This window comes from Paenibacillus sp. PastM-3, from assembly GCF_029893965.1.
GTDB lineage: Bacteria > Bacillota > Bacilli > Paenibacillales > Paenibacillaceae > Paenibacillus_AQ.
Genome location: NZ_JARXXP010000004.1, coordinates 173,014 through 288,356, shown reverse-complemented (window position 1 = coordinate 288,356; position 115,343 = coordinate 173,014). Strand labels below are relative to the sequence as shown.

Below are 115,343 nucleotides of genomic sequence, written 5' to 3'. Positions count from 1 at the left end.
CTGTTCCTGCAGTATGGTCAGCAGCTTCAGCAGCTCAAAGAGCGCTTCTCTGGAAGCGTACGGAATCCCCCCCGTATTCTTCACCGCTGTGAACTCCACTCCTGAAGCTCTCAATGCAGAGGCAAGCACAAAGGTAAACGGCCGAAACCGGATCTCCCCCTCATCCTCCACCGGCTCTATCACAGAGCAGTCCCTACAGTTCATAGACATCCTCCCTCGCATCAAATGTCGAACCTTTAGTGTAGCCATTATATCATGATCTGCCAATTTTTAGCCATGCGGCGATGCAAAATTACAGCTTTACCCTTTTTTTGCAGGTTAAGGTCAGATCCCGGATTCCGGTGCATCCTAAAAAGCCATCTGCGGAACTGGATTCCGCAGGTGGCTGTATTTCATCCCGGCTACTCTGTCTGATACGCTGCCCGGAAACCGGTTATTTCCCTGCAGTGGCACCAGGCTGCCAAACGCCGTGCTCCTTGTTTTTGCCCATATACTCAATGCGTGTAGGCGTAAGCTCCAGGATAACATAATCCGGATCATCCGGTCCCTTGAACCACTCCTCCAGCGACTTGTTCCAGACCTTGGAGCGCAGGCTGTCATCCTTGGTGACGGAAGCTCTGGCTTCAATCTCCAGCACATCCCTGCCGCCGCCCTGTTCATATCCAAGCAGCAGAAAAGCATTCGGGTTGTCCTGCAGCTCTTCTACCTTATGCGTTTTGCGATTGGTAGCCAGATAAATATTCAGTCCGTCATGAAATACCGCCATATAACGCACCTTTGGTTTGTTGCCGGCTTCGATCGTGCCGAAGGACCCGAACTTGTTGTCATCCAGCGCCTTGAGGATAGTCTGCTCCAGCTCATTGTTATTCATGGACGAAATAGCTCCTTTCAGAAATCACGCAGATACACATTTTATATATCCGCATTCGCAGTTTGGATTTATCATTAAAATTGTGCTTACTATAGTGTACCCCCTTCATTCACATTGAATCCGGGACAAATCCATGAACAGATCCCGCTGTGAGGGTACGGCTTAGCGTTGCTGCCTCCCGGTTAGGGTAATACTACACCATACTGATATTCTAAAAAATAAGGTGGAACCTATGTATGACTAAGCTTTTGGCTGAATCTCCCGAACCCGTGTTACATACTGCGCTGCTGCAGTTTATCTTTCCTTTCTCCATTCAAAACGGTGAGGACGACAAGCTGATCCGGCAGCTTAAGCAGGACGGCTTCACACGCTTTTTTCTGGATAATAAGGAGCTTGAGGATGCCTATTACGGAGATGGATACTGTGTGTCGCATGAAAAAATGGAGCGCAGCTACCTCCCCTTCACAGCCCATGTGCTGTTTCCGCGTGAAAAGGATAAGGATTCCTTCCGGCGCTTCTCCAAGGTCAACGGTCTGGCGAGCACGCTTAATATGCCCGGCCGGTCCATTCCCTTCCAGGTGCTCTCGACAGATATTTTTCTCTGTCCGTTTCAGGTTGGCTTTCTGACCATCCGGACCCAGCTTGAGGATACTCCGCTCCCTTATAGTGTAGCGCTGGAATTCGCCGACCGCTTCCGCACGCTGGAGGATGCCACTCTGGAGGATAAAGGAACCTCTATCCAATGTGGTCAGAAGTCGTTTGATCTGGTGGAGGATTTTGTATTTGAAAATCTTGTACCCAGCCTGAGGCCGTTTCTGGACCAGTCGGAGCTTGACGGGGCTTATTTTGAGACGCTGCCCTTTTTCGTGGATGAACGGATGATGGTCCAGGCCTTTTACGGCTTTGTTCCTGAGGACGATGAAGAGGAGCTGGATATCGGGCTGAGATTCCGGGCCTCCCAGCTGGACGGGTTTGACGCAGATGGCAGTCCTTATATGAGCGCAAGCGACCCGGACTATATCAGCGACTATTGCCAGGAGCATTCCTACAACCGCTGGGGTCCGGACACCTATTATATGACCAATGAGCAGACCTTCAGCTGCCTCAGCAGAGCCAAACCCGAAATCGCCACCAGGCTGGCCAACCAGATGTACGGCGAGTATTACTACGGACTGCTGCTGAGTATTTTCCACAAAATCGTGCTGCTGAAGCTGTCTAATCTGCATTCCCGTCTGCGTATTAACCGTGACTACGATGAAATTGAGAATCTGATCTTCCTGATCAATAAATTCTCAGCCAAATTCTACTTTATGGAGCTGATTTCGCAGTCACAGGGGCGTGAGATTTTTTTCCAGCTGCGGAAGGTTTACGGCAACGATGCCTTATTCGACGAAGTGAAGATGACGCTGGACGACCTGTTCCAATACCAGGACAAATTCCAGGCCAAACGCCGGGATACGCTGCTGATGATCCTTACCGTGTTCACGGTGGTCAGCGGCATTTACGGGATGAATCAGGTCATTGAGGACCTGAAGGCCCCGATTGACTGGGGCAAAATGACGAGCTACTCCCCATTTGAATATTTGGCACTCTTCCTCACGTTTACAGGGATTGCAGTCAGCATCCTCCTGACATTGAAAGAGCTGTGGAACGGTATCCGCAGCCGCCGCAGGAAGCGGTATTATTCCAGGGAGTAGGGAGTTTGCTACTGGACAACCCCTGGCGGTACGTCTATAATACACCGTAGAATAAGCAATACCCGATAACTTCATAGAACCAGGGGGGGCTGGAATTGGCCGGCTGAGAGTGTATTCCTTTAAGATACTGACCCTTATACCTGATCTGGATAATGCCAGCGTAGGAATCCATAACTGCTTCCCGGTCCCCCGCGGCCGGAGCCTGTAACCTTGCGCAAATGACTGGCGTCCCGATCTTCGGGGCGCTTTTTTTTGCATATCAGATTTAGAAACTGGAAGACTAGGGATTGCTGGAAGGAGTGAACCAAACGAAATGGGAATCAAAAAAGCCAAACTGCTCTCTCTTGCCTGCATTCTGAGTCTGGCGATTGCCGGATGCAGCAGTAACAACGGTGCAAACGGAACAAACGACGGTAATGGAGGTAATGCCTCCCCCGCACCGGCTGCGGAAGCAACTGCTGCTGTGCCGGCAGCGCTGACCAAGATCAAGGTTGCGCTCGACTGGACACCGAACACCAACCACACCGGCCTGTACGCGGCCAAGGAGCTGGGCTATTACGAGGAAGAGGGCCTTGATGTGGAAATTGTCCAGCCGGGAGCGGCCGGAGCCGATACGATGGTGACCTCTGGCGAAGCCGCGTTTGGCATCAGTGCCCAGGAAGCGCTGACGCTGGCCCGTCTGCAGGGTGTGCCGCTTGTATCCATTGCTGCCATCATTCAGCATAATACCTCCGGATTCGCTGCACCGAAGGACCGCAACATTACTTCGCCTAAGGATTTTGAAGGGAAGACTTACGGAGGCTGGGGCTCTCCGGCTGAAGAGGCGGCCATGAAAGCCATCATGGACCCGGAAGGCGGCGATGTGAAGAAGGTCAAGCTGGTGAATATCGGGGAAGCCGACTATTTCACCGCAGTGAAGCGCGATATTGATTTTGCGTGGATCTTCTACGCCTGGACCGGTATTGAGGCTGAGCTGCGCGGGGAGCCGCTGGATATGCTCTACCTCAAGGATTACGCACCTCAGCTTGACTACTACACCCCTATTCTTACGACCAGCGAAAAAGTTATTGCCGAGCAGCCTGAGCTGGTGAAGGCGTTCCTCAAAGCCACGTCGAAAGGATACCAGTACGCCATTGACCAGCCGGAGGAAGCGGCCGCCATCCTGACCAAGGCTGTGCCTGATCTTGATCCCGAGCTTGTCCTGGCCAGCCAGAAATGGCTGAGTCCGAAATATACGGACGATGCTGCCCGCTGGGGTGAGCAGAAGGCTGAAGTCTGGCAGAACTATTCCGACTGGATGTACGGCCTGAAGCTGCTGGATCAGCCGCTGGATGTGGACAGCACGTTCACCAACGAGTTTTTGCCTGCGGAATAAAGAAGGAATAAGTGAATTTCCCATACTATCGAGAGGGTTGATTATAATGGCAAATACACTGCTTAGCATTCAGGTTATTCCTAAAACGCCTAACGGCGAAGACTCCATTCCCTACGTAGACAAAGCGATTGAAGTGATTCAGCAATCCGGCGTGAAGCACCAGGTGAACCCGCTGGAAACTACCATGGAGGGCGAGATCACCGAGCTGCTGGAGGTTGTCCGCCAGATGCATGAGGCGCTGGTTGCTGCCGGCAGCCCGAGCATCATTTCCCAGATCAAAATCGCCCACAATCCAAACGGCATCAGCATGGACAAGCTGACGGAGAAATACCGGTGAGACCGTACTTCAAGCAGATTTGGCCGCCCTTAGTGGCGGTCGTCTTGTTTATAGGGATCTGGCAGCTGTCCGTATCCGTATTCGGGATTGAGGCCTGGATTCTTCCGGGACCAGGGACGATTGCCCGGGCTTCTGCGGATAATGCCGCCAGCATCTGGTCACATACCGCAGCAACTCTGCGCCTTACCCTGATCGGCTTCCCGATCGGCACAGGCACCGGCCTGATGGTAGCCCTGCTGCTGCATCTGCTGCCCTGGCTGAAGCGGGCGCTGTACCCGCTGCTGATTCTCAGCCAGAATGTGCCGTCGATTGCACTCGCGCCGCTGCTGGTCATCTGGTTCGGCTTCGGCCTGCTGCCGAAGATTGTACTGATCACGCTTGTCTGCTTCTTCCCGGTGGCAGTCGCCGCTATGGGGGGCCTTGCGCAGAGCGACCGTATAATGATGAACTATATGAAGATGGCGGGGGCGAGCAAGTGGCAGATCTTTACCAAGCTGGAGCTGCCCGGCTCCCTGCCCGCCCTGTTCTCCGGCGTCAAAATCTCCGCCACCTACGCCGTAATGGGCGCCGTTGTCGCCGAATGGATCGGCGCCGACAAGGGGCTGGGCTATTACATGCTGCTGCAGAAATCGGCTTACCGCACCGATAACGTGTTTGTCGCCATCGTCATTATTGTGTTACTAAGTCTGGTGCTGTTCGCCATAATTGCCCTGGCGGAGAGATGGCTGGTCCGCTGGAAGCCGCGGAAAGCGGAATAGGCCCGGTGGGCTTGGGATGATTTTGGGACCGGCTTGGGGCTGGCTTGAGACGGGCTTCGGTCGGGCTTGGCTTGCTTGGCTTGCTTGAGTTCGGCTAGGGACAAAACCGGGGTAGCCTAGTTGGATTTTCGCCACCTAATTGCATCCCGGACGGCCAAAAATCAGGATTAGTTGGATTTTTGCCACCTAATTTCACCACTTTGGCCTGAAAGCAGGATTTCCGGTAATATTAGATGGCGTTTTTCCACTTAGATTCAGAGTTCAGGCGAATTCAGAGAATTTAGTTGGCGTTTTTCACACTAATTTCAGGCTGCCGATGAGCACAACTGGAAAGGAGGTTAATGCTGTATGTCTCATCAAACAGAGAACGTTGAATCATCGGACCCTTTCATTCCTACAGGCCACCGGAGCGGGGCTGTCAACGCTCAAGATTTCGCGGCCTTCGGCACTGACGCCGCATACCGCAACGCCGCGCAGAACCAGCCTCCGGCGCTTGAGGTCAGCGGCATCTCGAAGACGTTCGGCCGCGGCCGCAGGGAGACCCGTGTGCTGAATAACGTCTCCCTCACCGTCCGGCCGCAGGAGTTCGTATCTATCCTCGGCCCGTCGGGCTGCGGCAAAAGCACCCTGTTCCACATCATCGGCGGCCTGGAGGCCCCGGATACCGGAACAGTGAGCATGAACGGCCGCACCGTTACCGGGAAGCGCGGCGAGATCAGCTACATGCCGCAGCAGCCCGCGCTCTTTCCCTGGCGCAGCACCCTGGACAACGTCCTGCTGGCCGGTGAGCTGAAAGGCGAGCCGCTGGCCGCCGCCCGGGAGAACGCCCGCCGCTGGCTCGGCCGGGTCGGGCTCGGCGGCTTCGAGCAGGCGTACCCGCACATGCTGTCCGGCGGCATGCAGCAGCGGGCCGCTTTTCTGCGCGCCCTGCTCGCTCCGCAGGAGCTGATGCTGCTCGACGAGCCGTTCAGCGCGCTCGATGCGCTGACGCGCAGCGACATGCAGCGCTGGCTGCTGGAGCTGTGGGAGGAGAACCGCCGCTCCGTGCTGTTTATCACCCACAATATTGAAGAAGCGCTGCTGCTCTCCAGCCGGATTTATGTCTTTTCCGGCCGGCCCGGCTCGATTCTCCATACCGTGGATGTTCCGTTTCCGCGGCCGCGCCGCGAGGAAATTACCGATACGCCTGAATTCCTGCAGCTCAAGCGCCAGCTGTCACAGTGGATGCGGGAGGAGCAGGCCAAGGACAGGAAGTAGCCGGAGAGCCGGACTTTGGGGCGGCAACGGTGCGTCATGCAAGCTTTTAATACTTAAAATCCCTGCCTACCAGTGCAAACAGGAGGGCAGGGATTTTTTTGGTTTTCCAAGTAATACGAAAAGTATCATACCCTTGCGGGCTAGGATCACTATACTCCCATTCAACGATGTAAGCTACGGTATATATCTGATTTTATTAAAATATCCACATTATAATAAGAATGATAACGGCTATAATTCCTACTGCAATCAAAAGATCAGTAACCTGCCTCCAAAAACCTGGAGGACCCTCTTGGTGATATTTGCCGGCGTTTACGTCATGGTTAGCTTTATGACCACCAGGATCAGTCGAATTGGCTGCTGGAGGACCTGGGTTAAAAAAATCAGACATGATTATCATCTCCTTTTAATGATTGTAACATATTTCCACAATTTGAATGCAGATGCATCGTATCAGTGACTTTTTCATTTCCGGTTTGATCCAGCAGTAGGAGTTCTATTGTGCCAGTACAAAAAAAGCATGGCCCCCGGCAGCACCGGTACACCATGCTTTTAATATAAATCTGCCTATCTCTGCGGTCCCCGCAGAAGTCGCCCTGAAACCGCAGCAGCCTACCGCTTCATAAAGCCCTTCTCCTGCAGATAATCCTTCATGTGCAGGCGCGCTGGCTCGGCAAGCCGCTTGGCCATCATAGCCGACCACGGGGTGCTGCTCTGTCCGCCGGTCCGCTTATGCATGTAGTCACTGCTTACCTTGTCGTAGATCGCAACCTGGGCCGCTGTTTTCTCCTTATCATAGCCGTTGTAATGCAGTACTGCAGATAACGGCAGCCGCGGACGCAGGCCGGATTCTCCGGCCGGAGTGCCCAGGCACATGCCGAATACAGGATAGACCAGCTCAGGCAGGCCGAGCAGTTCGGATACGGCGGCGCTGTTGTTGCGGATCCCGCCGATGTAGACAACACCGAGCCCAAGGGACTCTGCAGCAACCGCCGCATTCTGTGCAGCAAGAGCAACATCAACGGTGGCGACGATCAGATTCTCTGTCGTGTCTTCGCAGGTCTCTGCATCACCCAGATGCGGGCGCACGGTCTCCTTCAGCCGGTAGAGATCGGCGCACCACACCAGAAACACCGGGCACTGCTCAATATAAGCCTGATTGCCGGAGTAAGCCGAGAGCTGCGCCTTTAGTACAGTGTCAGTAACAGCAATCACGCTGTAAGCCTGCACATTGCTGGAAGTGGAAGCCATTTGCGCCGCGCCGATAATGGCGGCAAGCTGCTCATCACTTACAGGGGTATCCAGGTACTGGCGGACCGAAGCATGCTTCATTAACAGCGATAGGGTCTCGTTGTCCGGACTGCCTGCCGCAACCTTTTGTTCATCACTCATTGTTATCGCTCCTTATTCCTGCCGCCGGCTACAGCTTCACCCGCTGCAGCCGCAGCGCATTGAGTACAACCGACACGGAGCTGAAGGCCATCGCCGCTCCTGCGAGCCACGGCGCCAGAAAGCCCAGTGCGGCTATCGGTATCCCAATTGTATTGTAAGCGAGCGCCCAGAACAAATTCTGCTTAATATTACGCATTGTACGGCGGCTCATCAGTATGGCATCGGGAATGCTCAACAGGTCGCCGCGCATAAGCGTAATATCCGCCGCTTCCATCGCAACATCCGTACCGGTCCCGATGGCCATCCCGGTATCGGCCGTAGCCAGCGCTGGAGCGTCATTGATCCCGTCGCCGACCATCGCCACCTTCACGCCGCCGCTTTGCAGCCTGCGGATTTCTGCCGCCTTGCCTTCGGGCAGCACCTCCGCCAGCACAGTGCGGATGCCGGCCTGCTGTGCGATAGCTTCAGCAGTCAGTTTATTGTCGCCGGTAATCATGACGACCTCAATGCCCATTTCATGCAGTCTGGCTACGGCTGCCTTCGAAGTGTCCTTGATCGTATCGGCCACAGCTACGATTCCCGCAATGCCGCCGTCCACGGATACCAGCATCGCTGTCTTGCCCTCCTGCTCCAGCTTTCTCATCAGCTGGCTCCACGGGCCTGTATCTGCCCCGCTTTCCTCCATCATCCGGCGGGTTCCAACCAGAACAGCCGCTCCGTCGACTACCGCCGAAATACCCCTGCCCGGTACAGCCTGGAATTGCGCTGCCGCCGGCAACGCCAGGCCGCGCGCGGTTGCTCCGGTCACAATAGCCTCGGCAAGCGGATGCTCCGAGAGCTTCTCGGCAGCCGCAGTAACCGCCAGCAGCCGGTTCTCCGCCAGCTCCTTGCCGTGAGCCGGAATTCCGGTCGTGGTCAGGATATCTGTAAGCACAGGTTTCCCGCTGGTTACCGTGCCGGTCTTATCCAGCACAACGGTCCGGATATCCTGCGCAGCCTCGAGATGCTCACCGCCCTTGAACAGTATCCCGAATTCGGCCGCCCGGCCCGAGCCGGCCATAATCGAGGTCGGCGTTGCCAGCCCAAGAGCACAAGGGCAGGCAATGACAAGCACGGCAATCGCTTTTTCCAGTGCATCGGCAAACTGTCCGGGTGCCCCCCAGAGGTACCAGATGAAGAAGGTCAGAACCGCGATAGCAACAACAATCGGCACAAAAATACCGGAAATAACATCGGCAATCCGCTGGATCGGCGCTTTGGAACCTTGAGCTTCTTCCACCACCCGGATGATCTGCGCCAGGGCGGTATCGCGGCCTACCTTACGGGCCTCAATCTTCAGCATTCCGTTCTTATTGACTGTGGCTCCGATTACCGAATCACCCGGCTTCTTCTCCACCGGGATGCTCTCACCTGTCAGCATGGATTCATCTACGGAAGACAGGCCTTCCAGCACCTGGCCGTCCACAGGAATCTTCGTGCCCGGCTTCACCAGTACAATATCACCAGGAATAACTTCTTCTATAGAAATGCTTATTTCGTTACCGCCGCGGATGACAAGCGCAGTCTTGGCCTGCAGTCCCATCAGGCTGCGGATCGCATCCGAGGAGCGGCCCTTGGCCAGCGCTTCAAACCATTTGCCCACCAGAATCAGCGTGATCAGGACAGCGCTCGTTTCATAATACATATCGACAGAGTGGTTCATTCCGCTCATCCCGAGCGAATCTATGGTCAGATACAAGCTGTAAAAATAAGCTGCAGAGGTGCCCAGCACAACCAGCACATCCATATTGGCGCTGCCGTTCTTCAGCGCCTTATAGGCACTTACATAGAACTGCCAGCCGATAATGAACTGCACTGGTGTGGCGAGCACAAGCTGAAACCAGGGATTCATCAGCAGATCAGGAGTCGGAATCCATGAGGTAAAGCTAAAGTGGCCGACCATTGCCCACAGCAGCGGAAAGGACAGAATCGCTGAAATGATCCACTTATTCCGCTTGCGTACAATTTCCTGGCCGCGCTGGTCCGCCGTCTCCCGGCGGTCCTGCTTCAGTGAGGCCTTGTAGCCGATACTGCTGACCTTCTCCATAATATCCGCCGTGCTGATATTGCCCGGCGAATATTCCACATGCGCCGTCTCCAGCGCCAGATTTACATTGACCGATGCAATCCCGGGCATCCGGCCAAGCACCTTCTCGATCCGGGCCGAGCAGGCGGCGCAGGTCATGCCCGTAATATCAAAATCCGCCGATTCCTTAATCGTATCGTAGCCAAGGGAACGGATTTTCTCCTCAATCTGCGGCAGAGCGGCAACCGCAGGATCGAAACCGACCGTTGCCTGCTCCAGCGCAAGGTTCACATTGGCCCGCGATACCCCCTCCATCCGGGACAGCCCCTTCTCAATCCGGGCCGCGCAGGCGGAGCAGGTCATGCCTGTAATCTGCAGCGTAGCCTGCTGCATTCCTGCTTCTGAACTCTTTTCCATTTGCCAAACACCTCCATATACCCCCCAAGGGTATAAAACTTTGAAAAATAAAAGGCATGGATGCCACCAGACCTTCTAACGGGTCCCTGCTCCAGGCCTTTATTGCCGGAATCCGGCTTACACCACGTCGTATCCCTGATCCTCAATGGCTTCTTTAATAGTGTTCAGGCTTACTTTGCTCTCGTCATACTCCACTGCCACTTTCTTGGCCTGCAGGTCCACTTTGGCAGCAGCACCCAGACCGCTTACCGCTTTCTCTACAGCACTGACACAGTGTCCGCAGGACATTCCTTCTACAGTTAAAGTTACGTTTGACATGGCAAACCCTCCTATATAATGTTGTTGCGGCAAATAACCTGTTAAACCCTATTTCATGAGCTTGTTGACCGTAATCAGCAGCTCGTCGATAACCTCATGCTCTCCGGCCTCGATCCGCTCCACAATACAACTGCGCATATGCCCTTCGAGCAGCAGCTTTCCGACTCCGCCAAGCGCAGCCTGTACGGCTGCCAGCTGATTAAGCACATCATCGCAATAGGTATCGCGCTCAATCATGCCCTTGATTCCGCGGATCTGCCCTTCAATCCGGTTAAGACGGGTAGCCAGTCCATTCTTGAACTCCTCTGAATGATGGCTCTTGCGTTCACCCGGTGTATGACAGCTGCTGTCGCAGGCTGCAGGAGACTGCTTCTCTTCCTTAGGTGCCATCTACATACCTCCCCGTATCCTGGCTGCAAATTCAGCTTAACATACCCCCAAGGGGTATGTCGAGAAGTTTTTTATGAGAAAAAAAGGATTTTTATTAAATGTCAGCGAACTATCCAGAAGCACAGTAAATTTTTACATATTTTATTCAGAGGCAGGTAGGCTTAATGGTTTACGATGGCATTATTATCGGTTTGATTGTCGGCTTGTTCAGAGGCGGCTTGAAACACGGCCTCGTCCAGTTCAGCAATATCCGGCTGAAGTCAGGCTGGATCTTCCCGCTGCTGCTGGTATTCCAATTTTTCATGTTTTATATTCAGGAGCGGTCGTCCACTGTAGCCGCAGCCAGCGGATATATTTATATCGCTGTGTATGTGGTGGGGCTGATTTTTTTATGGTTGAACCGGCACAACAAAGGATTCTGGCTGATTATGATAGGCGTATTCCTGAATTTTCTGGTTATGCTTGTCAACGGAGGGAGAATGCCGGTATCTTACGAGGCGGCGTCCGTCCTGGACCCGATCTACCTGGAGATGCTGAGAAGCGGCGATGCAGTGACCAAGCATTATTTACTTGATGCCTCGACCCGTCTTGCCTTTCTGGGCGACATTATCCCGCTGTCCAGCCCTTATCCGCGTACGCAGGCTATCAGCATTGGTGATGTAGTGATGAACTTCGGCATTTTCCTGTTCATAGTCAACATCATGACACCTGCCGCCACAACCGGGAAGCCTCAGCCTGATGTGCAGGGATAAGCCGCTAATTGACTCTAGGAAGGGAGGGCTACACTGTGAAAAAGAAACTGGAAGGCATCAAATATTCCCGTCTTGCGATCAACGCTATTATCGTAGCTTCAGTAGTTATCGCTTTGACTTCGGGCTATAAGATTGGCGGACTATAAAAGTTTCACGCGAAACAGGCGGGTATTTCCGCCTGTTTCTTTACATTACGCTATTCATTTGTTCCTAAAACTATTATTATGTACAAAGGAATATTTTGATAACGTAAAGAGGGGTCCTCATGTCTAAACTTAAACCTTTTGCCGCAACGTTGGATTCTGGCCACATGTATGCACTGTCCGTCTGCCTGATTGGCATGGGACTTTTTTCATATACGAACCGCTTTGAGTTCCTGCACTACTCCACGTCCACCTGGGTCTGGGTTTATGCAATGACCAGCGCCTGTCTTGTCCTCAACTTCTTTATGATCCAGCTCCCTCCGGAAGGCAATGAGCAGTCGATGGATTCTTCGGTTTATCTCGCCTGTATTTTTATATTCGGCCCCGCCTTCACCCTGACCGTGCTGCTGTTGAACTGCATTTTCTTCACCATTATTGACCGGGGCACGCGCTGGTGGAAGCACCTTACTAATTTCTCCATCTACTGCATTATGATCACTGTATCTGCTGCTCTGTTCCAGTACCTCGGAGGAAACCCCGGTGCGCTCATTAACACCCAATTATTCAATTATCTCCTTGTGTTGACCGTTTATTTTGCTTCCAACACTCTGCTTGTCGTCCTGTACTATTATATTTTATATAGAGCTACACTTTACGAGACCATCAAAGGAATGATAAAGGATTCGGTATTCGTCTATCTGTGCACTTTAGTGCTTTCCCTCGTATTGACTGTGCTGGTCTACCACAATCAGATTCTCGGACTGCTGCTCTTTATGTGCCTGGCAGTACTGCTCTGCCAATCCTTCAAAAAGCTGTTCTCCATGTACCGCAGCATCGAGGAACGGGCCAACACCGACCAGCGGACCGGATTGTTCAATCACAGCTACTTCGAGGAGGTTCTGGAACAGGAAATTCAGAAATCAAGGTCATCGGGCACGCCTTTGTCGCTGGCCATGATCGACCTTGACGACTTCAAAAAATATAACGATCATTTCGGGCATCTTCAGGGGGACAAGCTGATCTCTTTTGTCGGAGAGCTGCTAAAGACAGAGTCCCTGAAGTCCGGCACCATTGCCGCCCGTTACGGCGGTGAGGAATTCACGCTGCTCATGCCCGGCTACGACAGTCTCCAGGCCCATACCTTCATCGACCAGCTGCGCAAAAAGCTCAACAACAGCCGCTTAGACGGCGTTGAGATTTTTCCGCTCGGCTGCCTCGCCTTTTCTGCCGGTATTGCTGCCAGCAGCAGCGACATCCACGACAAATCGCAGCTCGTCGACCATGCCGATCAGGCGCTCTACTATTCCAAACGCCAGGGCAAGAACACAGTACACACTTATGGAGAACATTCGCCGCTGGAACAGGAGCTGGACTTCAGCCAGGACGTGCGGGATATCGAGCAGCAGCTCAACCTGTTCATGTACAAGGACATGGAGACCTTCCGCCACTCCAAGCGTGTCTTCCGTTATGCAATGGATATCAGCGAAATACTCGACATGGATGCTATATCCAAAAGAAATTTCACGCTCGGTGCGCTTATTCATGACATCGGCAAGCTGGAGATACCCTGGAGCATTCTCAACAAGACAGACAAGCTTGCGCCCGAGGAATGGGAGATGGTGAAATGGCATGTCACCTGGGGCAAAAAAATGGCGCTGACCAACGACAAGTTCAAGGAGCTGGCCCCATACATCGAGCTGCACCACGAACGCTACGACGGTAAAGGTTATCCTTACGGATTCAAGGGCGAGGAGATTCCCCGCCTCTGCCGGATGCTGACCATCATTGATTCATTTGATGCAATGACCACAGAAAGGCCATACCAGCCGACCAAATCGTTTGAAGAAGCGGTCATTGAGCTGCGTGCCTGCGCCGGAAGCCAGTTCGACCCTGAGCTTACGGAGCTTTTTATTAACTATATTGAATCCAGAGAGCCCCGGCCCGGAAATGAAGCGATGTAGTACATCGCCTCCTCCGGCCGGCTTTTTTTGCTGAGAGCTCTACCCCTGTCACTTCCGCATACATCCCTGCCAATAAGTCTATACTCTCTACTAAATGCCGCAAAAATAATGGTTGCTACCCTATTCAAATTTGAATATAATAAGGTCTGTTTCTACAATGAACAAAAAGGAGTCTGCGAAGCATGCATACTAAAGAAAGCAACTTAAAGCTTGTAGTTGTCGGCCTGCTGCTTGGTATTCTGATGTCCGCAATGGACAATACCATTGTAGCTTCGGCTATGGGCACCATTGTATCCGAGCTTGGCGGCCTCGATAAAATTGTCTGGGTCACCTCTGCGTACATGGTCATGGTTATGGCCGGCACCCCGATCTTCGGCAAGCTGTCGGATATGTACGGACGTAAACGGTTCTTCATCTTCGGCCTCATCGTCTTCCTCGCGGGCTCTGCCCTGTGCGGTACGGCAACCAGCATCACCCAGCTCAGCATTTACCGGGCGATCCAGGGGGTTGGCGGCGGTGCGCTGATGCCGATTGCTTTTACGATTGTATTTGATATTTATCCGCCAGAAAAAAGAGGCAAGCTGACCGGTCTCTTCGGTGCCGTCTTCGGCATCTCCAGCGTAATCGGCCCGCTTCTGGGCGCTTATATTACCGATTATATGAGCTGGCAGTGGGTGTTCTATATCAACCTGCCGATCGGCATTGTGGCCTTTGTACTGATTACGATGTTCTACAAGGAATCCGTCTCCCACGCCAAGCAGCGGATTGACTGGGGCGGCGCCTTTACGCTTGTCGGCTCGATCATCTGCCTGATGTTCGCACTTGAGCTGGGCGGCAACCAGTATGCCTGGGATTCCACTACGATTCTCGGCTTGTTCGCCGGCTTTGCTGTTCTGCTGATTGCCTTTATCTTTATTGAACGTTATGCGGCAGAACCTGTGATTTCGTTCGCGATGTTCGGCAAACGCCTGTTTGCGACCAGCAGCCTGATCGGGCTGTTCTACGGCTCTACTTTTATCGTAGCCACTGTCTACATCCCGATCTTCGTGCAGGGCGTTAACGGTGGCTCGGCTACCAACTCGGGTCTGATCCTGATGCCGATGATGATCGGCACCGTGCTCGGAAGCCAGACCGGCGGGCTACTGACTACCAAGACCAGCTTCCGCAACATCATGTTACTGTCAGCCGTCTGCTTCCTGGCAGGAGTCTTCTGCCTGAGCACCTTGTCGCCGGATACTTCGCGCCTGATGCTTAACATCTTCATGCTGCTGACCGGCTTCGGTGTCGGCTTCTCCTTCTCCGTACTCAGCATGTCGTCGATTCATCATTTTGATATGCGCCAGCGCGGTTCAGCGACATCCACCAGCACCTTCATGCGCTCGCTCGGCATGACGCTCGGGATTACCATCTTCGGGATTATCCAGCGCAACAGCTTCACGAATAGCCTGGGCAGCGCCTTCGGCAACAGTGAGCAGGCTGCTTCCTTCGGCAATCCGCAGGCAGCTCTGACTCCGGAAGCAAGAGCCAATATTCCCGCAGCCGTACTGGATAAGATTACAGGCGCTTTGTCGGACTCCATTTCGCGCACCTTCCTGTGGGCGCTCATTCCGGCAGCGCTTGGCGTAGTTTTTGTACTGCTTATGCCGGGCGACCGGCTCACTCTTAAACCTAAGACAGCACTGCCTTCCAGCGATCGGGGGTAACCTGCGATGTCGATGAAGATAGCTATCCTCGGCCTGCTGCAGGAAAAGGACATGCACCCTTATGAGATCACCCTCATTATGAAGGAGCGCATGTACGACCAGATGATGAAGCTGCAGATGGGCTCGCTCTACTACGCTGTCGACAAGCTCGCGCAGGAGGAGTATATCGAAGCTGTAGAGACCATCCGCAGCAATGACCGTCCCGACAAGACTATCTACCGGATAACCGCCAAGGGTAAGGCCCTGTTCGAGCAGCTGATTCTTCAGCAGATCAAGAAGGTCGAGCTGGTCTTCCATCCCTTATACATGGCTCTGGCGCTTTCACGGTATATCGACCAGGATAAAGTGGAAAAGGTGCTGGAAGAGCGCATCCGCGAGATCGAGCACCAGGTCAATTATGCCTATCAGGTCTATGAGGAGCATATCTCAGTGGTTCCACGTTCAGCACTGCACCTGATGTACGGCCGGTATGAGCACAGCCTAACCGAGCTGAAGTGGCTGAAGCGGCTGTACGCGGATGTTACGGCACGCAAGTTGAACGACTTTGGAACACCGTTGTCACTATAGGACGTAATTTGGATGAAGAGGCCCTGACGGGCCTCTTTGCTGTTTAATAACACCTGAATGCGTGTATTAAAGTGCAAACTGCAAATTCAGGAGAGCGAGGGAATGACTATGGATAAGGATAAAGAAGAACAACTTAAGGACAACAAGCTGCAGGGGGACAACCGCGACCATCCCGAGCAATACCCGACTGATCAGCCCAGCCTGTTTGACCTGCATGAAAGCGAGCAGCATGTCGATCCGATTCCGGTAGAGGACCTTACACTGGAGCAGCAGGAGGAGAAGGACAAAGAAGGCACCAAACACCGCTCCTCAAGTGACAAAAAGTACCATACCGGCTTCTGATGGTGTACAATATTCCCTGAGCTGTAATTCCATTGTGACGGAGGGATCATTTTTGCTGAAAACGCTGCCACTTAATGCACGGGGAATTCCCGCCAGCCGCATTGCCCTGGGCTGCATGGGACTCGGCGGAGGCTGGGATCACGAGCCGCTGACCGCAGAAAATATAAGCCAGGGACATGAAGCGGTTGAAGCCGCTTTGTCCATTGGCATCAACTTTTTTGACCATGCCGATATCTACACCCGCGGCAAGGCGGAGAAGGTATTCGGACAAATCTTCAAGGACCAGCCGGGACTGCGCGAGGAGATCATCATTCAGTCCAAATGCGGCATCAGGCTGATCGAACCGGGGGATACCAGCAACACCTATGATATCTCCGGGGAGCATATCCTGAGGAGCGTTGATGGTACGTTATCCCGCCTCGGTACAGAATATCTTGATATCCTGCTGCTGCACCGCCCCGACCCGCTGATGGACCCGGAGGAGATTGCAGTAGCACTGCATCAGCTGAAAAAAGCGGGCAAAGTCCGTCACTTCGGCGTTTCCAATATGAGCGCCGCCCAGATCAGGCTGCTGCAGCATTATTGCGATGAGCCGTTTATTGTGAACCAGCTGCATATGAGCCTGGCCAAAATCAGCTGGCTTGATGCGATGGTCAGCGTAAACCGCGAGCCCTGGAAGGACATCACCTTCCCCGAAGGCACGGTTGAATACTGCCGTATGGAGAATATCCAGCTGCAGGCCTGGGGGCCGCTGGCTCAGGGCAGCTTCAGCGGGCGCTCCCTTGAGGGCCAGCCGGAGAATGTAGTGCAAACAGCAGCACTCGTCAGCTCGCTCGCTGAACAGAAGAACACTACACCTGAAGCCATAGTATTATCCTGGCTGATGACCCATCCGGCAGCCATCCAGCCGGTAATCGGCACTGTGAATCCCAAGCGGATCGCTGCCTGCGCGGGAGCGGACAAGGTAGAGCTGTCCCGCAAGGAATGGTATGAGCTGTATATAAGCTCGCGGGGGGAGAAGCTGCCTTAGAACGGGATTTACAGATAAGTCCGGCAACGAAATGAAGAGCGTCACCTCCGGTTGGTCAGGCCGGGGGTGACGCTCTTGTGTAGTTTCTCCTAATTCTAGTTATTCTTCACCTGCTCAAAGGTGTTTTCGAAGGTGAAGTTTACGACTTTTCCTTGAATGGCGTCGTTATCGAAGGCAAGGCCGGTATCATCAATGAAAGTTACATTATAGGCCAGGTGCATGGTTTTTTTAGCCGGAAGGATCAAGTTCGGCAGATTCGCATCCTTGCCCGCACCGCCGTTGTACAGATCCTTAAGTGAGCCGACATAAGCGTCAGATACGCTAACCTCAACCGTCTGGCCGTTGTTATCTACACGATAAGTCCAGTCAAGCACTTCTTCTCTGAGATTCGCGAATGCTTCCTGTCCGCTGCGCGCCAGCGCCTTTGCAAAGTTCGGACCGTTGATCAGGGATTTGAACAGCTGATCTGCAGCTTCATTCACTTTATTGAGCGCATCAGCATTAAGCGTCACGCCATTCGGGGTTGCCAAGGCCGCTACAGTCACCACCGCTTGTTCGCCGAATGCCAGCGCATCATCCTGCTGCTGGGCCGTTCCTTCGGGTTTGGCAATCAGATCAGTCAATTTGGCATCCAGTGATCCGGTATTCTTGATCAGCATGGCACGGGTGTGGCTATCCTTCGGCGCCCATAATCCGGTTCCCATACGGCCCGCATCGGAATCATTAGTATAGAACATCGGCCCTTCTACCGGGACATCGTTACGGTGAGTGCTGAGAGACAGCGTACCGGAAGCAAACGTGTTCCCCGTATTTTTTGCAGAGCTGGTGAATAGCGCATAGGTACCGCCGCCGATCGCAGCGCAGAGCAGAACCACGGAGGAAAGTGCGGTAATAAGCAATTTTTTCTTTTTCATCATTAGATTAAGCGCTCCTTAGTAAAAAGGGGGCTTCCCCCCTTTAGATTATATGTTTCGAATCAAATCCAGCTGATTAATTGTTTTTGGTCTGCTCTGCATCCACCTTGATGCTGGCTGTTCCGGATTTGCCCTGATACTCATTGCCGGCAGCTTTCGGGAATTCCACTTTGACATAAATGGTCTCAGAAGCTCCCACGGCCAGCACACGGTCAGTTACGGTAAGCGCAGTTGTTCCGGCAGCATCCGAGTACGCTTTAATTGTGACCGGATTAGCACCGCCGCCAAGATCGCCGCCTACTGCCAGGGTAAGATCATAACGCAGCTCCAGTGAGCCTTTGTTCGTTACTACTACCCGCTGGATGTCAGAATCGCCAGGAGCCCAGTTCTCCAGCGTAAAATACTTGGCACCGTTTGCATCCTCTTTATCCAGGCCTATCTTCAGTTCACCGGCAGCAAAGGTATTGCCTGTATTCTGTACCGAGCTCGTAAAGATCGCGAAGGACCCCCCGGCAATTAACGTAGCCCCCAGTGCAGTAGTCGCCATTGCCATTGCCATTGTCTTTTTGAGATTAGCCATTGTAATTTGTCTCCTCCTGGTCTCCATGCATGGAGAATATAATGGAATATTTATTGAATCTTCCCTAACCGCTTGAGCGCGTTAAATGGAAGCATCAACCGTTCGTTACCGGCGGGGAATCACCGGCTGTTGTCTGCAGCTCTGCAGATTCGTCATCCATCCGCATGATCGCTTTAAAAATCGTTATAATCGACGAGACGACCAGATAAATACCAGGAATCAAAATCACGACTATGATACCTGCGGTCGATTTTACCCAGTTCATCAAATACCCGGCTACAGGAATCGTGAAGTCAGCATAGCTTGCAACTACACTACCTGCTGGTATCGGCGACGGGTCCTGGGCGTCGTTATTATCGCCTTTGGTGATGTAGGCAAGCTCAGACCCTGTACCGCTGACGCTCACAACACGGTGAGTGATCAGGCTGCCTGATCCATCCAGGGACTTATAAGTAATCACATCTCCCGGCTTAAAGGCCGCTTGCTGTGCCTCACCCCTTACCGGGTTAACCGCGATGATAGCGCCGGTCTTGATTCCGGGCTCCATCGAACCGGACAGGACGGTCAGAATTTCTTTGCCCAGAACCTTGGGCGTTCCGCCATTCATCCTGCTGGTTACCGCAGATATCAGCAGAAGCAGAAACATGGCCATCAGAACATACATCATTAAAGTGCGGGTCCATTTGAGTATCACTTGAGGCATCTCCTTAATTGAAATCTGTTTTGTTGTGTCCTATTTTTACGGTTATACCGTCAGTATTCGTGTCTGCCCCAGGCACATCCGGCACGGCAGGTTCAGATGCATCGGGCTTCGCTGGTTCAGCTTCCGGCTGTGACGGTTCCTGAGTCCCGGGTTTTGCCTTCTCTTCCGCTTCGGACTTCGCCTTCTCTTCCGCTTCGAGCTTCGCCTTCTCTTCCGCTTCGGACTTCGCCTTCTTTTCTGCCTCGAGCTTTGCCTTTTCCTCGGTTGCTTTAAGCTCCTGCAGAGCTTCCGCTGCCTGTGCATACAGCTGTGCAGTTTCATCGGCGTAGCTTCCGGCTTGAGAGGCCGCTGTCAAAGCCTGCTGATAAGCCGCCCGCACGTATGTATCTACCCGCACAGTGGAAGCAAGTCTGCGGACCATTTCCTGAAATTCGATCATGGTCAGATCCGCCTTGACCAGCAGCTGTTCAAATGCAGCGGGATCCGTCTGCTGCGCTGTATCCAGCTGATCAATGGTGACTCCCGCAGGGGCCAGCCTAAGATCTATTTCCGCTCTTTGCTGTGCCAGCTCCTGCTGTGACCGCAGAGAGTAAGCCTCAAGCTGAGCCAGCAATTCAGCGGCAGAAGCAGCAGCACTGCGCGCCTTTTCGGCGGCCTCCTGAATATTTCCAATCTGATTCCCTGCCTTTTTGGAATCTGCGGCCTTGTCTGCTATGTCTGCCAGTGCCCCTTTTGCCGCCTCATGCTTCAGAATAGCCCGGTTCATCGCTTCGCTGGCCTGATTGGCTAATTGATCCACTGTAACGGGGAAAACAAATGCACTCGTGATGCCTGATTCCGACGTTGTACTGCTGGTAATAAGCGCATAGGTTGGTGAAGTGATCTGGCCGATTCCATAAGCAGAAATCACTACGATTCCGGCAAGCCGGGGGAGGTTTAACCGGCTTTTATTTTTCTTGCGCGATGTCCGTGAAAGCCTCATTTGAGCCTCTCCTTTAATAGTGTGCACGTGGCATGCATACTAGTTCATCTATCAGTTATATGATCTTTATGAAGAACGAATTTCGTTCGCTATAAAGAACCCTGGCCTTAGTATATGTCATCACCCTTACAAATTTAAACTCTCATTTTCAAGCGAAATTCGTTATAAAGAACGATTTTGATGTCTTTTTCCTCCTTTTTACGGCGAATTGCTCATGATATCGTACTTTTTAAAGAACAGTTCCACAGAAAACAGATATTATCATTGTGTACAGTGGAATCAGTTCCGGAGAAGGAAATTAAGGTGGGGGATTTACAAATGGTTCATAACTTTTTGATAGTCCTTTGTCCGTCGTAGGGTTATTTGCTATACTGTTAACAAAAAGTGCGGAGGGGCGTTTAACTGTGCCGGAACATTTAGGAAGTCGCATTCATCAGCTCCGCGTGGAGAAGGGCCTGTCTTTATCCGAGCTTGCGGATAAGGCGGACGTGGCGAAATCATACCTAAGCAATGTGGAAAGAAATATTCAATCCAACCCCTCCATCCAGTTCATTGAGAAGATGGCTGATGCGCTTCAGGTATCCATTCATGTCTTGCTGTACGGTGAACCTGTAGAAGCGCAGGAAGCTTCGCTTGACGGAGAATGGTTCCGTCTCGTACAGGAGGCTATGGCTTCCGGCATAAGCAAGCGGGAATTCAAGGAGTTTCTGGACTATCAGAAATGGCGGCTGGAGCAGAAGGAATAGACATCCGGAGGTTTCCTCTTCCGGACATACAAAAAAGGACACAGCCTCGTTCGCTGTGCCCTTTTTTGTATGTAATATCCGGATGCTCTACTGCACTACATCGCCTGCAAAGCTCTTTCACTCAGAAACCGGCGGATTTCCTCCACCTTGAGACCGGCCTTTCTGGCTGCCATCATTAAGTACACCCACTCTAGATCCAAATCACCCGTCTGCAGTTCTCCGACATTCCCCTGGTTGGACTTATCCAAGAAATCTCCTCCTAAGATTACGCGTCCCCAGGCAGTCCGGCCATCATAGTATTTCTACATTAGATCCGAGACTTTGTGCCCCTGTCTTTCGTCCAGGTTTACCCTTTACTGGACCCTTTACATGAAAGGATCTGGCTAATAATGAATGAAACCGCTATCTGCAATAACATTATATAGCACCTTCCACAAAAAGTGTGTCGATTGTTGGAAATATTTTATAAGAATATCTTCGGGGTTCACGATTCTTTTTGTAATATTTTGATTAAACTATATGAAAACTGTGCACTATGACCTAAAACTAGCGGAGCGTTCAACCTATTTTCCTAGAAATAAATATAGACTTATTTACCCAATTTCCAAAGCTTCAATCAGCTCTGCGCATTTATGATGGTTCTGGATGAATTAAGGTCTGAATCATACCGTTTTGCGAACGGAATAGCACAAAGTATGAATTGATTAGCAGACGTTAAAGTTGCACAATAGTAGTGAAATGAAACCGCAAACATATCAGCCCTGCCAGCTGCTGGTACTTTTTCTGGCGCATGTGGGGTTCATCCGTTAGGAGGATGTATTCATGGCAGCCAAAGGACCCTATAATGAATCCGTTTGGAGCAATTATCACGGACCCAATCTGGGCTATATCCAAGACAAGTATGAACAGTTTATCAATGATCCTTCTTCAGTAGAACCTAATTACCGCGATCTGTTTACTGCATCCGGCCCGCCTCCGATGGCACCTTTACCGGAGCCGGCTCCGATGCCTGCTGTCACCGGGGATGCCGAGTGGCTGAAAAAGGCGGTAAGAGCCTCCAAGCTGATCGCGAACATTCGTATACATGGCCACCGCGCCGCCAATATTGATCCGCTTGAGCGCGGTGAGAATCCGATGGCCCAATGGCTGGATTTCCGGACCTATGATCTGACCCGTGAGGATCTCACGGCAATGCCTGCCTCGCTGATCTGGGAGAACGCGCCTGGTGATGTCAAAACCGCCTGGGACGCGGTTCAGCGGATGCTTCAGGCTTACACCCAGACTATCGCCTATGAATTCGGGCATGTGCATGAGGAGAAGGAGCTGCGCTGGCTGAACAGCCAGGCGGAATCTCTGAGCTCCCCGGCTCCGCTGGACAATAATGAACGCAAGGAGCTGCTGAACCGGCTGATCCAGGTGGAGCAGTTCGAGACCTTCCTGCACAAAACCTTTGTCGGCCAGAAGCGTTTCAGCCTTGAAGGCAACGATGCCCTGGTACCGATGCTGGATGAGATCGTGCGAGCTGCGGCCCACGACGGTGCAGAGCATATTCTTATGGGGATGGCTCACCGCGGACGCCTTAACGTATTGGCTCACATTTTGGGCAAGCCGTATGATATTATTTTCTCAGAGTTCCATCATTCTCCGAATAAGGAGCTGTTTCCTTCCGAAGGCTCAATGGGAATCAACTACGGCTGGACCGGGGACGTCAAATACCATCTCGGCGCTGACCGCGCTGTACGCCAGGGAGAAACGGTACGCACACGGATTACCCTGGCCAACAACCCGAGTCACCTGGAATTCGTTAATCCTGTAGTCGAGGGCTTTACCCGGGCAGCTCAGGAGGACCGGAGCACACCGGGCCTGCCAAAGCTGGATACCAGCAAGGCCATGGCTGTGCTGATGCACGGGGATGCCGCTTTTCCCGGTGAGGGCATCGTTGCGGAAACACTCAATATCGGCAAATTGAAGGGTTATCAGAATGGCGGAACGGTGCATATTATCGTCAATAACCGCATCGGCTTCACTACGGAAAGCGAAGATTCCCGCTCTACCCATTATGCCAGTGACCTGGCCAAAGGCTATGAAATCCCGATTGTGCATGTGAATGCCGATGATCCGGAGGCCTGCATTTCGGCTGTCCGCCTGGCCAGCGCTTACCGCAATCTGTTCAAAAAGGATTTCGTCATTGATCTGATCGGCTACCGCCGTCACGGCCATAATGAAATGGATGATCCGGAGACAACCCAGCCGGTTGTCTACGGCAAAGTCCGCAGCCATCCAACGGTCTACAGACTGTATGCCCAGCGGCTGCAGAGCGAGAAGATCATCACTGCAGAAGAAGTGCAGCGCATGAGTGCAGAATCGGAAAGCGTGCTGCAGGCAGCCTTCGAATCCATGAAGGAAGGCAAGCATAAGAACGGCGAGTCCAAAACATCGGTGGTGCTTGAAACGGGATCCAAGGCTCCGCGTCCGACAGCGGTACCGCTCAGCACACTGAAGGAGATCAACCAGGAGCTGTTAACAGCGCCCGCCGGATTCAAAGTGTATCCTAAGCTGGAGCGGATTCTCCAGCGCCGCAAGGATGCACTGAAGGACGGAGAACGGGTTGACTGGGCGCTGGCCGAGACACTGGCTTTTGCAACGATCCTGAAGGACGGCACTCCGATCCGCCTCAGCGGACAGGATTCACAGCGCGGCACCTTCGCCCATCGTCATCTGGTGCTGCATGACAGCGAGACCGGAGCACTCTACTCCCCGCTGCATCAGCTGAAATCCTCCAATGCTTCCTTCGGGGTATATAACAGCCCGCTTTCGGAAGCATCCGTGCTTGGATATGAGTATGGCTATAATGTGTTCGCACCGGATACCTTTGTGCTCTGGGAAGCCCAATACGGCGATTTCGCCAATGCTGCCCAGGTTATCATTGACCAGTTCATCTCCGCCGGACGGGCCAAATGGACACAGCGCAGCAACCTGGCCATCCTTCTGCCGCACGGCTATGAAGGCCAGGGGCCGGAGCATTCCAGCGCCCGGCTGGAACGGTATCTCCAGCTCTCGGCTGAAGAGAACTGGACGGTAGCGAACCTGTCCAGTGCCGCACAGTACTTTCACCTGCTGCGCCGCCAGGCCGCCATGTGCGGACAGCCGGATGCCCGGCCGCTGGTGATCATGGCTCCGAAGAGCCTGATCCGCAACACCCGCAGCACATCGCCGGGAGCGGAGCTTGCCTCCGGCAGCTTCCAGGCTGTACTTCCGGAGCCGCTGCTGGGCAGCAAGCCGGCTGAAGTGAAACGCCTGGTTGTCTGCAGCGGCAAGGTAGCAATAGACCTGCAGACCGAGCTGGAGGCGGCCGGCGGCCGTGACTGGTCCTGGCTGCATATCCTCCGTCTGGAGCAGCTCTATCCGTTCCCGCAGGCCGAGCTTGCGGCACACCTGAACAGCCTGACCTCCCTGGAGGAGATTGTCTGGGTACAGGAGGAGCCTAAGAATATGGGCGGCTGGAGCTATGCGGAACCTAGGCTCCGTGATATTGCACCAGAGCAGGCCAGTGTCCGGTATATCGGCCGTCCGGAACGGTCCAGCCCGGCCAGCGGATATGCAGATGTTCACACCTTCGAGCAGCGTCGCATTGTTACAGAAGCCCTGAAATCGAACTCGCAAGTACAAGCACCTGTACCGTCCTCCTGACCGGAAGACGGTATCGTGATAACGTAAACTATTAAGTTTGGGGAGGTAACGGCCTGTGTCCGAAATTAAAGTACCCGATCTGGGCGAGTCCATTTCCGAAGGAACAATATACAAATGGCTGGTAAAAGAAGGAGACACCGTCGGCCAGGGCGATGTGCTGGCCGAGCTTGAAACCGACAAGGTGAACCTTGAGATCAGCGCCGAGGAGGATGGCGTGATTTCCGCCATCCTGCGCCAGGCGGGCGAGAACGTCGCCGTCGGCGAGACGATCGGCGTGATCGGCGCGGCTGCGGCAGGCGGCGCGGCTGGAGGCGGCGCTGGCGGGGAGAGCAGCGCGAACAGCGGGGGCAGCAGCACCGGCGGGAACAGCAGCAGCACGCCTGCTGCTGCATCTGCGGCAGCACAGGCACCTGCTGCCGCTGCACCGGCTCCGGCCGCTCCCGAAGGCGCGGCCGGCAGCACTGCGGCCCTGGCTACGCCGGGGGCGCGCAAGCTCGCGCGGGAGCGGGGCATCGACCTCGGAGAGGTCACTGCCCGCGACCCCATCGGCCGGATTGCCCAGGCCGATGTGAACGGCCACGGCGCAGCCGGCCAGGCGGCCGCTGCGCCAGCGGCACCGTCGCCGCAGGCCGCGCCGGCTGCGGCGAAGCCCGCTGCGGCTAATGCAGCGCCGCAGGACGGCAAGGCCATCGAGCGCAAGCGCATGTCGCGCCGGCGGCTGACGATTGCCAGCCGCCTGGTCGAAGCGCAGCAGACGGCGGCGATGCTGACCACCTTCAACGAGGTGGACATGACGGCTATCCTCGATATCCGCAAGCGGCGGAAGGATGCCTTCAAAGAGAAGCATGATGTCGGACTCGGCTTCATGTCCTTCTTCACCAAAGCCGTGATCGGTGCGCTCAAGGCCTATCCCCTGCTGAATGCAGAGATCGACGGCGAGGAGCTGCTGATCAAAAAATACTATGACATCGGCATCGCCGTTTCAGCCAAGGAAGGTCTGGTCGTCCCTGTGGTCCGCGATGCGGACCGGCTCAGCTTCCCGGAAATTGAGCGCCAGATTCTGGAGCTGGCCTCCAAGGCCCGCGCCAACACGCTCAGCCTGCCGGAGCTGCAGGGCGGCACCTTTACAATTACGAACGGTGGCGTGTTCGGCTCTTTGCTCTCCACGCCAATCCTGAATACCCCGCAGGTCGGTATTCTCGGCATGCATAAGATTCAGCTCCGCCCGATCGCCCTGGACGAAGAAACCACCGTCAACCGGCCGATGATGTACATTGCCCTGTCCTACGATCACCGGATCGTGGACGGTTCGGAGGCGGTAAGCTTCCTCGTTAAGGTTAAGGAGCTGCTGGAAGATCCGGAAGCATTGCTACTGGAGGGGTAAGCTGTTATCAGCAGCTAGCCTCTTCACACACCATTCCTAAGTAATCAAATAAAAAGAGGGATACTGGACGAACTGCTGTCCAGTATCCCTCTTTTTATGGAATCATCTGATTTCCCAAAGAATTCCCACTGCCCAAAGACCGATTACCAGTGTAGTCTATCGAAAGTTTAAACATGCTGCAGCAGATGGAACTCATTAGTTTCTATTTTCTTGTTTATTACCTTACATTCGTTTACTAAAATGTTAAATTTGAAGTTTTCATGAGTGGCTAAAAACACTATAGCATTTTCCGAAATTTCTTCAATTATTTTTAGAATGTGTCTGAAAACTAAATATTATGGTAAGATTTGAGAAAAACGAATGGAGCAGCAAACATGAGTCAAAGACGGTACGAAATAAGCGATGAACAGTGGGATCAAATTAAGGATATGTTTCCACCCTACACCACAGGACGTCCGTCAAAATTAAATGAACGAACCATGTTTAACGCTTTTCTATGGATCGCTCGAAGTGGTGCTGCCTGGCGGGATCTACCGGAAGAACGCTATGGTTCATGGAAAACGGTGTACAGTCGCTTCTGCAAGTGGCGTGATAGCGGACTGCTTGTTGCGATCTTCCAAGCCCTTCAGGTCGAACCTGATTTTGAGAACCTGAGCATTGATCCGACATCGGTCAAAGCCCATCAACACAGTGCCGGTGCAAAAAAAACGCAGACGGACACGAAGTAAATCAGCACATCGGCGTCAGCCGTGGCGGCAAGACAACCAAACTTCACACTATCGTCGATGGATTAGGAAACCCTCTGATTTTTCTTCTAACGGGAGGTCAAGTCTATGATTCCGTTCCAGCGATCGAATTGCTGCAGGAGCTAGATATTACGGGAAGCCATATTCTTGGCGACAAAGCCTATGGCTCCGAAGCGATTCGGAATTGGATCACAGCTAAACAGGCATCCTACACCATCCCGCCTAAAGCGAATAGTCAAAACCCATGGAACGTCGATTGGTATCGGTATAAAGAACGCCACTTAGTGGAGTGCTTTTTCAATAAAATCAAACACTTTCGCCGTGTGGCTATTCGCTACGATAAACTAGCCAAGTCATTCTTGGCGTTTGTATACGTGGCTGCCATTTTCAAATTGACTCAATGAAGAGTTTTCAGACACGACCTAATACGTCTTCAATATTTTTTTGATCAATAGCTGAAGTAACTTCATCAAATAAATATACATCGGGATTGCTCACAATCGCTCTTGCAAAGCATATTCGTTGTATACGTCCACCATAAACGAGTTTATTACGTGAAAAGTACCACTTAAACTCAAGTGATATAATTCACAATATAATATATTATTATTCATATATTTCTCTTATTTCCATCTTACTATATTAAAAACTGTAATTCCAATATTTTTTAAAAAAATATATTAAATACCATATAATCACTACTGAATAGTATTTACATTATCATTTTCTGCAATGCTTTTACATAACGCGATCTCGCAATTACAAAGTAGACGGTCTGGGTAGCCAGAAAAGCCAGCGCCACTGTAATAGTAGCCGTATTGACATAAGAAACCCTCATATGTCCCAGTACAGGCTTTAAAACCACAAACGTTTGTACCGTGGATACCGGGATCGGAATAAAAAAGATAACAGCAATTTGCTTCGTTGCTGCCGCGCTCATTTCTCTACTGCTTAGCCCGATCTTGGAAAGTGCATGGTACGTTCGGCTGTCGGCAGATAGTTCAGTATGAAGCTTGAAGTACAAGAAGCTTGCCGTCGAAATTGAGAAAATCAAAGCGATAAAAACCCCGATAAAGCTGAACACTGAGGTCGTATCTTTAGTACTCAAGTATTTTTCGGAACGAACCGTCAAAATATTAGCATAATTTAGAGATCCTGGGACGCCCCAGGTCTCGTCTATTTGCTTCTGATTCCAAGCGTATAACTCTATACCGATATTGGATTGCTCATCTTGCCGTGAGGGAGGCTGTGTCCAGGCAGGTACATAATAGAGATACTTAGGTCTGCTTTGTAAATCAGCTGATAATTTGGCGAAAAAGGCATCATCAACAATGAGCATAACCCCTGCACCACTTACGCCCCCCATATCGCGTATGCTGATTTCCTGAACAATTGTAATGCTGGAATCTGTTCCCTCAAGCTTTAAAGACTGCCTAGGTAACCGATTTGAATCCGCATAGACCGCAACAGCCGTTTGCTCTGAAAGATGTCGAAACGGTGGTATTTCCAGCGGAGTCGCTATTTCACTAATCTGGCTTACCCGAACAAGCTCTACATCGCTGCTCTTGCTTGGATCATCGACCACATTCGGCCGGGTAGCGAGAATACTGTCTATCCGATATCGCTCAAAAGCGATGCCTGATTCCTTCATTGACTGCTCAATAGTCGCCAGCCCCACATCGGTATGCTTTGGCTGAAAAATGTCATACGTGAAGGCAAATTTATTGTTCATAAACTGCTGCTTGTTATCCTGATCAACAGCCAGTACAAATCCTGCGCTTATGCAGGCAATTGAAGTCACAACCGTCACCAGAAACAGCATTCTGGCATTATCCTTCAGCTTATAGCTAATTTCCGAAATCCATAATAAATTAGTGCCGCGCCATGTACTCTTTCGGTTTCGTTTGAGCAAACGAATAATGAAAACTGACAACTGGGAGTAAAAGAAATAGGTGCCGGCAATGCCGGAAAAAGCAGCAACCACTAGAGTCTTCGAAGACAGAGTGTCTTTGAGAAGGACCACAAAACCAACAGCCAGCAAAATCGCGCCTAATAGAGAAAGCCAAATCGAAGCCTTGGGCTCCTGCTTCGGTCTGCTACTGCCCTGCAAAAGCTCCAGCACCCGGTTTTTGCGAATGAACAACAGCGTAAATAGCGATATCACTATAAATAAAGCTATAAAGCAGCTCGCTGTCAGTACAATTGCCTTCACTGGCCAATAAAAGGCCAGCTCGTTAATATCGATCACCTTTGTACTGAATAGCAAAAACATCTTGGACAACAGCAGTCCGCCGGCGATTCCGGTAACTATGGAAACCGTGCCGATAATCATATTTTCCAAAAAAATCAGGCGATTAATTTGTCCTGGCTGCGCGCCCAATATCATTAAAATCCCAAACTCCTTATTGCGGGACTTCAAAAAAGCACTGATGGAGTAGAGCACAAAAATGATGGCAAAAATAAATACTACGTATGCAGCAACCTGCATGCTGATTAACGTCAATGCCCCCATCGGCGCCTGCCGGATTTCAGGATGATAGATAAAGACAGCAAACGCAAAAAAAATCATTACCATAAAAGCGCTGCTTAACAAATAAGCCATGTAGGCACGGCCATTGCGACTGACATTATTAAATGCAAACTTAGGAAAATTCATTCATACTCCCTCCCCAGAGAGACAACGTATCGATGATTTTCTGAAAAAAAGTTTGGCGGTTCCTTCCACGGCGAATTTCCGTTTGCAAACGCCCATCTTTAATAAACACAATCCGATGACAATAACTGGCTGCCAACGGATCATGAGTAACCAGCATCAGCGTAGTGCCCTGCTGTTCATTGATGCCGGCCAGCGATTCCATGACAATCCTCGCGGAGGTTGAATCCAATGATCCTGTGGGCTCGTCAGCAAGCAGCAGAGATGGGGCTGCGATTACTGCTCTGGCTATGGCAGTCCGTTGTCGCTGACCTCCTGATATTTCATACGTCCGTTTATTTAATATCGAGGTGATGTTCAAACGCTCAGCAATTTTCCCCAGCCTCTTTTCCATCTCCGACAATCGGAGGTTGTCCAGTGTTAGAGGCAAAACGATATTTTCTGCGATAGTAAGAGTGTCAAGAAGATTAAAATCCTGAAATACAAAGCCCAGCTGCCGGCGGCGAAATGATGCCAGTTCTTTTGTTCGTAGCTTAAAAGGATTACTCCCGTTAATTAATACCTCTCCAGAGCTGGGCTCATCAATCGTAGAAACCATATGAAGCAGTGTTGTTTTTCCGCTGCCTGATGGTCCCATGATACCTACAAACTCCCCTTGCTCGATATTCAGATTTATATCTGTTAATGCATGTGTTATGACTTTTCCCGGATATGCCTTATTAAGAGCCTTTACCTGCAAAATGCTCATACTTTTCATTCCTTTCAAGGAAACAGATTACTGTTACTTTCTCTATTAATGTACCTTATTAACGGCGTGGGAACTATCGACTTATCTTAAATATAGCTTACATTACAGTTAAGCTCTTGTTCGCATCTACGTTCGCTAATCTACTGCGAAGAATGGCCCCCACAATCATTTTTTGCATATTTTTCCTGATACATGTTACTGTATAACTGAACAAAGGAGTGAACCTATGGAGACTATTCTAATCATAGAGGATGATACCAAGCTGGCAGCCTTACTGAGCACCTATCTATCAAAATATGAATTCCGTACGATTATAGTAGAAGATTTCAATAGGGTAATGGAGACTTTTAATGAGAGTTCCCCCAATCTTGTTCTGCTGGATGCTAACCTTCCCAGATACGACGGCTTCTACTGGTGTCGCCAGATTCGTACAGCCTCACTCTGTCCAATCTTATTCATATCCGCACGTGACAGCGGATTTGATCAGGTGATGGCACTGGAGAACGGCGGTGACGATTACATCACTAAGCCCTTTCATAATGAAGTTGTGCTTGCCAAAATCCGCAGTCATTTACGCCGAGCGTACGGCTCTTACTCACAGCAGCATGAGGAACGAAAAGTCCAATCGGGCGATCTAATCCTTTATCCTGAACGATATGTAATCCAATATAATGGACAAACTAGCGAACTTACGCAAAAGGAGGCGATTTTACTGGAGGGGCTGTTGCTTAAGGAAGGAAGAGTTGTTAACCGCGAGCGGCTGCTTGATCTTATGTGGGAGGATCAGCATTTTATAGATGATAATACACTAAATGTCTATATAACCCGTGTACGAAGGAAACTTATGAACATCGGACTAGGTAACGTTGTAGAAACGGTAAGAGGCGCCGGCTACCGGCTGAATGCCTTCAAGGATATGTAATGAGATTATTCTGGAAGGATCAGCTTCCATTGCTGCTGTTCTATCTTCTACAGATGCTGCTCGTCCCGTCACTATACTGGCTGACTGGCGAGGACAGACCCCTCTCCATTATGCTATATGGAATAGTACTTAGTACTGTTGTACTCCTGCTCTATCTAGGCTATCGATACGTTCAATACCGGAAATTGTACGTGGCATTATGCAATCCCACGAGCCTGGCACATGAGCATCTTGTTTCTCTGGGAGAAGCTCCTCTTTCCGAAGCCATCCATGAGCTACTGCAGCTGATCGATCGCCAGTATCAAGAAGAGGTGAATACACAGGTACGCCGGATGGACCATCACGTCGTGTTCATGAACCGCTGGGTACATCAAATGAAGACACCACTCTCTGTTATTCAGCTTACACTGCAGGATCTTGAGGATGAGGCTGCTGGGAGTATTCAAGAGGAACTGGAGCGGCTACGCAAAGGGCTGGAAATGGTGATCTATACTTCCCGGCTCGACCGATTTGAAGAGGATTTCCAGGTAGAGCCGTTACTTCTGCGCAAGGCAGTAAACGAGGCTATAGCCGAGAATCGTAAACTTTTTATCCGCCGAAGCATTAAAGCAGATATACAAGTAGATGCTAATTTCGCCGTATATAGCGATGCCAAATGGCTGATGTTTATTTTGGGCCAAATCCTAACCAATGCTGTGAATTATACCACTGGCACCGGCAAGCGTGTTACAATCTCAGCTCAGTGTGTAGGCTCCGATATAATCTTGGATATTACCGATCAAGGCATCGGTATTTCTCCAGAAGATCTTAAACGGGTATTTAATCCATACTTTACAGGTGAACGCGGACGACAGTATCATGAATCAACAGGCATGGGATTGTACCTTGTTCAAGAAGTCTGTAAAAGACTTGGACACAAGGTAGAACTTCAATCAAAGCTCAGTGAAGGAACTACTGTCCGGCTCTCTTTTAGCAATAGTATCCACCTAAGTAATGACTTCGGAGGGTGAAGGAATGAATCCAATAAATGCTTTAGAAGTTAAAGGACTTAACAAGGTTTATCCCGGAAAAGTAACGACTCGTGCCCTCACCGATATTCATCTTAGCATTGAAAGTGGTGAATTTGTCGGAATTATGGGCCCCTCCGGCAGCGGAAAAACGACATTGCTTAACATGGTATCCACGATCGACAAGCCCACTTCAGGTGAAGTGAATGTCAACGGCTGTAATCCCTATCTTCTGAATAAAGAGGAGCTTGCCCATTTTCGCCGCCGACAGCTCGGTTTTATATTTCAGGACTTTAACCTTCTGGAGACGTTAACAGTGGCCGAAAACATTGTGCTTCCCTTAACGTTGGATAATCCCAAACTAGCCAAAATGGAATCCTTGCTGCAAAAAGTCGCAGAACGTTTGAACATCACTGATATTCTGAATAAACGCACCTATGAAATATCCGGTGGACAGCGACAGTGTACAGCGATTGCCCGGGCAATCATCACTTCACCAGCAATCATACTGGCCGACGAACCGACAGGATCGCTCGACTCCAATTCCTCACGAGTAGTGATGAAATCGCTAGAGGATATTAACCGCAAAGAAGGAACTACTCTATTGCTAGTAACGCATGATCCGCTGTCAGCCAGCTACTGCAAACGAATTATTTTCATTAAAGACGGCAAACTGGCAACTGAAATTTATCGCGGCGATAATCGTCAAATTTTCTTTCAAAAAATAATCAACACACTTTCATTTTGGGGAGGAAACAGCCACGAACTTTCCTCAATTCGCGTTTAAGAACGAATGGCGTAATTTACGAGCTTCATTTGTTTTTCCTAAGAAATGGATCATACTTGCTTCATATGTGGTATGCATTGGAGTCCGCACTGTTCAGCCGTCGATACATCAGCTTTTGCAAATACCGTAATAACCCGGCCCGCTGCAAACGGAATCCGGGTTAACCATATCAACCTTTCATTATACAGCCCTACGAGCCGAGCCGTTCACCGCCCCACTACAGCCCGCCCTTAATAAGCTCCCCGGCCACTTTCAGCAGCTGCTCCTTACTCAGCACCCGGTCGCCCCAGGAATTCAGCTGGATATAGGCATCCTTCGGCTCATTGTACCATGTCAGGTAAAAAAACGACTTTGGCTGGTAATCAATATAATTGTAGATGACTTCCCTGCCCTCTACTTTGATTTTCTCCGCCTTATCTGCGGGCTTCTGTGGAACCGTCATGTTACCGCCGTTCATCATAAACGCCGAGAGATTGATGAAAGATCCGCCTTTCCTATATTGTGCATTCAGCGAGCCGGTTTCAGTCCAGGGCATCACCTTCATAAATAAATTACGCGTCTTATCCTTTTTGGCTTCCCCGATCAATTCGTTCAATGCCTGCTGATAGACCGGGTCGTTATCTATTACATCCTTGGTTGGATACAGGGGCTGTACTTCGCCGTATTTAAAATCATACCCTCCGGCAGTCTCCGGAAAAATAAACGGTGAGCTCTTAGCCTTCATCAGATCAAGGAATGCGGAATACTCAGTGATCCGCTGCTGCTTATGTGTAAACTGCAGCTTGCTTCCTGTACCCTCAGAGATTGGCTCACCTCTAACAAAATACACAAGCTGCTCACCCGGCTTGGCAAAATTCATCAGCTTCTGCTCATACTTGTAAAAAGAAGATATCCCCTTCGCTAACCGTTCCTCTTCTGTTTCCGTGTTAACAAAATGCTGCACCTTAACCTCTCCCGCCTTGTTGCGGATCTGAATATACTCTGTGGCTGCATAGGCTGATGCTGCAATCAGCAGCGTTACAACAAGCATACCTGAGGTGGCGGCTGTTTTACCGGCAAATCGGATTCCGCTGCGTCTCCGTACCGGCTCCATTTCCCGTATCCGCGTCATGACCTGATCAGTCACATTTATGCCCGGCAGCAGCTCCTCATGAACTGCAGCTCCCTTTATATCTTGGTGCCCGCTATGGGTTCCGGCTCGTTCCAAAGGATCTCCTCCTCCTCAGTCTTCATCGTATTCCTGACCTTCCGCTTGATCCGTTCCATCCGCTTATGCAGCGCATTGGGACTGCTGCCGAGAATCTGCCCCATCTCCTGAAAGGTCAGCTCCTCAAACACCCGCAGCACCAGAATATTCCGTTCCTCCGGTGTCAGCGACCCGAGTGCCGCTCCCAGACCCGGGCTGAATATCCGCGCCTCCATCTGCTGCTCCGCGCCTATGCTTACCGTCTCCGGCCTGAACAGGCGCAGGATGCGCTGCTGCATCCGCCGCCGGCGCAGCAGATTCAGACAATGATTGCCTGCAATCCGGTACAGCCATGCGGAGAAGCTAACCTCCTGCCTGTACCTTCCGATAGACTGGTAGGCTTTGACCAGAATGTCCTGTACCGCATCCTCCGCATCCTGCCGGTTACCGAGCATACGGCAGCAATAACGGTACAGCGGCTGCTGAAACTGTCCGACGATCCAGGCATAGATTTCCCGGTTGCCCTGCTGGACCTGCGCGACTACAGCCTCCACCTGCTCCTTATCATGCAAATGCTCCTGTGACGTTGCCAGCACCTCCTTTCCATGTATATCTCTATAACACCTGGCCTCTCCAAAAAGTGCCTGTCTCCGGCAAATTATTTTCAGCTATGTAAATGGAACTTAATCATCCGTTTCATCCTGATCCTTTTGTCTGCCCCTGCTATAGCATTTCGACCGCCTGCTCGCCAGTCCTCCCCCGCAGTATGAACATGCCAAAAAGAGATACCCGCCTCCGCATAAAACGGAGGCAAATATCTCTCTTCCGGGCTGCTTTACAGGCAGCCTTCTTTTTGTCTGTATCTTTCTTAAGCCGACATGTTGCTGTATATGGTTAAGCCGTATGCCGCGAAGGCTTCAGGCTCATTCCCTTGTCTCTTGCCCGTCTTTGTCCCGGTGCTTTCAGGGAAACCGCAATGAGGCAGGCCAGAATGCACAGCAGACCGATGATGATAAAGGTAGGCTTGAATCCGCCGAGCAGCGCTGCAATGAACGAACCGGACAATGCGCCGATTCCAAACCCCTGATAGATAACACCGTAGTTCTTGCTGTGGTTCTTCAGTCCGAAGAAATCGCTGACGATTGCCGGAAAGATGGTGATGTTGCCTCCAAAGCAGAAGGCAATGGCAGCTACACAGATGAAGAACAGGCCGTAGTTTAAGGCAGCGTAGCTGAGGGTAAACATTGCTGCTGCTGTTACAGCCAGGGTGATGCTCAGCAGCTTCAGCCGGCTCATCCGGTCGGACAGGGCCCCGAGAATCAAACGTCCGGCTGTGTTAAAGATAGCGATCATCGCTACGGCATTAGCTGCTGCAGCTACATCCAGACCAGCCAGCGTAACGCCGATGTCCTTTACAATACCGATCAGGTAAAGGCCGCTCATGCAGGCCGTGAAAAAGATGACGAACAGCAGATAAGCTTCCTTCGTGCGCAGCATTTCTTTTACCGTATAGTCTTTGGCCGGTATTACTGCACCGCCTGCAGCCGCCGACCTGCCGGAGACAGCCTTTGTGCCCGCCGGAGCTGCAGCTGGAGCTTCCCTCACCAGCATCGAACCGATGACGATCATGATCATCACGATGATGCCCCAGTACAGAAAAGCACCGGATACCCCCTGGGACTCAATCAGACTGCCGTTGATATATTTGAAGATCAGGCTGCCCGTTCCGTAAGCCCCGACGGAAACTCCGGAGATCAGCCCTTTATTCTTAGGGAACCATTTAATCAGATTGGACAGCGAGGTAATATAAGCTGTACCATCCGCATAACCCACTACTACGCCAGCCAGCAGATAAAACATCGGCAGGGAGCTGGCCTGCGAGCTCAGAATCAGGCCAAGCCCCAGCATAATCCCGGCGGCAGCGGTCAGTCTGCGGAGGCCGAACCGGTCCTGCAGCTTCCCCGCGAACAGTGTCGCGAAGGCCAGGGCAAAGCTGGTAATGGAAAAGGTTATGGAAACAGAGCTGAGCTCCCAGCCGAACTTGCTGACAAGCTGTGCATTGAACAGGCTCCATGTATAAATCGTACCCAGTCCCATTTGCATGATTACTGTACCTAGAACGATAAGCCATTTTTTATTGCCTGGCATAGCCTTAGTCATAGATGATTCCTTCTTTCTCTCTGAAGTCGCTTGAGGTCTTCTTTGCCTCCTCATTGTAGCGAAATAACGCTTTCTTGAGAGAAATCCGGAATGAGATGACAGTAACGGGGAATGAACTGCCGCTAGAGTCGCATGATCTGCCTGAATTCCTTCACCTTGCCGCGGCTTACAGGCACTTCAGCATCCAGATCACGCAGCCGCAGCAGATAAGTATTGTTGAACCAGGGGATGATTTCCTTAATCTTGGACAGATTCACAAGATAGGAGCGGTGGCAGCGGAAAAAGCGGTCCTGCGGCAGCCGGCTATGAAACTCGCTGATGCTTAGAGCCATGCTGTATTCCTCACCCTTGGTGATCACACTCGTCGTTTTCTCCTGCGCCGAAGCATAATAAATCTCGTCGGCATCGACGACGATGATCTTTTCATTGTTCCACAGGTTCACTTTATCGCTGAGCTTCGTACGCTCTTCTTCTCCTTGCCGCCCGCGCGCCGCAAACGCCCCCTCCAGCTTCTGCAGCATCGCCTTGATCCGTGTTTCGCTGTAAGGCTTCAGAATGTAGTCAAAGGCCTCGATCTCAAACGCCTCGGCGGCATGCTCCTTGTACGCGGTAATGAACACAATATAGGGCTTAACGGAGAACCGGCTGATATTCTGGGCCAGCAGCACGCCGTCAATCGAGGGAATGTTAATATCGAGGAAAATGACATCGACCTCTTCAGTCTGCAGATATTTCAGCGCATCCAGCCCGTCCTCAAATTCGGCTGCGATCCTGATGCTGCTGTGCGCTCCGATCAGAAAAGCCAGCTCCTGCCTGGCCAGTACTTCATCCTCTACAATTATCGCTCTCATCGCTGCTCCTTTTTGACGTCAAAATAAATATCCGTCCCTTTATCCAGCCTGTGGATGGTCAGACCCTGGCCATAAATCAGCTTCACCCGCTGGTGTACATTGTACAGTCCGATTTTGTTATCCGGCATATTGCCGCTGTAGACCCGCTCAATCGTTTCCTCACTGATTCCGGCACCGGTATCGGCAATGCCGACCCGCACTGCCTTACCCAGGTCTTTTACCGAAATCGTTACTGTACCTTGGCCCCGCGACTTCAGAATACCGTGTACAATTGCGTTTTCCACCAGCGGCTGGATGATCAGGCTTGGAATCCGCACCTCGACCTCGTCGATATCATACTCCACCGCCAGCCGGCTGCCAAAACGCGCCTTCTCAATCTCCACATACTGCTGCACCTGCTGCAGCTCACGCCGGATATCAATGAATTCGCCCGAAAGCTCGAGATTGTAGCGCATATACCCGGACAGATTGACAATGAGCTCCCGCGCCTTATCGGGATCAATGCGGATTGACGAGGCAATCGCATTCAGCGCATTAAACAGAAAGTGGGGGTTGATGCTGGTCTGCAGTGCCTTCAGCTCCGCCTTGTTAGCCATCTCCTTGATCCCTTCGACCCGCGACACCTCCATCAGCGTTGAGATCATCTGCGAAAGACCGACGGCCATGGCCTGCAGGGAATAGGTGATTTTGTGGGCTTTGGTGTAATAAATTTTCAGTGCTCCGGTCACTTCACCCTTCTCCTTAAGCGGAATGATGATCAGCGAGCGGATCGCCCGGTTCATATATTCCGTATCATCATCACGGATGGTGATCTCTCCGCTGCTGATCGTTTTCTTCGTCTCTTCGCTGATAATTTCGTCCGTCTCGGTATAATACTCCTCCCCGACGCCGACATAAGCACGGATGTGGCCGGTATCGGTAATGGCTACAGCGTCAGCCCCGATATCGTCCTTGATAATTTCACAGATCTTCCTCAGCGACCGGGGGTTAATGTTGCGGAAATACGGAAGCGTCTTGTTCGCAATATCCAGCGCCAGCTTGGACTGCTTCGCGGCGATCCGTTCCTTCTCCCCTTCTACACTCTGCACCAGCATAACAATGAACCCGACACAAATCTGACCGGCAATCATCGGAAAAGCAATCTTTGACACAATGTCCGCACCAAGCGAAGCCGGGTTCGCCATCACCAGGATCAGCACCATCGTCAGCGCTTCACAGATCATACCGGCCAGAATACCGGCAATCCAGCGTTTGTCCGGCGAAGTACGGCGGTAGATCACACCGGACACCACTCCGGCTGTAATACTTGTAATCAGGCAGGGCACCGAAGTCACACCGCCGATATCTATCAGAAACCGGTGCACCCCGGAGATCAGGCCGGTAATCATCCCTACCCAGGGTCCGAATAGAATCCCGCCGGCTACGATGGCAATAATCCGCACGTTCACCAGCGACCCTTCCACATTAATCCCCGTATACGTCCCCAAAATGGCAAACAGGCTGAATACCACGGTCACCATAGCCAGTTCCTGCGGAGCATAAGCTCCTTTTATAAAAATCTCCTTAAACCGCGGCAGCCGGGTCAGCACAAACAGACACATCAGCAGCAGCGCCGCCCGCTCGAACAATTGCAGCAGAATCGTCAGGTTATAATGCACAATTACGCCTCCCATGGTCAATCTAAAGGTACATTATAGAGTGTGCCCTTCCTCTTAGCAATCTGCCGCCGCAGTCATCCGGCATATCCTCCTGACGTAGTAAGCCTTATAATAAAAGGATTGCTGCCGGGAGCCCGAACTGCTCTTTGCCGGCTAAACAAGAATACGGAGGTGTGTTTGGTTTGCGTATTACGAACGAGCAGGAGCTGCTGCAGGCTGTAAAAGAAGACCGCTGGATGATGGAGGTACTGGCTGCTGTACGCACCCTTGGACTGCCGGACTGCTGGGTCTGCGCCGGATTTGTGCGCTCCAAGGTATGGGATATTCAGCATGGTTTCCGCAGCAGAACCCCGCTTGCCGACGTGGATGTTATCTACTATGATCCGGCTGATCTGCGCGAGGAGACGGAAAAGCATCTGGAAGTCCGGCTGCGGGAGATCGACGGTGCCACTCCCTGGTCCGTGAAGAACCAGGCCAGGATGCATACGGTTAACGGTCTGGCACCTTATACCTCCTCAACGGACGGAATGGCCCATTTTCCGGAAACCGCTACTGCGCTTGGACTGGCTCTCAGTGCAGAGGAGGATCTGATTCTGTCTGCGCCTCATGGCATACAGGATGTCATTCATCTGGTAGTCCGGCCGTCTCCCCACTTCACAGCAACCCCTAAGCTTCAAAGCGTCTACGGGCAAAGGGTTGCCAAAAAGAACTGGCCGGCGGTTTGGCCTCAGCTGCAGATTGTTCCTCCATCCGGGGATTAGCCGCTTGATTCATAACCTCATGCTCAATCATGAACAAGCAGCCGGCCCTCGAGTAGGGCCGGCTGCGCTTGTATAGCTATCCTCCGGTTATGTCCGTCCTTGGCGCACTGCTGATATTATCGGCCGGTCACTTAACTGTGCCCCGATTCCGCCTATACCGCCAGGTCGATTCCGACTACACCGACCGTCTCCCCCCGGGCATTCTTGATTGCCCGGGAGAGCGTAATACACGAGCGTTTGGTAATCGCTGAGACATACGGCAAGGAGACATATTCCCCTTCATTGACTGCCCCGCTATACCATTCCCTGCGCTTCGCATTCATCAGTCCGGCCGCCGGCTCGGAGAAAATAAACGTGCCGTCCGTCCGGTTCGACCAGATGGCCTGTACCTCCGGCACCCGTTGCATGCAGGCAGTAAGCACGCTGCCATGGCTTGCCGGATCCGGCATGTACAGCTCCTGCCTGGCGGCAAGCTCCTGCAGCACGCTTTGCATTTCCTGCAGCCGGGCTGTGTACTGTTCTGTCCCGGCAGCTCCGCGGCCGGCAATCCGGGTCACCGACTGCTGCAGAGCCTGCGACTCGCTCAGCAGGCTGGCGCTGATCTCATTCAACTGGCTGATCTGCGACCGCTGCCTTGTCACCTGCTCCAGGGTCAGATCTACCCCGGCGATGGTTTCATTCACGATGCCGACCGCACCGCTCAGCTCACCTGTCGCCGCTCCAATCAGGCTGCCCTGTCTGGAGGCCGCATCAACCGTATCCGTCACGGCAGTCCCGACCTCTTCGATTCTTGCCGACACATCGGACAGCCGGAGCTTCACTGTAGCTACCTCATGTACACCTTGAGAGACCGCCTTTTGCTCTTTAACCACAGACTCCAGCACCTGCCGGACGCTGTTATTGATGTCCTGGAGCACCTCTGACGAGCGCTCCACCGAGCTTCTGCTCTGATCCGCCAGCTGCCTGATCCGGGCGGCCACCACGGCAAACCCCCGGCCCTGTTCTCCGGCCCTCGCCGCTTCAATTGAAGCATTGAGCGCCAGCAAAGAGGTCTCATTTACAATCCCGACAATGAGGGAGTTAATCTCCTCTACTATAGCGATATGGCCGCTGAGGGCCGTGAATTTATCCAGCATATCCCCGCTTCTCTCTTGAAGCTCAGCCATAACCCCGTCCGTATTTTCAAGCGAGCTGACCATTTCCGCCGTCCGCTGGCGCGCATCCTGCATTCCGGTGCCCAGCCGCTCTGTCAGAGCTTTGATGTGGGCTGTCATTTCAGCCACAGCGCCCATTGTCGCAAAAGCACCCTCAATATTGGCTTTGGCTTCATTACTGCGTGTCTGCAAATCCACCTCATAGGCATGTGAATAATCAGCTGTCTGCTGCAGGCCCTCAGTATGACGGCTGATTTCTTCCAGCGCCCCATGCAGCTTGTCCGAGGTAACAACAATCTCATTGCCAAGCCCCTCGATCTGCTCCCGAGCCTCTTCAAGCAGCCTGTCTCTATAAATCCCACTGCGGTATGTATGCCACGCGAGTCCGCCAAGCGCCGCCATCAGCACCAGGTATACCAGCTTATGCAGCCCATTCATGTCAATCCACAACCCGTATAGACCAACTGCCAGTAACAGCAGCACAACCAGTACATGTTTACTCCGGTAAACCCGCATTTTCCGCTTCCACTCCACTCCATCATGTTATGTATTCTAACATTATATCAGCGTAGTTAAATAAAGGAAGTACTTTCATCACAAAATCCCGTTAAAAAAGGCTGCCCTTACGCAATAGTTCTGCGATAGGACAGCACGGTGGCAGTCAGTCTATACTATACGTGTGCCGCTACCCGTTCCAGCATGCCGCGGGCAATCCACACTCCCGCAGCACCGGCCTGGGCCAGTCCGCGGGTAATGCCTGCACCGTCTCCGCCGCAGTACAGTCCGGAAATTTCCGTTTCCAGCTGCACTGTCAGCTTCGGACGGGCCGAATAGAATTTTGCCTCCACGCCGTAAAACAATGTATGTTCAGAGGCAATGCCCGGAGTTACCTTTTCCAGTGCCTCGACCATTTCAATCAGACTCTTCATGGTGATGTATGGCAGTACGAGGCCAAGATCGCCCGGAACCGCCTCTTTCAGCGTCGGCTCCAGGAACCCTTCTTTGATCCGGGTCTCTGTGGAGCGGCGGCCGCGCAGGATATCCCCGTATTTCTGGACAATGACACCGCCATTCGACAAATCGTTAGCCCGCTTGCAGATTTCCCGGGCATATTCATTCGGCTTATCAAACGGCTCTGTAAAGGTATGGGACACCAGCAGCGCGAAGTTCGTATTCTTCGAGCCAAGCGCCGGGTCTTTATAGGAGTGTCCGTTGGCCGCCATTACCCCGCTGTGATTTTCTACGACCACATGGCCGGACGGATTGCTGCAGAATGTCCGGACACGGGTACCCACTGAGGTATTGAATACAAATTTACCTTCATACAAGTGTTCATTGATCTCGCGCATTACTACATCGGATGTTTCAACTCTGACACCGACATCGACCTGATTGTTGTACATTTTGAGCCGGCGCTTCTTCAGCACGTCAGTCAGCCAGGCGGAGCCGTCACGGCCCGGGGCAATCATGACTTGATCCGCTTCATGGATATCCCCGTTCTTGAGCTCAATGCCCGTAATCCGGTGGCTGCCGTTTTCCTTAACGGTTATAATGTCCTGCACCTCGGTCTTGAACTGCATATCAATCCGAGTCTTCAGGTATTCATATATGGATTTAAGAATCTCCAGGTTCTGTTCAGTACCCAGATGCCGCACCTGCGCCCGCAGAAGCTTGAGTCCGGCGGCGTAGCCGCGCTGCTCGATACTCCGGATGCTGTCAGTTGTCGGATCGGTAATGGCCGGGGTTGCACCATGCTCCAGATTGATGGCATCCACATATTCGATCAGCTCCAGCACCTTGGACGGTGCCAGATAGTCGGTCATCCAACCGCCAAATTCAGTCGTGATATTAAATTTCCCGTCGCTGTAAGCTCCCGCTCCCCCGAAACCGGCAGTAATGGAGCAGGCAGGCAGACAGCCTGCGAACTCCTTGCGGCCCGAAGCAGGCGGGCAGAGCTTGATTTTTTCCTCCAGGATCGGGCAACTGCGGCGGTAAATGTCATGGCCTTTATCCACAAGCAATATCTTCAGGCCAGGGGCCCTACGGGTCAGTTCATAACAGGCGAATATGCCGGCCGGGCCGGCACCTACAACAATCACATCATATTTACTCATCTGTTCTCTTATTCCTCCCAGGAAGAAACGCTGCGTTCTCAGCCGCCGTTTCTGCGATTTTATAGCGCAACACACAAAAAATCCCGGCTCTTCACAGGTATGCAAAATGCACCCTATTCGTAGCCAGGAATTTACGGTTCCCTGTAGAAACCCCCAAACCTTATCTCCGGGGATATACGAACAGCTTCACTTATTATATGAGCTAATAGGAATTTTACAGAAAACAGGCGAATGTGTCAATAGTTTTTCTCGATTATAATTCGTGTTTTAATCAAATATATAGATTATAGTAAATTAAAAAAGCAAAAATCACACTAAAACACGAACATTATATTGTTCACAGTAGATGGAAGGATCGAAGAGATATTTGTCGAATATATAGTTATATTGCCACTGGAAATGAGGAAATGTTTATGCACATCCCACCGCCACCTCCTCGCCAAAGCTACTGGAACCGGGTACTCCTCAATACCTTCTGGATGGTTCTCCTGGTATGTTTGGCTAGTCAGCTTTTCATCTCACTATCCATGTGGGGCCATAGACCTGAATTCACCGACAGACAATATTTCGTAACCCATGTATTGATACCGGACTCCTTCATCCTTGTTCTGATCCTCACTCTGGAGGCAATCTACAGGTGGAAGCCGGCATTCTCGGAATTCTCGATTGTTGTCGCAAGTCATATCTACGCTATCCTGATTATCACCAATCTCAGTACCGAGTACGAGGTCAAGCCGCTTATCATGCTTCTTCCGCTGCTTGTATCTATGATCTATCTCAAAAGCAGCTATATGAAGGCATCCTCGCTGATCTGTCTGCTCTACACCGTCATGCTGTTCATGAATACACCTGTCTACGAATATACGATGCGGATTCAGCATATTATTATTGCACTGATTTTTGCCGGCACCGCACTGGCCGGTTTCGGAGTGATCGGCCGCGGCCGGGATCTTATGCGGTCCCTTCAGGATTCAGTGAAGGCAGAGCAGGATCTGCGCATTCAGAATATCATCATGGACCGGCTGTCCAAGATTGATCCGCTGACCGATTTGTATAATCACAAAACGTTTCACGAATATCTCGGCTGGCTGATTGATCATCAGCAGAATAACCCTTTTCCGATGCAGCTGGCTGTCCTGGATATCGACAATTTCAAGAAAGTGAATGACCAGTACGGGCACTGGGTGGGCGATATTGTGCTCAAGCAGGTAGCCGCCGTAGTGCTGAAGCATATCGGCACCGATGATTTCGCCGCCCGGTATGGAGGAGAGGAATTCGTAGTCATTCTGACCGCCAAGCAGATGAAGGAAGCACAGGAGATCATGGAGCGAATTCTGACAGGTATAGCCGGCATGCCGATTGAAGAAATGAACGGCGGATCTGTGACTGTCAGTATCGGCATGCATGAGTTTTCGGTCTCCGATACGAAGAGCTACACCTTTCAGCAGGCAGACGACGCCTTGTACGAAGCCAAGAAGACGGGGAAAAACAAGATCGTCCTGAAATAACCCCTGTATTACAACAAAACGGATCTGCCTAAGACACGCAGATCCGTTTTGTTCTGTTCACCCCCGGGATGCTCTGGCAACCAGTCCGCCTTCTAATGCTCCAGCAGCTCCCACACCCCCCGCGGGGGCACAGGCCTGCTGATCAGGTAACCCTGCACCTTGTCACATCCCGATTCATTCAGAAATGCCAGCTGGCTGTCATCCTCGACCCCTTCGGCCACGACATCCAGCCCCATTTTATGGCCAAGCACAATAATGGTCTGCACGAAGGATTCGCTGTAGGCCTGATCGGCCAGGGAGTCGATAAAGATTTTGTCCATCTTGAGCGTAGAGATCGGCAGCTGCTGCAGATAGCTCAGCGAGGAATAGCCGGTTCCGAAATCATCAAGGGCAATCCGGATACCGCGTGACTTGAGGAATTCCAGCTTGCTGACTGTACTCTCGAACGACTCCATAAAGATTGATTCTGTAATCTCCAGCTCCAGGCAACTTGGTGCAAGCCCGCTTTGCTCCAGGCTGTCCAGCACGATTTCGACGAAATCATCCTGCAGAAGCTGGATGATAGAAATATTGACGGATATTTTATAGAGCCTTCCGGTACGCTCATGTATACTCTTCATGAAGCTGCAGGCTTCCCGCAGAACCCATTCCCCGATGTAGATAATAAGCCTGGAATCCTCGGCAACCTTGATGAAGGAGAGCGGAGATACGAAGCCAAGCACCGGACTGTTCCAGCGGATCAGAGCTTCGAATCCGGTGATTTCTCCTGTCCTGATGTCTGCCTGCGGCTGATAGTGCAGTTCAAATTCATTGTTGTTCATTGCGCTGCGCAGATGCTTTTCAATATGCATCCGTTCATTGAATGCGGTATGCATCGACTTGTCATAAATAACGTAGGTACCCTTGCCTTCCTCTTTGGCCCGGTACATCGCCACATCGGCATTCTTGAGAATCTCCTCCGTCGTCTCCCCGTCCTCCGGGTAGAAGGAGATACCGATACTGACCGACACATAGAGGTTACTCTCCCCGATCAGGATCGATCTGCGGAAAGCCCGCATAATATCGTCCGCCAGCGTAAGCACCGCATTGCGGTCTTCGGCATCCTCGATAAAGACGACGAACTCATCCCCGCCAAGCCTGGAGAGCATTCCCTTGCCCTGGACAAGCGACTGCAGCCGTTCACTTGCCTTACGGATCAGAATATCACCGGATTTATGGCCCAGTGTATCATTGATATATTTGAAATTATCGGTGTCCACGAACATCAGCGCCGCTTTGCCGCCCGGCCGCCGGAAATAATTGTCCATTGCCTCCAGCAGGGAAATCCGGTTCGGCAGATTGCTGAGCGAGTCCATATAGGCCAGCCGGTGCATGTTCTTCTGATTTTCCAGCAGCATATCATACTGCTCTACAAGCTCCTGCTGTGTCGCCGTAAGCTGTTCATACGTTGCTTCCAGCTCCTGATAGCTGTTATTCAGCTTGAATTCCGCCTGCTTGCGCCTGCTGATATCAATGAGCGAGCCGTTGAACAGCTTGAGCTGATCTGCAGGATCAACAATAGCCTTCCCTCTTACTTCAAACCAGATGTAATGATTGTCTTTTGTACGCATACGGTACTCGGTCTCATAGATTGGAGTCTTTCCGCTAAGGTGCGCCTGCCTCGCCTTATTGGCTGACGCCTGATCATCGGGATGAATGATGCTGAGAACCCCGTTTTCCATCCCGTTAATCTCTTCCTCCGTATACCCCATCACCTCGTACCAGCGCTCCGACAGCTTGTAGAACCCGGTTTTCCAGTCCAGCTCCCACATATAAGCACCTGAGCCCTCAGAGGTCAGGCGCAGCCGGCGTTCACTCACACTCAGCCTGTATAACTGCTCCTGTAATTCAGTCTCCGTGGCCGTTAATTCCTCGTAAGTCGATTCCAGCTCCTCATAGCTTAGCTGCAGCTTCTGCTCATTCTGCTTGCAGTCATCGACATCCAGCCCCACCAGCAGATAGACAGCCTCATCATGGTCATCCATTCCTTTGATCAGCGTGGTCCGGATAGAAAAAAACCTCGCCTCCGGCGAGTGCTCCGGCAGCTTCAGCTCTACATTGTTGACAAAATCCTGATAGACCGCCCTGGTCAGCAGATCGCGCAGCAGCGAAACATCGCCGTCCAGCCCGGGAAGCTCGCTGAGCTTTTTGCCAAGCACCTCCTGTTCCTTAAGCCCGGTCATCTTCTCAGCAAACTGGTTGAAGCGCGTAACCCGCCCATCCCCGGATACCGCCCATACAATCATTCCGGTATGCTCAATCACATCTTCAAAAAACTCCTGCTCCGAATGAATCGTCCTTCTCAGCCTCCGGATATACATTCGAATGGATACAATTCCGAAGAGAAGCAGACATAGACCAATTACAATTCCAAAAATAATCCGGTCATTTATCATGCCGGTGTAACCAGCCGAATGTGTAAAGAAATACTGCTGGTACAGTTCCTCGAAGGCACCCGAACGCTGAAGCCGCTCCAGCCTTGCATTAATATACGGGACAAGCTCCGGAGATGAGGTGCTTACACCATAAGCCACATCTACCGGGTAAAGGTCGCTTATTTTGCGGATGACATTGCCGGTCAGTCCCTGCTCAACAATCAGGTAGTCAACAACCCCCTGATTCTCAAACAGCAGATCAATTTCACCTTTTACGAGAGCTTCCAGCGCCTCCGGTACTGTCGGGTATTCTATGTATTTCGAAATGCCTGCCTTACTCTGCAGCAGCGCTGCAGTATATTGGCTATGTCCTACACCAATCTTGTAGTTCTCAAGTGTGCCCAGGGTTACCTTGTCCTTGAGCGCCTGCCGCGAATATACAGAAACGTAGCTTTTAAATACCGGGGTTGAGAAAAGGATATCTTTTTTCCTTTGCTCTGTTACTGCCATAAGTCCGGTTGTGTCAATTTGCCCGCTGGTCAGCAGCTGGTAAGTCTGTTCCCAGGCTCCGGTGCTGTAGCGGATCAGATATTCCTGCTTTTCAAAGATCATGCTCGTGAGATCAATATCAAATCCGGTTAAATAACCGTTCTGGATATACTTGAATGGCGGGTAATCCAATTCTGCCTGGTACTTGATATCCTGTCTTTCAGCATGGGCGGCAGCAGGCGGTGCCAGCATAAGCAGGATGATAATCAGAAGCAAACATTTACACCGCTTCATTGCGATTCTCCTTCTTCCCCAAAATCAGCTAAGGGCTATCCTATCAAGTTTTATTCGACAAAATATGGTAGGGTTCCTGCCCATTCCCTCTGTAAATGTGATAAAATGTGCAACTCTGTGCATACATAGGCCGGATTCTAAAGAAAAAAGATAAAACCTAAAATTTTATATTGCTTTTTGGGGGCAAAATGTGGATAATAGCAATAACCAGTGATAATGATTATCATTATTGAAATATAACCATTCTACCCCTTCACTATATTGAGCCAAAAGGAGACTGAACACCCATGAACGCAGCCACTACCCGGACAGCATTACAGGTTGACGATTATCTGGATCTGCTCAATCTTGCCGTTAAAGTCGGAGACCTGAAATGGCAAAAGGAAATTAAATCCCGCCTGCAATATATACTCTGCCTGCAGACCAGATAGCAGACATGCTGATTAGCGCATTCCCGTATTACGGGGATGCGCTTTTTTTGTCTAAGCGGGCTTGGCAGAGCCAGCATAAAGACTCTTTAAGCAGCCGTATCCTGCACCGCCTGGGATTTCACTCGCCTAATAGGGTATAATCACAATAATAAACCGGGCCATAGTCCCTTAGAACGGAGTGTGCTCAAATTGAAAAAGATAGTATCTCTATTTCTGATCCTCAGCGTGCTGTGGATGACCGGAGTTCAGGCTGCCGGATTCCCCGTACAGCAGGGATTAGTCACCGATGAGGCCGGGATGCTCACTTCCCGTGAGGCAGCGGCCATTGCCGAAGCTGCTGCAGACGGGCGTTATACCTTCCACGTACTGACTATAGATTCACTGGACGGCGCCAACGCCACCGACTTTGCAAGCAACGTATATGACAGCTGGGGATTGTCACCCCAGGATATTCTTCTGCTGATCTCTGCAGGTGACCAGCAGGTTGAGCTTAATTTCATTAACGCTTCGCTGCAGAATGCCATTAACGGATGGTCGCAGAACCAGGGGGGAGGAACAGGAAGCGCGGCTATCACCGCTATTGTTGACGCCTATTTCATCGCCTCCGCCAGAGAGGGCGACTTTGCGGGCGGGATCAGCGCTCTGATTACAGAGCTGCAGTCTCTTGGCAGTACGCAGGGCTCCGGAGGAACCGGCAACGGGAGCACAGGCGGGGCTCGCGGTTCCGGAAGCACTGGTACTGGTAGCACAAGCGGCGGGGTTGACGGTCCCGGGGGATCGGGCAGCCCGGGAGCCGGAAGCGGGACCGCATCCCGCAGCTCAGGCCTGCCGCTGCTGACCCTAGGGGCAATTGCTGCAGGCGCGGCGCTGCTGGCCCTGGTGCTGTATGTGCTGGTCACCGGCCAGCGCCGCCGCAAGCAGCTCAGCGTGCTTCAGGACCAGCTGTCTGACCTGCTTGTACGTACGAACCGGGCCATTGAGACGCTGCAGCCGTTTCAGGGCATCGTACAGGGCAAGACCGGCGAGATGGTTGCAGGCATCTCCAAGCGGCTGGACGCCCAGCTGGTGGAGATTTCAGTGCTGCAGGGCACAGGCCGCAGCCCGCAGCCGGCGTTCTATCAGCTCGCCGCGCTCAAGTCGGCAATCGGCCAGGCGGAGCAGACTGCAGCCGGCTTCCGCACCCGGATTGAGGATGAAGAGCGGCAGATTGCCTTGATCACAGACGCTGACCGCAATGTTAAACAGCAGATTACCGAGCTCAAGAAGGACGCTCCTGAGCTGGACACCCAGCTGCAGGAGGCAGTCAAAGACACTGGCTATGAGCTGCAGGAAATCGCCGAGGATCTGAAAGAGCTGGCCGAGGCGACTGCCAAAGCGGATCAGCTTGAGCTGTTCGACCCGATTGCCGCACAGGATATTACGGAAGAGGCCCAGGAACAGCAGGAGCAGATTGAACAGGATCTGCGCGATGTAGATGTCTATGACGACAAGCTTCAGGGCTTCCCGGGTGTTCTTGCTGCGGCACGTACGAAGATTGCCGGCATCATTGAACAGAACGCCCTGCATAATATGAAGGTTAAGCCTTACGACAACCTTGATCAGGCCCGCTCTGCAGCAGAGACGCTGCAGGCCCCGCTGCGCAGCGGGGATATGGATCAGGTGCGCAGCATTGCCGCAACCATGGATCTGCTGGTTCAGGAGGCGGTTGCCATGACGGAACGGCAGGCGCAGATCCGCCAGAGCAACCACCGTGATCTGGAGACGGTACGCAGCGGCTGGAGCGGGCTGCAGAGCCGGCTGAGCGGGCTGCAGAGCCGGCTGGCTGAAGCCCGGACCCGGTTCGCCGAGCAGCATCTCGCAAGTATTGCCGAGGTGCTGGATTCCTCCGGCGCCCGGCTGCGCGAGGGTCCCGGTGAGATGCCGCAGATCGAAACGTGGACCAGTGACGAGCGCGGGGAGTACGACAATGCGCGCAGCGGGCTTGACCGTCTGCTCACGCTGCAGGAGGAGACGGCCAAGCAGTTCAGCAGTGTCTCGCAAAGCCTGGATGAGCTGAACGCACGGCTGGAAGGCGTCAAGCGGCTCTTCCAGGAAGGCCTGGGGCGGGCAGACTCAGCCCAACGGCTGCTGGCGAGCAGAGGATTAGCGGGCCGCAGCAGATTCCAGGCCAGCCTGCTGCCTGAATACGGGCAGCTTGAATCAAGGCTAAGTTTACGCCCTTACAACCTGGATGAGCTGGAGTCGCTGGGACGCTCCTACGCCGCCCAGATCTCCTCATTTGTCGAAGAAGCGAACCGCCTGGTACGGCAGAAGGAAGAAGCAGAGCGGCAGGCTCAGCTCGCGATGATGCGGGAGCGCCAGCGCAGAGAGCAGGCCCGGAAGCGGATGTCCTCCGGCCCGCCTTCCTCCGGCGGCTTCGGCGGCGGCCGTTCCTCCGGAGGCTCCTCCTGGGGCGGGGGTGGGCGTTCCTCCGGCGGCTCTTCCTGGGGCGGCGGCAAATCAGGCCGCAATTCCGGCGGCTCCAAGTGGTAGACCGATTAAGCCCCCGCGCCGATGAACTGGCGCGGGGGCTTTTTGTCCGGTATTCCATCTTTGGCCTTCTCTCGGGCAAGCCGAAGGCTTGTCAGGGCTAACAACAAAGACCTTGCCCCTGTTAGCGGGGCAAGGTCTTTGTTAATTAGGATTTATCCGAATATTAGTGCAGGTCCCCGGGGTCCTTGTCCAGAAACGGCTTGTTCACATAATAGTACATGACGCCCATCAATACACCGCCGCCGATCAGATTGCCGAGCGTAACCGGCACCAGGTTATGCACGACACCGCTCCAGGAGATCGTACCGGGGTGATCCAGCACCAGCGCAATGGCGAAGGTACACATATTGGCAATACTGTGCTCATACCCGGAAATAAAGAAGCAGAAGACGAACAGCATCATCGCGAACATTTTGGCTCCGTCATGCTTCATCGACATCGGCACAAAAAACGCCAAGCAGACCAGCCAGTTACAGAGGATGGCCCGGAAGAACAGCTGCAGCGCAGGCGCCTCCATTTTGTGGGCCACCACATTCAGCAGAAAACTGTTAACACTCGAATCATCGTACAGTCCGGTCAAAAAAATCAGCAGCGCAAACGCCGAAGCGCCAAGGATATTCCCGATATAGCTGATCACCCACATCCGGACGACCTTGGTCCACTGCATCTTTTTTCTGAGAGCAGCATACGAGTAGTAAAATGTATCCCCGGTGAACAGGTCCCCGCCGCCGTAGGAGATGAGAATGATCGCAGCACCAAAGGTAATGGCGGCCATCGGATAGGTCATCGGGGAATGTTCCATGTAGAAGAAGTTGCCTGTTTTGAAGGCTACAATGACACCGAAGCCGATGAACATGCTGGCCAGCATCGCCCTGGCGATATAGCGCAGTACACTCTGATCAAAAATTTTCTGTTTCTTGAGTGCCAATTTTTCAACCTGCAGCAGTGCCTCGTTCTCCATATGACCTCCGCATAAGCTTGTATTTTCAGCAGTTATCCCGGCTGTCCGCAGCCTCCGGTTATTATACCCAATAAACCGCTGGAAATTGCTTGAATCATGAAACCAAAAGAAAATTCTGTCCTCTGGAGTGAGAGCAACACTGCTTACCTGCCATCCTTATCCGGTTCATTCAGCCCAGCAACCGACTCCGCCTTATTACCGCCGGCAACGACGATAAGCGCCAGTATCAAGCATCCCAGTATCATCCGCTGACCCCCGTTTCTCCGTAAGAACTTATGCCGGGAACCGGAGGATTATGAGCGGTATTCCAAAGCCCGCCGGTCGTCCCGGCGGGCTTAAATCTGAATCATATTTGACCGCAGCTGTTAATTCAAGAAGCTGCTTAGCCGGCTGTCATTCTCCGCCTGCTTCAGTGCCTGCGGCTGCGAGGCTTCGTTCAAGCCCAGACGGTTGTTCAGCTGGGTGTTGATTGTCGTCATCTTGGCGGTGTAATCCTGGCAGCTCTCGATAATCCGGCGGTTGGACTGCTCGGAGGTGTCCAGAGCACTCAGCAGATCGCCGATTGCCTGGTTAACCGCCTCAAGCGACATCGAAGGCTTGGACAGCAGCTCTGTAGTCTTCTCTGTTGTGGTGCGCAGCAGCCGGGCATTCTCCTTGAACTGGTCCTCGATCGTCTTGTTGGTCGCTTCCACCGCGGAAATGACATTTTCCTGGTCGGCCAGAGACATGGCAATCATGGCTGATACGGTGATCAGATTCGAGGTTTTATCAATAGCGTTGTTAACCGAATCAATCAGCTTGTCATTGTTGTCATTAATAATATCTGTAGCGGCGATCGCCTGGTTGTAGAGCAGTATCATCTCGGTCATTGACTGAATGCGGACCATTACCTTGCGCAGGCCGCGTTCCAGATAGGCCTTGCGGAACTCGTTCTCAGGCTTGGCAATTTCCACCTCGAACAGCTCCTTCAGCTTGTTGCCGAAGGCAATCTTGGTCTGCAGATTGTAGATCTCTTCCATCGAGGTGCGCTTCAGCTGGCGCATATTGACGATACTCTCTTCAAGCGTATCGCGTCCGTCACGCAGACCGGTCACAATGGCATCAATGTTCGTGCGGACAGACTGATATTTATAGACGTAGTTTTTCAGCGGGCTCTTGCGGAGCATTTTGCCAAAAAAGCTGACATTCTTGCTCTGCTGCAGAGTCTCGCACTCATTGCGCAGCTTCATAATCATATTCGGCACTTCAACACGCTTGCCTGACATAAGGTCATTGACCGGACGATCCAGAAGCTTCAGTGTCTGCCCGGCCTTCTCCTGCGTCTTGACTCCCAGCTTGCCGATGTCATCCATCAGAGAGTCCAGGGCGACGGTATCTGTCTTGGCTACCTGTTCAATTAACTGCGAGGCTTCCTCGACTACCTTCTGCTCATCCTCTTTCTTGAGCTGAATTAACTGCGTGGACATGGGTTTCCCTCCTATAATTCGGAACTGCTGTACCGTTGATGAATCAGTTCCGCCTTGGTCTGAAGTTCCATCAGGTCTTTATGCTCGATCGTTGAGGCGATTTCCGATATTTTGGAATCGACATCCCGCAGACCGTTCAGCAGCATTCTCCGGTTTTTCGTTTTGGCTTCGCCGCCGAGCCGCAGAAACGGATTAATGACCCCATTCAGGTCTTTCATCACCAGTCTGCGGACCGTATGATTGATTTCGCCGTTGCCCAGCTCCTGCAGCAGCGGGATCACACGCTGCAGTCTGGCGAAAAGCGCCAGTGATTTCTCGACAATCTCATTGTCCAGCGTGTCCTTCTGCCCTTCTGAAATAATCATGTCCTCCAGAATGACAAGATACTCTACAACAGACGCGAACTCACCCAAGGCAGCCGGTTCAACCGTTGCTCTGGCGGAAGGAGCGGAAGGAGCCGCAGGTGCGGCACTTGCCCCCGCCGGGCCACCGGCTGTAGGGCGGGCGGCGGATGCAGCCGCCGCCGGAGCCTGGCTGGCCGGAAGCACCTCCGCCGGCAGGTTAACCCGCGTGCGTGTGCCGCCCAGCAAGCCGGCGCCTGCGCCGGCAACCGGCAGCAGCAGAGAGATCAGCTCCGGCAGAAAGCTGCTGGTCAGCACAGCCACTACATAGCCGGCGGCCGCGTACAGCAACACTTTAGACTTTGTGCTCATTTTCTCACCTCTTGCAGGCTTGCTGCATTTCGCTTAATTCACCGCATCAGGAATGGCGGATTCAGCGAAGATTTTCATAATCATCGGCTGTTCGATATGGCTTGCAAGTACATCTTCACCGAACTGGACAGGCTCAACCTTGCCGCCGAGTGCGCTTTTGACAGCCAGGTACGGGAAGTTAATGCCAGACAGGCAGGAGACATGCAGGCCGCCCGACATCCGCGGATTAATCTCCAGCAGCTTGGGAACAGCGCCGCCATACTTCATCTGAATATTATAATTGAACGGAATCTTGAACGTCTCAGCCACTCTGCGGGCAATATGTTCCAGCTCGGGAATATGCTCCATCACCCGCAGGCGTCCGGTATCCTTGCGCCGGGGAACCGCGGCCAGCAGCCTGCCGTCAGCATCGGCCAGACAATCAATACTGTACTCGTAGCCTTCAAGAAGCTCCATCACCATCAGCTCCGGGAAGGAATCCACACCGGATAGAATACGGTAAGCATCGTCAAAGGAAATATGCTGGGTTACATAGCCGAACAGCTCCTGCAGCGGACTGCGGCTGTTGTTGATAATCCGGAAGCCGAGGCCCCCTTCCGTTTCGGTCGGCTTGAAGCAGACCCGGAGTCCCTTGGCAACCAGATCTTCATATGCTGCCTTGAAATGCTCCGCATTGCTGACTACATGGTACTCCGGAATCTCCATAATCCCGGTTTCCTTAACCTTCTCGTAGAATTTGCCCTTATCCAGCATCATTTCCAGCAGGTCCAGATCACGGCAGACCAGCACCTTCGTACCGATTGCATCAAACTGCGCGGCATGCAGGGCAATATCCATCATGTGCAGGCGGGGAATAAAAATATCAATCTCATTGCGGCGGCAGAAGTCAACGCAGAACTGCACGTATTCAATACCTGTAACCGCGGGTTCCGTTCCGGCGATATCAGCGCCCTGAAGCGACATATGCTTAATATCGGGATGGGTCGCAAAAATCTGTACAGGCACGCCGTCCTCATTGTTGCGGATGAGATTCATATAATGATAAGCCACGGAAAACCAGCGGTTAAAATAAATATTTACCTTTTTCATTGCGGCCCAACTCCCAATGTCGATAGATTATGATAAATCTTCTGCACATAACGCATAATTTCATCCCCCGCGAAGACGCCTCTGCACTCTGTAAAAGGATACTTTAATTTTACTTGAGTCGCCTGCTGCTCGGCAAATATTTCTCCGTGGCAGGGGGCGATGGCGTAGTCGGCGCTTTCCAGCAGGCTTTTATCCAGCAACGAGTCACCGGAGGCCACCATCGGCTCCGAGCGTACGGTGCGCCGTACATGAATGATGGCATCGCTTTTGTTCACGGCCTCAGGCACCACGTACAGCTTACGGCCCTGCAGGGACACTCTCCAGCCTATCCTATGCAGGCGCTCAGACATATGATTAATCTCATCCAACGGAAGGAGGTCCCGGTAAACCATATACGTATAAAATAGCTCGTCGCAGTAACGTTCACTGATAATCCATTCTGTACGCACTACAGACCGGACGATCTGCCTGACTTCCTCCGCTTCAGCTGAATGCTGCAGAACCAGCCTGCCGATATGACTGCGCCATTCCTGGTCAACCACGCCGTTCACAAGAATATTGCCGCCGTTGCTTGTAACCGCATAATCGGGAATGAGCGTCTCCTGGAACAGGTTAATCCGCTTGTATTCCGCAATCGTACGGGTGGTCACCGGCATAAAGATGATGTCTGCCGTAAGCTCCTGCAGCAGCTCCAGCGCCCCGCGCGAAATATACGATCTTGTTACTCCCTCAATAATCTCCGCTGGCACCAGCCCCGGAGTATCCTCGGGAACGCCGAGCGCTCCGAGCGAATAAATCAGGGTCCTGTCCAGATCACTGGCATAGATCATTCTGATTCCCCTCCCCCAAGCGGCTTGATGATTCCGCAGCAGGAATAGGCCAGTCCCGGATATTCCTCAACCGGAACGTCCCGTTCTTCCGCCAGCAGCAGAATGTGGCGCAGATTCGGATTGTCTCTAGTATCGACAATAATTTTCCAGGGTACCCGGCGCAGCAGCACGCGGGTGGTTTCCCCTACACCAGGCTTAATCAGATTGATATTGTCCACTCCGAAGTGCTCCTGCAAGGCCGTAATATCACGCATTCCCCGCCAGGAAATGTCCGGAGGCGAGTCCTCCATCTCTCCGGCAACAGCAACGGCCCCTTCTCTGACAGACGTGAAATAAGGAGTGATGGCATCTATAAATACATTGGAGTAGTCCTGATCCAGCCATTCCTTATAAAATTTCGCGCCATGGAAATCCTCCGGCCCGGTCAGATCGTCCCGCTGCACCGTGCGGCTCAGCAGGCCTGACACCGTTGAATTAAGACAGGCACTGGGAATCAGATAATCCTCCCTTGTTCCAAAGATCCCTGAGCAATGCCCGGGATCGGCCAGTACAGCCAGATCAGCGCTGAGCCTTACCCCGTATCTGCTGTAGAAATCCTCGCAGGATTCGGACAGCACCCTGGTAATTGCCCCCTTGCCTGTCCAGCCGTCAACGAATTGCAGCTTGGCGCCTGCGCCGTGCTGCTGCAGAATATAGCGGATGGCGTTCAGATCAAGTCCTTTACCGCGGATAATGGACACGCTGTAATGCGGCAGCTCCACCCCGAACATTTCGGCGATATAACGTCGGATCAGCACGCCAACCGGCGTCCCTGCCCGGGCCAGAGAGACCAGCACAGTTCCTTCCGTTCCCCGCTGAGCCACAATCAGCTCGGAGACAACGGCAACGGCCCGGGCCACCTTGGCTGCCGATTCCTGCAGCGTTGTCCGGAACAGCCCGATATATTCCTCGGTAGGCCGGTATTCCACCGGCAGCATCTCCGAATAGCTCACCCCGGATTGAATGGCCCTCTCCCGTTCGGCCGTCCCCAGCTCGAGCGGCGCACCGCCGAGATCCTTCAGCAGAAAAGTAACGTCAGACGGGGGATAGCTGCCCATGGGAACCGGCGGATTTATCCGCGGGCCCAGAACGGTGTCCCGGTTATCCGTTTTCATCATCAGCAGCTCCTTCCGCTTCCTCCCGGGGGGCGAGTACAATCAGATGCACCTTGCTTCCGGCAAGCCCCCTCAGAATATCAGTCATCGGTTTAATCCGCCGGCCCGGAACATCACGCTCAAGCAGTACAAAAATATCATCATACTGCCCATACTCAACATTATAAATATAGTTTGTGATTAACGGGTCGCCGGCAGACGGATACCCTGCTGCGCTGCGCACCCCGTAATCCGGCCTGTGCTGCGGATAAATCGGGCTGCGGGTGGAGGACTGATAGAATACGCCCTCTCCCATCTCCGCTGCAATCCGCATCGGCAGGTACATGAATTCGCCGGCCCCCATGACCAGTGTACGGTCGCCTTCACGCAGCGCACGGAGCTTTGCCGCTACCGCGGCAACCTCCCCGTCTATTGCAGCATTGTCACCTGAAGCAAGACCGAAACGCCCGCTAAGCTTCAAATAAGGGGATGCGTTAATCTCTCCGCAGGAATCGGCGGAGGTGACATTAAGCCGCTCAAGGCCGTCTTGTATATACGTAGTCACTACAGGTACTTGGGCATCCTCAACCTGTTGGTCCCTGGCGGCATCGGCATTCAACAGCGGTGTCCCGTTAACCTCAATGTTCCCCCGCAGCAGCGATAGAGCAGTGATCTTAATACCCAGCTCCAGCTCCAAATCCCGGTAGGCCTGGATGTTTGCCGGGCTTCTCCAATCCAGCAGCGAAGCTACCACATACTCCCTGCGCGGAAACTTGGCCTGAATATCACGGATAATGTTGATTGCGGTATTGCCCGTTGTAATCTCGTCATCAACCAGAATGACTGGCTCATTACCGGACAGCAGCTCCGGGTGCAGCGCATAGCACAGATGATCCACCGCGTGGGAGTGCTCCTCCTCAAAGCTGATCACGGAAGTAAGCTCCGGTATATCCTCACGGGTAGTATGAATATAAGACGCTCCGGAAGCAAAAAGGTTGTACATGCTGTGGCCCAGGGCGGTAGCGGTTTCGGCAAAGCCGATAAACACGGCCGGATGCGGAAGGGTAAGCCGGGCTTCCAGCAGCGTGCGGTAAGCTTCCTCGGCATACTCCGGATGAACTAGGCCATGCACTGCCTGATCCAGCAGCTTGTCCATTAAGGTCCCGGAGCCCTCTCCCCCCATGTCACGGTACAGCAGCAGCCCGAGCGCCGCTCCGCTTAGCAGCGGAGTATAGGGATTTACCGGAATATGCTTGCCCAGCACCCTGCTGACAAAAAGGAAAGAACGCTTCTTATTAATCCGGGCAGCCATCGAAAACAGGGAATCAACCGGCATCTGAAACGGGTTAGCCGTCTCTGTTACTGTAACCTGCAGATTGTCGACAATATTAAACGTGTGTATATTCGTTTTCGGGTAGTAAGTAGGCAAAATGCTGTTCTTCATGTAACACCCCGTATACTTGAGATCTTTGTAAAATGCGCTTCGCCCAGTTCAAATGCGGCTTGATTTCATTCATCTTGTTAAAATATTCACTTTTAAACACGCCGCGGCTGCCGTTATTGCTCTCAACGATGCTCAGCGCATCCACATATTCCTCATGCCGGACCGAATACATGGCCTGTACAGGCCTGAGGTGGGACGGATGGATAATCGTCTTGCCTACAATGCCGTTTTCTTTGTCCAGCCTGACTTCACGGATCAGCCCTTCTGCTGCGCTGTGGTAATAGCCCGCTGCCCGCTCCGGCCTGCCAAAGGGTTCTTCAAAAGGCAGCGTACGCAGCTGCGGACGGAGAGCACGCTGCCCTTTATGGCCGAAATACTCCCACACCGGTCCAGAAATGACATACCCCTCCTCCATTCTGCCGAATATATTGAGGATTTCCGAGATGCAGTCCCGGACGGGTGCAAGCTCATAAATGCTGATCTCCGGGCTGCGGCGCAGTCCGAACAGGCTGGAGAAGTCGGTTGCCCCTATTCTTACATTGAGTACATAATCGCGGTAGTCGCCCAGCAGATTTCGGATCGCCAGCAGACTGTCAAGCCGGCTTTCCCGGTATATAATCGGCGCGCTCTCCAGAATCGGCATGCCGTACAGAACGGGTGTATTATAACCGCGTGAGCTGTTGTAATCGGCAATAGCCTCAAAGAAATTGGCCCCGTTCTCAGCCGTGAATTTAGGGAAGACAAACCCGGTAAGCATCGTTATCAGCGGACCCAGCCGGAAGATCAGCTGCTGCAGCTGCACAGGATTCCGCACGCGGATAAAGATCAGCGGAAGGCTGTTGCCAGGATCAGGCTCATTCTCTGTATAAGCGGCCAAGAAGGACAGATGCCTTACCACAGACTCCTCGGCAAATTGGACCTCCCCGTCACCAATGGCATCTTCAAGGTCCATAATGACTGTCACAAGACCTGATGCCCTCAGCTTCAGGATATCTTCTGCGATACTGGTGCGGGTAGCCGGCATATACAGCGCTGCACCAACCGCATAGGCCAGCAGCTCCTTGCCGGAATATTGATTAAATGTAACAGGCGGAGAGTAGAATAATGACGTTTCTTGTTCCTTAGTCAGGTAATCGAAATATCTCAAAGGCCGTTCCCCCTATTAGTTGTGCAAAACCAGGCAAAACAATAATAGAATGGCCTCTCCTTATAAAGAGCAGCAGAACCGCTTAAGCCGTCCTGTCGGGGACGGCTGCCGGTTTTCTCAAATACAAGCAAAGGCCATACTATTACATATACGATTACCGGACAATGAGGCCTGCACCTTCCCTGCGAAGGCCTCCCACCCATGGAACTCTGACTATTAAGCTTGTTTATCCATCTCCTTCTTCTTCTTGGCAGCACTATACAGCATAGTTCCTGCAAAGACTGCAATCAGAACGGTGAAGAAAATTGCGTGCGGCAGCTCATATCCGAAGGCCCCGGCAAGCATCTTGCCGGCAATAATGGCAATCAGCAGGAATGCCGCCTGCTCCAGCTCAGGGAATCTCGCAATCAGCTTGAGGAATACCTGCGCCACTCCGCGCATCATCAATACGCCGAGAATACCGCCCAGGAACAGCACCCAAACTTCGCTGCTAAGACCGAAGGCTGCAATTACACTGTCAATACTGAAGGCAATATCCATTAATTCAACAAGCAGTACCGTCTTCCAGAAGGAGGCGCCTTTATTCTCGGTATGTCCTTCTTCTCCGCTGCCCTTAAATAATCCTTTATAAGCAATGTAAAATAGATACAGGGCCCCCAAAACTTTGACCAGTGTAAACTCGATCAGATAGGTGCCGAGTCCGATCGCCAGGAATCTGAAGATATACGCACCCAGAATCCCGTAAAAGAGCGCCTTCTTCTGCTGTTCCTTCGGCAAATGCCGTACCATTACCGCGAGTACGAGCGCGTTATCAGCAGAGAGCAGGCCCTCCAGCAGAACCAGACTGCCGATAATCCCCCAGCTCACCGGATCAGACAGCGTTGCTGCTATATCGCCCCAGGAGAAGAAATGACCGTAATTGTCGCTGATGCTTCTAAAAAACTCACTTAACCAACCCATCCATAATGCGCCTCCGCAAAATATAATTATTTACTGCCCGCTACCCAGCGCAATCCCCAGCCGTAGGCCTGGTCCATTTCCCTGTGGCCGCCAAAATATTGCACAAGCCGCTCGATACTGAACGTCTCATCGCCGACGTTCTGTATAAGCGCAATCGCACACATTCCTTTACGGTTGTTATGCTCGTCCAGATTCACAATGATATCCGGCCCGTCATCCTGATGAATGGTAACGACGCCATCCGCTTCAGACCAGTGGGTAACTCCCTGATAGATAAATGAAAAAATTAAAACCCGTCTGATTTCGGCAACCTTGCTGCCGTTAATCCGCAGGTTCTCGCCTGATTTCACCGAGCCTGTCCGGTCGTCTCCATCAAGCATAATATAAGGAGCCTGCTGAAGATGGCCAAACGCATTGCCGAGCGCCTGGACAACGCCCTTTCTGCCGTCCTTTAATTCATACAGGCAGGCAAGATCCAGATCTACGCCGCCTTTGCGGCTGAATAATCCCCCGCCCTGCCTCTGGTTCCAGTTCAGATTAATCAATATTTCACCAAGGCCGGAGGCCGATTTCTTGAGATTAATCGAATCTCCCTTCTTCTTCAGCTCAATCTTCTTCAAGTTAAGATTAAGCGGCGGCGCCGGGGGTGTTGGCGGTGCCGGAACCGGCGCAGGCGGTGGTACAGGCGCAGGCCGTGGTGGTACAGGCGCCGGACGCGGCGGCGGATTCTCCGCCTTTGGAGGAGCCGGCTCGTCTTCCACCTCAATGCCGTAATTGCTGCATAACGCCTTTAGTCCGCCTTCAAAACCGGCTACAATGGCGCTAAACTTCCAGTCTGCGTTATATCTATATAATTCTCCTACTACAACAGCCGTTTCTACAGAGAAATGATTTCCAAGATTACATCGCATGATTTCCTCGCCAGTGATCCGGTTCAGAAGCCGGAAGTAGGCATCGCTCATTTGCCCGAATGTCTGCCTGCGGCTCTCACCGTTATACAGGGTAATTGCAAATGCGATCCTCATCGTTCCAGAGGGGACCTTGTCCAGTTCAATTTCGAAGTGCTTCAGGCCGCTTGATCCGCTAGCCGGCATATCCTTATAGCGGATAAAGGGCGTAACCGGATTATTATAAAAGATCAGGTCATCATCACTGCTTACCTTCGCCTGTGCTCCCAGCAAAAATGCGGAAGCATCAATTTCCATATCAGCCGGAGCACGCCAGCTGATCTCTGCGATCAGAGACCCCAGTCCGGGATTTCCGCGCGTCAGATCGACCTTCTGACCTTTCACTGCCTCTATGCTCATATGCTTAAACCACCTTTAAACATTAGCTGTAAGTTACGGCTAGGAGTGTATATTTCTTAAATAAATTCGATATGATTTAAAAAGGGCAGGATCACTGGGGATCCCGCCTTTGAAGCGATAAAGCTGTTATTGCTATTGCGCGTCAAGTCCATAGTTCCGGCACAATGCCGCCAGTCCTCCGGTAAAGCCGCTGCCTACGGCCTGAAACTTCCAGTCCGCGCCATGGCGGTAAAATTCACAGAATACAACTGCCGTCTCTGTCGAGAAATCTTCACCGAGATCGAACCGCAGCACCTCACGTTCGCTTACAGCATCTACCACACGCACGAATGCATTGGAGACCTGTCCGAAATTCTGGGCACGGCTCTCCGCATCATAGATGGTTACTGTAATGCCGACACGCTGAATCTGAGCCGGGACCTTGCTGAAATCAACAACAATCTGTTCATCATCGCCGTCGCCGGCACCGGTCCGGTTATCACCGGTATGCGTCACAGAGCCTGCACCGCCGCTCGGATTGTTGTAGAAAACAAAGTCATCCTCGCCCTTGGCCTTGCCGTCTTGATGCAGCAGGAATGCAGAGGCATCCAGATCGAAATCCTTACCGCCGCTGTATTTATTCGTATCCCAGCCCAGTCCGACTACCACCTTCGTCAGACCCGGATTAGTTTTGGTCAGGTCAATCCGCTGTCCTTTGGAAAGACTGATTGTCACCGGCTATACCCTCTTTCCTGATTTATTGCAGTCCGTAGTCGCGGGTAAGGCCAGCCAGGCCGTCCTTGTAGCCGCTGCCGATTGCACTAAATTTCCACTCGCCGGCATTGCGGTACAGTTCGCCGACAACAACGCCAGTTTCGATAGAGAAGTCTTCGCCGAGGTCAAAGCGGATCAGCTCTACATTGCTTTCTTCGTTCACGATACGCACATAAGAACGGGAGACCTGTCCGAAATTCTGGCTTCTCTGCTCAGCTTCATAAATGGTAATGGTGAAAGCTACCTTCTCAACATCAGCAGGGATGTTCTTCAGGTCAATATCAATTACTTCGTCATCGCCTTCACCTTCGCCGGTGCGGTTATCGCCGGCATGAACCACAGAGCCGTTCTCATTCTGCTTATTATTGAAGAAGATAAAGTTGGTTTCTTTGTCCACTTTACCGTTTGCGTTAGTCAGGAATACGGATACATCAAGGTCAAAGTCCTTGCCGCCATCATACTTGTTGGTGTCCCAGCCGAGACCTACTTTAATTTTGGACAAGCCCGGGTTAGTTTTCGTCAGATCGATCTTTTGCCCTTTGGATAAGTTAATGGCCATGGATAAAAACCTCTCTTCTAATAGAATTATTGAATTTAGATATATCGTTCAGCCAGTTGATTGATATGTGCTGCATGGGCGCCTTCACCGATGGCCGCGAATTTCCATTCCTCGCCGTGGCGGTAGAGCTCCCCGCAAATAAGTGCCGTAAAGCCTGTGTAATTGTCAGTCAGGTTAAACCGCACCAGTTCATTATTGCCGGATGCGTTGATAATTCGGATATAAGCCGATTTGATCATTCCGAAATCCTGCTTGCGGTTGACGGCATCATAGATATTCACGACTACGAGAACCCTGTGCACATCGGAAGGAATCGCCTTCAGATTAACCTTGATCTGCTCGTCGTCACCCTCACCGTCGCCGGTCAGGTTATCACCCGAGTGGACAACCGAATTATTCGAATTCTGTTTGTTATGGAAGCATACCAGATTCGTTTTGTTCAGCAGCTTGCCGCCTTCGCTCAGCAGAATGGCCGAAGCGTCACAGTCCACGTTGGCCTGCTTCTTCACCCCGAAGAATCCGCGCGCAGGCTCAGCCGGGTCCCAGCCCAGGCCTACAACAACATTAGTCAGTCCGGCATTTCCTTTAGTAAGATCAATCTTCTGTCCTTTTACGAGATTAATTCCAGCCAACTTTAAGTACCTCCGTTCCCAAAAAGAATCACAGCCTGCAAGTCCAGCCTGAGGTTGTTCTATCAGTGATACGGTCCAGCTTCCCTTTCGTTTCAAAGAGTCCGATAAAAGATCCGCTCCTCTTAAAGGCTGAATTCACCCGGGTTAAGTCCCAGCACCGCGCAAATGTTACGGACAATAGCCTTCTCGTTCTCGTCAAAATCACCGTCAGCCGCTCCGATCGCCGAGCAGACGCCTACAATGACACGGCCGACATCCGGCTTGCCAGTGAATTTGCCGATTGCCTTAAGCGCTTCCTGCTTGCCGATTTCCGGAGAGAAGTCAAAATTGCTGACATAAAAATTGAACTGGGTAATCACATCTCTCATATCAAATACCTTGAGTTCGTTGCTGAGGTTCATATAGCCGGCCATCTTGTTCTTCTCGGCTTCCTCGATCTTGCCGTCAGCAGCAGCCACCAGGGCACAGCCGGCAACTACCGCATTCATGAAATCTTTATTTTTAAATTTCTTAACCTGTTCAGTCAGTCCGTTTTTGGTGGTGTTCAGCCAATTTTTGAAAGTGCTCATTATTTTCTCCTTCTATCATTTAATGATGATAAACATAAAGATAGCAGAGAGCCTCCTCCCCGTCATTTCGACAGATATTTGCTGTATTCATCAGCATTCAGCCTACCACTCTAATATAACCGATTGAATTGTAATATTCTAGTTTTCCAGATTTTCACAGCACCTTGGAGAGAAATTCGCGGGTACGCTCATGGGACGGGCTGCCGAACAGCCGCTCCGGCGCTCCCTCCTCTACTATGACTCCTTGCTCCATGAACAGAACCCGGTCCCCTACTTCACGGGCAAAGCCCATTTCATGCGTAACTACAACCATCGTCATCCCTTCACGGGCCAGGTCCTTCATGACCGCAAGCACTTCGCCGACCATTTCCGGATCAAGCGCCGACGTAGGCTCATCGAAAAGCATGATCTTGGGCTCCATCGCAAGCGCCCGGGCAATAGCCACACGTTGTGATTGTCCGCCGGACAGCGAAGCCGGGTACACCTCCGCCTTATCGCTTAGCCCCACCTTCTGGAGCAGCTCCAGCGCCTTCTGCCGAGCTTTATCCTCAGGCCATTTACGGACCTTCACAGGAGCCAGCATAATATTCTCGATCACCTTTTTGTGCGGAAACAGATTGAACTGCTGAAACACCATGCCAACCTCTGTACGGATATCGTTAATCCTTGTGTTTTTGTCCATCAAGGAGGTGCCTTCAATGATAATATCGCCGCCCTGCGGCTTCTCAAGCAGGTTAAGACAGCGCAAAAAGGTCGACTTGCCCGAGCCTGAAGGCCCGATAACCACTACAACCTCACGGCTGTGAATATCTGCATTAATATCGGTCAGCACCTGGTGTGCCCCAAAAAATTTATCTAAATGTCTAACTTTGATGATAGGCTCCATACAAGATTACACCTTCCGTTCAATATAATTGAGCAGCTTGCTGAGGGAGTAAGTAAGAATGAAGTAGATAAGCGCTGCAGTCAGGTACGGCTCCCAAATCCGCAAATATTGGCCTTTCATGGTGTTGCTCCAGAACATGATTTCAGGCGCCGCCACCAGAGCCAGCAGGGAGGAATCTTTGACCAGGACGATGAATTCATTCCCGAAGGCCGGAACCATGCGCTTGATCGCCTGCGGCAGAATAATAAACCGCATCGCCTGCCATTTGGTCATGCCCAGTGACAGGGCTGCTTCACGCTGTCCGGGATCGATGGACTGGATGCCTGCCCGGAAAATCTCTGCGGAATAGGCGGCAGAGTTCAGGGAGAGCGCTACGAAGGAGGTCATCAGGACATTAGTTGTCCCGTATAAGGCTGGAATCAGCCCGAAGTGCACGATCAGAATCTGCACATACAGCGGTGTCCCCCGGAAAAAGTTGATATAGGAATGAAACGGCCAGCGGTAGATGGCCTTTGGCGCCATTTTGCCGAACCCGATGCCCAGTCCCAGGATAGAGCCGATCAGGATTGATACAATCGATACCCCGATCGTAAACAGTGTCCCTCTTAAAAAGACAGGTAAATAATGCACAATGATGTCAAATCTGAAGTCCATAGAACTCGTCCCTTCTCTTCTGCTTCTTTCTTGTCTCTCTTTAGCTTTCTTCAAAAAAAGAAGCATGCGCAATAGCAATCATTACGCATGCTTTGATGTTAACCGGGTAATGCTTATTCCGCATTCAGCAGTGCAGCCGTATCCGGCTCTTCACCGAACCATTCTTTATAAATTTCCGCATATTTGCCGTTCTCGATAACCGTTTTGATGGCCGGGTCTAGCTTAGCCTTCCATTCGCTGCCCTTAGGATACAGGACACCGTAATATTCTGAACCGAAGTTTTCCTTATCCAGGATACCTACCAGCTTCTCCTTCGGGTTGTTCTTGATATATTCATTTACGATTGCAATATCAGCCACGACCGCATCCGCACCGCCTGCATTCAATTCCATCAGTGCCACTGCGTTACTGTCAAAGCGCTTCAGATTCGTATTGTCGACACCCATAATACCGCTCATCAGATCATCGGCAGTTGTTGCGCCCTGTACGGCCACAACCTTATCCTTCAGATCCAGGGCACTCTTGATGTCACTGCCTTCCTTAACCATGATCATATTGGTAGATTCAAAATAAGGAATGGAATAATCGTAGGTTTCCTTACGCTCGTCTGTAATGGATACCGAGGACACGCCAGCCTGATATTCCGTTCCCTGCTGAACGCTGGTGAGCATTGTATCCCAGCCGGTATTGGTGATAGTGTATTTTACTCCGGCCTCTTCCATTACCGCCTCAATGAAATCAATATCAAATCCCTTGATTTTGTCCGTATCCATATACTCCATTGGCGCGTAGCTTGCATCGGTGGCAATTTTGATGGTCTCTCCCGCAGCTGCATTACCGCCCGCGTCGTTATTTGAGCCGCAGCCCGCCATTGTCAGCACAAAGCATGCAGCCAAAGCTGACATAGCCCACTTTTTCCCGATCCCCATTCTCCAATCCCCCTACTATTTTTGTAAAATACTTATAGAGATTTTATCAGATTAAAGCAATGGTGACAATTAACTTTTCTCCAATATGTTAGTTTATATTACATGTTATCAAGGAATTGTAACATTTCCTGCTCTATTTGCTGACTGCAGTTAAGCTGGAGGGTATCAGAAACACAAAAAAGGCTGTCTCCGAAAGAGACAGCCTCGTATCCTTGCAATTTTATGGCTGATTAGAAAGTCAGATCACCGTCATAGGAAGCGATCATCCGGTATAGCTCAGGACGGCGGTCACGGAAAATCCCCCACTCAATCCGCCCGACCTCAAGCGCGTCCAGATCGAATTCACTGACCAGCACCGCCTGTTCATCGCGTCCGGCTTCAACAACCTTGTTGCCCTGCGGGCCGGCAATGAAAGAGGAGCCGTAGAAGTTGATGCTGGACTCTTCGTCGCTCTCCTCACCGATCCGGTTGGAAGCAACCACAGGAATCAGATTAGCCGCCGCATGTCCCAGCATGCAGGTCTGCCAGTGATCCTTGGAATCAATTGAGCCATCCTGCGGCTCTGAACCGATGGCCGTCGGGTAGAACAGAATCTCCGCTCCCATCAGGCTCATGACGCGTGCCGCTTCCGGGTACCACTGATCCCAGCATACACCTACCCCGATTTTGGCATAGCGGGTATTCCAGACCTTAAAGCCGGTGTCACCCGGATTGAAGTAGAACTTCTCCTCGTATCCAGGGCCGTCCGGAATATGGCTCTTGCGGTATTTGCCCAGCACTGTACCGTCGGCATCAATGACTGCCAGCGAATTGTAGCGCGCGTAGTTCTTTTTCTCATAGAAGCTGATCGGCAGCACTACCTGCAGCTCTTTGGCAATCGCTTTGAAATGGTTCACTGCCTTATTGTTCTCAAGCTCGGTTGCATACGCGTAATAGTCGGATTTCTCCTTCTGGCAGAAATACGGGGTTTCGAACAGCTCCTGAAGCAGAATAATCTGTGCTCCCTGCGCCGCCGCTTCCCTTACCAAAACCTCAGCCTTGCGGATATTTTCATCAATGTCACCGGAACAGCTCATTTGTGTTGCGGCTACTGTTACTTTTCTCACTATTTCAGTCCTCCTTGCTAATTCAGTTATTCCCGTGCAGGCATCTGCTGGGTGGTGCAGTGTACATTTCCGCCTTCGCCGATTACAGCCATACCATTCACAGTACGGATTCTGCGGTCCGGAAACAGGGCTGCGAGCTGCTGCTCGGCAAGCTTGTCCGTCTCAGCTGCCGTACCGCCGAACACCGGCAGAATGATGCCGCCGTTCACGAAATAGAAATTCAGATAGCTGAGCGTGAGCCGGCTGTCTTCATAATCGACACGCGGGGGCTGCTGAATCCGGATAATCTCCAGCTTGCGCCCTTTGGCGTCCACCGCATTCTCCAGAATACGCAGATTCTCCCGGGTTATTTCGTAGTTCTCATCTTCTTTATCATCGCAGACCTGGATAATTACCTTGCCGGGTGCAGCGAAGCAGGCAACATTGTCGACATGGCCGTCGGTTTCGTCACCGCTGAGGCCTCGTTTCAGCCAGATAATGGACTCTGTACCGGTATACTGGCGCACATACTCCTCAATCTCTGAGCGGCTCAGCTCCGGGTTGCGGTTGGTATTAAGCAGACACTCCTCGGTAGTAATCAGCGTTCCCTCACCGTCAGTATGGATGGAACCGCCCTCCATTACCAATGGTGCATCAAAACGCTCAACCTGCAGGGATTCCAGGATCTGGGGGGCCACTGCATCATCAAGATCCCAAGGCATATATTTGCCGCCCCAGGCATTAAACTTCCAGTTCACCCCGGCAAGCTTTCCGTCCTCCGCAACAACAAAGGTCGGCCCGTTATCACGCAGCCAGGCATCATTGTGCCGGACCGGCAGCAGGGTAACATTTGCGCCAAGATTAAAAACCTCTACCGCTTCCAGCTCCTCAGGGTTTACAATTACTGTAACTGGCTCAAACTCGGCAATTGCCTTTATAATTTCAGCATACCCTTCGCTTACTGATTCGTAATTATCCGGGAACACCATGGAGGCTTGCACCGGCCAGGAAATGAAAGTCCGTTCATGCTTCTCCCATTCCGCCGGCATTGTATAGTTTAACTCTTTAGGATACATTCGTTAGATACCTCTATCAGTTAGATTTGAAGCAGCCTGCACATGCAAAAATGCTCCTTACCCATCATACAATAATATAGGGGTACGCTCAAATGGCATAATTCTGCATGTTTTCACATATACGCCGTACTCTATTATTGACCAACGTTAAATTATGTATAATACTGGAAGATGTATATTTATTACCGGTTCCACAGCGTGAAAGGTGGTTATCATTTGGAAGCTGGATCCACGATCCTTACAGAGCTTGAAGATTATATGAAGCGTGAAGCTCTAACCATATCTAAATTTGCCGCGCGTTCCGGAATGAATTCCGGCACACTCAGTAACGTCATTCAGGGTCACCGCCCAATTGCCATGCAGCAGCTGGACCGGATTACTCTGGCCATGAATCTGCCTGAAGGGTATTTCTATGAACTGTACGTTGATAACTATATTATAAACGGGGCCCCAGACTGGCGGCGGATCGGACCACTGCTTCAGCGCTGTGCGGATCTGAATAAGCTGGAGGCGATCCACCGCATAGTCCAGCACATTATGGACAAGCTGATCTATGCCCCGATGTTGTTTGATACGGCAGAAGAGCTGTACGCCCAGGGACGTTTGGCGGCCGCTGCCCTTATGTATGAGAGCGTCGCCGAAGGTGAACGGTTCCAGCATTCTGAACGTCTGGCGCTTTGCCGGTACAGACTGTTTACCATCGGACTGGGTGATAGCCAGGAAGCCAATCTCCATGCTGCCAATCAGTTCGAGCCCTATGTAGAACGCCTGGATGAAGCCGACCAGCTTGATGCGCTCAAGCATCTGGCTGATGTGTTCGCCTCCCTGCACCGCTGGGAAAAGGTCGATGAGCTCGCCGAACTCCTCGGGCAAAAGGCCAGTCTGCAATACAAGCACCTCAAACAGGAATCCAGGCAGAAGCAGCCGGGCCGGCCGCTGATTTACTATATATTATATGCTTATTTATCCAAAGCCGGAGTCTGCGATGAACGCGGTGATTATCAGAAGGCTTTGTATTACACCTCATTATACAGTGATGTAAGCTGGATTAAGCCACCTTTAAGCCAGGAAGAGCAGCGGGTTGTCGATCAGTTCCAGGAGTGGGCCCATGCCAACACCTATTTATACCGGCTGATGTCCGGAGAGGTTGAGGTGCTGCCTGAGTACATCAGCTATATCGAGAACAAGGAGAATGAAATCCCTTCGGCCTTGTACAAAATCATTCAGGCTGCTAACCGTTACGAATTCGACATCGATGAGATTCTGGAGCGGTTCAGAAATCACAGGGCCTACCGGGAACAGCAAAGCCGCCTGGGGAAGTTCACGCAGCAATTAACCGGCGACAGGCATACACGGTTTATGACGGAGCTGGCATTGTATTATTTAAGACACAATAATTTTGCTGCTGGCTTCCATTACCTATTAGAAGGTTTGGAATCATCTGTTATTATAAAAAGTGACTCCAATATCGTCAGATGCGTCGGAATTTTCGAAAAATACCGGCCGTCCGCCTTGCCGGAGCACATTCAGAGGTATACAAATTCGATGAGCGAGGTGTACAGAATCAATGAAAAAAAAGATGGCCCTCTTAATGTCACTAACTAGCTTAGCAATTGTATTGGTCTCCACCAGCAATGTTATTGAAGCAATATATCAGCCACTTACACATGGCTGGGGAGGATAATTATACTTAATGCAGCCCATTCCATACGTCTTCCGGCGTTCTGATGAATGGTTATGAAAGTCCTGTAATAAACATAAAGAGGGGCCGTGCTAATGTACGGCCCCTCTTTATGTCCGGCATGCAAGGCTCAGCTTTCTCACCAAGCCTTGCAGCGAACGTTTTTTTACAGTTGAATTTGCTTTAAGGTGTTTCCGTCAAAATCCTGAATCGTAAATACCCCGTCAGCCAGAATTCCGTAAGAATGCGGGTTATTCTCTTTGGGCAGCGCAATAGATCCAGGATTCAGCACGTAAATCCCTTCCTTTACCTCTGCTACCGGAAGATGCGTGTGCCCCTGGATAAAAATATCACCCGGCGCGAGCGGCGGCAGCTGGTCAATACTGAACCCATGGCCGTGGGTGGCGTAAATTTTCCTGCCCTCATGAAGGATCAGCACATAATCCCCCATCATCGGGAACTGCAGCAGCAGTTGGTCAACCTCGGCATCACAATTTCCGCGTACAGCAACCAGTGATTTGCCGTAGGCGTTAAGCCGGGTGGCCACCCCCTGAGGGTCATATCCCTCCGGCAGCGGATTACGCGGGCCATGATACAAGAAATCACCAAGAATAACAAGCGTATGCGGCTGCTCCTCTTCAGCCTTGGCCAAAGCCCGTTCCAGCCAATGAAGCGAGCCGTGAATATCGGAGATAAACATTAATTTCATGGCGCAGACTTCCCTTCCTTATAATTCCTTCTCATTGTTATCTTATCTCTCCCTGCAGGAGCATGCAAAACAGGACGCCGTCCGGCGCCCTGCTGCTTATCTGATTATCCGGCTCAATTAGGCAGGTTGGAAGAGCCCATCAGATAACGGTCTACTTCGCGGGCGGTCTGACGCCCCTCCTGAATCGCCCAGACTACAAGGCTCTGTCCGCGGCGCATGTCTCCGGCTGTGAACACACCTTCGATATTGGTGACCTGCACTCCGAATTCAGCCTTGGCATTGGAGCGCTCATCACGCTCAACTCCGAGCTGATCCAGCAGGGTGTCTTCCGGTCCGGTGAAGCCCAGTGCCAGCAGTACAAGCTGCGTCTTGAGCACTTCCTCACTGCCCGGAACCTCCTGCGCCACCATCCGGCCCTGCTCGTTACGGACCCACTCAATGCGCACCGTATGCAGCTCCTGCACATGTCCGCCGTCATCGCCGGCAAAACGCTTCGAGGATACGAGATAGCGGCGCGGGTCTTCCTTATATAGAGCCGCTGCCTCATGCTGGCCGTAGTCTACCTTCAGCACCTTGGGCCATTCCGGCCAAGGGTTGCCCGGCTGGCGGGTCAGCGGGGACTGCGGCATAATCTCCAGCTGAATTACGCTGCGGCAGCCGTGGCGGATGGAAGTCGCCACACAGTCCGTACCGGTGTCACCGCCGCCGATGACAACAACATCCTTGCCTGCCGCAGACAGGTATTCGCCGTCGTCCAGACCGGAATCGAGCAGACTCTTCGTGTTCAGCGTCAGGAACTCCATCGCCTGGTGGATTCCGCGCAGTTCGCGGCCCTCGATCGGCAGGTCACGTGCCTGCGTCGAGCCGCCGCACAGCACAACCGCATCATTCTCATCCCGCAGCTGTGAGGCGGCAATATCCCTGCCGATCTCTGTCCGGGTTACGAAGGTGATGCCTTCAGCGGCAAGCAGATCCACCCGGCGCTGAACGGTCTTCTTATCCAGCTTCATATTCGGAATTCCGTAGGTCAGCAGTCCGCCGATCCGGTCAGCCCGCTCGTAGACGGTTACCGTATGTCCGGCTTTGTTGAGCTGGGCGGCGCAGGCGAGTCCAGCGGGACCGGAGCCGACTACGGCTACCCGCTTGCCTGTGCGTACCAGCGGGGGCTCGGGAACAATCCAGCCTTCGGCAAAGCCGCGGTCGACAATGGAGCGTTCAATCGTCTTGATCGTGACCGGGCTGCCGTTCATTCCTACAGTGCAGGCACCTTCGCACGGGGAAGGACAGACACGTCCCGTAAATTCCGGAAAGTTGTTCGTCTTATGCAGCCGCTTGAGGGCAACCTGCCAGTTGCCGCGGTATACGAGGTCATTCCATTCGGGAATCAGATTATGCAGCGGACAGCCTGAGGCCATCCCGGAGAGCAGGCGTCCCACATGACAGAACGGTGTTCCGCAATCCATGCAGCGGGAGCCCTGCTCCTTCAGTTTGTCTTCATCCATCGGCAGCAGAAATTCATCCCAGTTCTTAATACGCTGCAGCGGCTCGCACTCTGCGGCCGTCTGCCGCTGATATTCCATAAATCCGGTTGCTTTACCCATTCCTAGTCATCCTCCGAGTTTCTCTGATTGGCCGCCGTTAACATCATAGAAGCGGCATTGTTGCCCATTCGGCGCCAAAAAGATGGTTACTCTTTGTCACCGGCTGATCATTTGATACTGTAAAGCAGCAAAGTAGTGCCTATATATTATCATTGATCTTTTGCCGCCTAAATGAGCAATGTCACTTTTTTAATTAAAATTACGGGGATGGGTAAAGCAGGTTATGACAGCCTTAACGGGCTTTTACCAGATTATATACCGAGCCGAATATGCCGAGCAGAATGCCGGTTACCGGAAATACGACCCAGTTAATATCCCAGCGCTCGAAAACAAAGCCGCTAATCAGAAAAATGCAGGTAGCCAGCGGCCAGACAATAGAAGCGATTGAGCCCATGACGCGCTTTTCTTCTTTCTTTTCAGGAGAAAGCTCGGTGTGCTCACCTTCTTTAAGCAGAAAGCTGAAGCTCTCCTTGATCGTTCCGTAATAGATGAACAGAAAGACCGCCAGTGCGATGAGCAAGAGCATAATAGCTGCACCATAAGCCGTAGTGTCATCACTGACAGCCGCCCAGACAATAACCAGAACCGGTGATACTACACAAAGACAAATACCAAGGGTCAGCGACAAGGTATAGGTGGGAGTAAATGCACGGCTGCGCTGCTCAAGCTCGGTCCGCAAAAAATAAGGCAGATTAAAACCCTTTTGCAAATATTTATATTTGTCCATCATAGAGCTGCTGTAAATAAAGAGGCCGACCGCAAAGGCTATCAGCACCAGCAGGATACTTACACCAATCATGCTGGCGGCATCCTCCGAGAGCACACCGCGCAGAAAGCCGAACTCAGCAAGGGTAACAAGAACCATAAGCAGCGCAGGACCGATCATACAGAGCATGACTCCGACCCCCACCATGAAGCCGGCCTTCTTCTTCGCCACCGTGTAGCTCCAGGTATCCTCGGGCGCAAGCAGCGGAAGCAGCGTATCCTCTCCACCCTTGGCCAGTTCAAGCTCTTCAATCAGCTCATCAATGTTCCCGAATTCAGAAATGACGATTCCAACTGCTTCGTTTTCTGATTTCCCCTCTTTTTTGAGCTCATGATATTTCTCCTCCATATTGGCAAGCAGGTCCTGCTTCAGATTGAATGTCTGCTCTGTCCTGGGCAGGGAAGCGAACATATTATTCAAATATGCGGCTATTGTATCCATGTCACTACAGCTCCTTTATAAATTTATTAACAACCTCTTGCGTGACCTTCCATTCTGCACATTTCTCCCGGTAGTAAGCCAGACCCTGCGGCGTAATGCGGTAATAGGTGCGTCTCTTCCCAAACGTCTCATCCAGAAAAAAAGAGTCGATATATCCGTTCTTCTCAAGCCGGGTGAACGCGGAATAAAGGGTGGTTTCCTTCATCACATACTTCTCGTCTGACAGCTTCCTGATGTTCTTGGATATTTCATATCCGTAAGATTCGCCATCAAGCAGCATGTAGAGAATAAGCGTATCATTGTATCCCCGTATAACATCACTGCTGATCAAGATTTGTCCTCCTTAGCGGTTTGCTTTTACTTCATCTGTCGTAGTAATCGAATTGTAGCACAGTTACTACGACAGGTGAAGTACTTTTTCCATAAAATAGGCTTGTATAGGCAAAAAAAAAAAAAACGGATGCCCCTCCTTATTCAGGAGCGGCATCCGTTGATTGTTTATCAAAGCTTGTAGAATGTATAGCTACTGCTGTACAGCGAGTACAACCATACCTGTCCCCCCGACTGTGAGCTTCCCGCCAGCAAGCCTCGGGGCCAGCTCTTCGCCGAACAGTATGCTCCATTCGCCAAGAGCAGGCAGCTTCAGGGAAGCGCCGTCCGGATTAGCATTATAGAGCACATACAGATGCTCTGCAGCATCCCCGCCGGCATGCCCGCGCAGTGTATAGGCAACTGCACCGGCCGGCGCCTGCTCAAACATCAGTGACGCCCGGATTTCCTCTGCTGTGCGCAGCCGGAAGGCCGGGTGCGCCTTGCGCAGCGCTATCAGCCGCCTCATGTATGCAACATCAGCGGCATGCGCAGCACAGCGCTCCCAATCCATCCAGTTGACCTCTACCGGCGACTTATAGCTGTTCTCGACTCCGCCTTTGGTGCGCATAAATTCCTGACCTGCGTGCAGGAACGGGATTCCCTGGCTGGTCAGTACCATTGCTGATGCGAGACGGTGCATTGCTGCCCGGTCCGAATCACTCTCTCCCTTGGTGGACAAGACGATTTTGTCCCAGAGCGTGTGGTTATCATGACACTCCACAAAATTCACACATTGCTGCGGCTCATCAGCAAACTGCCCCGCTTCCTGTCCATGGACTACGCCTCCCGTAATGCCGGTCTTGACGGCCTGCTCAAGGCCGCTTTTGCCGCTGACAAATCCCCGCTCCTCATAGCGGAAAATATTACCCTTCACCGCATCGCGGAAGCCGTCGTTGAAATGCCCGATCCCAGGCAGCAGATCCGCGTTGCTCTGACTGGCCAGCTTCTCGGGTGCCAGCTCGGTGTCCATGATCCACCCCTCGCCGATCGTCATAATCGAAGGGTCCATGTCGTCTAGCCGACGGCGGATCTCCTGCATCGTCCCTACATCCATCAGACCCATCAGATCAAAGCGGAAGCCGTCGATATGATATTCCTTCGCCCAGTACAGGACGGATTCCACGATAAAGCGGGAAACCATCAGCCGCTCGGTGGCAACATCATTTCCGCAGCCCGAGCCGTCCGACAGGCTGCCGTCCGGCTTATAGCGCAGATAGTAACCGGGAACCAGCTTCGTGAAGTTCACGCGGAAGCCGTCGTATACATGGTTGTAGACGACATCCATTATGACACGCAGCCCGCGGTCATGCAGCGCCTGTATCATCGTCTTCAATTCACGGATACGCACAGCCGGTGCATATGGATTAGTGGCATAGGAGCCTTCGGGCGCATTATAATTTTTGGGATCGTATCCCCAGTTATAGTGGGGCTGATCCAGCTTCGTTTCATCAACACTCTCTGTCGCATAATCATAAATCGGCAGCAGCTGCACATGCGTTACCCCGAGACCGGCGATATGATCCAGTCCGGTAGCAATTCCGCCGGGACCTCGGGTACCTTCCTCCGCCAGGCCGAGATACTGGCTTTTGTGGGCAATACCGCTGGCCGGATGTACCGACAAGTCACGCAGATGCAGCTCATAAATAATGGCATCGACCGGATCGGCAAGCGGCGGTTTGTCTTCCGTCCAGCGTGCAGGATTGGTCTTCGACATATCCAGAATGGCACTCCGGTCACCGTTAACCCCTACAGCCCGGGCATAGGGGTCTGCCGCTTCGTTCCACTGCTCCCCGACACGCACCCGGTAAGTATAAAACTTGCCCTCCAGATCACCGGGTACATTCAGCCTCCAGGTACCGCGCACTTCACGGGTCATCGGCAGATGCTCCCCTTCAGCATCCTGCCAGGCAGGGTAGAGCACAACCTCCGCTTCAAAGGCAGTAGGTGCCCATAAGCAGAAGGATGAATGATGCGGTGTATAGATCAAGCCGAGATCATTGCCGTCATAGCTGAAGAGATTATCAAACTCCTGGTCAAACACGGATATTCCGCCGGTAGCCGCCGGATCACCATAATGAATCGGTTCTTTCATTTCTTTTTGTACGGACAAGGCACCTGTCTCCTTTACCCTTTTATAACTGGAATTATAGAGTCATTATCCCAATAGCGCAAACGTTTGTACAGGGTTTTTTGTAGGATCGCTATTTCGTATAACGGCTGTATTAGCAGCAGGGTTAAAAACCGGTAATATTCAAACTCACCATCGTAATAACCGCCCGGTTAGGATTATAGGGGATACGCCGCTCCTGCCCCGGCCGGTAGCCGCCGTCCTTAAGCTTCAGGCCGTTGTCTTGCACCAGCAGCACAGCGCCTGAGCCGCCGTCAGGCTCCTCATAACCGGTTCCCAGCACCCAGTGATAGTCATAGGCGTAATTCCCCTGCCAGCGGAAGCTGAACCATTTATCAAATTTGAGCGCAACGGGACGGCCGGCATCTATCTCCGCTTTATAACGTTCCATATCATTAAATACCGCTATATGATGCTGCCGGCCTGTATTCCCATCCTTCCCGGAAGCAGAACGGATATACCCGTTAGCAGCACGGACGAAGCTGCGCACGCTCATACCCCAGGCCCTCCCGCTGTGCCGGCTGTATATGTAATTTATATGTGCCGCTTTGGTCCCAAAATGCTTGCTGCCGGGAATAAAGTCTGCTCCCTGCCGCGTATGCCAGTACTCCATCATAGCCGCCAGTGTGGCCGGCCCGCACGCAGAGCCGGGCGAATGAACGCCCGGCTCCCACTGTGTATAAGGTTCTGCTGCAAGGATTCGGCGGCTCTGCGGTGCCTTGCTCATAATGCGATCCGCTCCTGCCTGGCCCGCAGCACACGTTCAATGTCCGATGCCTGAAATGGCTTGCCGATGAAATCTTCCATGCCCACAGCCAGGCAACGCTCCCGGTCCTCCGGTCTGGTAAAGGCTGTTACCGCTACCAGATACGGACGCCTGTCCGGAGCTAGCTGCTCCCGGATCCGGGCTGCAGCGGTAAGGCCGCTCATCACAGGCATCTGCACATCCATAAACACAAGATCGTACGGCTTCTGCATCACGTTATACAGCGCCTGCCGGCCGTTTTCCGCCAAATCGGCAGCATATCCCCGTTTCTTGAGCATGGTCAGCAGGAGCTTCTGGTTAACCGGATGATCTTCGGCCACCAGAATCCGCAGCGGTCCGTATTTGGGCTCAACCTCCGCCTGGTCCCCGGAGGGATCCAGGCTTGTCTCCCCCGGCTCCGGCAATGCATATGTGGCGCTGCCGGCAGTTCCGGCTTTTAGCGAATCATGATCCTTGGGCTCTGCCTTATCCGTCTCTCCGGATTCCTTATACGCCTCAGCATCAACATGCATAGGCAGGGTAAAATAAAAATTGGAGCCTTCCCCTTCCCTGCTGTCCACTGCAATAGCCCCTCCCATAAGCTCCACAAGCCGCTTGCAGATAGACAGGCCCAGCCCGGTACCACCATATTTGCGGTTTATGGCCGGATGCAGCTGGGAAAAGGACTGGAATAACAGGGACTGCTTCTCCGGCGGAATACCGATTCCCGTATCCTGGACACTGAATTTCAGGGTCATCCTGTGCCGGCTGGGGCAGAATTCCGTATCCGCGGCAATTGCGACAGATCCCTGCTCGGTAAATTTGACCGCATTGCTGACCAGATTCACCAGCACCTGGCGCAGCCGGTCTGCATCTCCGGTAATCAATTTGGGTACGTCCGGGGCAATCCGGCAGGTCAGCTCAATATTTTTCTCCCGGGCCTTTGGCAGGAAGAGCTCCGTGACACTTTCCATCACCCACTCCAGGTCCACCGGCTCCTGGACAAGCGTCATTTTCCCGGCTTCAATTTTGCTGAAATCCAGGATTTCATTCAGAATATACAGGAGTGAAGCACTGCTCTCACTGATAATCGTAGCGTACCCGCGCTGCTCCTCATTCAGCTCCGTTTCCGCAAGCAGGTCGGTCATGCCCATAATTCCGTTCATCGGGGTTCTCAGCTCATGGCTCATGATGGCGAGGAATTCCGATTTGGCCTGATCGGCCTTTTCGGCCGATTCCTTGGCGCGGATGATCTCCTGCTCATCGGTAATATCACGGAAGACGACAACCGCTCCGATACGCTCGCCTTTATCAAACAAAGGGGTTACCTGATACTCGGCCAAAAAGCTCGATCCGTCCTTCCGCCATAATACCGCATCATTGCTCTGAAGCGACTCTCCCGTCCGCACAGCCTGCATCAGCGGAGATTCTTCAGGCCGCGTATAGCTACCGTCCAGCGCCGTCTGCTGAATATATTCGAGGTAAGGCTGCCCCATAATTTCACCGTGGGCAAAGCCCAGCATATGCGCTCCGGCGGGATTGATAAACGTCACTCTGCCTTCCGTATCCAGGCCAAAAATGCCTTCGGACACCGCATTGAGAATCAGTGTATAGTCATTGCTAAGCTTCTCAATCTGCTCGGTATAGCGGGTACGTTCCGTAATATCGCGGGAAATGCCGAAGACCCCGACTACCTCATCATCAACAATGATCGGAATATTGGTTGTATTGATCTCCACCAGATGTCCTAATTTATGAATCAGCGTCAGATCATAGCTTTGCGGTACACCCCGGACGGCCATCTCAAAATGGTACTTCGTCTTTTGGACATCCTTTTCATGCACAAGCGGTCCGTAATAATTGCCGATCAGCTCTTCCATGGAGTACCCGGACAATTCCTCAAGAATAGCATTCGCGGTTAAATATTCCCCCTGCAGGTTCATGGAGTATACCGCTGACGGGTTATATTCAAACAGCGATTTGTAGCGCTGCTCGTTCTCCTGAAGCTTGGACTCAAACTGCTTGCGCTCGGTGATATCGCGGCCGACGGCAATGATCTCTACGATCTGCCCCTGCTCATCAAAAATATAGCGGCTGTTCGTCTCAAACCAGACGTAGCTGCCGTTTTTGTGACGGTACCGGAAGGAACTCGGCTGAATGGATTTAGCCTTTTCGCTTTCTGCCATCTTTTGCTGCATCATCGCCAGGTCGTCGGGATGCAGATAGTCGTAGGCGCTGGTCCCGATCATCTCCTCCGGTTCATAGCCGAGCAGCGAGCGGCTGGCAGGAGAGCAGTACAGGAAAACGCTGTCCTTGATCGCATGGCGCGAGATCAGATCCAGCGAATTCTCCGACATCAGTCGGAAATTACGCTCACTCTCTCTGAGCTGCTGCTCCATCTGCTGACGTTCGGTGATATCCTGCATCATGCCGATGAGCTTTATGGGTTCACCGTCCGGATTAAAGATGACATCCCATTGAACATTGACCGTAAGCTCACTTTGATCCTTTAGGATCAGCCGGTAAGCAGCCTCCCCGGAGGTTCCTTTAGCCAGTGCCTGCTCAACGTTCTCATAAAGATAACCGAGATCACCGGGATGAACCAGATCGGGAAAGGTCTGATGATCCACCCCGTCTGTCCCTGTATGGATATGGAGTATCCGCTGCAGCTCTTCCGAGAAGGACAGCTTCCCCTTCACCAGATCCCAGCTCCAGGAGCCGATCCGGGCAACTCTCTGCGCGGCAGCCAGAGCCTCTTCATTCTGTTTGCGGCTGGTCACGTTCCGGCCGATGCCCATAATTCTGGTAATTTCATTTTTTTCATTCCGGACTGCATGGAATGAGGTTTCAAACCAGATATAGTGCCCGTCCTTATGGCGCAGACGGCGGACATACGTGTCATTTTCCAGGAGCCCGTCCGCCAAATTCATGTCCCTGCTGTCATCGGGATGGTAGAATTCCAGCCGGTTCCTGCCGATGATCTCCTCCGGCTTGTAGCCGAGAAGCTTCAGGGAGGAGGGGGAAATAAAGCTCAGAGTACCGTCGGGCTGGGAAAAGGAAATCATGCTTTGGTCGTCTTTTATAAATAAATCGTATAAATCACGGCTGTCTACGGTGAGCTGGTCCGCAATTTTCCGGTCTGTTATATCCGCTGCATATACGATAATATGCGGGGAGTCCTGTCCGATTTCAGGACGTACAAAGGTAAGGGACAGCCATAAGGGACGGCCTGCACGGCTGTAGAATTTCAGTTCCTTTACAGAAGAGGCCCCCGGCGCGAGAGAACGCGGGTTTATAGTTTCTTTTGATGACAGCCCCTCCTGCTCCGCCGGCGGTGCAATCAGGCTCCCGCACACTGTGTTTTGGAGAAAATCAGCTTCATTGCAGCCCAAAATATCGCATAATGCGGAATTGACTTTGATCCACTTTTCCGCCTCTATGGCCCACACAGCCATTCCTACCGGGGACATCATGAATGCCTGATCCAGAATACTGTAATTCTCTGCCAAGTAATCCATTTATTCGGGGCCTCCTTCATCACGAGCCGGCTCCTATGCAGACTCTCTCTTATCTCTTTCTACAGTATACGACAAAGTGAACCACGGAAAAAATGTATAGCACCTGATAGGGTATAAATACCGAATTTAAAATATTGACGGTATCCCGTAATTCCACTAAAGTTTGGATTAATAATATATTAAACTGACCTGTTACGCCGGAAGCACCCGTAATAAAGGCTTATTTGCCTTTACTGCGGGTGCTTTTTGTTATGCCGGTTAACAGTGATATCAGGAGGAGGAGTAAAGTGAACAAGCTTGTCCAAGTCTTTACCGCCGTAGTCATTCTGCTGATGCCCTTATTCGCTTCAGCCGGTACGGCTGCCGCAGCGGCCGTTGTACTGACCCCGTCCATTCAGGCGGCCTTTGATCTGACTGCGGCAACCGCCGGTGTCCAGGACCGGAGCCGGCTGAAGAGCCAGTACAGCGAGCTGACCGTCCTGACGGCACAATATGACAGCAGGGAAGAACAGATCCGCGCCCTGCATGAAGCCAATGCCCAGTCCCTGATTTCGGTCCGCAAGCAAATTACAGCGATTGATCAGGCTGCCGTAGCCAAGCTTACCGCAACCGTCACCAGCGCCAAGGAGCGTTACCAGCCTCTTTTTGACCAGTACAGTGCCCTGAACAGCCGGATTACATTGATTAAGGGACTGAAAGACAAGACACTGAACACTGTTCTCAAGGCTCAGGCTGATGCCATGAAAATCACGGTCCAGATTGCCCGCCAGGATATCAGGGACAAGGAAGCGGTGCTGAAGGCTGCCAAGGAGGCGCGTACCCGGAAGATGACCGCCGCCCGCAACACCCTTTCGGGTATCGAAAGTCCCCAGGCATCCATCAAAACCCAAAAAAGCACCGCCGCTGCGCTTAACAAGCGGATCACCGCTGACTTCAGCAGCTTCAAGGCGGCCATCCGCAAGCAGAATCCTTCCCTGGCCGGGCAGTCACTGAGCTCGCTTGTTTCAGGCTACAGGCAGATCGCTGTCAGCAAACAGAAGATCATTGAGCTGGAACAAAAGGTTGCCGCCGTTATTGCAGCAACTTTCAAGCAGATCAGCTCCTGATTGGCCATAAGGGTGTCTTCAGCCCGCCAGAGTGCATATGGTGGTAGAGAGCTCTTATATAAGCCGGCCGGAGGAGGCTTGATCTATGCATATCTGTATCATTGCACCGGAGCAGTTCCCGCTGCCGGGGGACGGCTCTGTAGAAATCTGCATCTGGGCCATAGCCAGGCGCCTGGCCGGAAGACATCGGGTAACTGTCGTCAGCCGGACAACTGCCCAGCTTCCGGAATCCGCAGAGCTGGAACAGGTGCGGATTATCCGCCTGGCCTCCGGCACTCCGCGTCTCTATCAGGCTTCCGTGCTCAAATTCCTGGAGGAGGAGTCGTTTGATATCATCCAGGTCGATAACCGTCCCCTGCTTATGGCCGCTGTAAAAGAGCGGCACCCCGGTATCCCGGTCCTGCTGTACCTTCATTCCCTGACTTTTGTCCCGGCTGAGCGCAGAATAGCACGGACCCTTTCCCGCGCCGATGGTATTGCAGTCAACAGCCGTTCCCTGCTGGAGAGGCTGTCGAGGCGCTTTCCCGGAGTACACAGGAAGCTAAGCGTCATCCCTTTGGGCGCGGACCTCTCCCGGTTCACACCGGCGGAGCCGCAGGAGCGTCAGCAGCTGCGCCGGCTGTACCAGCTGCCACAGGTATTTACCGTTCTGTTCGCAGGCAGAGTCATCCCCCGCAAAGGAGTGCCGGTGCTCATCCGAGCAATGTATCATGTGAACAAACGCATGCCTGCCCATCTGGTTGTTGCCGGGCAGGGCAAGCCGGCGTATATCCGCCAGCTGAAGCTTCTCGCCAGAAGACTGGGTGTATCCGTATCCTTCCCCGGCAGGCTTGCCCATGAGCAGATTCACGGCCTGTATCAGGCTGCGGACTGCTTCGTCTGCCCCTCTCAGAGACATGAATCGTTCGGGCTGGTTAATGTGGAGGCTATGGCTTCAGGCCTCCCGGTCATCGCTTCGGATAACGGAGGAATCCGGGAGATTATCCGTTCGGGGCATAATGGCTATCTGGCCGGCAGATACCGGGAGGCACTGCCTTTTGCCAGGCTGCTGCTACGGTTCGGCCGCAATCCGGCGCTGGCAGCCAGGATCGGAATGCAGGGCCGCAGCGATGCTCTGCGCAATTTTGAATGGAGTCATACCGCGTACCGTTTGGAAGAATTATATCAGTCTCTTATTCATGCCTGACAGGGGGGTCTGCCTGAAAGCACGCTCCTCTGAATTGCGACAATGTGTATAAAGGTTTTTGTGACCCTTCTCGCAGGATATTGCCTGCGGCTGCCATTATACTGTTATTGTAAGCGTTGCCAATAACATACTGTGTTAACTTGTACCTCCACCAAGATGCTGGCAACCCCCTACAACCAACTATTCGCTGTAGAAAGGGTGCATCCTTATGTTAATGATCAAGGCCATTATTAGACCCGAGAAGGCAGATGAAGTGATGGCTGAGCTGATGCTGGCCGGCTTCCCTTCCATTAGTAAGATGGATCTGCTTGGCCGCGGCAAACAAAAAGGGATCCAGGTCGGAACCAACTACTATAATCAAATTTCCAAAAAAATGCTGATGATCGTCATTAAAGATGAAGAGAAGGACGATGTCATCAGCATTATTATGAGAACGGCCAGAACAGGGGAACAGGGCTCCTTCGGCGACGGCAAAATTTTCGTTCTGCCGGTCATGGAAGCCTTCACGATCAGCAACGGCAAAAACCTGCTGTAGCCTGCCCCATTGATGAATATGAATCTATGTTAAAGGGACAGCTGAGTGCCTGAAGGGCGGATATCCGCCCTTCAGGCACCTGCTGTCCCTTCTCTTACCGCTTATCCTGCTCAAATCAGCTGGATGACTGTCAGCACCAGGCCTACTACAAAGCCGCATACCGCGCCGTTCACCCGGATCCACTGCAGATCCTTGCCTACCTTCTCCTCCAGCATGTTCACCAGGCTGTCATCGTCCATCTGATCCAGATTTTCCTTAACCAGAACACCGATACGGTAGTGATTAGCTTCTACCAGAGCAATCAGTGAAGCACGGATACGCTCCTCCCAGCTCTGGATAAGATCCGTCTCCCTGCTTACACGGCGGACCAGCAGGGCGTACAGGCTGAACAGCTTCCGGCCGCCGCTTGCCCGGTCCTCATCCAGCATTGCAACCGCCTTGCTGCGGACAACCTCCAGCTGCTTCTGCAGAAAAGCTGCTGCCTCATCCCCTTGTACTCCGTTTACGGCCCACTCCTTAAGCGAAGCCAGCTTCGTTTCGTCATTTACAAGCTGGAACAGGGCCACGCGGATCTCACGGATGATCTGCTCGCGGTACGGATTATCCGCTTCACGGAAGTCGCGGATTCCCGACTGGATCATGCCCTGCAGCATTTCCCCCAGCATATCGGCATCCACAAAGCCGACAAAGGCCTGGAAGGCCATTCCCTTGAGTCCGCCGAGCTTCACTTCGGCAAGCTTTTCACCGGCCAGCTTGCCCAGCATGGCCCGCGTCTCCGGACGTCCGGTCCAGCCGGACACGCCTTCGAGCGCATAATCCAGAGCCGCTATATCCTTGCCGTCATTCATCAGCCTTGTGGCTATTTGGTCTGCGGCCTCACCCAGCTCAGCTTCACGGATATAATCGGCAGCGGTCTTCTGCAGATAGGGCACCGCCTGTTCTACAGGCAGCCGCAGCACAAAGCTGCCCAGCTGCTCCAGAATTTCCGCCCTTGCTTTCTTTCTGGACATAAATTTGGTCAGCATGCCGCCGCCAAGCTTAACCATGCGGATGCCGCGCAGCTTGTTTTCAATACTCGCCTTGTTCAGCAGCTCGTTCTCCATCGCAGAGATTAGGGACTGGACAATTTTGTTCCTGTTTTTGAGCAGCAGTGAGGTATGCGGAATTTTCAGTCCCAGCGGATGCCGGAACAGCGCCGTCACGGCAAACCAGTCGGCAATCCCGCCGACAAGACCGGCTTCAAAGCCGCCCCGGAGCAGCTCAAAAGGGATCGTATCCGGCAAGAACAGCGTAATCAGAAAACCGCATGCCATTACAACAAGCGATATTGTGGCTAAATTCCTGGATTTCATTATTAATCCTCCATTTTCCGGCGGTCATCAATAGTCTGTCTTTTATTGTAACACGGGCGGGCTGTATTCCGGAAATTCCGGCAAGCCCATGAAAAGGAATTTTTAATTTGCAGAGAATTAATGATAAAATACAGGAAATGATTTTCACAGTCCCTGAGGTGCGGTTTAGAGCCTACAGAAAAAGGAGAACAACACTATGCTGATTGCACTTGATATGGACGGAACACTGCTGAACGAGAATGGAAATATCAGTCCGGAGAACCGCGAAGCGATTATCCATGCCCAGAGTCTGGGCCATATTGTGGCGATTGCCACCGGACGCTCTTATATGGACGCTGAGCGGCAGCTGCGCCTGGCCGACCTGAATTGTCCTGTTGTCGCTATGAACGGAGCCCTGCTGATCCTGCCGGACGGTTCCCAGGCGGTGAGCCGGCCGCTGGACAAAGAGGATATAATCCCTGTACTGCGCTGGATGAATGAAGTTCCTGAACTGTATTACGAGGTGTATACCGAAGATAATGTATATGTAGAGCTGGACAAGCGGGTCCGTCTGGAAAAGCTGGCAGAGCTTAAGGACGAAGAAATCCCCGAGGGCTTCGGCTGGCTGCTGAAGGCAATGATCGCCAAGCAGTTCCGCCAGGCTGCCGTAACTTATGTGGAGAGTATGGAGGAAATCTGGAGCAAGGAAGATCAGCACATTTATAAGGCGCTTGCTTTCTCACTGAACCGTGAAGTGCTCAAGGAAGCTTCCACACGCTTCGCCGAGATTCCCGGCCTTATTATCACAGCCTCCCATGAGAGCAATATTGAAATCAATCACAAGGATGCCAACAAAGGGGCAGGTGTCATAAAGCTTGCTGCACACTACGGTATTCCTGAAGAGCAGGTAGCCGTGATGGGCGACAGCTATAATGATCTGCCGATGTTTGAGCGGGCCGGCTACAAAATTGCCATGGGCAATGCCGCCGAGCTCCTCAAGGAAACCGCTGATTATGTGACACTCACTAACATTGAGCATGGTGTGGCTGCCGGAATCCGGCATCTTCTCGATAAGAAGTAGGCGGTGCCTGTGATGAACATGTATCCGGGAATTGCCCAGCTGTACAACAACCGGCTGCTGCGGACAGAGCTGGAATGCGAGCTGTTTGACCTTGCGCTGGAAGGGCTGGCCGGCGATACAGAGGATGCGGTGATCCAGCAGATTTTCAAAGTGTTTGACGATGAGACCGAGCATGAGGAAGTCATGTTCGGGCTTGTTCATTATGTTGAGAGCTGCCACATGGAAATGTACCTGACCCAGCTGCTGGAGTCGCTGCCGGACATGCTAGAGCCTGCCAGGGGCTGGGCAATCGTGCTCAACGAGCGGATTCTGAATGACAGTCTGTTCAGGAAGGAATACACCGCTATTGCCAAAGGCATGTCTCCCCGCGTGAAGCAGGCGCTTGTTTTTCTGCTGGAGGAAATCCGTGAGAACAAGCCACGTCAATATGAACGTAAAGTGAATAGTCTGCTTGGTAAAATAAAGTAAACAGGCGAACCGCTTTTCTATGTAGGAGTGCAGTGTTATATTGTAGGTTGGCTAATGGACTTATATTGAAGGTGAATCTGATGAACAAGCTTTTATTTCATAATATACCGCTTGGTGCAAGCGGTGAACGTATTCCCCAGGCGGCAATTGCCTCAGCCCGGACCAGCCGTGACACGGTGAAGCCGGGGGAAGGCGATGCCGCTTATTTCCGCCGGCTTGAGGAGGGCGGCATTCTGCTTAATCAACCGCAGATTGCAGCGGTACGGCATCATGAGGGACCGCTGCTGACACTGGCGGGTGCAGGCTCCGGCAAAACGTCAGTGCTGATCTGCAGAACCGGTTATCTGCTGTCCGTGCGGGGCATCTCCCCCAGCCGGATGCTGCTGCTTACGTTCTCCAGCAAAGCGGCGGCGGAGATGCGTGAGCGGATCGCTGTGCTGCCGGGTGTCGCCGAAGGCGATGCCGCGCGCCTGCAGGCCCGTACCTTCCACTCTTTCTTTCTATACTTTCTAAGGCGGCAGGGACTGCGGCAGGACATCTTTCATGAGACACGCCGCCAGCACATTCTGCTGAAGCAGATTATGCGGGAGCTGGGACTGCCGAAGGATGCCTATCCCCCAGAGACGCTGCTGGCTCTACTGTCTTCCTGCAAGATGAACATGAGGGATGTCGATACGCTTCCCGAAACGAATACCGCCGAGCAGGAAATGAAGGCCATTCTGACCCTCTATGAGCAATGGAAGCAGGATCATAACAAAATGGACTTTGATGATGTGCTGCTGATCGCCTATAAAATGCTGCTTGAGCAGCCCCATCTGCTGCAGGAGCTGCAGCAGAAGTTCCAGTATGTCATGGTCGATGAGTTCCAGGATACGAATGAGCTGCAGTATGAGCTGGTCAAAATGATCGCTTATCCGCAAAACAACCTCATGGTTGTCGGTGATGATGATCAGACGATCTATTCCTTTAACGGGGCGCGCAGCGAATTCATTCTGGAATTTGAAAAGCTGTATCCCGGGGCAAAGGTCATTACCCTGGATATTAACTACCGTTCCGGTCCGGCTATTATCGGCCTCGGCAACGGGATCATCCGCCATAACCTGCGCCGCCGTTCCAAAACGCTGCAGGCGGCCAGAACCGGCGGTGCGCAGCCCCGTTATCTGCGCCCGCAGACGGCCGATGAGGAAGCCGAGCAGATTGTCGACCATATCGTAAATGAGGTCGGCGGCGGAACCCGGGAATACCGCGACTTCGCCCTGCTGTACCGGGCCTCCAGCAGCAACCGGGCCGTGCTGGAGCTGCTGCTGCTGCGGGATATCCCGTACATCGATTATGGTGAAGGACAGCTGCTCTACGAGCACTGGCTCATTCTGCCCGTGCTCGACCATCTGCGGCTGTCACTCAACCGGCGCAATTTTGCCGCGATGGAGAGCATCCTGCCGACGCTGTATATGAACCGGGAAACCGGCATGGAGCATATCCGGCGGATGGAAGCTGTGCAGCCCAAGCAGGGCCCGCTGATCCATCTCCTGTCCCTGCCGGGCATGGAGGATTTCAAGGGCACCAAGCTGCGCGAGCGGCTGGAGCTGATCCGCGGCCTGGCTGCGCTGACCCCGGTGCAGGCGATCCGCCGTATCCGTACAAGCTTCTATGACTATTTCATTGAAGCCAACGAACGCCATCAGGCCACCCTGCACCGCGAGACGCTGAAGGAAATGCTGGATGAGCTGGAGGCCTCGGCCGAAAGATTTGACAGCATCCCTGTCTTTCTCGATTTTATTGCCAGCATTACTGAACGCAATGAACTAAGCCGCCAGAGCGGACTGAAGGAGCAGGGTAACCGGGTTGCGCTGATGACTATTCACAAATCCAAGGGGCTGGAATTCCCTGTTGTCTTCCTGCTCGGGGCCTCGGAGGGCATCCTGCCCCACAGCTCGGCGCTGGAAGGCGACCGGCTCAAGGACCGCAAGGCGGCTCAGCTTCCGTCCGCCGGCAGCTTCAGGCCATCCAGCGATTCCGGCCTCGCCGCGCTGGAAGAAGAGCGGCGGCTCGCTTACGTCGCCGTCACCAGAGCCCGGGAGGAGCTGTTCATCAGCTCGCCCGCAAGGCACCGGGGCAAGAAAGCGGAGGTCTCCCGCTTCATGCTGTCTGCGTTCCGCTCGGCTGCTGCCCCGTTCAGACCTGCCGCTTCCACGGCTTCCACCGTGTCCGTGAGCAGGATCGGAGTATCCAGGGTGCATACCTCCGGCACAACCGGAAATGCGCGGACGCATACAGTTCCCGTCTGGAACTGTACTGGTGCCAGCTGCCCGGGCTGGACCCGGATGAAGGCCGGCGGGGCGGAGGACCACCTGGCCTCCAAGCCCTGTCCGCTGTGCAGCTCGCCGATGGAGAAAAGCACCCGCGAGGTGCCTGTGTAAGCCGGCGGCCCGCCGTTATCTGTACTATGCCGGACTGCCGGTATCTACGGCGCGGCATAGCCCGATGCCTTAGTCTTATGACGGCATAGCCCTCAGGCTCAGGCAGTTCAGACGCCAGGCACTGGCCTCATATAGCAAAAAAGAAAAAAGGACCCTTCCCCGCACCGGGCAATGGTCCTTTTTGCTGCTACGTCCAGGCCCACAGAAAAGCATCGCGGTCCCAGGCGATCCGTCCGCCGTGCAGCTTGCGGAACGCCTTCTTCACATCCTTGGCCAGCGAGGCGTTTCCGTTCTCGTTCACAAACACAAACTGCTCGCCAAAGTTGGCCTTAACATATTCAATCGCGGCGGTCTGGTGCAGGGTCCCGGTGAACCGGATTTCCTTGACCATCCACTCTGCTACTTCCTGTGCGGTAACTTCCATCAGGCTGCCGCCCCTTTCACATCCTGTCTGCTGTTGCCCTTACATTATAGCATGGAGGAGTGAAAGCCGCCCCGGTGCAGCCTGCACGGCTAACGCCTGCGCGCTGCCACACTCACTACACCATACCGGTACAGCACCTTGCGGCCGAACCAGTTAAACAGCCGGTCGGTAAAGAAGCCCATGAAGCCGAGGCAGAACAGCCCGACAAAAATCCAGTCCGTCCGGAAAAACAGCCGCGAGTTCCAGATCAGATAGCCCACACCTTCATTCGAAGCAATCATTTCCGCCCCGATAATGGCCATATAGGAGGTGCCCATCGCCAGACGGATGCCAGTAAAAATATACGGTGTGGTCGCCGGAACGATGACATGCAGCAGGATCTGCCATTCACTAGCCCCCATGCTGCGGGCGGAGCGGATTTTGTCCTCCTCCACCGACATCACGCCGGTCAGCGTATTCAGCACCACGATGAAGAAGGTGGCGTACATGATCAGGGCTATTTTGGACTGCTCCCCGATCCCGAACCACACCAGAAACAGCGTGATGAAGGCAATCGGGGGAATAAAGCGGATAAAATTCAGGAAAGGCTCGGCAAAAATCCGGATAATATTCACTTTGCCGATGATCAGGCCCACCGGAACAGCCAGCAGGCTGCCGAGCACCCAGCCCACCAGTACCCGGTAAAAGCTGATCCCGATATACTGCATCAGAGTACCGTCACTGATCAGCTCCCGGCCGCCCTGTAGGGTAGCCCACGGTCCCGGAATAACGTCAGGGCCGTATATCAGCGCACCGAGCTGCCAGATGCACAAGGCGGCCAGCCACAGCAGCGAGACGGACACCCATTTTTTCTCCACCCATTTCATTATGTGTCACACCCTTAACTATTCTTCAAAATGACCCTGAATCTTGTTATACAGCGAGTAGAACTCTGGGGAAGCCACGTCCCGCGGAAAAGGCAGCGGATTGTCATAAACATCCGTGATGTTGGAGGAGGGGCCAACCGACATAATCCCGATCCGCTCCCCGAGCAGCAGCGCTTCCTGAATATCATGGGTTACAAAAATAACGGTCTTATGCGTCTCGCGCCAGATATTGACCAGCTCCTTCTGCATCGTCCGCCGGGTCATCGCATCCAGCGCGCCGAACGGCTCATCCATCAGCAGAATGGCCGGATCATTCGCCAGTACCCGGGCCAGCTGTACACGCTGCTTCATACCGCCCGACAGCTCCTTCGGGAACTTCTTCTCATGACCGGACAAGCCGACCAGCTGGATGAAACGGTCTGAAATTTCCTTGCGCTCGGCCTTCGGTGTCTTCTTCATCCGCAGCCCGAACTCGACATTCTCCCGCACCGTCAGCCAGGGGAACAGGGACGAATCCGCCTGCTGGAAGACTACCGCACGGTCTCTGCCCGGCCGGTCAATCTCGACGTTATCCACCTTCAGGTTGCCTCCCGATTTCGAGACAAACCCGGCAATCATATTAAGCAGCGTTGATTTGCCGCAGCCGCTCGGTCCGAGCAGAACGAAGAATTCCCCGCCTTTGATCACCAGATTGACGTCTTTTATGATGTAATGAACGTCTCCTGTTGTCTGGGCACTGTAGCTTTTGCGGAGCTGCTCAATCTGAATCGCATGACGGTTAGATAGTGAGGACATCCAAGGCACCTCCTGAACATTTTAAATTAAAGTAATTAGTCTCCGTTAAAATAGTCCGTTATTCCCCGTAAGTTACGGTATCCGGCAGCACTTTTTTAAGCGGCTCCAGATTGATCGTCGCCTTCAGGTCAAAATCCTTCTCGATGATTCCCGCACCGATCATATAGGCCTTCTGTCCGGCCAGGCTGTCATAGGCAGCCGGTGTAAAGCCGATAATCCACGGGTTGAGCGGCAGATCCTTCAATGTATTTTCCTTTGGCTGCTTTACTTCGTCATACATAAGGTCAGCCACTTCCTCGGGATGCTCCTGGGCATACGCCGAGGCTTCATCAACTGCCGCCAGGAAATTGCCGATTCCATCAGGGTTAGCTGCAATGAAATCATCGCTGCTCACAATGCCCATGCCGAGCCGTACCGGCGTTTTGGACATATCGCTAAGCTCGTGCACATTATCCAAGGCAGCCAGCTTATCAACGAGCGCCGATCCGATGACCCAGGCTGCATCTATATCACTCTGCTTCAGGGCAATAAAGGCTTCATCAAATCCGCCCTGTCCGGTCAACGTCACATCGCTCAGCGCAATGCCCTGCTCCTTCAGATATTCATCCCACAGGTACGGGATAAAGGTACCTCGGATGAAGCTGAGGTTCTTGCCCTTCAGGTCAGCCGCCGACTGGATGTCATCCCTTACGTACAGCTTCCAGGCTGCAGCCGCCTGATCGGTGGCCTGCCCCGCAGAAGCAATAATCGAATACCCGCCCTTGGATACCGCGTTCAGCACCGGAAAATCCGCGCCGTAAGCTACATCCACCTGTTTGATGAACAGGGCGTTTACCCCCTCAGCCGGTGAGGCAAAGGTGACAATTTCCGCATCAATGTTATGATTTTTGAAAAAGCCCTTGTCCGCCGCCACCCGGAACACCGGATTGGTGTTGGTGTCGGCGATTTTGATCTTCAGGGCTGCAGGCTTGCTGCCGCCTGCCTCTCCGGACGCGGCCGCATCACCTTTAGAGCTGCAGCCGGAAAGGATAGTAACAAGGGAAAGGGATAAGAGCAGAATAACGGATCCGTACCAGGTTCCTGATTTTTTCAAGACGATCCACCTCTTCGTTATATTAATAGGCTATGGGCTAACCTTTACGCTGCAGCACGCCTTCATCTGATGTTGCCACGCATGCGGCTCCCTCCACAAACGGCAGGGTGGTAGCTACACTTACTACAGAATCCGAGCCTTTTGGCGCTGAACCCGGTACTCTGAAGGTAGTTACATCAATCGGTTCAATCCCTGTTTCCTGCGGCTTCTCAAGCTGCGGAACCCAGGCGTAAGGCACGCGGTAAGAACGGTACACCATATTGGTATTGCGGCGGTCTGTATACGGCGAGACGTATTCCCAGACGATTTCATGCTCTGCGGTTACCTCGAACAGGCGGCCGTTTGATCCTTCCGTAATCAGTGTATTGCCGTTCGGCAAACGCTGGGCGGAGCTGATATACGGGCTATAGAATTTGTAAGAATCCGTAGGGACGGAGAAGCCGGCCTCTGCCGAGGTGTATTGCCACTCGATTTCAAAGGTAACCGGGTTAATCTCCAGAATCCGTGAGTGGTCGCGCACAGCATTCTTCTGGCCAAAAGGCGATGCCGGATTCGGCAGGCCGTACCCGCCCCATCCGCCGTTATCGAATACAAGCACATTTCCTTCGCCCGGCAGGCCCTTAGGAATGATATGGGCATGATGCTGGCCGATAATCCAGCCGATATGCTTCAGTTCAGGCAGAGAGTAGTCCGGTCCGAGCCGCCAAACAACAGCTCCGGTTGCTCTGTCGGTAATGGCGATGATGTTCGCTTCACGCGCATCCCAGATGATGTTGTCCGGGTGGAAACGCTCATCCCCGTTATCGTAAAATTTGTTCGGGCCTACGTAGGAAGCCGAGTTGATATGCAGCCAGTCGCCTACGCCGCCGCCCAGATGGCCGAAGGAGCGGGTATTCGGATCACGGAACAATACATTGCGCGCCGCCTCGTCAAAGCCCAGCTCGGCAAAATGATCGCTGGCCTTCCATTCCCAGATGATTTTGCCGTCCCAGTCCACTTCAAGAATCGTGTCATCCAGCAGCTCTTTGTTGGAAATCTCATGGTTATGCAGGTTTTTGTGGGCCAGAATCAGCGTCTTACCGCTGTGCACCTGCGGGTCAAGTCCTGGAGCATAATAGCCTACCGGATTGCCTTCGCGCTGATAATCATGATGCTGGCGGGCATACCAGAGCGGCTCATAGCCGGGGTCCTCAATGTGCTCATAGCCGTTGAACTTCCAGACAATATTGCCGTCCCAGTCTACCTGCACCAGATCGACATTGTCCTGGATCCCGAATTTCGGGTCTCTTCTGCCGGTGCTGCCCAGCACATAGCCGCCGGGCAGAATCTTAGCCGGAAAGCCCAGCAGCCCCTGCCACAGATGCACCTCTTTGCCGTTCATGTCAATCAGCACGACCCCTTCCTCGCCCGCCTGATAGACGGTATAGCCGCTCCATGCCTTGGCCGGGTTGTACACAGTAGCTCCTGTCGGGTAAATGGTTGAGTGTCCCATGATTATCTCTCCTTAAAAGTTTTGTTAGGATTACTACATTGAATTTGCTTCGGACAAAACTCGCTTCGGAAGCATATGCTGAGTTTTTGTGAGCATAGGCTCCCTGCGTGTTCTTCGTACAAAAACTCGCTTCGGAAGCAAACGCTTAGTTTTTGTTAGCACAAGCTCCCTGTTGGCTTCAAAAGCAGCAATTAGTTGGATTATAGTCACCTAATTCCACCGGTTCTTAACTTTTGTAAGGATTAGGTGGAAAATTGACACTTAATGGGGCCTTAAACCTGCCGCAGGTCCAAAAACAGCAGAATTAGTTAGCTTTTTTCCACCTAATATCCTCATTTCAGCAGTCGGCCCAGAATTAGATGAACATTTTCCACCTAATTTGGTCAGCCAAAGTCTGTGCAGCGAATTCTCATACAACAGCAATCAGACTTTTTGCATATGAACGCTTATTTTCGTTGTTAGAAGCATAAACCACATTTGTTATCTGAGGCAGTTATGAGCAGCTTAGTCAGTTACTTTTCAGCACACTATCGTATTGCAGGCGCTTATTAATACGGCGCAGCTAACGGTACCTTAGGCAGACATCATCTGGCCCGCCTATCAGTAACTTAAATACTTATTATCCGGCGGTGTTCTCCGCTTCTGTTCAGGAGCCGGAGGCGGTGGAGCTTCGGCCTTCTGTCTGGCCAGCTCCAGCAGTGTATCCGAGAATCCCTCCAGATTCCGAGTAATCCGCTCATAGAAGCGGCTCTGCTGGGCAAGCTCCTCCTCCGTAAAGCCCGCGAACAGAAGCGTAATACATCGCTCTCCAACGCTTCTGTTGCGCTGAACCAGTTCCCGGCCTTTGGCCGTAATACCCAGCAGCACCGTCCTGCGGTCATCTTCCTTCCGTCTGCGGACAGTGAACCCGCCGGCTTCCAGCTTATCGCTCAGCGCCGTAATCGCACCGGAAGTGAAGTCAAGCTCCTCGGCCAGATCACCCAGCCGCTGCTCCCCGTCACGGATAATCTTGTTCAGAATCAGCATGCCCGGCAGGGCAATGCCCTCCACATTCACACGGTCGCGTTCCTTTACGAATCTCCGCACCATTCTGCGGAACAAATAGTCAGCCTCCTCCAGCTGCTCCCATTGCTCATCTGTCATACCATCCCTGCCTTCCTTCATCGGCCAATAAAATAACCCCACCCCGAATATACAAAAAAAGGCTCCCGGCAGACTCCCTCCATAGGGTAGTACTGCGGGAGCCTTTGGCGGTCCAATCGGCTCAAGTGATTATTTCACTGTTCATTTAATTACTGGTGAACTATTGGTGTTATCATATACCCCTTTAATCCCACCTGTCAAGTAAGAATTTAATCCGTTACTATTTTTAACTTAAATTCATAGTAATTTCATCGTAATTTCATGATGCTTCCCGTAACCCGCTCTGTCGGCAAGACGTATGAATGAGAGTACACCAGCACCTACGATACTTAAGAGGAGTGAAGCAAATGAAAAAATACGGACTAAGCCTACTGCTGCTCGTTCTGCTGATTGTCCCCGGATGCGGGTTTGCCGAGAAGGTGGAGAATACCGTTACTTTCACCTCCGATACAGCTTCATACATGCAGGCCTTAACCGAATTCGCGCAGGAGATGGAGACGCTGGCGACTGATGCAGCGACAGATTCGCAGGCCAGAGAGGCCTTAACGGAACGGCTCAATGCTCTGAAAGAACAGATTTCTGAATACGCCAATCTTCAGGTTCCGGAATATGCGGCGGATTTGCACCAGTCTATTGTCAGCTATAACGATAAGCTTCAGCAGGGCCTGGATCAGGCCGCAACGAACCTCGAAGAAGGCAAGGCCGCCTTCGAATCAACAGGAATTCCGGAAACAATCAGCCAGATCAACGGTCTGCTGAACGAGATCAGCCAGCTGATTCCGCAATAACGGCGAAAAACGCCTGCTGTATGAGCAAAAGCCATACCGCAGGCGCTTTTTATTAACATTAGGACAGCCTGATCACATAAGTCGTGAACTCGTATTTGTTATCCTTCAGCACGGAGGCTGAAGCCAGCAGCTTCTTGCCGGAAGGGCTCCAGCGCAGCTGGTCGGCAATCTCAATATCCCCCAGCAGCTGGGTCTGTTCCCCGCTATCCAGCTCGGTAATGAATACCCCGTTTTGGTCATCCGCCGGATTCTCGGCGGTTAACGAATACACCAGCTTGCTGCCGTCCGGTGACCAGCTGGTTCCGAATATCTGCTGGCCGGAGGCCAGCTCCGTCTGCTCGTTGCCCTCGCTGTCACAAAGTACCAGCACCATCTCACCCGGCTTCGTCCGCTTCACTATGGCCAGCTTGCTGCCGTCCGGAGACGGAATGACCCAGACCACGCTTTGTTTCAGCACCTTCGGCTGCTTCGAATCGGTGTCGTAAGCGGTCAGCTGCATATCCTCACCGGTCACATAATAGACGATGCTGCCTGACTGCACTACCTCATGCACATACGGTACACCGGACTCTACAACGGTCTCTTTTGCCCCCTGCACATCCGTTCTGTAAATAACGCCATCCATTCCGGGGAAAATCACATGTCCGTCGTCTCCCCACTCTCCCTCTTCAATCCGGAAAGGTGCTTCATCCACCTGGACGGAAGCGCCCGACTCCAGATTGCGGATATAGCCGAGGCCTACCATTTCATCTGTTTCTCTGTATAGAACATACTTTTTATCGGGAGACAGCTGTGCGGCACCATAATTCCGGTCCCCTTCCTGTATCGGGGTATCTTCACCGGCAGAGAGATTGTGCAGATACAGATTGTGCGGGTAACGCTCCATGCCTTCAATCATTTGCGGGGCAAGGCTCCGGTTCTCTTTGTCTACTGCAATGATGTCCTCGCTGACCCAATCCAGGCCGCGCATACCCTCCACCTTATCAATGCCTTCCAGCTGCAGCTTGGTATAGACAGATTCACTGGTATTCTCCATCACCGTAATCTTTGTGCCTGCCTTCTCAATGACCTGCCGTGCCTCTGTATCCCCTGAACGGCATGCCGTCACAGACAATACAACAGCCAGACTCACCACCGCCAGCAGCCCCGTATGAACCACCCTGCCGCCCGCTTGTCTGCTCATGATCGCTTCCCCCTACAATGTTGATGCACCTACAATACCCGAAAGTTATTTCCAAACCGCCGCAGGATGTTTCCAACTTGTAAACATTACTTCACCAGCGGAAAAGTAAGCCGGAACGCCGAACCCGTGCCCTCTGTCTCCAGCAAAACAATACTGCCGCCCTGCTTCTCCACCAGATTGCGCACCAGTGACAGCCCGAGCCCGGTGCCGCCTGACGCGCGGGCCCGGTCACGGTTGACCGTATAGAAGGGCTCGAAAATTTTGTCCCGCGCCTCCGCCGGAATACCGATGCCGGTATCGCTGACGGTAATCTCCACCTGCTCCCCGCGCACCTTGCTGTGCAGCTTGACTGCCCCGTCCGGAACATTATATTTAATTGCATTGTCGATCAGATTGATGAAGATATGCATGAAGCTTTCTTTGTCGATCCAGATATGGGCGGGCTCAACGTCCAGGGTAAGCGTCAATCCAAAGCGCTCTGCCTTGCCGTTCATCCGCCCGCAAATATCGCGCAGCCCTTCGGCGACCTCGAACAATTCCGCCTGTGATTCAAAATCATACTTCTCCAGCGCAGTCAGCTGCAGCACTTTGTCCACCATTTCGTAGAGCCGCTCCGTCTCCTTGGCAATGTTGGTCTTGGCCTCAAACAGCAGCTTGGGGTCATCGTCATACATATTGAGCAGGTCCACATAAGCCTTGATCGAGGTCAGCGGCGTCTTGAACTCATGGCTGATATTGCCGATATACTGCTTCTGCTGCTGCTCCAGCGCCTGAAGCTTGGTTACGGCGAGCTGCAGCTTGCGCTGCTCCTCATCCTTGGCGGCGATGCTGGATTCAATCTCCCGGCTCATGTAATAAATCCCCTCCGCCAGCTCGCCCAGCTCATCCTTGCGCTTCACCGGCGGGGCGGAGATATATTCGGCGTGGCGGATCGATTCCGCCGCCCTTTTCAGCCGGCTGATCGCCGCCGCCGCACGGCTGAAATACAGGTAACCGGTGATGAAGCTGAGCAGCAGCACGGCAGCACCGGTTGTCAGGAACAGAGTACGGAGCGTCTGCTGGAAGGCCTGGGCATTCTTCAGCGAATACTGCAGCTGCACTACACCCATCTGTGCCTCAGGGCCCTGCAGCGGAGCCAGATACAGCAGCTTGTCTCCCTTGCTCTGATAGGCGACCTTGTCCTGGAGTGCATAAGCCAGTGCATCGGCTGTGCCTGGATTTCCGGACTCAGGCACACCCTGCACCGAGGTTCCCACCTGCCCGCCCCCGGCGTCGTACAGTGTAACTTCCAGACCGGTAAAGCCGGCCAGCTCTCCGGCCAGCTCACGGCCGCGCCGCTGCAGGAACTGCTGCGGCTCAAGGCGCACGCCGGTATAATAGGCCTGCTTCACCCGCAAATTGACCGTTTTGACATGCTGGGCAAGGGAAGCCTCCGCCTGTACCTGCTCATTGCGCTCCACCCCGCGCAGCACCAAATAGCTCAGCACGCTGACCGCCAGAATGAGCAGAAGCCCCAGGAACAGGCTGAATTTCAGCTTGATGCTGAATCTCATGGATAGCTCCCGGCCGGCGCCGCTTTATAGCCCACCCCGTACACGGTCTGGAGCATGTTCTGGTAGGGCTCGCCGAGCTTTTTGCGCAGCCGCTGGATATGAATATCCACCGTGCGGGTGCCGCCGGCATAATCCATCTCCCAGACCTGCTCCAGCAGCTCCTCCCGCATATATACGCGCTGCGGGTGGGAGAGCAGGAGCAGCAGCAGATCGAATTCCTTCGGCGTCAGCTCCAGCTCTTCAGACCTGAGCTCAGCCGAACGCCGCTCAGGGTACACGCGCAGCTCTCCGTATTCGAGCAGCTCAGCGGGAGTCTCGCCCGTCTTCTTCTCCAGCCTGCGCAGCAGCGCCTTTACCCGCGCCAGCAGCTCGCGGATTTCAAACGGCTTCGTCATATAATCATCTGCGCCCAGCTCCAGGCCGACGATTTTATCGACAATATCATTTTTGACCGTCAGCAGAATAATCCCGATATCATCACGGTTCTCCAGCCGCCGGCACACATCATAGCCGCTCAGCTTCGGCATCATCACATCCAGCACCAGGGCGTTCGGCCGGAAGATCTTCACCTTGGAGAGCGCCTCCTCGCCGTCGCCTGCCGTATCTACCTCATAGCCCTCCCGCCGGAGTGCGTAGGCAATGGCGCTCGAAATGCTCTGTTCATCGTCGACAACCAGCACTTTTTTATTCACGGGCGGTTCACCCCTTACCCTTATGGTTTATTTACTATCTGGCCCTGCTTCTCTTAATAACCGTCATTAACCGTTCTGCGTTCCTCCTGACAGTATACCTTGGTTCATTGCCCTGACCCAAGCGGAGCGCCATTATTTAGGTAATCTTTAACCGGACTTAAGCTTAGCCTCAGCTTTGCCGGTTATAATGCACTTAAGCATACTTATCCTAGCTGACCCAGCCTATGACCCCTTACCGATATATTACATTATGAAAAGAGGATATTTACATGAATATAAAACGAGTGATGATTGTCGGGACAATGATTGTCGCCATGTCTTTTGGAGGAACCGCCTGGGGCAGAACCGCAGCCCTTGCCTCACCGGTAGCCAAATGGTCCACTTCGACCCCGGTGGCTGATAAGGATGAGCTGCTGGACGCACTGAACCAGTCCTCGGATGAAGAGCTGTATGAGTCACTGTATGAGGGCAAATCCCTTAAGGATATCGCAGCAGAAAACGGCGGCAATATCGACAGTGTCATTAACCTGCAGATCGCCCAGCTGACGGAACAGCTGGATCTGCGTCTGGCCGGCGGCAGCATTACGGCTGAGCAGTACATAGCCCAAAAAGCCGAATTAAGAGAGCTTGTAACACAGAGCGTCGCAACCACCTTCGGCTGATCCGGATAATTAGAGCTAGCATTCCCGTACTTAAGCCGAACCTATTAATAAACATGCAAAAAAAAGGCAGCCCGGCGGAAAGCTTCTGCTTACGGGTTGCCTTTTTCTTATAGATGCGGTTAACTTCCGGTTATTTCAGGAGCTTGGCAGGCTCATCACGGGTAACATCAAGGATATCCAGGAAAAAGACGAAGATTGGAATCCCGAGGATCAGCCCCCATACGCCAATGTAATGCTCCGAGAAGAGCAGCACAATAAAGGTATAGAACATCGGCAGATTCATCTTGGAGGACATCAGCTTCGGATTGAGGAAATAGCCCTCCATAAAGTGAAGCACGGCAATCATGGCCAGTACATAAATAACCATTTCCAGCCCGCCGATGTTATAACCGATAATACAAAGCGGAACCAGAGAGATCACAAAGCCGACCACCGGAATCAGACTGAGCAGGAAAATCATGATGGAAAGCGCGAACAGGTAAGGGAACGGTGAGAAGAACATGCCCAGAATCCACAGCCCTATAACGGTAAACACGGTATTGAACAGCGCGATCAGAATTTGCGCTTCAATGACCTTACCGAAGGAGGAGATGAATTTTTTGCCGAAATACTCAAGCTCGACGTAGAACCAGGAAATCTTGCTCTCTCTCAGGCGGGAAGTAAAGCTGACAATGCGGCCTTTTTCCAGGATGAAAACAAAGCTCAGAATGGTGGATAATACGAAGGTGGTACCCCAGTTGCTGATTTTGAACACATAATCAATACCGCCCTTGAGGTAGGACTGGTAATTAAGGTCCTTGAGCGTATCGAACAGGTACAGGGTAATCTGGTTTTGCGGGATATCGTCAGAAGTTAAGTTCGACAGATAAGTGGTTAACTGCTTGACTTGCTCGAACACTTTGGGCAAATATTTAATCAGGGCAAGCACGATCATCGCAATCAGCGCCAGATACAAAATAACAATAATGACCTTGCTGTTCACTTTGATAAACTTGCTGATCCGCTTCGTCAGCAGAACCTGAAAGCTGTTCATCACATAAGCAATCAAAAATGTCAGAAGCACCAAATTAAGCATATCTCTGATACTGTAGAGCAGCAGACCGATCAGCACCAGAATTCCAAAGCGCCGGACCGTCAAATTTGCATAATAACGCTTAAACACTTCCATTGTTCCTCTCCATTCGCTTACAACTATAGACTCCTTTATAGTCTACCGTAATGAAAACGATCCTACAACATAAGGTGTCCGCAAAAACACGCGAAAATACAGTCTTTATGTAAACTTAAGAAAGCTGCACCTGCTTTATGCTGCAATGTGTAAAAAATGGTTACGCACCTTATCTTCAGGAGGCAAAATAACGATGGGAAAAATCATCTGCATTACTGGTGCATCCACCGGAATCGGCCTGGCTACGGCTCTGCGCTTCGCCCGGGAGGGCTGGACTGTCTATGCCGGGACACGCAATCCGGCGCGTGATCAGGAGCTGTACCGTAAGGAAAATAATCTGCATTTCGTGCAGCTTGAGGTTACCGATCCGGCCAGCATCCAGAGCGTTATTGACCTGATTTCGGATGAGCAGGGCTCACTTGACGTGCTGTTCGCCAATGCCGGCTTCGGCTATCTCCGTGCCCTCGGCCAGGCGCCGGTGGAAGACATTCACCGCGTATTCGACACGAATGTCTACGGGGTGATGCACACCATCCGGGCAGCACTGCCGCTGCTGCAGAGGAGCGGATATGCGCATATTGTCGCCACTTCAAGTGTAGGCGGGCTTGTCGGACAGCCTATGAACGAGATTTACTGTGCCAGCAAGTTTGCGGTGGAAGGGCTGCTCGAAAGCCTGGCTACCTATTACAAGCCGCAATTCAACATTGATGTAACCCTGCTGGAGCCGGGAGCCATTGCTACCGAATTCACCAAAACCGTAATGGGGCACGTAGCCGGCACCGGCGGTATTCTGGAGGATGAATATAAGCCGGTAATCGATGCCTACACCGCAGCCTTTCTGCAGCGCAATGTGAAGCCGCAGACGCCGGAGTCAGTAGCCGAAGTGATGTGGGAGCTGGTGCATATGGAGACCAAGCCGGTGCGTATCCGCACTTCGGAGCGGGCAGAAGCCTTTGTAGCCCATAAAGTAAGCGCGGACCCTACCGGACTGGACGGCGTGCTCAGCACCCGCAAGATTCAGCTGAATATGTAGTTCTGAGGCGCAGCGCCCGTCTCTTTTCCCTTAGTTTATTTCATGCATACCCGGCTGTGTTTATCCCTGTTTCCTGTTTCCGCAACACAAATGTAATATAGATAGCCCCCCGGCATCATGCCGGAGGGCTGTTATTCCATTCAATAAGCTGTTACCGCTGGACCGGTTCAATCCGGTAAACGCCGTCCGTCTGCGGAGCAGCGGGACGGATCGCCCAGCCGAAGGACAGAACCTGCTCCACGCGGGTTCTTTCGTCGGCAGTCAATTTAGCCTCAACCGCTTCCTTGCCCTCTTCCAGCTCCAGCTTCGGCTCTTTGCCGAGCGCAACCAGAATCCAGCTGCGGATACCGCGGATCGTGTTGTACTTGATCTGGTACCCTTCCGTTACAGCCTGCCGGTACTCCTCAGGCTTCTCTGCCGCAAAGGCAGCCAGCTGCTTATAATCGAATTCAAACGGGCTGCTATCCTCCGGCAGCTCTGCTGCGGAAGTGATCCCAAGCAGCTGCTCATCCGTCCAGCCCTGTCCGCGCAGCGATTCAAGCAGCAAGGCATCCCATTGCGATAATTTGACTTTACCTGCTGATTCCGTCATTTCATTACCTCCTGTTTATTCCTTGAAATCGTAAGCTACAAAATGACCCGGGCTTGCGGGGGCTGCCGAACTGAACGATCGTCTTGGCTGCCTTCTCCGGTGCGTAGATCTCCTCTATATCCTCATTCAAAAGCGCCCTGTACTGCCCGTCTGCATCATGCCAGTACACCTCGGCGTACGAATTCATCGCCAGCAGCAGCTTGATCAGCTGCTCCACCTTCAGGGGTGACTGCTCCATTTCCCCCACTCCCCTCATCCCTATGTAAGGTTCTCGTCTGCCTATGCGGTATTGTACAACGGCCTTTCCCAAAGCACCAATCCATAAATTTTCTCACGGCTGCAAAAAATCAGGATTAGTCTAGTGCTTCTCTCAATATATTGAATACATATATTTCATAACATCTATTTGCATATACGAGGGGATGTACAATTATGATAACCCTGCACGGAGTGCCAGGCCATGAGTGAGACGAAAACCCGTGTGCTGCTCGGCAGCCCGATTCATCAGAAACCGCAAGTCCTGGAGCAGTTCCTGAATTCCCTTCTGCGCCTCCGCCGTGACGGAATAGCGCTGGATTTTTATTTTATCGATGACAACGGGGATAGCGCCTCCAGCCTGCTGCTGCAGCAGTACGCCCCGCCCGGCAGTGAGGTTTTTCTGCAGTCCTCGGGCTTCCATGATGCCTATATCCGCAATGACACTACCCATTACTGGAACTCCGATCTGGTCTGGAAGGTCGCCGGGTTCAAAAATCTGATGATCCGCCGGGCCGACGCCTTTGGCTATGACCATCTGTTCCTGATCGATTCCGATCTGATCCTCCACCCCGATACCCTGCTGCATCTGATCGGGACGGGAAAGGATATCATCTCGGAGGTCTTTTGGACCCAGTGGCAGCCCGGAACGATGCTGCAGCCGCAGGTCTGGATGCACGATGAATACAACCAGTGGGAGATCCTGCCCGGGGAGAAGCCCAGCCAGACGGAGATTAACCGGCGGTTTCACGCCTTTTTGGCCAAGCTGCAGCTGCCGGGAATCTATGAGGTCGGCGGCCTCGGCGCCTGCACTCTGATCAGCCGCCTGGCGATCAGCTCCGGGGTCAGTTATGATATGATCCGCAACATCTCGTACTGGGGCGAGGACCGCCATTTCTGCATCCGCGCCGCTGCACTCGGCATCCCGCTGTATGTGGATACCCACTACCCGGCGCTGCATCTGTACCGCGACAGCGACCTGGAAAAGGTCGCGGATTATATCCGGCAGACGACAACGGAGCTGGCGGCGGGCGGAGGAAGCGGGGCGGAGGACGGCGGGGCGGACGGGGCTGGCCGTGGCACGGCGGGGAGCGGGGCTGGTGCAGCCCACAGCGTTGACACGTTAGGCGGGGGCAAGGCGGATGGCGGAGTTGGCACGGCTGACGGGAGCGGAAACAAGGCGGTTGACGGAGTTGGCACGGCTGACGGGGGCGGAGGCAACGGCGCTGCGGCGGAACCGCCGCAAGAGCGGGGGGGCACGTCCGCTGACGGGTTATGGTCTGCGGCAGAGGCTGAAGAGCAACTGCGCAAGGCTCCCCCGGCGGACGGCTCGGACGGAACGGCGGAACCGGCGGCAGCCGGAGATGCCCCGCCGGCAGCCAGACGGCCCAGGCTTACGCTGACGATGATTGTCAAAAACGAGAGCCAGCGCTTCCTGCGGCAGGTTTTGCAGCAGCACCGCACATATATTGACGAGGCCGTCATTATTGATGACGGCAGCACCGACAATACGGCCGACATTTGCCGTGAAGTGCTGCACGGCATCCCGCTGCATCTGGTGCGTAATGACGTCTCCAAATTCAATAATGAAGCTGATATGCGCTTGCAGCAGTGGGAGGAAGTTGTCAAAACCAATCCCGAATGGATCTTGAGCCTCGATGCCGACGAGGTATTTGAAGACCGGTTCGCCAGCGACATCAAGCTTCTACTGCAGGAGGAGAGCTGCGACCTGTTCTGCTTCCGGCTGTATGATTTCTGGGACGACAACCATTACCGCGAGGACAATTATTGGCGCTCCCACCAGAGCTACCGGCCGTTTCTGCTGCGCTACCGGGAGGAGTTCGCCTATGTCTGGAACAACACGCCGCAGCATTGCGGCCGGCTGCCGGAGAATATTTTTGAGCTGCCCCATCAGCTCAGCAACCTGCGGCTCAAGCATTTGGGCTGGTCCAAGCCGGAGTACCGGCTCGATAAGTACCTGCGCTACATGCTGCTGGACCCCGACGGCCAATACGGCTGGAAGGAGCAGTATCAGTCCATCCTCGACCAGCAGCCCAAGCTGGTTCCCTGGGTGGAATGACAATACCGGCCAGCCACGTACCGCTTAATTCGGCAGCTAATCACCCTGCCCGGCAGTTTAACTGCATTCTTTACAACTATCCCAACCAAAATAAGCCCGCAGCGGCCTTTAATTACAGTTTGTGCAATTAAAAGGCCGCCAACGGGCTTTTTGGGCTGAAAACTCCAGGAATAGCTGCACGGAGTGCAGTTATATCGTGAAAAGCATAATTTCCGGCCCAAATAGTTGCAAAAAATGCAGCTATTCCTCAGGGAGACTAACGGAATGTACGTTACCCCCCGGCTCTTCCCCGGCGAGTTCAACTATTCACTGAAATAGAAAGCAGGAATCTCCTTGCCATAGAAGACAGAAGAACCCGCCGCCTCCAGCTCCCGGCCTGTAGTCTGCGGCTGCTCTCCAGCCGGGCAGCCGCAGGCTACGATCAGCAGCCGGCCATAAGCCCGCTCATGCCTTGCCCGCAGCGCCGGCAGGCTCTTGCTGGCGAATAGCAACGCTCAGCTTGCCGTCCGCCTCATCGACGGCCAGCACCGAGCCTTCCTCCGCCTGCCCGGCGATCAGCGCCCGCGCGACCGGTGTCTCCAGGCTGCGCTGGATGAACCGCTTCAGCGGTCTGGCCCCGTATACCGGGTCGAAGCCCTCCTTGGCGATGAAGCGCACGGCGGCATCGGTAAGCGTGAGCCCGATGCCGCGCTCGGCGAGGCGCAGGCGCAGGCTGCCTGCCAGCTTGAGGACAATCTGGCCGATTTCCGCCATCGTCAGCGGTTTAAACATGACAATGTCGTCCACCCGGTTGAGGAATTCTGGACGGAAATGGCCGCTCAGCTCCTTCATTACACGGTCCTTGACCGCCTGGGTAAGATCACCGTTGTCATCCGTTCCCTGGATCAGATGCGGTGAGCCGATGTTCGAGGTCATGATGACGATCGTGTTCTTGAAATCGACGACCCGGCCCTGCGAATCGGTCAGCCGCCCGTCATCAAGCAGCTGCAGCAGGATGTTGAACACATCCGGATGGGCCTTCTCGACCTCATCCAGCAGCACAACCGTGTACGGCTGGCGGCGGACCGCCTCGGTGAGCTGGCCGCCTTCCTCATAGCCGATGTAGCCCGGAGGCGCGCCGACGAGACGGGAGACACTGTGCTTCTCCATGTACTCCGACATGTCGATGCGGATCATGCCGTCCTCCCGGTCGAACAGCGAGACCGCCAGCGCCTTCGCCAGCTCGGTCTTGCCGACCCCGGTCGGCCCGAGGAACAGGAACGAGCCGATCGGACGGTTCGGGTCCTTGATCCCGGCCCGGGCGCGCAGCACAGCATCGGCCACCAGTGATACGGCCTCCTCCTGGCCGACAACCCGCTCATGCAGCGTCTCCTCCAGCCGCAGCAGCTTATCCCGCTCGCCTTCTACGAGCCTGCTGACCGGGATGCCGGTCCAGCGGGACACGATATCGGCGATCTCCTCCTCCGTCACGGCTTCGCGCAGCAGCCGGCTCTCCTGATCCTGCTGCGCCGCTTCCTCCGCAGCCTTCACCTGCTTCTCCAGCTCCGGGATGATACCGTAGCTGAGCTCGGCCGACTTGTTCAAGTCGTAGATCTCCTGGGCGTCGACCAGCTCCTTGCGGGCCTGCTCCAGCTTCTTCTTCAGGTCACGGATGCCCTGGATGGCCGACTTCTCCTTCTCCCAGCGGGCGGTCATGGTGAGATGCTTCTCCTTCAGATCAGCCAGCTCCCGCTGCAGATTCTCCAGCCGGCGTGCGCTGGCGTCATCCGTTTCCTTCTTGAGCGCCGCTTCTTCGATCTCCATCTGCATCAGGCGGCGGGTAACCTCATCCATCTCGCCCGGCATCGAGTCAATCTCGGTGCGGATCATCGCGCACGCTTCGTCCACCAGATCAATCGCCTTATCCGGCAGGAAGCGGTCGGTGATATAGCGATTCGACAGCACGCCCGCAGCGACCAGGGCGCTGTCATGGATTTTGACCCCGTGATGCACCTCGAACCGTTCCTTCAGCCCGCGCAGAATGGAGATGGTGTCCTCAACGTCCGGCTCACTGACCAGCACCTGCTGAAAGCGGCGCTCCAGCGCCGGGTCCTTCTCGATGTACTTGCGGTACTCATCCAGTGTAGTTGCCCCGATACAGTGCAGCTCCCCGCGGGCCAGCATCGGCTTCAGCATATTGCCGGCATCCATCGCGCCTTCGGTTTTGCCTGCGCCGACGATGGTATGCAGCTCGTCGATGAACAGGATAATCCGCCCGTTGCTCTCGCGGATTTCCTTGAGCACGGCCTGCAGCCGCTCCTCGAACTCGCCCCGGTACTTCGCACCGGCGACCAGAGCGCTCATATCCAGCGAAAAAATCGTCTTGTCCTTCAGTCCCTCCGGCACATCCCGGCGGACTATCCGGTGGGCCAGACCTTCGACGATCGCCGTCTTCCCGACCCCCGGCTCCCCGATCAGCACCGGGTTGTTCTTCGTCTTGCGGGAGAGGATGCGGATCACCCGGCGGATCTCGCCGTCGCGTCCGATGACGGGGTCGATTTTGCCGGCCCGCACCTCGGCGACCAGATCACGACCGTACTTCTCCAGCACCTCATAGGTGGCCTCCGGCTCCCGGCTGGTCACCCGCTGGTGGCCGCGGATCTCCGCCAGTACAGCCAGCAGCTTGTCGCGCGTAATGCCGCGGCTGGTGAATAAGCCGCGCAGCTCCCGGTTACCGCTGCCCGTGTCCGATACCATCGCCAGCACGGCATGCTCTACGGCCACGAACTCGTCATGCATCGCGGCTGCTTCCTTCTCGGCCTGCTCCAGCACTTCGATCAGCGAGGCTGATGCATATCGCCGCATAGTGCCTGCGCCCGAGCCGCTGACGCTCGGCTTCCGCTGCAGCAGCTCTTCTGTACCGCGCAGCAGTTCGGCTGCGGGAACATTCAGTTTCTGCAGCAGCCTTGGCAGCAGGCCCTCCTGCTGCTGGAGCAGCGCCTTCAGCAGATGGAGATTGTCGATCTCCTGATGCCCGGCAGCCGCCGCCAGCGATTGTGCTGCAGCGACTGCTTCCTGCAGCTTTTGGGTTAACTTGTTGAAATCCATATGCCTTCATCACCTTTCATGGGAGAACGATTTCTTGTACCCTTCGATGCTTATTCCTTCTATAATCATTACCCGGCCGGTCAGCCCCTAGCCGCATTCTGCCGCCGTTTTCCGCTGCTGCCGCGCTTTACTCCGGCCTGATAGCTGCTTGCATCAGCCAGCTTCCGGTAGAGCGCCTTCTCCGTCCCGCCTGTTTCCGCCGGAATGACAATCTCCATCCGGAACAGGATATCGCCGTTCGTTCCGTTCTGGCGCTTCAGTCCCTTGCCTGGAATGCGCAGCGTGTGGCCGCCTGCCGTTCCGGCCGGGATCTTCAGCCGGATACTGCTGCCGTCAGGCAGCGGCGCCTGGGCTTCTCCGCCAAGCACAGCCTGCCATGGCGCAATTTCAACCGTGCCGTGCAGATCCCCTTCTTGAGTCTCGTAGATAGAGTGTGGCGCAAGCTGCAGGACGATCAGCAGCTCATCGCTCTGGCCGGACCCGCCGGGTACACGGATCACAGTTCCCTCGGCTGAGCGGGGCGGAATGCTGACCGTCACCTCCCGGCCGCCTACCTGCACAGTTACATTGCCGCCCTTATAGGCCTGCTCAAGACTAATCTCCAGCTGTGCCTGGGCCATTCCCTGCCCACCGCCAAAACCGCCGAAAAAGTCAAAGCCCGCCCGGTCCGCCGCACCCCGGCTGCCAAAAAACATCCCGAATAAATCCTCTTCGTCTATCCCGCTGCCTGAAGCGGAATAAGCACCGCCCCGGCCTGCCCCGAATACAGACTCCCAGCCGGACTGCCAGCCCGATGACGGACCGCCGGCACGCCAGCTGCCGGCGGAGCCGGACCCGGCAGCCCCAAAGCGCAGCTCCTCATCATAAGCTGCCCGCTTCTCTTCATTGCCCAGTACCTCGTAGGCTTCCGCGGCTTCCTTAAATCTGGCCTCCGCCTCCGGAGCCTTGTTCACATCGGGATGCCACTGCTTCGCAAGCTTCTGGTAAGCCTTTTTAATCTCCTGCTTGCCCGCCTGCCTGCTTACGCCAAGCGCATCGTAGTAATTTTTGGCCGCCAAGGCGATCCTCTCCTTTCTAAGACTCTGCATGCCATCTCTTTCAGTTTATTCAGAAAAGACGCACTATAGCCGGTATCCCCACTACAATGCGCCTTTGTATGAACTGCTATATAAAAAGCCCGGTGAAGCCGCTGATGCTGCGGAGCTAAGAGGGGACATCCGGCATAAAACCGCTGTCCCGCACCCCGTACTTCTTCAGCACTCCGCGCAGACTTGGACAGCTTATTGAAGCTGTTGCCCGGAGTTTCCGTCATCCTGAATTTCGATCCGCTTGCCGGCGGGTTTTTGCCGCTTGGGCACTTCAAGTCTCAGCAGCCCGTCCTTCAGTGAAGCCCGGATGTCATCCCCGTTAATATCCTGCACGTAGAAGCGGCGTACATATTCACCATAACGGCGTTCCCGGCGCACAACCTGCTGTTCTTCATTTTCCCGGCTGCTTTCTTCCTTGCGCACCGCCTTAATCGTCAGATAAGGACTCGAATAATCAATGTCGATGTCGTCCTTGCTGAAGCCCGGCAGTTCAGCCTCAATCAGATAGGCCTGCCCGCTTTCGCGGATATCTGTCCGGAAAGACAGAGCGCTGCCGCCGGTCATCGGGGCAAAAAACTCATCATTAAAGACATCATGTAAAGACTTTGTGAGGGCACCGAATACATCATCTCTGCGTTTTCCAAAAGGGACCAAATCAAACATGTTTCATTCTCCTCTCTTTGACTTTTGTTTGTTGTTTTTGACTTTGACTTTATTTGATCTTTCTTATGGCTTTATTATAGCGCGCTCCCGGTGCAGGCTCAAAACCGAAAAACCGGGAAATTCCGGCATTTCGGCTTGTTTTTCAAAGCTTATTTTTACCATTCAACTTTTTTGACCTATTTTGACCTTTGTTGTACATATCGCTCGCGATACTCATGCTCCAGCATGCTCATCATTACTACATCATGGTACTCATGATTATAAAAAAGCGTCTGCCGCCGCACGCCCTCCCGTACAAAGCCGACGCTCTCGTAGACATGCTCAGCACGGCTGTTGAAGGTGTAGACCTCCAGCTCAATCCGGTGCAGATTCAAAATGCCAAAGCCGTACTCCAGCATCAGCAGCAGCGCCTCCCGCCCGTATCCCCGGTTCTGATGCCGCTCTTCACCGATAGCCAGCCGCAGATTGGCGGTCCGGTTGCCCCGGTCCATATCCTGTATTGCAATGTCGCCGATGACCTCATCGTTCTCTTTTAGGGCAATCAGCAGCAGCACCCCGCTGTCATCTCCCGCCTTGCGGTCGATATAGGCACTGATCTGCTCTTTGTTAATGTGCTTCTGCGTTCCTGTAAGCCGGCGTGTCTCCTCCCCGAAGAACATATGGTAATACACCTCGGCATCCTCCCTGTTCAGCGGGCGCAGATACACCCGTTCTCCTGTCAATAACCCTGAATGCTTACCCATTATGTCATCCCCTGTCTTCATTAATAGCTCTATGGTATTGCAAATCTGTATTCTGTAAAATATACAAAACAAGCTAATTTCAAAGGACAGATGAGAACCTTATGTTAATAAACCCCATGCTTAGCGAAGACCGCAAACTTCCGTATTACATCCAGCTGTACGACTATTTCAAAAAAGAGATTCTCGGCGGCGCACTGCCTGCAGGCACACGCCTGCCCTCCATCCGCGTCCTGGCCGGACAGCTGAATATCAGCGCCACTCCGGTCGAGCTGGCCTACCAGCAGCTGGTTTCCGAAGGTTTTATCGCCAGCCGGCCGCGCAGCGGGTATGCTGTGGAGCCGATGCATATGCTCAGCAGCAGAGCCGCCGCTGCAGATGCGGACGCCAGCCGGCCCTCTCTGCCTGCTCCGCGGATTACGCCCCGAGACCCGCAGCATTACCTATATGATTTTCATATCTCCAAAAATGATTTTTCGCTGTTTCCCCACAAAATCTGGCGCAGGCTCTTTCAGGAGCAGCTTGCCAATCCCGACCTGCTGCAGTATGGCGACCCGCAGGGCGAGCCGGCTCTGCGCGGCAGCATCGCAGCTCATTTGCGGCAGTTCCGGGGGCTGCGCTGCACCCCGGAGCAGGTCGTGATCGGCGGTGACCAGCATCTGCTCTGCACGCTACTGTGCCATATTCTGCCCGGCAGTAACCGGCGGCTTGGCATTGAAGATCCGGGTTACCATCTGCTGCCGGCTGCTTTTGCCAGAAACAGCTATGAGATCATTCCCGTTCCCCTGGAGGAAGACGGGCTTGATATAGAACAGCTGCGCGATAGCGGTGCTGGCGCTGTATACATTTCGCCCTCCCACCAGTTTCCTTGCGGGATGATTATGTCCATAGCCAAGCGCCATGCCCTGCTGGACTGGGCCAGAGCCACGGGCGGCTATATCATTGAAGATGATTACGACGGCGAGTTCCGCTACCACGGCAGGCCGGTTCCCTCCCTGCAGGGGCTTATGGAGAACAGCCGGGTGATCTACATGGGCAGCTTCGCCCAATCGGTTGCCCCTGCCTTTTGTGTACATTACATGGTGCTGCCGGAGGAGCTGCTCCCGGCTTACCATAACCTGGCAAAAGAGCTGTACCTGGAGCATTCCGCTTCGCGGCTGAACCAGATCGCGCTGCATTATTTCATGGAGCGCGGGCATTTCGCCAGACATCTGCGGCGGATGCGGCTGCTCTATCAGAAGAAGCATGATTCTCTGCTGCAGGCCATCCATTTATACTTCGGGGAGCAGGCGGCAATACGCGGACAGGGAGCAGGCTTTCACCTTCTGCTCCGGCTGAACCGCGGCGGTGATGCGCGCCTGCTGGCAGACACAGCTGCAGCCGCCGGAATCCGCGTGACCCCGATGTCGTATACGTGGTGGGGGCAATCGGGAGCAGAGGCGCACAGGAAGGATACCCCTGAGTTTATTCTGGGCTTCGGGGCCATCCCGGAAGAGCGGATCGGCGCAGGCATCCGCCGGCTGGCTGAGGTATGGCTGGGCTGAATAGACCGCTCAGCTTGCTGCGCCCCATCATCATGGCTTGCAGTCCGCTGCTTAGCTGTATTTTCGCAGCATCTCTTCCAGCATCGTCTTCAGCTCTTCCACCAGCTCAGGCGGCTCCTGGACCTTCGCTTCATTGCCCAGCCCGGTAAAAAACCGGGCGAAGAAGCGCAGATCCTGCGCCGGCGCCTCTCCCTCCAGCCAGCCGGTGCCGCCGGCACGGATATGCAGCAGCGAAGCGGACCACAGCTCCGCCTCGCAGGCCTGCACCCCTTCAGCTGTCAGCTCTGCGTATAGCCGGACCTTGTTCCGGTTTTTTTGCGCTTCCGCCCCATCAGACTGTCCTCCCGGCTGCCCTTCTGCCGTATACTCATGCCTGTTCCCCAAGTGAACCCGGCGCAGATCAAGCGGCTCATAGCCTGAAGCCTCTTCCTCTACAGCATCAATCCGGTCACAGCGGAACACGCGGATGCCTCCGCGCAAAAAGCAATAGGCCGGACAGTACCACAGCCCGTTGCTCGCATAAATGCCGACCGGCTGAACCGGACGCAGCCTGCGCTCTCCCCTTGACTCATAGCCGATAAGCAGCACCTTTTGGTCTATGGCCGCTTCCAGCAGGACAGACAGGTAAGGGAATTCCGCCTGACGCGCAGGGGTCACAAAATCAATCCGGTTCTTCAGCTCATCAATGCGGTCCCGCACATCGCCGGGCATATAGTGATAAAATTTGCGCAATGCGGTGACCGATGCTTCTTTAAAGGGCAGATACTCATAATGGCGCAGGGCATGGCTGGCAAAAAAAATCGCCACCGCCTCCTCCTCCGTAAAAGCAATCGGCGGAAGAATCCGTTCATTCAGCACCTGGTAGCCCCCATGCGGTCCTACCTCGGAATACAGCGGAACACCCAGCTCGCCAAGCTCCTGCAGATCCCTGAGAATGGTCCGGGTGGACACGCCAAATTCATCGGCCAGCTCCCTGACGTTGAATTTCCGTTTGCGGTTGACCGTCATCATCAGGTCCAGCAGCCTTTTGGATTTGGACATGGCATTATCTCCATTCCTTTTTTATTTGTGACAATAGTTGTCACTATTACAGCCTACAATAAGAGCATAGCCCGGATGGACGGGCAAATCTACAGCCGGAGGAGCGATTTATAATGTCTATAGAAGTAAATCCGTTTATTATGCTTGAAGGAACAGCACGCGAGGCGATTAACTTTTATCAGGAGAGTCTGGGTGCAAAGCTGCTTTTTATGCAGACTGTCGGGGAAGGCCCGCTTGATCACGATACGCCTCTGTCTGACGAAGACAAGGCGCGGATTGCCCATTCCGTACTCCGCATCGGTGATACCACAATGTTCGTAGCGGACCTGGAGCCGGGGCAGACGCGGCAGACCGGCAACGGGCTGAATCTCTGCATCTCCACCAGTGAGGCGCAAACGTCAGAGCAGTTGTATAGCGTGCTGAAAGAAGGCGGACAGGTGGATATCGAACTGGGACCAGCGTATTTCAGCCCTGCTTACGGCATGGTGACCGACAAGTTCGGCGTTACCTTCCAGATTTTCACGAAGCGGCAGCAGTAATCTCTCTAGTAAAGCCCGTCAGCTGCTTTATAGCTGTACGGGCTTTTTTTCGCAAATTCAGATATGCTTTTCAGAAAAAATGTCACATTCCCGCTGCCTGCTCCGTTGTACAGATTGAAAGGAGGTGAACAGCCTTGGAAAATACTGAACTGCAGCGGACGGTCGGTGAGGTTCTGGCCGGGGATACCGGAAAATTTGAAAGCATCGTGCTTGCTTATCAGAAACCGATTATCCTCTACTGCTATCACATGCTCGGCTCTTATCCGGAGGCTGAGGACAGCGCACAGGAGGTTTTTTTCAAAGCCTACCGCTCCCTGGACAAGTATAATCCCGAAGTACCGTTTGGAGCCTGGCTGTACAAAATCGCCTATAACCAGTGCATCGATGTGCTGCGCAAAAGGAAGCTGGGCAAGGCGCTCAAGCTGTTTTATCAGGATGAGACACAGCACAGGCCGGTAGACCAGCAGATTGAAGCCAAGTATCTGGACGAAAAGGTTCAGCGGGCTATGGCCAAGCTGTCGGCAGAGGAACGCAACCTGCTGATCCTGCGCTCGGTGGAGGAGATGAGCTATCAGGATATCAGCCTGATTCTGCAGCAGAACAGTGCCCGGCTGCGGAAGAAATACGAACGCGCAGCGGAGAAGTTCCGCAAATACTATGCAAATGCGAAGGGAGAGGACCGCTATGCCGGTTTACAACGACAAGGAATTGAAAGACATCCTTCTTAAGGCCGCACCAGCAGAAATGGATGTGTCCGGCAGGGTGATGGAACGGTTATATGCCACTAAGCAGACAAAGGAGAGGTTCTTTATGAAATACAAAGTAGGTGTACTGGTTATGGCGGGGCTGCTGCTGACGGCGTCCTCCGGATTTGCCGCAGTACATTATCAGAGCCTGAAGAATAAGGACGGGGAGCTTACTTACCAGGTGAAACCGGCAGCAGAATTCCCTGCGCAGCAGGAGGAAGCGGTTCAGCGGCTTGATTACACCCGGGAGCTCGGGGAGCAGCTGCTTCAGGACGGTACGGCAGCGATTTTTTATGTCACTGCGCACAATCCGGACGGTGTAACCGACATGAGGTCCAAGCCCGTGATCTACAGTGACTGGTCTGATCTGCAGGCCAAGCTAGCCGGACAGGAGATCGGACTTGCCGGGCAGCTTCCTGACGGCTACGCCTTCCACAGCGCCTCCGTCAGATATGAGCCGCTTAAGCCTGCCCCCGAAGAAGCGGCAGCTATAACAGACAAGCTGCGCAAGCAGGCAGAGGAGTCTGGCAAGGGCTATGCCCTGCAGCCTGTCGGACTGTCAGACAATCTGCTTAACGTGAAAGCCGCTTACCGGCAGGGAGCTAACGAAGTAACTGTAAGCATAAGCAAAACCGAAGGGACGGCTACAGCTTACGTAGATGAAAAGGTTGCGTTCACCGCCGAGAAGCTGACTTCCGGAGGCACTGACCTGATCTATACCCGCTACAAAGGCGGCAACAGCCTGACCTGGACCGCTGAGGCACCGGATGGCGCAACCTATCAGTACCAGCTCGACGAGATGAGCGGGCAGTTCTTCAGCAAGGAAGAGATGGTGCAGCTGGCGGAGCCGCTGCTGAAATAAGCGCCTGGCCTGATTAGCGGGAGCTTGGCTTAATAAAGCGCCCGCCACAAATAAAAGGTGGCGTAGGCTTCCCAGCCCTTCCAGGGCACCGCCAGCTCCAGCAGCTCCGCAGGCGTAGGCTTGCGGTCCATGCCGGCCAGGAAT

Annotated in this window: 105 protein-coding genes and 3 riboswitches (2 of these 108 only partly in view); of the genes, 37 read left to right on the top strand and 68 right to left on the bottom strand. The window is 53.1% G+C overall.

The genetic code is table 11. The features are described from left to right. Both M2108_RS10125 and M2108_RS10120 read right to left on the bottom strand, forming a co-directional pair. Positions 1–204: the beginning of an EAL domain-containing protein gene (locus tag M2108_RS10125; RefSeq protein ID WP_277468968.1), read on the bottom strand. Its footprint begins 834 nt before the window's first position; only the first 204 of its 1,038 coding nucleotides appear in the window; the start codon lies at positions 202–204; the stop codon falls past the left edge of the window. Between the two features lie 229 nt (positions 205–433). Then, complete coding sequence (locus M2108_RS10120) at positions 434–871, bottom strand: pyridoxamine 5'-phosphate oxidase family protein (RefSeq protein ID WP_277468967.1); 438 nt, start codon at positions 869–871, stop codon at positions 434–436. A 236-nt stretch (positions 872–1,107) separates the two neighbouring features. On the opposite strand from M2108_RS10120, the gene M2108_RS10115 reads away from it, so the two are divergent. From M2108_RS10115 to M2108_RS10095, 5 genes are all read left to right on the top strand, one after another. Continuing rightward, complete coding sequence (locus tag M2108_RS10115; RefSeq protein ID WP_277468966.1) at positions 1,108–2,568, top strand: hypothetical protein; 1,461 nt, start codon at positions 1,108–1,110, stop codon at positions 2,566–2,568. A 72-nt stretch (positions 2,569–2,640) separates the two neighbouring features. Continuing rightward, positions 2,641–2,752: riboswitch (TPP riboswitch) on the top strand. A 129-nt stretch (positions 2,753–2,881) separates the two neighbouring features. Next, positions 2,882–3,943, top strand: coding sequence for an ABC transporter substrate-binding protein (locus M2108_RS10110; protein ID WP_277468965.1), 1,062 nt, complete (start codon positions 2,882–2,884; stop codon positions 3,941–3,943). 46 nt (positions 3,944–3,989) lie between these two features. Beyond that, entirely contained in the window at positions 3,990–4,280 is a 291-nt protein-coding gene (locus M2108_RS10105; protein ID WP_090713399.1) for a thiamine-binding protein, read from the top strand. Further along, entirely contained in the window at positions 4,277–5,038 is a 762-nt protein-coding gene (locus M2108_RS10100; protein ID WP_277468964.1) for an ABC transporter permease, read from the top strand. Before M2108_RS10105 ends, M2108_RS10100 begins: the two co-directional genes overlap by 4 nt. Positions 5,039–5,386: 348 nt before the next feature. Further along, positions 5,387–6,295 (top strand): ABC transporter ATP-binding protein, encoded by a 909-nt coding sequence (locus tag M2108_RS10095; RefSeq protein ID WP_277468963.1) that lies wholly within the window; start codon positions 5,387–5,389, stop codon positions 6,293–6,295. A 196-nt stretch (positions 6,296–6,491) separates the two neighbouring features. Here the strand turns inward: M2108_RS10095 and M2108_RS10090 are convergent, their stop codons facing one another. From M2108_RS10090 to M2108_RS10070, 5 genes are all read right to left on the bottom strand, one after another. Continuing rightward, positions 6,492–6,686 (bottom strand): hypothetical protein, encoded by a 195-nt coding sequence (locus tag M2108_RS10090; RefSeq protein WP_277468962.1) that lies wholly within the window; start codon positions 6,684–6,686, stop codon positions 6,492–6,494. Positions 6,687–6,907: 221 nt separating this feature from the next. Further along, the gene (gene nfsA, locus M2108_RS10085; protein ID WP_277468961.1) at positions 6,908–7,687 is read right to left on the bottom strand and encodes an oxygen-insensitive NADPH nitroreductase; all 780 of its coding nucleotides are present in this window, start codon (positions 7,685–7,687) and stop codon (positions 6,908–6,910) included. Between the two features lie 28 nt (positions 7,688–7,715). After that, a complete protein-coding gene (locus M2108_RS10080) occupies positions 7,716–10,169 on the bottom strand; it encodes a heavy metal translocating P-type ATPase (protein ID WP_277468960.1) in 2,454 nt (817 codons plus the stop codon). A 117-nt stretch (positions 10,170–10,286) separates the two neighbouring features. Beyond that, entirely contained in the window at positions 10,287–10,487 is a 201-nt protein-coding gene (copZ, locus tag M2108_RS10075) for a copper chaperone CopZ (protein WP_277468959.1), read from the bottom strand. 48 nt (positions 10,488–10,535) lie between these two features. After that, a complete protein-coding gene (locus M2108_RS10070) occupies positions 10,536–10,877 on the bottom strand; it encodes a metal-sensitive transcriptional regulator (protein ID WP_090713395.1) in 342 nt (113 codons plus the stop codon). 164 nt (positions 10,878–11,041) lie between these two features. On the opposite strand from M2108_RS10070, the gene M2108_RS10065 reads away from it, so the two are divergent. The 6 genes from M2108_RS10065 (at position 11,042) to M2108_RS10040 (ending at position 17,375) form a co-directional block, all read left to right on the top strand. Further along, a complete protein-coding gene (locus tag M2108_RS10065; protein WP_277468956.1) occupies positions 11,042–11,629 on the top strand; it encodes a DUF5317 domain-containing protein in 588 nt (195 codons plus the stop codon). Between the two features lie 265 nt (positions 11,630–11,894). Next, a complete protein-coding gene (locus M2108_RS10060; protein WP_277468955.1) occupies positions 11,895–13,733 on the top strand; it encodes a bifunctional diguanylate cyclase/phosphohydrolase in 1,839 nt (612 codons plus the stop codon). A 182-nt stretch (positions 13,734–13,915) separates the two neighbouring features. Then, positions 13,916–15,436 (top strand): MDR family MFS transporter, encoded by a 1,521-nt coding sequence (locus M2108_RS10055; RefSeq protein ID WP_277468954.1) that lies wholly within the window; start codon positions 13,916–13,918, stop codon positions 15,434–15,436. A 6-nt stretch (positions 15,437–15,442) separates the two neighbouring features. After that, the gene (locus tag M2108_RS10050; RefSeq protein ID WP_277468953.1) at positions 15,443–16,003 is read left to right on the top strand and encodes a PadR family transcriptional regulator; all 561 of its coding nucleotides are present in this window, start codon (positions 15,443–15,445) and stop codon (positions 16,001–16,003) included. 108 nt (positions 16,004–16,111) lie between these two features. Beyond that, positions 16,112–16,345 (top strand): hypothetical protein, encoded by a 234-nt coding sequence (locus M2108_RS10045; protein ID WP_277469010.1) that lies wholly within the window; start codon positions 16,112–16,114, stop codon positions 16,343–16,345. A 52-nt stretch (positions 16,346–16,397) separates the two neighbouring features. After that, positions 16,398–17,375: an aldo/keto reductase gene (locus M2108_RS10040; protein WP_481856885.1), complete on the top strand. Its 978-nt coding sequence runs from the start codon at positions 16,398–16,400 to the stop codon at positions 17,373–17,375. A gap of 95 nt (positions 17,376–17,470) precedes the next feature. Here the strand turns inward: M2108_RS10040 and M2108_RS10035 are convergent, their stop codons facing one another. The 4 genes from M2108_RS10035 to M2108_RS10020 form a co-directional block, all read right to left on the bottom strand. Then, positions 17,471–18,292, bottom strand: a complete 822-nt coding sequence (locus M2108_RS10035; RefSeq protein WP_277506148.1) for a TasA family protein — start codon at positions 18,290–18,292, stop codon at positions 17,471–17,473. Between the two features lie 73 nt (positions 18,293–18,365). Next, the gene (locus M2108_RS10030) at positions 18,366–18,869 is read right to left on the bottom strand and encodes a TasA family protein (protein WP_277468951.1); all 504 of its coding nucleotides are present in this window, start codon (positions 18,867–18,869) and stop codon (positions 18,366–18,368) included. Between the two features lie 94 nt (positions 18,870–18,963). Then, positions 18,964–19,563, bottom strand: coding sequence for a signal peptidase I (locus tag M2108_RS10025; RefSeq protein WP_277468950.1), 600 nt, complete (start codon positions 19,561–19,563; stop codon positions 18,964–18,966). Positions 19,564–19,576: 13 nt separating this feature from the next. Then, positions 19,577–20,554 carry a hypothetical protein gene (locus tag M2108_RS10020; protein ID WP_277468949.1) on the bottom strand — a complete coding sequence of 326 codons (978 nt, stop codon included), beginning with the start codon at positions 20,552–20,554 and terminating at the stop codon, positions 19,577–19,579. Positions 20,555–20,958: 404 nt separating this feature from the next. On the opposite strand from M2108_RS10020, the gene M2108_RS10015 reads away from it, so the two are divergent. Then, entirely contained in the window at positions 20,959–21,300 is a 342-nt protein-coding gene (locus tag M2108_RS10015) for a helix-turn-helix domain-containing protein (protein WP_090713385.1), read from the top strand. Between the two features lie 95 nt (positions 21,301–21,395). Here the strand turns inward: M2108_RS10015 and M2108_RS10010 are convergent, their stop codons facing one another. Beyond that, entirely contained in the window at positions 21,396–21,548 is a 153-nt protein-coding gene (locus tag M2108_RS10010; protein ID WP_082707824.1) for an anti-repressor SinI family protein, read from the bottom strand. 27 nt (positions 21,549–21,575) lie between these two features. Then, positions 21,576–21,661, bottom strand: a riboswitch (cyclic di-GMP riboswitch). Positions 21,662–22,122: 461 nt separating this feature from the next. Here M2108_RS10010 and M2108_RS10005 point away from each other — a divergent pair. From M2108_RS10005 to M2108_RS09995, 3 genes are all read left to right on the top strand, one after another. Beyond that, positions 22,123–24,990 carry a 2-oxoglutarate dehydrogenase E1 component gene (locus M2108_RS10005; protein WP_277468947.1) on the top strand — a complete coding sequence of 956 codons (2,868 nt, stop codon included), beginning with the start codon at positions 22,123–22,125 and terminating at the stop codon, positions 24,988–24,990. Between the two features lie 55 nt (positions 24,991–25,045). Further along, positions 25,046–26,374 carry a 2-oxoglutarate dehydrogenase complex dihydrolipoyllysine-residue succinyltransferase gene (gene odhB / locus M2108_RS10000; protein ID WP_277468946.1) on the top strand — a complete coding sequence of 443 codons (1,329 nt, stop codon included), beginning with the start codon at positions 25,046–25,048 and terminating at the stop codon, positions 26,372–26,374. A gap of 374 nt (positions 26,375–26,748) precedes the next feature. Next, positions 26,749–27,524, top strand: a protein-coding gene (locus tag M2108_RS09995) for an IS5 family transposase (RefSeq protein WP_277468945.1) whose coding sequence is annotated in 2 segments (ribosomal slippage) — positions 26,749–27,073 and positions 27,073–27,524 — 777 coding nt in all. Because the reading frame shifts where the segments join, the coding sequence is not laid out codon by codon here. Between the two features lie 308 nt (positions 27,525–27,832). Here M2108_RS09995 and M2108_RS09990 read toward each other — a convergent pair. Together M2108_RS09990 and M2108_RS09985 are read right to left on the bottom strand one after the other, a co-directional pair. Further along, a complete protein-coding gene (locus M2108_RS09990; RefSeq protein ID WP_277468944.1) occupies positions 27,833–29,776 on the bottom strand; it encodes an FtsX-like permease family protein in 1,944 nt (647 codons plus the stop codon). Continuing rightward, positions 29,763–30,521 (bottom strand): ABC transporter ATP-binding protein, encoded by a 759-nt coding sequence (locus tag M2108_RS09985; protein ID WP_277468943.1) that lies wholly within the window; start codon positions 30,519–30,521, stop codon positions 29,763–29,765. The genes M2108_RS09990 and M2108_RS09985 overlap by 14 nt, the downstream gene beginning before the upstream one ends. A gap of 226 nt (positions 30,522–30,747) precedes the next feature. On the opposite strand from M2108_RS09985, the gene M2108_RS09980 reads away from it, so the two are divergent. From M2108_RS09980 to M2108_RS09970, 3 genes are read left to right on the top strand one after another with little or no spacing between them, the layout of a single operon-like run. Beyond that, positions 30,748–31,443 (top strand): response regulator transcription factor, encoded by a 696-nt coding sequence (locus tag M2108_RS09980; RefSeq protein ID WP_277468942.1) that lies wholly within the window; start codon positions 30,748–30,750, stop codon positions 31,441–31,443. Continuing rightward, on the top strand, positions 31,443–32,453 hold the full coding sequence (locus M2108_RS09975; RefSeq protein WP_277468941.1) for a sensor histidine kinase: 1,011 nt from the start codon (positions 31,443–31,445) through the stop codon (positions 32,451–32,453). The genes M2108_RS09980 and M2108_RS09975 overlap by 1 nt, the downstream gene beginning before the upstream one ends. 13 nt (positions 32,454–32,466) lie before the next feature. Then, positions 32,467–33,237: an ABC transporter ATP-binding protein gene (locus M2108_RS09970; RefSeq protein WP_277469008.1), complete on the top strand. Its 771-nt coding sequence runs from the start codon at positions 32,467–32,469 to the stop codon at positions 33,235–33,237. A gap of 217 nt (positions 33,238–33,454) precedes the next feature. Here M2108_RS09970 and M2108_RS09965 read toward each other — a convergent pair whose 3' ends face one another. The 5 genes from M2108_RS09965 to M2108_RS09945 form a co-directional block, all read right to left on the bottom strand. Beyond that, positions 33,455–34,444 carry a hypothetical protein gene (locus M2108_RS09965; RefSeq protein ID WP_277468940.1) on the bottom strand — a complete coding sequence of 330 codons (990 nt, stop codon included), beginning with the start codon at positions 34,442–34,444 and terminating at the stop codon, positions 33,455–33,457. Then, on the bottom strand, positions 34,405–35,019 hold the full coding sequence (locus M2108_RS09960; protein WP_277547213.1) for an RNA polymerase sigma factor: 615 nt from the start codon (positions 35,017–35,019) through the stop codon (positions 34,405–34,407). Before M2108_RS09960 ends, M2108_RS09965 begins: the two co-directional genes overlap by 40 nt. Before the next feature lie 298 nt (positions 35,020–35,317). After that, on the bottom strand, positions 35,318–36,583 hold the full coding sequence (locus tag M2108_RS09955; protein ID WP_277468938.1) for an L-lactate MFS transporter: 1,266 nt from the start codon (positions 36,581–36,583) through the stop codon (positions 35,318–35,320). Between the two features lie 122 nt (positions 36,584–36,705). Continuing rightward, the gene (locus M2108_RS09950) at positions 36,706–37,434 is read right to left on the bottom strand and encodes a LytR/AlgR family response regulator transcription factor (protein ID WP_277468937.1); all 729 of its coding nucleotides are present in this window, start codon (positions 37,432–37,434) and stop codon (positions 36,706–36,708) included. Then, on the bottom strand, positions 37,431–39,107 hold the full coding sequence (locus tag M2108_RS09945) for a LytS/YhcK type 5TM receptor domain-containing protein (protein WP_481856884.1): 1,677 nt from the start codon (positions 39,105–39,107) through the stop codon (positions 37,431–37,433). The genes M2108_RS09950 and M2108_RS09945 overlap by 4 nt, the downstream gene beginning before the upstream one ends. Positions 39,108–39,274: 167 nt before the next feature. Between M2108_RS09945 and M2108_RS09940 the strand changes: the two genes are divergently transcribed. Next, complete coding sequence (locus M2108_RS09940) at positions 39,275–39,853, top strand: nucleotidyltransferase family protein (protein WP_277469007.1); 579 nt, start codon at positions 39,275–39,277, stop codon at positions 39,851–39,853. Positions 39,854–40,005: 152 nt separating this feature from the next. Here the strand turns inward: M2108_RS09940 and M2108_RS09935 are convergent, their stop codons facing one another. Beyond that, positions 40,006–41,523 carry a methyl-accepting chemotaxis protein gene (locus M2108_RS09935; protein WP_280776994.1) on the bottom strand — a complete coding sequence of 506 codons (1,518 nt, stop codon included), beginning with the start codon at positions 41,521–41,523 and terminating at the stop codon, positions 40,006–40,008. Between the two features lie 155 nt (positions 41,524–41,678). Further along, positions 41,679–43,121 carry an NAD(P)/FAD-dependent oxidoreductase gene (locus tag M2108_RS09930; RefSeq protein WP_277468934.1) on the bottom strand — a complete coding sequence of 481 codons (1,443 nt, stop codon included), beginning with the start codon at positions 43,119–43,121 and terminating at the stop codon, positions 41,679–41,681. Between the two features lie 100 nt (positions 43,122–43,221). Then, a riboswitch (purine riboswitch) is annotated at positions 43,222–43,321 on the bottom strand. A 297-nt stretch (positions 43,322–43,618) separates the two neighbouring features. Between M2108_RS09930 and M2108_RS09925 the strand changes: the two genes are divergently transcribed. Continuing rightward, positions 43,619–44,629, top strand: a complete 1,011-nt coding sequence (locus M2108_RS09925; RefSeq protein ID WP_277506151.1) for a GGDEF domain-containing protein — start codon at positions 43,619–43,621, stop codon at positions 44,627–44,629. Positions 44,630–44,721: 92 nt separating this feature from the next. Here M2108_RS09925 and M2108_RS09920 read toward each other — a convergent pair whose 3' ends face one another. Further along, positions 44,722–47,826 (bottom strand): EAL domain-containing protein, encoded by a 3,105-nt coding sequence (locus tag M2108_RS09920; protein WP_277468932.1) that lies wholly within the window; start codon positions 47,824–47,826, stop codon positions 44,722–44,724. A 287-nt stretch (positions 47,827–48,113) separates the two neighbouring features. Between M2108_RS09920 and M2108_RS09915 the strand changes: the two genes are divergently transcribed. Together M2108_RS09915 and M2108_RS09910 are read left to right on the top strand one after the other, a co-directional pair. Next, on the top strand, positions 48,114–48,257 hold the full coding sequence (locus tag M2108_RS09915) for a hypothetical protein (RefSeq protein WP_167336675.1): 144 nt from the start codon (positions 48,114–48,116) through the stop codon (positions 48,255–48,257). 189 nt (positions 48,258–48,446) lie between these two features. Beyond that, the gene (locus M2108_RS09910) at positions 48,447–50,789 is read left to right on the top strand and encodes a TPM domain-containing protein (protein WP_277468931.1); all 2,343 of its coding nucleotides are present in this window, start codon (positions 48,447–48,449) and stop codon (positions 50,787–50,789) included. Between the two features lie 163 nt (positions 50,790–50,952). Here M2108_RS09910 and M2108_RS09905 read toward each other — a convergent pair whose 3' ends face one another. The 19 genes from M2108_RS09905 to M2108_RS09815 form a co-directional block, all read right to left on the bottom strand. Further along, the gene (locus tag M2108_RS09905) at positions 50,953–51,750 is read right to left on the bottom strand and encodes a formate/nitrite transporter family protein (protein ID WP_277468930.1); all 798 of its coding nucleotides are present in this window, start codon (positions 51,748–51,750) and stop codon (positions 50,953–50,955) included. Between the two features lie 365 nt (positions 51,751–52,115). Then, positions 52,116–53,216 carry a toxic anion resistance protein gene (locus tag M2108_RS09900; RefSeq protein ID WP_068727108.1) on the bottom strand — a complete coding sequence of 367 codons (1,101 nt, stop codon included), beginning with the start codon at positions 53,214–53,216 and terminating at the stop codon, positions 52,116–52,118. Between the two features lie 11 nt (positions 53,217–53,227). After that, the gene (locus M2108_RS09895; protein ID WP_277468929.1) at positions 53,228–53,929 is read right to left on the bottom strand and encodes a hypothetical protein; all 702 of its coding nucleotides are present in this window, start codon (positions 53,927–53,929) and stop codon (positions 53,228–53,230) included. Positions 53,930–53,962: 33 nt separating this feature from the next. Further along, the gene (locus M2108_RS09890) at positions 53,963–55,018 is read right to left on the bottom strand and encodes an ATP-grasp domain-containing protein (RefSeq protein WP_277468928.1); all 1,056 of its coding nucleotides are present in this window, start codon (positions 55,016–55,018) and stop codon (positions 53,963–53,965) included. Next, entirely contained in the window at positions 55,015–55,848 is an 834-nt protein-coding gene (locus M2108_RS09885; RefSeq protein WP_221803321.1) for an HAD family hydrolase, read from the bottom strand. Before M2108_RS09885 ends, M2108_RS09890 begins: the two co-directional genes overlap by 4 nt. Continuing rightward, positions 55,845–57,002: a cysteine protease StiP family protein gene (locus tag M2108_RS09880; protein ID WP_277468927.1), complete on the bottom strand. Its 1,158-nt coding sequence runs from the start codon at positions 57,000–57,002 to the stop codon at positions 55,845–55,847. Before M2108_RS09880 ends, M2108_RS09885 begins: the two co-directional genes overlap by 4 nt. Beyond that, positions 56,989–58,293, bottom strand: a complete 1,305-nt coding sequence (locus M2108_RS09875; RefSeq protein ID WP_277469006.1) for a phosphoribosyltransferase family protein — start codon at positions 58,291–58,293, stop codon at positions 56,989–56,991. Before M2108_RS09875 ends, M2108_RS09880 begins: the two co-directional genes overlap by 14 nt. A 76-nt stretch (positions 58,294–58,369) precedes the next feature. Beyond that, positions 58,370–59,572, bottom strand: coding sequence for an HpcH/HpaI aldolase/citrate lyase family protein (locus M2108_RS09870; RefSeq protein WP_277468926.1), 1,203 nt, complete (start codon positions 59,570–59,572; stop codon positions 58,370–58,372). Positions 59,573–59,788: 216 nt separating this feature from the next. Continuing rightward, positions 59,789–60,532, bottom strand: coding sequence for a TerC family protein (locus M2108_RS09865; RefSeq protein WP_090713364.1), 744 nt, complete (start codon positions 60,530–60,532; stop codon positions 59,789–59,791). Between the two features lie 26 nt (positions 60,533–60,558). Next, positions 60,559–61,839, bottom strand: coding sequence for a TerD family protein (locus tag M2108_RS09860; RefSeq protein WP_277468925.1), 1,281 nt, complete (start codon positions 61,837–61,839; stop codon positions 60,559–60,561). Between the two features lie 132 nt (positions 61,840–61,971). After that, complete coding sequence (locus M2108_RS09855; protein WP_277468924.1) at positions 61,972–62,553, bottom strand: TerD family protein; 582 nt, start codon at positions 62,551–62,553, stop codon at positions 61,972–61,974. A gap of 22 nt (positions 62,554–62,575) precedes the next feature. Next, positions 62,576–63,151: a TerD family protein gene (locus M2108_RS09850; protein WP_277468923.1), complete on the bottom strand. Its 576-nt coding sequence runs from the start codon at positions 63,149–63,151 to the stop codon at positions 62,576–62,578. A 35-nt stretch (positions 63,152–63,186) separates the two neighbouring features. After that, the gene (locus tag M2108_RS09845) at positions 63,187–63,783 is read right to left on the bottom strand and encodes a TerD family protein (protein ID WP_277468922.1); all 597 of its coding nucleotides are present in this window, start codon (positions 63,781–63,783) and stop codon (positions 63,187–63,189) included. A 122-nt stretch (positions 63,784–63,905) separates the two neighbouring features. Then, on the bottom strand, positions 63,906–64,352 hold the full coding sequence (locus M2108_RS09840; RefSeq protein ID WP_277468921.1) for a tellurite resistance TerB family protein: 447 nt from the start codon (positions 64,350–64,352) through the stop codon (positions 63,906–63,908). Between the two features lie 154 nt (positions 64,353–64,506). Continuing rightward, positions 64,507–65,229: an amino acid ABC transporter ATP-binding protein gene (locus M2108_RS09835; protein WP_277469005.1), complete on the bottom strand. Its 723-nt coding sequence runs from the start codon at positions 65,227–65,229 to the stop codon at positions 64,507–64,509. 15 nt (positions 65,230–65,244) lie between these two features. Beyond that, complete coding sequence (locus tag M2108_RS09830; RefSeq protein WP_277468920.1) at positions 65,245–65,892, bottom strand: amino acid ABC transporter permease; 648 nt, start codon at positions 65,890–65,892, stop codon at positions 65,245–65,247. A 113-nt stretch (positions 65,893–66,005) separates the two neighbouring features. Next, positions 66,006–66,821, bottom strand: a complete 816-nt coding sequence (locus tag M2108_RS09825) for a transporter substrate-binding domain-containing protein (protein WP_481856883.1) — start codon at positions 66,819–66,821, stop codon at positions 66,006–66,008. 230 nt (positions 66,822–67,051) lie between these two features. After that, on the bottom strand, positions 67,052–67,927 hold the full coding sequence (gene aguB, locus M2108_RS09820; RefSeq protein ID WP_277468919.1) for an N-carbamoylputrescine amidase: 876 nt from the start codon (positions 67,925–67,927) through the stop codon (positions 67,052–67,054). A gap of 26 nt (positions 67,928–67,953) precedes the next feature. Further along, a complete protein-coding gene (locus tag M2108_RS09815; RefSeq protein WP_277468918.1) occupies positions 67,954–68,982 on the bottom strand; it encodes an agmatine deiminase family protein in 1,029 nt (342 codons plus the stop codon). Between the two features lie 216 nt (positions 68,983–69,198). On the opposite strand from M2108_RS09815, the gene M2108_RS09810 reads away from it, so the two are divergent. Further along, positions 69,199–70,587, top strand: coding sequence for a helix-turn-helix domain-containing protein (locus tag M2108_RS09810; RefSeq protein ID WP_277468917.1), 1,389 nt, complete (start codon positions 69,199–69,201; stop codon positions 70,585–70,587). A gap of 242 nt (positions 70,588–70,829) precedes the next feature. Here M2108_RS09810 and yfcE read toward each other — a convergent pair whose 3' ends face one another. The 7 genes from yfcE to M2108_RS09775 all read right to left on the bottom strand — a co-directional run bounded on the left by yfcE (position 70,830) and on the right by M2108_RS09775 (position 80,943). Next, the gene (yfcE, locus tag M2108_RS09805; protein WP_277468916.1) at positions 70,830–71,372 is read right to left on the bottom strand and encodes a phosphodiesterase; all 543 of its coding nucleotides are present in this window, start codon (positions 71,370–71,372) and stop codon (positions 70,830–70,832) included. Between the two features lie 113 nt (positions 71,373–71,485). Continuing rightward, complete coding sequence (locus M2108_RS09800; RefSeq protein ID WP_277468915.1) at positions 71,486–72,973, bottom strand: glutamate synthase subunit beta; 1,488 nt, start codon at positions 72,971–72,973, stop codon at positions 71,486–71,488. Between the two features lie 232 nt (positions 72,974–73,205). Then, on the bottom strand, positions 73,206–74,180 hold the full coding sequence (locus M2108_RS09795; RefSeq protein WP_277468914.1) for a permease prefix domain 1-containing protein: 975 nt from the start codon (positions 74,178–74,180) through the stop codon (positions 73,206–73,208). A 4-nt stretch (positions 74,181–74,184) separates the two neighbouring features. Beyond that, positions 74,185–74,511: a PadR family transcriptional regulator gene (locus M2108_RS09790; RefSeq protein ID WP_042172234.1), complete on the bottom strand. Its 327-nt coding sequence runs from the start codon at positions 74,509–74,511 to the stop codon at positions 74,185–74,187. Positions 74,512–74,703: 192 nt separating this feature from the next. Beyond that, positions 74,704–76,662 carry a type I pullulanase gene (gene pulA, locus M2108_RS09785; RefSeq protein WP_277468913.1) on the bottom strand — a complete coding sequence of 653 codons (1,959 nt, stop codon included), beginning with the start codon at positions 76,660–76,662 and terminating at the stop codon, positions 74,704–74,706. Between the two features lie 124 nt (positions 76,663–76,786). After that, on the bottom strand, positions 76,787–77,407 hold the full coding sequence (locus M2108_RS09780) for a C39 family peptidase (RefSeq protein ID WP_277468912.1): 621 nt from the start codon (positions 77,405–77,407) through the stop codon (positions 76,787–76,789). After that, positions 77,404–80,943: a PAS domain S-box protein gene (locus tag M2108_RS09775; protein ID WP_277468911.1), complete on the bottom strand. Its 3,540-nt coding sequence runs from the start codon at positions 80,941–80,943 to the stop codon at positions 77,404–77,406. The genes M2108_RS09780 and M2108_RS09775 overlap by 4 nt, the downstream gene beginning before the upstream one ends. Before the next feature lie 287 nt (positions 80,944–81,230). On the opposite strand from M2108_RS09775, the gene M2108_RS09770 reads away from it, so the two are divergent. The 3 genes from M2108_RS09770 (at position 81,231) to M2108_RS09760 (ending at position 83,770) form a co-directional block, all read left to right on the top strand. Then, on the top strand, positions 81,231–82,049 hold the full coding sequence (locus tag M2108_RS09770; RefSeq protein WP_277468910.1) for a hypothetical protein: 819 nt from the start codon (positions 81,231–81,233) through the stop codon (positions 82,047–82,049). Between the two features lie 85 nt (positions 82,050–82,134). Then, complete coding sequence (locus M2108_RS09765; protein WP_277468909.1) at positions 82,135–83,235, top strand: glycosyltransferase family 4 protein; 1,101 nt, start codon at positions 82,135–82,137, stop codon at positions 83,233–83,235. Between the two features lie 208 nt (positions 83,236–83,443). Further along, on the top strand, positions 83,444–83,770 hold the full coding sequence (locus M2108_RS09760) for a P-II family nitrogen regulator (RefSeq protein ID WP_090713347.1): 327 nt from the start codon (positions 83,444–83,446) through the stop codon (positions 83,768–83,770). Between the two features lie 110 nt (positions 83,771–83,880). On the opposite strand, the gene M2108_RS09755 is transcribed toward M2108_RS09760, so the two are convergent. Next, positions 83,881–85,122, bottom strand: coding sequence for a DUF445 domain-containing protein (locus M2108_RS09755; RefSeq protein ID WP_277468908.1), 1,242 nt, complete (start codon positions 85,120–85,122; stop codon positions 83,881–83,883). Between the two features lie 196 nt (positions 85,123–85,318). On the opposite strand from M2108_RS09755, the gene M2108_RS09750 reads away from it, so the two are divergent. From M2108_RS09750 to M2108_RS09740, 3 genes are all read left to right on the top strand, one after another. Beyond that, a complete protein-coding gene (locus M2108_RS09750; RefSeq protein WP_277468907.1) occupies positions 85,319–86,182 on the top strand; it encodes a Cof-type HAD-IIB family hydrolase in 864 nt (287 codons plus the stop codon). Positions 86,183–86,194: 12 nt separating this feature from the next. After that, entirely contained in the window at positions 86,195–86,650 is a 456-nt protein-coding gene (locus M2108_RS09745) for an Imm30 family immunity protein (RefSeq protein ID WP_277468906.1), read from the top strand. Positions 86,651–86,730: 80 nt separating this feature from the next. Next, positions 86,731–89,070, top strand: a complete 2,340-nt coding sequence (locus M2108_RS09740; protein ID WP_277468905.1) for a UvrD-helicase domain-containing protein — start codon at positions 86,731–86,733, stop codon at positions 89,068–89,070. Between the two features lie 187 nt (positions 89,071–89,257). Here M2108_RS09740 and M2108_RS09735 read toward each other — a convergent pair whose 3' ends face one another. The 6 genes from M2108_RS09735 to M2108_RS09710 form a co-directional block, all read right to left on the bottom strand. Continuing rightward, a complete protein-coding gene (locus M2108_RS09735) occupies positions 89,258–89,494 on the bottom strand; it encodes a DUF6953 family protein (protein WP_039869189.1) in 237 nt (78 codons plus the stop codon). 89 nt (positions 89,495–89,583) lie between these two features. Further along, complete coding sequence (locus tag M2108_RS09730) at positions 89,584–90,360, bottom strand: ABC transporter permease (RefSeq protein WP_277468904.1); 777 nt, start codon at positions 90,358–90,360, stop codon at positions 89,584–89,586. An 18-nt stretch (positions 90,361–90,378) separates the two neighbouring features. Beyond that, positions 90,379–91,155 (bottom strand): ABC transporter ATP-binding protein, encoded by a 777-nt coding sequence (locus tag M2108_RS09725; protein WP_277468903.1) that lies wholly within the window; start codon positions 91,153–91,155, stop codon positions 90,379–90,381. Positions 91,156–91,213: 58 nt separating this feature from the next. Continuing rightward, a complete protein-coding gene (locus tag M2108_RS09720) occupies positions 91,214–92,248 on the bottom strand; it encodes an ABC transporter substrate-binding protein (RefSeq protein WP_277468902.1) in 1,035 nt (344 codons plus the stop codon). Positions 92,249–92,285: 37 nt separating this feature from the next. After that, positions 92,286–93,740 carry an aryl-sulfate sulfotransferase gene (locus tag M2108_RS09715; protein ID WP_277468901.1) on the bottom strand — a complete coding sequence of 485 codons (1,455 nt, stop codon included), beginning with the start codon at positions 93,738–93,740 and terminating at the stop codon, positions 92,286–92,288. Between the two features lie 600 nt (positions 93,741–94,340). After that, entirely contained in the window at positions 94,341–94,883 is a 543-nt protein-coding gene (locus M2108_RS09710; RefSeq protein ID WP_280776991.1) for a MarR family winged helix-turn-helix transcriptional regulator, read from the bottom strand. Positions 94,884–95,230: 347 nt separating this feature from the next. Here M2108_RS09710 and M2108_RS09705 point away from each other — a divergent pair, with 347 nt between their 5' ends. After that, entirely contained in the window at positions 95,231–95,671 is a 441-nt protein-coding gene (locus tag M2108_RS09705) for a DUF6376 family protein (RefSeq protein ID WP_277468899.1), read from the top strand. Positions 95,672–95,729: 58 nt separating this feature from the next. On the opposite strand, the gene M2108_RS09700 is transcribed toward M2108_RS09705, so the two are convergent. From M2108_RS09700 to M2108_RS09690, 3 genes are all read right to left on the bottom strand, one after another. Then, on the bottom strand, positions 95,730–96,854 hold the full coding sequence (locus M2108_RS09700) for a TolB-like translocation protein (protein WP_277468898.1): 1,125 nt from the start codon (positions 96,852–96,854) through the stop codon (positions 95,730–95,732). An 86-nt stretch (positions 96,855–96,940) separates the two neighbouring features. After that, positions 96,941–98,407 carry a sensor histidine kinase gene (locus M2108_RS09695; protein WP_277468897.1) on the bottom strand — a complete coding sequence of 489 codons (1,467 nt, stop codon included), beginning with the start codon at positions 98,405–98,407 and terminating at the stop codon, positions 96,941–96,943. Then, positions 98,404–99,099 carry a response regulator transcription factor gene (locus tag M2108_RS09690; protein ID WP_277468896.1) on the bottom strand — a complete coding sequence of 232 codons (696 nt, stop codon included), beginning with the start codon at positions 99,097–99,099 and terminating at the stop codon, positions 98,404–98,406. The genes M2108_RS09695 and M2108_RS09690 overlap by 4 nt, the downstream gene beginning before the upstream one ends. Before the next feature lie 269 nt (positions 99,100–99,368). Here M2108_RS09690 and M2108_RS09685 point away from each other — a divergent pair, with 269 nt between their 5' ends. Beyond that, positions 99,369–99,761 (top strand): hypothetical protein, encoded by a 393-nt coding sequence (locus M2108_RS09685; protein WP_277468895.1) that lies wholly within the window; start codon positions 99,369–99,371, stop codon positions 99,759–99,761. A 130-nt stretch (positions 99,762–99,891) separates the two neighbouring features. Here M2108_RS09685 and M2108_RS09680 read toward each other — a convergent pair whose 3' ends face one another. Continuing rightward, entirely contained in the window at positions 99,892–100,929 is a 1,038-nt protein-coding gene (locus tag M2108_RS09680; RefSeq protein ID WP_277468894.1) for an AI-2E family transporter, read from the bottom strand. A 193-nt stretch (positions 100,930–101,122) separates the two neighbouring features. Between M2108_RS09680 and M2108_RS09675 the strand changes: the two genes are divergently transcribed. Further along, the gene (locus M2108_RS09675; protein WP_277468893.1) at positions 101,123–101,962 is read left to right on the top strand and encodes an SDR family oxidoreductase; all 840 of its coding nucleotides are present in this window, start codon (positions 101,123–101,125) and stop codon (positions 101,960–101,962) included. Positions 101,963–102,113: 151 nt separating this feature from the next. Here the strand turns inward: M2108_RS09675 and M2108_RS09670 are convergent, their stop codons facing one another. Both M2108_RS09670 and M2108_RS09665 read right to left on the bottom strand, forming a co-directional pair. After that, positions 102,114–102,554: a hypothetical protein gene (locus tag M2108_RS09670; RefSeq protein WP_277468892.1), complete on the bottom strand. Its 441-nt coding sequence runs from the start codon at positions 102,552–102,554 to the stop codon at positions 102,114–102,116. 4 nt (positions 102,555–102,558) lie between these two features. Further along, the gene (locus tag M2108_RS09665; RefSeq protein ID WP_277468891.1) at positions 102,559–102,792 is read right to left on the bottom strand and encodes a hypothetical protein; all 234 of its coding nucleotides are present in this window, start codon (positions 102,790–102,792) and stop codon (positions 102,559–102,561) included. A gap of 222 nt (positions 102,793–103,014) precedes the next feature. Here M2108_RS09665 and M2108_RS09660 point away from each other — a divergent pair, with 222 nt between their 5' ends. Next, positions 103,015–104,889: a glycosyltransferase family 2 protein gene (locus tag M2108_RS09660; protein WP_277468890.1), complete on the top strand. Its 1,875-nt coding sequence runs from the start codon at positions 103,015–103,017 to the stop codon at positions 104,887–104,889. Positions 104,890–105,191: 302 nt separating this feature from the next. Here the strand turns inward: M2108_RS09660 and M2108_RS09655 are convergent, their stop codons facing one another. The 5 genes from M2108_RS09655 to M2108_RS09630 form a co-directional block, all read right to left on the bottom strand. Beyond that, positions 105,192–105,380, bottom strand: a complete 189-nt coding sequence (locus M2108_RS09655) for a hypothetical protein (RefSeq protein ID WP_277468889.1) — start codon at positions 105,378–105,380, stop codon at positions 105,192–105,194. Continuing rightward, on the bottom strand, positions 105,334–107,976 hold the full coding sequence (clpB, locus tag M2108_RS09650; protein ID WP_277468888.1) for an ATP-dependent chaperone ClpB: 2,643 nt from the start codon (positions 107,974–107,976) through the stop codon (positions 105,334–105,336). The genes M2108_RS09655 and clpB overlap by 47 nt, the downstream gene beginning before the upstream one ends. An 80-nt stretch (positions 107,977–108,056) precedes the next feature. After that, on the bottom strand, positions 108,057–109,034 hold the full coding sequence (locus tag M2108_RS31420; RefSeq protein WP_481856882.1) for a DnaJ C-terminal domain-containing protein: 978 nt from the start codon (positions 109,032–109,034) through the stop codon (positions 108,057–108,059). A 222-nt stretch (positions 109,035–109,256) separates the two neighbouring features. Beyond that, on the bottom strand, positions 109,257–109,727 hold the full coding sequence (locus tag M2108_RS09635; RefSeq protein WP_277468887.1) for an Hsp20/alpha crystallin family protein: 471 nt from the start codon (positions 109,725–109,727) through the stop codon (positions 109,257–109,259). Positions 109,728–109,903: 176 nt separating this feature from the next. Next, positions 109,904–110,470 (bottom strand): GNAT family N-acetyltransferase, encoded by a 567-nt coding sequence (locus tag M2108_RS09630; RefSeq protein ID WP_277468886.1) that lies wholly within the window; start codon positions 110,468–110,470, stop codon positions 109,904–109,906. A 101-nt stretch (positions 110,471–110,571) separates the two neighbouring features. Between M2108_RS09630 and pdxR the strand changes: the two genes are divergently transcribed. Further along, positions 110,572–112,011, top strand: coding sequence for a MocR-like pyridoxine biosynthesis transcription factor PdxR (pdxR, locus tag M2108_RS09625; RefSeq protein WP_277468885.1), 1,440 nt, complete (start codon positions 110,572–110,574; stop codon positions 112,009–112,011). A gap of 51 nt (positions 112,012–112,062) precedes the next feature. Here pdxR and M2108_RS09620 read toward each other — a convergent pair whose 3' ends face one another. After that, a complete protein-coding gene (locus tag M2108_RS09620; protein WP_277468884.1) occupies positions 112,063–113,052 on the bottom strand; it encodes a helix-turn-helix transcriptional regulator in 990 nt (329 codons plus the stop codon). A gap of 113 nt (positions 113,053–113,165) precedes the next feature. On the opposite strand from M2108_RS09620, the gene M2108_RS09615 reads away from it, so the two are divergent. The 3 genes from M2108_RS09615 to M2108_RS09605 all read left to right on the top strand — a co-directional run bounded on the left by M2108_RS09615 (position 113,166) and on the right by M2108_RS09605 (position 115,199). Then, entirely contained in the window at positions 113,166–113,591 is a 426-nt protein-coding gene (locus tag M2108_RS09615) for a VOC family protein (RefSeq protein ID WP_277468883.1), read from the top strand. Between the two features lie 134 nt (positions 113,592–113,725). Beyond that, positions 113,726–114,319, top strand: a complete 594-nt coding sequence (locus tag M2108_RS09610) for an RNA polymerase sigma factor (RefSeq protein WP_277468882.1) — start codon at positions 113,726–113,728, stop codon at positions 114,317–114,319. Between the two features lie 82 nt (positions 114,320–114,401). Then, positions 114,402–115,199, top strand: a complete 798-nt coding sequence (locus M2108_RS09605; RefSeq protein WP_277468881.1) for a hypothetical protein — start codon at positions 114,402–114,404, stop codon at positions 115,197–115,199. A 29-nt stretch (positions 115,200–115,228) separates the two neighbouring features. Here M2108_RS09605 and M2108_RS09600 read toward each other — a convergent pair whose 3' ends face one another. Beyond that, positions 115,229–115,343 carry the end of a DNA-3-methyladenine glycosylase family protein gene (locus tag M2108_RS09600; RefSeq protein ID WP_277468880.1) on the bottom strand. It continues 791 nt past the right edge of the window, so the window shows 115 of its 906 coding nt (coding positions 792–906); its start codon lies off the right edge, out of view; its stop codon occupies positions 115,229–115,231.

Bases quoted from the DNA above. Each gene is read 5' to 3' on its own strand.
- M2108_RS09875 (WP_277469006.1), bottom strand. From the start codon at position 58,293: ATGGCTGCCCGGATTAATAAGAAGCGTTCTTTCCTTTTTGTCAGCAGG.
- M2108_RS09880 (WP_277468927.1), bottom strand. From the start codon at position 57,002: ATGAAAACGGATAACCGGGACACCGTTCTGGGCCCGCGGATAAATCCG.
- M2108_RS09620 (WP_277468884.1), bottom strand. From the start codon at position 113,052: ATGTCCAAATCCAAAAGGCTGCTGGACCTGATGATGACGGTCAACCGC.
- M2108_RS09920 (WP_277468932.1), bottom strand. From the start codon at position 47,826: ATGAAGCGGTGTAAATGTTTGCTTCTGATTATCATCCTGCTTATGCTG.
- M2108_RS09775 (WP_277468911.1), bottom strand. From the start codon at position 80,943: ATGGATTACTTGGCAGAGAATTACAGTATTCTGGATCAGGCATTCATG.
- M2108_RS09850 (WP_277468923.1), bottom strand. From the start codon at position 63,151: ATGGCCATTAACTTATCCAAAGGGCAAAAGATCGATCTGACGAAAACT.
- M2108_RS09930 (WP_277468934.1), bottom strand. From the start codon at position 43,121: ATGAGTAAATATGATGTGATTGTTGTAGGTGCCGGCCCGGCCGGCATA.
- M2108_RS09830 (WP_277468920.1), bottom strand. From the start codon at position 65,892: ATGGACTTCAGATTTGACATCATTGTGCATTATTTACCTGTCTTTTTA.
- M2108_RS09885 (WP_221803321.1), bottom strand. From the start codon at position 55,848: ATGATCTATGCCAGTGATCTGGACAGGACCCTGATTTATTCGCTCGGA.
- M2108_RS09865 (WP_090713364.1), bottom strand. From the start codon at position 60,532: ATGGGTTGGTTAAGTGAGTTTTTTAGAAGCATCAGCGACAATTACGGT.
- M2108_RS09975 (WP_277468941.1), top strand. From the start codon at position 31,443: ATGAGATTATTCTGGAAGGATCAGCTTCCATTGCTGCTGTTCTATCTT.
- M2108_RS09755 (WP_277468908.1), bottom strand. From the start codon at position 85,122: ATGAAATCCAGGAATTTAGCCACAATATCGCTTGTTGTAATGGCATGC.
- M2108_RS09615 (WP_277468883.1), top strand. From the start codon at position 113,166: ATGTCTATAGAAGTAAATCCGTTTATTATGCTTGAAGGAACAGCACGC.
- M2108_RS09840 (WP_277468921.1), bottom strand. From the start codon at position 64,352: ATGAGCACTTTCAAAAATTGGCTGAACACCACCAAAAACGGACTGACT.
- clpB (WP_277468888.1), bottom strand. From the start codon at position 107,976: ATGGATTTCAACAAGTTAACCCAAAAGCTGCAGGAAGCAGTCGCTGCA.
- M2108_RS10020 (WP_277468949.1), bottom strand. From the start codon at position 20,554: ATGAGGCTTTCACGGACATCGCGCAAGAAAAATAAAAGCCGGTTAAAC.
- M2108_RS10045 (WP_277469010.1), top strand. From the start codon at position 16,112: ATGGATAAGGATAAAGAAGAACAACTTAAGGACAACAAGCTGCAGGGG.
- M2108_RS10030 (WP_277468951.1), bottom strand. From the start codon at position 18,869: ATGGCTAATCTCAAAAAGACAATGGCAATGGCAATGGCGACTACTGCA.
- nfsA (WP_277468961.1), bottom strand. From the start codon at position 7,687: ATGAGTGATGAACAAAAGGTTGCGGCAGGCAGTCCGGACAACGAGACC.
- M2108_RS10110 (WP_277468965.1), top strand. From the start codon at position 2,882: ATGGGAATCAAAAAAGCCAAACTGCTCTCTCTTGCCTGCATTCTGAGT.
- M2108_RS09900 (WP_068727108.1), bottom strand. From the start codon at position 53,216: ATGTCCACGCAGTTAATTCAGCTCAAGAAAGAGGATGAGCAGAAGGTA.
- M2108_RS10115 (WP_277468966.1), top strand. From the start codon at position 1,108: ATGACTAAGCTTTTGGCTGAATCTCCCGAACCCGTGTTACATACTGCG.
- M2108_RS09945 (WP_481856884.1), bottom strand. From the start codon at position 39,107: ATGGGAGGCGTAATTGTGCATTATAACCTGACGATTCTGCTGCAATTG.
- M2108_RS10035 (WP_277506148.1), bottom strand. From the start codon at position 18,292: ATGATGAAAAAGAAAAAATTGCTTATTACCGCACTTTCCTCCGTGGTT.
- M2108_RS09955 (WP_277468938.1), bottom strand. From the start codon at position 36,583: ATGACTAAGGCTATGCCAGGCAATAAAAAATGGCTTATCGTTCTAGGT.
- M2108_RS09890 (WP_277468928.1), bottom strand. From the start codon at position 55,018: ATGAAAAAGGTAAATATTTATTTTAACCGCTGGTTTTCCGTGGCTTAT.
- M2108_RS09990 (WP_277468944.1), bottom strand. From the start codon at position 29,776: ATGAATTTTCCTAAGTTTGCATTTAATAATGTCAGTCGCAATGGCCGT.
- M2108_RS10065 (WP_277468956.1), top strand. From the start codon at position 11,042: ATGGTTTACGATGGCATTATTATCGGTTTGATTGTCGGCTTGTTCAGA.
- M2108_RS09935 (WP_280776994.1), bottom strand. From the start codon at position 41,523: ATGCGGGTTTACCGGAGTAAACATGTACTGGTTGTGCTGCTGTTACTG.
- M2108_RS09815 (WP_277468918.1), bottom strand. From the start codon at position 68,982: ATGTATCCTAAAGAGTTAAACTATACAATGCCGGCGGAATGGGAGAAG.
- M2108_RS09665 (WP_277468891.1), bottom strand. From the start codon at position 102,792: ATGGAGCAGTCACCCCTGAAGGTGGAGCAGCTGATCAAGCTGCTGCTG.
- M2108_RS09630 (WP_277468886.1), bottom strand. From the start codon at position 110,470: ATGGGTAAGCATTCAGGGTTATTGACAGGAGAACGGGTGTATCTGCGC.
- M2108_RS09980 (WP_277468942.1), top strand. From the start codon at position 30,748: ATGGAGACTATTCTAATCATAGAGGATGATACCAAGCTGGCAGCCTTA.
- M2108_RS10120 (WP_277468967.1), bottom strand. From the start codon at position 871: ATGAATAACAATGAGCTGGAGCAGACTATCCTCAAGGCGCTGGATGAC.
- M2108_RS09760 (WP_090713347.1), top strand. From the start codon at position 83,444: ATGTTAATGATCAAGGCCATTATTAGACCCGAGAAGGCAGATGAAGTG.
- M2108_RS09660 (WP_277468890.1), top strand. From the start codon at position 103,015: ATGAGTGAGACGAAAACCCGTGTGCTGCTCGGCAGCCCGATTCATCAG.
- M2108_RS09860 (WP_277468925.1), bottom strand. From the start codon at position 61,839: ATGAGCATAGAGGCAGTGAAAGGTCAGAAGGTCGATCTGACGCGCGGA.
- M2108_RS09605 (WP_277468881.1), top strand. From the start codon at position 114,402: ATGAAATACAAAGTAGGTGTACTGGTTATGGCGGGGCTGCTGCTGACG.
- M2108_RS09710 (WP_280776991.1), bottom strand. From the start codon at position 94,883: ATGACAGATGAGCAATGGGAGCAGCTGGAGGAGGCTGACTATTTGTTC.
- M2108_RS10080 (WP_277468960.1), bottom strand. From the start codon at position 10,169: ATGGAAAAGAGTTCAGAAGCAGGAATGCAGCAGGCTACGCTGCAGATT.
- M2108_RS09680 (WP_277468894.1), bottom strand. From the start codon at position 100,929: ATGGAAGTGTTTAAGCGTTATTATGCAAATTTGACGGTCCGGCGCTTT.
- M2108_RS09825 (WP_481856883.1), bottom strand. From the start codon at position 66,821: ATGGGGATCGGGAAAAAGTGGGCTATGTCAGCTTTGGCTGCATGCTTT.
- M2108_RS10090 (WP_277468962.1), bottom strand. From the start codon at position 6,686: ATGTCTGATTTTTTTAACCCAGGTCCTCCAGCAGCCAATTCGACTGAT.
- pdxR (WP_277468885.1), top strand. From the start codon at position 110,572: ATGTTAATAAACCCCATGCTTAGCGAAGACCGCAAACTTCCGTATTAC.
- M2108_RS09950 (WP_277468937.1), bottom strand. From the start codon at position 37,434: ATGAGAGCGATAATTGTAGAGGATGAAGTACTGGCCAGGCAGGAGCTG.
- M2108_RS09765 (WP_277468909.1), top strand. From the start codon at position 82,135: ATGCATATCTGTATCATTGCACCGGAGCAGTTCCCGCTGCCGGGGGAC.
- M2108_RS09670 (WP_277468892.1), bottom strand. From the start codon at position 102,554: ATGACGGAATCAGCAGGTAAAGTCAAATTATCGCAATGGGATGCCTTG.
- yfcE (WP_277468916.1), bottom strand. From the start codon at position 71,372: ATGAAATTAATGTTTATCTCCGATATTCACGGCTCGCTTCATTGGCTG.
- copZ (WP_277468959.1), bottom strand. From the start codon at position 10,487: ATGTCAAACGTAACTTTAACTGTAGAAGGAATGTCCTGCGGACACTGT.
- M2108_RS09715 (WP_277468901.1), bottom strand. From the start codon at position 93,740: ATGGGACACTCAACCATTTACCCGACAGGAGCTACTGTGTACAACCCG.
- M2108_RS09675 (WP_277468893.1), top strand. From the start codon at position 101,123: ATGGGAAAAATCATCTGCATTACTGGTGCATCCACCGGAATCGGCCTG.
- M2108_RS10105 (WP_090713399.1), top strand. From the start codon at position 3,990: ATGGCAAATACACTGCTTAGCATTCAGGTTATTCCTAAAACGCCTAAC.
- M2108_RS10050 (WP_277468953.1), top strand. From the start codon at position 15,443: ATGTCGATGAAGATAGCTATCCTCGGCCTGCTGCAGGAAAAGGACATG.
- M2108_RS09985 (WP_277468943.1), bottom strand. From the start codon at position 30,521: ATGAGCATTTTGCAGGTAAAGGCTCTTAATAAGGCATATCCGGGAAAA.
- M2108_RS10005 (WP_277468947.1), top strand. From the start codon at position 22,123: ATGGCAGCCAAAGGACCCTATAATGAATCCGTTTGGAGCAATTATCAC.
- M2108_RS10060 (WP_277468955.1), top strand. From the start codon at position 11,895: ATGTCTAAACTTAAACCTTTTGCCGCAACGTTGGATTCTGGCCACATG.
- M2108_RS09705 (WP_277468899.1), top strand. From the start codon at position 95,231: ATGAAAAAATACGGACTAAGCCTACTGCTGCTCGTTCTGCTGATTGTC.
- M2108_RS09740 (WP_277468905.1), top strand. From the start codon at position 86,731: ATGAACAAGCTTTTATTTCATAATATACCGCTTGGTGCAAGCGGTGAA.
- M2108_RS09685 (WP_277468895.1), top strand. From the start codon at position 99,369: ATGAATATAAAACGAGTGATGATTGTCGGGACAATGATTGTCGCCATG.
- M2108_RS09905 (WP_277468930.1), bottom strand. From the start codon at position 51,750: ATGGAGAACGAGGCACTGCTGCAGGTTGAAAAATTGGCACTCAAGAAA.
- M2108_RS09780 (WP_277468912.1), bottom strand. From the start codon at position 77,407: ATGAGCAAGGCACCGCAGAGCCGCCGAATCCTTGCAGCAGAACCTTAT.
- M2108_RS09735 (WP_039869189.1), bottom strand. From the start codon at position 89,494: ATGGAAGTTACCGCACAGGAAGTAGCAGAGTGGATGGTCAAGGAAATC.
- M2108_RS09700 (WP_277468898.1), bottom strand. From the start codon at position 96,854: ATGAGCAGACAAGCGGGCGGCAGGGTGGTTCATACGGGGCTGCTGGCG.
- M2108_RS10095 (WP_277468963.1), top strand. From the start codon at position 5,387: ATGTCTCATCAAACAGAGAACGTTGAATCATCGGACCCTTTCATTCCT.
- M2108_RS09795 (WP_277468914.1), bottom strand. From the start codon at position 74,180: ATGGATACAATAGCCGCATATTTGAATAATATGTTCGCTTCCCTGCCC.
- M2108_RS09915 (WP_167336675.1), top strand. From the start codon at position 48,114: ATGAACGCAGCCACTACCCGGACAGCATTACAGGTTGACGATTATCTG.
- M2108_RS09895 (WP_277468929.1), bottom strand. From the start codon at position 53,929: ATGAGCACAAAGTCTAAAGTGTTGCTGTACGCGGCCGCCGGCTATGTA.
- M2108_RS09745 (WP_277468906.1), top strand. From the start codon at position 86,195: ATGAACATGTATCCGGGAATTGCCCAGCTGTACAACAACCGGCTGCTG.
- M2108_RS09695 (WP_277468897.1), bottom strand. From the start codon at position 98,407: ATGAGATTCAGCATCAAGCTGAAATTCAGCCTGTTCCTGGGGCTTCTG.
- M2108_RS09800 (WP_277468915.1), bottom strand. From the start codon at position 72,973: ATGGGTAAAGCAACCGGATTTATGGAATATCAGCGGCAGACGGCCGCA.
- M2108_RS09730 (WP_277468904.1), bottom strand. From the start codon at position 90,360: ATGAAATGGGTGGAGAAAAAATGGGTGTCCGTCTCGCTGCTGTGGCTG.
- M2108_RS09750 (WP_277468907.1), top strand. From the start codon at position 85,319: ATGCTGATTGCACTTGATATGGACGGAACACTGCTGAACGAGAATGGA.
- M2108_RS10070 (WP_090713395.1), bottom strand. From the start codon at position 10,877: ATGGCACCTAAGGAAGAGAAGCAGTCTCCTGCAGCCTGCGACAGCAGC.
- M2108_RS09725 (WP_277468903.1), bottom strand. From the start codon at position 91,155: ATGTCCTCACTATCTAACCGTCATGCGATTCAGATTGAGCAGCTCCGC.
- M2108_RS09635 (WP_277468887.1), bottom strand. From the start codon at position 109,727: ATGTTTGATTTGGTCCCTTTTGGAAAACGCAGAGATGATGTATTCGGT.
- M2108_RS10055 (WP_277468954.1), top strand. From the start codon at position 13,916: ATGCATACTAAAGAAAGCAACTTAAAGCTTGTAGTTGTCGGCCTGCTG.